This is a genomic window from Nesterenkonia sp. AN1 (assembly GCF_000582475.1).
GTDB lineage: Bacteria > Actinomycetota > Actinomycetes > Actinomycetales > Micrococcaceae > Nesterenkonia > Nesterenkonia aurantiaca.
The window spans coordinates 1-91628 of record NZ_JEMO01000002.1 but is presented as its reverse complement, the minus strand read 5'-3'; the positions used below and the strand labels follow the sequence as shown (position 1 = coordinate 91628).

At 67.9% G+C, this 91628-nt stretch carries 71 protein-coding genes, 1 tRNA gene and 5 pseudogenes; 40 read left to right on the top strand and 37 right to left on the bottom strand.

The genetic code is table 11. The features are described 5' to 3' along the window. Together BG28_RS02015 and BG28_RS14080 are read right to left on the bottom strand one after the other, a co-directional pair. Window positions 1-566 (bottom strand): annotated as a pseudogene (locus tag BG28_RS02015) (hypothetical protein); the annotation flags it as partial. Continuing rightward, window positions 567-1304 (bottom strand): hypothetical protein, encoded by a 738-nt coding sequence (locus tag BG28_RS14080; protein ID WP_133725408.1) that lies wholly within the window; start codon window positions 1302-1304, stop codon window positions 567-569. 205 nt (window positions 1305-1509) lie between these two features. Between BG28_RS14080 and BG28_RS02005 the strand changes: the two genes are divergently transcribed. Continuing rightward, window positions 1510-1767 carry a helix-turn-helix domain-containing protein gene (locus BG28_RS02005; RefSeq protein WP_051500831.1) on the top strand — a complete coding sequence of 86 codons (258 nt, stop codon included), beginning with the start codon at window positions 1510-1512 and terminating at the stop codon, window positions 1765-1767. Window positions 1768-1786: 19 nt separating this feature from the next. On the opposite strand, the gene BG28_RS02000 is transcribed toward BG28_RS02005, so the two are convergent. Next, complete coding sequence (locus tag BG28_RS02000; RefSeq protein ID WP_036473698.1) at window positions 1787-2353, bottom strand: hypothetical protein; 567 nt, start codon at window positions 2351-2353, stop codon at window positions 1787-1789. Window positions 2354-2494: 141 nt separating this feature from the next. Here BG28_RS02000 and BG28_RS01995 point away from each other — a divergent pair, with 141 nt between their 5' ends. Both BG28_RS01995 and BG28_RS14075 read left to right on the top strand, forming a co-directional pair. After that, on the top strand, window positions 2495-3469 hold the full coding sequence (locus tag BG28_RS01995; protein WP_133725409.1) for a LysM peptidoglycan-binding domain-containing protein: 975 nt from the start codon (window positions 2495-2497) through the stop codon (window positions 3467-3469). Window positions 3470-3583: 114 nt separating this feature from the next. After that, window positions 3584-4312 (top strand): Rv3235 family protein, encoded by a 729-nt coding sequence (locus tag BG28_RS14075; RefSeq protein WP_051500830.1) that lies wholly within the window; start codon window positions 3584-3586, stop codon window positions 4310-4312. A gap of 36 nt (window positions 4313-4348) precedes the next feature. On the opposite strand, the pseudogene secA reads toward BG28_RS14075, so the two are convergent. The 6 genes and pseudogenes from secA to mtrA all read right to left on the bottom strand — a co-directional run. Further along, a pseudogene (gene secA / locus BG28_RS01985) lies at window positions 4349-6934 on the bottom strand (preprotein translocase subunit SecA); the annotation flags it as partial. 223 nt (window positions 6935-7157) lie between these two features. Beyond that, a complete protein-coding gene (gene hpf / locus BG28_RS01980) occupies window positions 7158-7847 on the bottom strand; it encodes a ribosome hibernation-promoting factor, HPF/YfiA family (protein ID WP_051500829.1) in 690 nt (229 codons plus the stop codon). Window positions 7848-7944: 97 nt separating this feature from the next. Further along, window positions 7945-8991, bottom strand: a complete 1047-nt coding sequence (locus BG28_RS15735) for a ComF family protein (RefSeq protein ID WP_235180923.1) — start codon at window positions 8989-8991, stop codon at window positions 7945-7947. Between the two features lie 202 nt (window positions 8992-9193). Next, window positions 9194-10624, bottom strand: coding sequence for an LpqB family beta-propeller domain-containing protein (locus tag BG28_RS01970; RefSeq protein ID WP_161634781.1), 1431 nt, complete (start codon window positions 10622-10624; stop codon window positions 9194-9196). A gap of 289 nt (window positions 10625-10913) precedes the next feature. Then, a complete protein-coding gene (gene mtrB / locus BG28_RS01965; RefSeq protein WP_235180922.1) occupies window positions 10914-12695 on the bottom strand; it encodes an MtrAB system histidine kinase MtrB in 1782 nt (593 codons plus the stop codon). 77 nt (window positions 12696-12772) lie between these two features. Beyond that, complete coding sequence (mtrA, locus tag BG28_RS01960; protein ID WP_036473691.1) at window positions 12773-13462, bottom strand: MtrAB system response regulator MtrA; 690 nt, start codon at window positions 13460-13462, stop codon at window positions 12773-12775. A 148-nt stretch (window positions 13463-13610) separates the two neighbouring features. On the opposite strand from mtrA, the gene BG28_RS01955 reads away from it, so the two are divergent. The 9 genes from BG28_RS01955 (at window position 13611) to BG28_RS01915 (ending at window position 22630) form a co-directional block, all read left to right on the top strand. Next, window positions 13611-14750: a hypothetical protein gene (locus tag BG28_RS01955; protein ID WP_036473689.1), complete on the top strand. Its 1140-nt coding sequence runs from the start codon at window positions 13611-13613 to the stop codon at window positions 14748-14750. Then, a complete protein-coding gene (locus BG28_RS01950; protein WP_036473688.1) occupies window positions 14731-15393 on the top strand; it encodes a DUF4129 domain-containing protein in 663 nt (220 codons plus the stop codon). Before BG28_RS01955 ends, BG28_RS01950 begins: the two co-directional genes overlap by 20 nt. Next, entirely contained in the window at window positions 15390-16682 is a 1293-nt protein-coding gene (locus BG28_RS14070; protein WP_051500828.1) for a DUF4350 domain-containing protein, read from the top strand. The genes BG28_RS01950 and BG28_RS14070 overlap by 4 nt, the downstream gene beginning before the upstream one ends. 43 nt (window positions 16683-16725) lie before the next feature. Then, on the top strand, window positions 16726-17691 hold the full coding sequence (locus BG28_RS01940; RefSeq protein ID WP_036473745.1) for a MoxR family ATPase: 966 nt from the start codon (window positions 16726-16728) through the stop codon (window positions 17689-17691). Window positions 17692-17704: 13 nt separating this feature from the next. Further along, on the top strand, window positions 17705-19048 hold the full coding sequence (locus BG28_RS01935; protein WP_036473686.1) for a DUF58 domain-containing protein: 1344 nt from the start codon (window positions 17705-17707) through the stop codon (window positions 19046-19048). Between the two features lie 235 nt (window positions 19049-19283). Continuing rightward, window positions 19284-20438 (top strand): tRNA 2-thiouridine(34) synthase MnmA, encoded by a 1155-nt coding sequence (gene mnmA, locus BG28_RS01930; RefSeq protein ID WP_036473684.1) that lies wholly within the window; start codon window positions 19284-19286, stop codon window positions 20436-20438. A 9-nt stretch (window positions 20439-20447) separates the two neighbouring features. Further along, window positions 20448-20882, top strand: coding sequence for a chorismate mutase (locus tag BG28_RS01925; RefSeq protein ID WP_084479327.1), 435 nt, complete (start codon window positions 20448-20450; stop codon window positions 20880-20882). Next, complete coding sequence (locus tag BG28_RS14065) at window positions 20882-22021, top strand: hypothetical protein (protein ID WP_051500827.1); 1140 nt, start codon at window positions 20882-20884, stop codon at window positions 22019-22021. Before BG28_RS01925 ends, BG28_RS14065 begins: the two co-directional genes overlap by 1 nt. A 195-nt stretch (window positions 22022-22216) precedes the next feature. After that, window positions 22217-22630 (top strand): VOC family protein, encoded by a 414-nt coding sequence (locus tag BG28_RS01915; RefSeq protein ID WP_036473682.1) that lies wholly within the window; start codon window positions 22217-22219, stop codon window positions 22628-22630. Between the two features lie 264 nt (window positions 22631-22894). Here BG28_RS01915 and BG28_RS01910 read toward each other — a convergent pair whose 3' ends face one another. After that, on the bottom strand, window positions 22895-24127 hold the full coding sequence (locus BG28_RS01910) for a cysteine desulfurase family protein (RefSeq protein WP_051500837.1): 1233 nt from the start codon (window positions 24125-24127) through the stop codon (window positions 22895-22897). 43 nt (window positions 24128-24170) lie between these two features. Here BG28_RS01910 and BG28_RS01905 point away from each other — a divergent pair, with 43 nt between their 5' ends. Genes BG28_RS01905 through rraA form a run of 4 tightly spaced genes read left to right on the top strand, consistent with a single transcriptional unit; the run spans window position 24171 to window position 27952 of the window. Continuing rightward, window positions 24171-25229, top strand: coding sequence for a J domain-containing protein (locus tag BG28_RS01905; RefSeq protein WP_036473680.1), 1059 nt, complete (start codon window positions 24171-24173; stop codon window positions 25227-25229). Window positions 25230-25261: 32 nt separating this feature from the next. After that, a complete protein-coding gene (locus BG28_RS01900) occupies window positions 25262-25744 on the top strand; it encodes a tRNA (cytidine(34)-2'-O)-methyltransferase (RefSeq protein WP_036473678.1) in 483 nt (160 codons plus the stop codon). 58 nt (window positions 25745-25802) lie between these two features. Then, on the top strand, window positions 25803-27452 hold the full coding sequence (locus tag BG28_RS01895) for an anti-sigma factor domain-containing protein (RefSeq protein WP_036473676.1): 1650 nt from the start codon (window positions 25803-25805) through the stop codon (window positions 27450-27452). Continuing rightward, on the top strand, window positions 27452-27952 hold the full coding sequence (gene rraA, locus BG28_RS01890) for a ribonuclease E activity regulator RraA (protein WP_036473674.1): 501 nt from the start codon (window positions 27452-27454) through the stop codon (window positions 27950-27952). The genes BG28_RS01895 and rraA overlap by 1 nt, the downstream gene beginning before the upstream one ends. Window positions 27953-28049: 97 nt before the next feature. On the opposite strand, the gene BG28_RS01885 is transcribed toward rraA, so the two are convergent. Both BG28_RS01885 and BG28_RS01880 read right to left on the bottom strand, forming a co-directional pair. Continuing rightward, entirely contained in the window at window positions 28050-28835 is a 786-nt protein-coding gene (locus BG28_RS01885) for a PIG-L deacetylase family protein (protein WP_084479326.1), read from the bottom strand. A 37-nt stretch (window positions 28836-28872) separates the two neighbouring features. Then, window positions 28873-30081 (bottom strand): S1C family serine protease, encoded by a 1209-nt coding sequence (locus BG28_RS01880; protein WP_235180920.1) that lies wholly within the window; start codon window positions 30079-30081, stop codon window positions 28873-28875. A gap of 149 nt (window positions 30082-30230) precedes the next feature. On the opposite strand from BG28_RS01880, the gene BG28_RS15595 reads away from it, so the two are divergent. The 8 genes from BG28_RS15595 to BG28_RS01840 all read left to right on the top strand — a co-directional run bounded on the left by BG28_RS15595 (window position 30231) and on the right by BG28_RS01840 (window position 37544). Further along, on the top strand, window positions 30231-30704 hold the full coding sequence (locus BG28_RS15595) for a hypothetical protein (protein ID WP_036473672.1): 474 nt from the start codon (window positions 30231-30233) through the stop codon (window positions 30702-30704). Between the two features lie 270 nt (window positions 30705-30974). Next, a complete protein-coding gene (locus BG28_RS01870) occupies window positions 30975-32459 on the top strand; it encodes a hypothetical protein (RefSeq protein WP_152539182.1) in 1485 nt (494 codons plus the stop codon). A 101-nt stretch (window positions 32460-32560) separates the two neighbouring features. Further along, window positions 32561-33382 (top strand): PspA/IM30 family protein, encoded by an 822-nt coding sequence (locus BG28_RS01865; protein WP_036473670.1) that lies wholly within the window; start codon window positions 32561-32563, stop codon window positions 33380-33382. 38 nt (window positions 33383-33420) lie between these two features. Then, window positions 33421-34407, top strand: coding sequence for a pyridoxal 5'-phosphate synthase lyase subunit PdxS (gene pdxS, locus BG28_RS01860; RefSeq protein ID WP_084479324.1), 987 nt, complete (start codon window positions 33421-33423; stop codon window positions 34405-34407). Further along, a complete protein-coding gene (gene pdxT, locus BG28_RS01855; RefSeq protein ID WP_036473668.1) occupies window positions 34404-35015 on the top strand; it encodes a pyridoxal 5'-phosphate synthase glutaminase subunit PdxT in 612 nt (203 codons plus the stop codon). Before pdxS ends, pdxT begins: the two co-directional genes overlap by 4 nt. Before the next feature lie 74 nt (window positions 35016-35089). After that, window positions 35090-36103, top strand: coding sequence for a hypothetical protein (locus BG28_RS01850; protein WP_036473665.1), 1014 nt, complete (start codon window positions 35090-35092; stop codon window positions 36101-36103). Window positions 36104-36214: 111 nt separating this feature from the next. Continuing rightward, window positions 36215-36592 (top strand): hypothetical protein, encoded by a 378-nt coding sequence (locus tag BG28_RS01845; RefSeq protein WP_036473663.1) that lies wholly within the window; start codon window positions 36215-36217, stop codon window positions 36590-36592. A gap of 142 nt (window positions 36593-36734) precedes the next feature. Beyond that, on the top strand, window positions 36735-37544 hold the full coding sequence (locus tag BG28_RS01840; protein ID WP_036473662.1) for a hypothetical protein: 810 nt from the start codon (window positions 36735-36737) through the stop codon (window positions 37542-37544). Window positions 37545-37632: 88 nt separating this feature from the next. Here BG28_RS01840 and BG28_RS01835 read toward each other — a convergent pair whose 3' ends face one another. Further along, window positions 37633-38625, bottom strand: coding sequence for a bile acid:sodium symporter (locus BG28_RS01835; protein WP_051500825.1), 993 nt, complete (start codon window positions 38623-38625; stop codon window positions 37633-37635). 226 nt (window positions 38626-38851) lie between these two features. Between BG28_RS01835 and BG28_RS01830 the strand changes: the two genes are divergently transcribed. Next, the gene (locus BG28_RS01830) at window positions 38852-39928 is read left to right on the top strand and encodes a hypothetical protein (protein WP_051500824.1); all 1077 of its coding nucleotides are present in this window, start codon (window positions 38852-38854) and stop codon (window positions 39926-39928) included. Between the two features lie 26 nt (window positions 39929-39954). Beyond that, the gene (locus BG28_RS14060; RefSeq protein ID WP_051500823.1) at window positions 39955-40230 is read left to right on the top strand and encodes a hypothetical protein; all 276 of its coding nucleotides are present in this window, start codon (window positions 39955-39957) and stop codon (window positions 40228-40230) included. On the opposite strand, the gene BG28_RS01825 is transcribed toward BG28_RS14060, so the two are convergent. Continuing rightward, window positions 40231-41469 (bottom strand): sodium:proton antiporter, encoded by a 1239-nt coding sequence (locus tag BG28_RS01825; protein ID WP_036473661.1) that lies wholly within the window; start codon window positions 41467-41469, stop codon window positions 40231-40233. It abuts the gene before it with no gap. Window positions 41470-41656: 187 nt separating this feature from the next. Between BG28_RS01825 and BG28_RS14055 the strand changes: the two are divergent. After that, window positions 41657-41791 (top strand): annotated as a pseudogene (locus tag BG28_RS14055) (IS3 family transposase); the annotation flags it as partial. Window positions 41792-41889: 98 nt separating this feature from the next. Here BG28_RS14055 and BG28_RS01820 read toward each other — a convergent pair. From BG28_RS01820 to BG28_RS15260, 5 genes are all read right to left on the bottom strand, one after another. After that, window positions 41890-41963: transfer RNA gene (locus BG28_RS01820), tRNA-Met, on the bottom strand. Window positions 41964-42111: 148 nt separating this feature from the next. Continuing rightward, window positions 42112-45231, bottom strand: a complete 3120-nt coding sequence (locus BG28_RS01815; protein ID WP_084479321.1) for a UPF0182 family protein — start codon at window positions 45229-45231, stop codon at window positions 42112-42114. 157 nt (window positions 45232-45388) lie between these two features. Further along, complete coding sequence (locus BG28_RS01810; protein ID WP_036473725.1) at window positions 45389-46480, bottom strand: PDZ domain-containing protein; 1092 nt, start codon at window positions 46478-46480, stop codon at window positions 45389-45391. Window positions 46481-46532: 52 nt separating this feature from the next. Continuing rightward, a complete protein-coding gene (locus BG28_RS01805; RefSeq protein WP_036473660.1) occupies window positions 46533-48077 on the bottom strand; it encodes a zinc-dependent metalloprotease in 1545 nt (514 codons plus the stop codon). A gap of 199 nt (window positions 48078-48276) precedes the next feature. Continuing rightward, a complete protein-coding gene (locus tag BG28_RS15260; RefSeq protein WP_161634780.1) occupies window positions 48277-49179 on the bottom strand; it encodes a hypothetical protein in 903 nt (300 codons plus the stop codon). Between the two features lie 290 nt (window positions 49180-49469). On the opposite strand from BG28_RS15260, the gene BG28_RS14050 reads away from it, so the two are divergent. The 3 genes from BG28_RS14050 (at window position 49470) to BG28_RS01780 (ending at window position 52982) form a co-directional block, all read left to right on the top strand. Further along, entirely contained in the window at window positions 49470-49850 is a 381-nt protein-coding gene (locus BG28_RS14050) for a M48 family metallopeptidase (RefSeq protein ID WP_084479320.1), read from the top strand. Between the two features lie 198 nt (window positions 49851-50048). Continuing rightward, window positions 50049-51683: an AbgT family transporter gene (locus BG28_RS01785; RefSeq protein ID WP_036473723.1), complete on the top strand. Its 1635-nt coding sequence runs from the start codon at window positions 50049-50051 to the stop codon at window positions 51681-51683. 63 nt (window positions 51684-51746) lie between these two features. Then, window positions 51747-52982 carry a M20 family metallopeptidase gene (locus tag BG28_RS01780; RefSeq protein ID WP_084479319.1) on the top strand — a complete coding sequence of 412 codons (1236 nt, stop codon included), beginning with the start codon at window positions 51747-51749 and terminating at the stop codon, window positions 52980-52982. Window positions 52983-53039: 57 nt separating this feature from the next. On the opposite strand, the gene BG28_RS01775 is transcribed toward BG28_RS01780, so the two are convergent. Both BG28_RS01775 and nudC read right to left on the bottom strand, forming a co-directional pair. Then, window positions 53040-55115 (bottom strand): ATP-dependent DNA helicase UvrD2, encoded by a 2076-nt coding sequence (locus tag BG28_RS01775; RefSeq protein ID WP_235180926.1) that lies wholly within the window; start codon window positions 55113-55115, stop codon window positions 53040-53042. Further along, window positions 55003-56346 carry an NAD(+) diphosphatase gene (gene nudC / locus BG28_RS16020; RefSeq protein WP_084479317.1) on the bottom strand — a complete coding sequence of 448 codons (1344 nt, stop codon included), beginning with the start codon at window positions 56344-56346 and terminating at the stop codon, window positions 55003-55005. The genes BG28_RS01775 and nudC overlap by 113 nt, the downstream gene beginning before the upstream one ends. 341 nt (window positions 56347-56687) lie before the next feature. Here nudC and BG28_RS15255 point away from each other — a divergent pair, with 341 nt between their 5' ends. The 3 genes from BG28_RS15255 (at window position 56688) to BG28_RS01755 (ending at window position 60412) form a co-directional block, all read left to right on the top strand. Continuing rightward, the gene (locus BG28_RS15255) at window positions 56688-58196 is read left to right on the top strand and encodes a phosphotransferase (protein ID WP_051500819.1); all 1509 of its coding nucleotides are present in this window, start codon (window positions 56688-56690) and stop codon (window positions 58194-58196) included. A 220-nt stretch (window positions 58197-58416) separates the two neighbouring features. Then, window positions 58417-59664, top strand: a complete 1248-nt coding sequence (locus BG28_RS01760; protein ID WP_036473656.1) for an MFS transporter — start codon at window positions 58417-58419, stop codon at window positions 59662-59664. A 49-nt stretch (window positions 59665-59713) separates the two neighbouring features. After that, the gene (locus BG28_RS01755) at window positions 59714-60412 is read left to right on the top strand and encodes a TenA family protein (protein ID WP_051500818.1); all 699 of its coding nucleotides are present in this window, start codon (window positions 59714-59716) and stop codon (window positions 60410-60412) included. A gap of 41 nt (window positions 60413-60453) precedes the next feature. Here the strand turns inward: BG28_RS01755 and BG28_RS01750 are convergent, their stop codons facing one another. From BG28_RS01750 to BG28_RS01735, 4 genes are read right to left on the bottom strand one after another with little or no spacing between them, the layout of a single operon-like run. Beyond that, entirely contained in the window at window positions 60454-62532 is a 2079-nt protein-coding gene (locus BG28_RS01750; RefSeq protein ID WP_036473654.1) for an AIPR family protein, read from the bottom strand. A gap of 2 nt (window positions 62533-62534) precedes the next feature. After that, complete coding sequence (locus BG28_RS14040; protein ID WP_084479316.1) at window positions 62535-63512, bottom strand: PD-(D/E)XK motif protein; 978 nt, start codon at window positions 63510-63512, stop codon at window positions 62535-62537. Beyond that, complete coding sequence (locus BG28_RS14715) at window positions 63505-66405, bottom strand: Z1 domain-containing protein (RefSeq protein ID WP_084479315.1); 2901 nt, start codon at window positions 66403-66405, stop codon at window positions 63505-63507. The genes BG28_RS14040 and BG28_RS14715 overlap by 8 nt, the downstream gene beginning before the upstream one ends. A gap of 29 nt (window positions 66406-66434) precedes the next feature. Then, window positions 66435-67907 carry an ATP-binding protein gene (locus tag BG28_RS01735; protein WP_084479314.1) on the bottom strand — a complete coding sequence of 491 codons (1473 nt, stop codon included), beginning with the start codon at window positions 67905-67907 and terminating at the stop codon, window positions 66435-66437. A 353-nt stretch (window positions 67908-68260) separates the two neighbouring features. On the opposite strand from BG28_RS01735, the gene BG28_RS01730 reads away from it, so the two are divergent. Then, window positions 68261-69346, top strand: coding sequence for a DNA cytosine methyltransferase (locus tag BG28_RS01730; protein WP_036473649.1), 1086 nt, complete (start codon window positions 68261-68263; stop codon window positions 69344-69346). Beyond that, window positions 69307-69786 carry a very short patch repair endonuclease gene (locus tag BG28_RS01725; RefSeq protein ID WP_255342459.1) on the top strand — a complete coding sequence of 160 codons (480 nt, stop codon included), beginning with the start codon at window positions 69307-69309 and terminating at the stop codon, window positions 69784-69786. Before BG28_RS01730 ends, BG28_RS01725 begins: the two co-directional genes overlap by 40 nt. Here the strand turns inward: BG28_RS01725 and BG28_RS01720 are convergent. The 3 genes from BG28_RS01720 to BG28_RS16010 all read right to left on the bottom strand — a co-directional run bounded on the left by BG28_RS01720 (window position 69771) and on the right by BG28_RS16010 (window position 77076). Further along, complete coding sequence (locus tag BG28_RS01720; RefSeq protein ID WP_036473645.1) at window positions 69771-73442, bottom strand: ATP-dependent DNA helicase; 3672 nt, start codon at window positions 73440-73442, stop codon at window positions 69771-69773. The two genes, BG28_RS01725 and BG28_RS01720, sit on opposite strands and share 16 nt — an antisense overlap. Further along, window positions 73439-75268, bottom strand: coding sequence for a PD-(D/E)XK nuclease family protein (locus BG28_RS16015; protein ID WP_235180925.1), 1830 nt, complete (start codon window positions 75266-75268; stop codon window positions 73439-73441). Before BG28_RS16015 ends, BG28_RS01720 begins: the two co-directional genes overlap by 4 nt. 878 nt (window positions 75269-76146) lie before the next feature. Further along, on the bottom strand, window positions 76147-77076 hold the full coding sequence (locus BG28_RS16010) for a UvrD-helicase domain-containing protein (RefSeq protein ID WP_036473640.1): 930 nt from the start codon (window positions 77074-77076) through the stop codon (window positions 76147-76149). Window positions 77077-77190: 114 nt separating this feature from the next. Here BG28_RS16010 and BG28_RS01705 point away from each other — a divergent pair, with 114 nt between their 5' ends. After that, entirely contained in the window at window positions 77191-78006 is an 816-nt protein-coding gene (locus BG28_RS01705; protein ID WP_051500816.1) for an exonuclease domain-containing protein, read from the top strand. On the opposite strand, the gene BG28_RS01700 is transcribed toward BG28_RS01705, so the two are convergent. Beyond that, window positions 77984-78856 (bottom strand): SUMF1/EgtB/PvdO family nonheme iron enzyme, encoded by an 873-nt coding sequence (locus tag BG28_RS01700; RefSeq protein ID WP_235180918.1) that lies wholly within the window; start codon window positions 78854-78856, stop codon window positions 77984-77986. The genes BG28_RS01705 and BG28_RS01700 overlap by 23 nt on opposite strands. Here BG28_RS01700 and BG28_RS16625 point away from each other — a divergent pair. From BG28_RS16625 to BG28_RS01690, 3 genes and pseudogenes are all read left to right on the top strand, one after another. Then, window positions 78786-79538, top strand: a pseudogene (locus BG28_RS16625) (sulfatase-like hydrolase/transferase); the annotation flags it as partial. The gene BG28_RS01700 and the pseudogene BG28_RS16625 overlap by 71 nt on opposite strands. Before the next feature lie 122 nt (window positions 79539-79660). Further along, window positions 79661-80782 carry a sulfatase-like hydrolase/transferase gene (locus BG28_RS16430; RefSeq protein WP_255342458.1) on the top strand — a complete coding sequence of 374 codons (1122 nt, stop codon included), beginning with the start codon at window positions 79661-79663 and terminating at the stop codon, window positions 80780-80782. A 204-nt stretch (window positions 80783-80986) separates the two neighbouring features. Next, on the top strand, window positions 80987-82027 hold the full coding sequence (locus BG28_RS01690) for a zinc-binding dehydrogenase (protein ID WP_036473639.1): 1041 nt from the start codon (window positions 80987-80989) through the stop codon (window positions 82025-82027). Between the two features lie 87 nt (window positions 82028-82114). On the opposite strand, the gene hemL is transcribed toward BG28_RS01690, so the two are convergent. The 3 genes and pseudogenes from hemL to BG28_RS01675 all read right to left on the bottom strand — a co-directional run bounded on the left by hemL (window position 82115) and on the right by BG28_RS01675 (window position 85559). After that, on the bottom strand, window positions 82115-83422 hold the full coding sequence (hemL, locus tag BG28_RS01685) for a glutamate-1-semialdehyde 2,1-aminomutase (protein ID WP_036473637.1): 1308 nt from the start codon (window positions 83420-83422) through the stop codon (window positions 82115-82117). 250 nt (window positions 83423-83672) lie between these two features. After that, window positions 83673-84647: pseudogene (gene hemB, locus BG28_RS01680) on the bottom strand (porphobilinogen synthase); the annotation flags it as partial. A 99-nt stretch (window positions 84648-84746) separates the two neighbouring features. Next, entirely contained in the window at window positions 84747-85559 is an 813-nt protein-coding gene (locus BG28_RS01675) for a uroporphyrinogen-III synthase (RefSeq protein ID WP_036473635.1), read from the bottom strand. Window positions 85560-85680: 121 nt separating this feature from the next. Here BG28_RS01675 and BG28_RS01670 point away from each other — a divergent pair, with 121 nt between their 5' ends. Next, window positions 85681-86556 (top strand): NmrA family NAD(P)-binding protein, encoded by an 876-nt coding sequence (locus tag BG28_RS01670; RefSeq protein ID WP_036473633.1) that lies wholly within the window; start codon window positions 85681-85683, stop codon window positions 86554-86556. Here BG28_RS01670 and hemC read toward each other — a convergent pair. The 5 genes from hemC to BG28_RS14710 all read right to left on the bottom strand — a co-directional run. Next, the gene (hemC, locus tag BG28_RS01665; RefSeq protein WP_036473631.1) at window positions 86553-87572 is read right to left on the bottom strand and encodes a hydroxymethylbilane synthase; all 1020 of its coding nucleotides are present in this window, start codon (window positions 87570-87572) and stop codon (window positions 86553-86555) included. The two genes, BG28_RS01670 and hemC, sit on opposite strands and share 4 nt — an antisense overlap. Beyond that, a complete protein-coding gene (locus BG28_RS01660) occupies window positions 87573-88889 on the bottom strand; it encodes a ferrochelatase (protein ID WP_369797170.1) in 1317 nt (438 codons plus the stop codon). Next, window positions 88886-89608, bottom strand: coding sequence for a hydrogen peroxide-dependent heme synthase (gene hemQ, locus BG28_RS01655; protein WP_051500833.1), 723 nt, complete (start codon window positions 89606-89608; stop codon window positions 88886-88888). Before hemQ ends, BG28_RS01660 begins: the two co-directional genes overlap by 4 nt. A 134-nt stretch (window positions 89609-89742) precedes the next feature. Then, the gene (locus BG28_RS01650; protein ID WP_051500813.1) at window positions 89743-91446 is read right to left on the bottom strand and encodes an NAD(P)/FAD-dependent oxidoreductase; all 1704 of its coding nucleotides are present in this window, start codon (window positions 91444-91446) and stop codon (window positions 89743-89745) included. An 11-nt stretch (window positions 91447-91457) separates the two neighbouring features. Then, window positions 91458-91628: uroporphyrinogen decarboxylase family protein (locus BG28_RS14710; RefSeq protein ID WP_304412463.1), on the bottom strand; the 171-nt coding region annotated here is incomplete at its 5' end.

Sequence of the window (91628 nt, the reverse complement as noted above, 5' to 3'; positions counted from 1 at the left end):
CGCGCCGCGCCGCCGGGCTCCGGCGGGACGTCCGGGGTGGCAGTGGCCTCCGGGGTGGCTGAGCTGTCCTCGGCTGTGAAGGCGGCCGGCGCAGGAGCCCCGGCTGGCTCCGAGGCGCCGTTGGTCAGCTGGTCCGCGCCACGGGTCCGCTCGGCTGCCGCAGCGGGGAACCCGTAGGTCGAGCCCCATGTGGCCTCGGGCAAGCCTGTGCCGGTCTCATGGATCGGCTCGCGGCCCTGCAGCGCCCGCGCCAGCGCCGAGGGACTGACCTCGTCGCTGAAGGTGCGCGCTCCGAGCCGCTGCAACCGGCTGCGCTCCTCCACGATGTGTGAGAGCACGACGACCTGCCTGCCACCGGCCTGGAGCTCGCCGAGCACCGTAGCCGTGAGCTGCTGGGTCTCGCCGATGATCAGCGCGGCGTCGGCCCGCCCGGCGCGGCACACCGCGATCAGCTCGGGAAGGTCGGCGCAGCGGCGTTCGATCGTGACGGGCCCCTGGAGACCCTCGACGGCTGCGATGTGGTCCACACTCAGCCGACCCATGGTCACCACCGCCCACCGGCCCATCTAGGCCCCGTCCTCCGGCGCGGGTTCCGAGACGGAGCCGGCATCGGCTCCCGCCGGGACCACGGACAGGGCCGAGGCCGAGCTGGTGGCGCCCAGCAGCGCCGGCAGCTCCGCCGGGTCCACCAGCAGCTCCACGGTGACGCGATCCTGCGCCCCGAAGCTGCTGCTGGACTCGGTGATCACCGAGACCTGGGCGCCGGCGGCGATCTGTTCCACCTGGACCTCTTCCTGGGCTCCCAGCGGCCCGGCGTCGGCGGACCAGACATCGACCAGGCGTCCCGGTTCCACACCTCGGGCGAGGGTGTGCTCCACCTCGATGGTCAGCGCCTGTCGCCCCAGCGGGTCCTCCTCGGCCAGCGCGCGGCGCGGGATCAGCTCGCCCTCCTCCACCAGGGCGATGAATGCCGTGTCCTCGGGCAGCGCCTCGGTGACCAGGAGGTAGGCCCCGGAGAGCTCGTCGATCTGCACCTGGACCACTCGCAGGTCCTCGGTGCTGAGCCGGTCCCCCACGGTGAGCAGCCGGTCGGCCGCGTAGACCTGGGTGGTCTGGTTCTGGGCGGTGAGCAGGGCGATCACCCCGGAGACCGAGAGCGCGACGATGAGCACGCCGGCCAACAGCCGGGGATCTCGCCAGCTCGGCCGGCGCAGCCGCTGCGCGGCGGGTCCGGATCTGGGGGCTTCGGGGGTCCTTGGACGCGGCCCGGAGTCTGCGCTCGGCGGCGAATACGACTCAGGCATGATCTCTCCCTGGCTGAGGGCCCGCCAGCGCGGGCGCACAGGCCTCAGCGTAGGTACAGCCTCCCAAGAAGACAACGGGTGGAGCAGAAGCTGTGCAGAAGGGTTTCTGCCTCTGCCGTGTGGGAGAACTCGGAATCCGCCCTTGGAACGTGGGAGAATCGTGTGAAACGACATCAAACGTCACGCTGAATCATGGAGGCTCACGATGCGACGGTTCTTGACCCTGCCCGACGTGGCGGAGGCGCTGAACATCTCCCTGTCGCAGACCCGGGCGCTGATCAAGACCGGGGATGTGGAGGGGATCCAGATCGGGGGTCGCGGACAGTGGCGCGTTGAGGAGTCGAAGCTCGATGAGTACATCGAGCGCCAGTACGCCGCGCAGCGGGCCTCACGAGCGACAGCAGCCCCGGCCGCTCAGCCCGCGTCACCGGCCCAGGATGAGGCAGGGTCAGCACGATCCTGAGTCGGCACGGAGCCTGCGGCTAGTCGAGGTCGACCCGCTCGCTGCGGAACCAGGCCACTGCGTGCAGCGGGATGACCCGGGATGACCGCTCTCCCCCACCCCGTCGCAGCCGCTCATCCTGCGATGCCGGGGTGATCTCGACGAAGTCCCGCCCAGCCATGGCGATGAGGCCTGAACCCAAGACTCCCTCTGCTCCGAAGGCGCTGACCGGTGCCCGGTCCCTCGCCAGCCTCCGCAGCGGAGCCGTGATGCCGAGTCGCCGTCGCGTGGCACTGGGTTCTCTGCGCGCCGCCGCGCGTTCCATGCCGTCCACGGCAAGGATCCCGCCCAGCGGCACCAGGACGCTGTGCGCAGCTGCCGTGCCAGCCAGCCAGTCGGCACCCACGGCCATGATTCGCACCTGTAGGCGCTGACCACCCACGACCTGCAGGACCAGTGGCCGGTCCTGGTGCGCACGCAGGCGTTCGGCGAACTCCAGCCTGGAAGATTCCAGTCGGGACGCGTCTGCCAGCGCGGCGTCGAACTCGGCGGTCTGTGCGGCCTCCAGCTGAGCCTCGAGGTCCGCGAACAGTGCATCCCAACGCATATCGGTCCCATCTCCGCGACCTGCTTCTCGGCCCGAGGCTACACGATCCGCCTCAGCTCTATCGCGGATCTGTCGATGCTGTGTACACTCTAAAAACACCAAACGTAAACAAACTTCACTACATTGGACCAGGTCGACATCATGGGTAGTCGCAGCGCATCTCCAGGCTCGCCGGTTTCAGAAGACACCGGTGCCCGCCACCGGCTCGGGGACCTGCTGCTGAGCCTGGTCTTCATCGCCAGCGGCCCCGCCCTATGGGGTTTCGGAGCAACGATCCTTGACCAGCAGCCTGACCTCGGGACACGCCTCGGCCAGGTGCCGAACCAGCACGGCATCGATGCCGCGGAGACGCTGCTGGGCCTGCTCGCCGCGGCCTCGGGGCTCTTGATCAGCGGCGGCGCGCTGATCGCGGTGCTGGCGATTCTCGCCCAACAGATCGCCCGCCGGTGCGGCGCCTGGCGGGTCGAGGGATTCCTCGCGCGGTTCAGCCCGGGATTCATGCGGCGCAGTGCGGCGCTGGCCCTGGGAGCCGGGCTCGCGCTGACCACGATGGCCGCGGGCTCCTGGCAGCATTCCCAGGCCAGCGAGCCGGTACAGAGTGCCACCACTCCCACCGAGATCCTCCCGCACCCGGGACCCCGGTCTGAGGACCCTGCAGCCCCTGCGCTCGAGCGGGCAGCGCACCAGGATCGAGGCGGTGATGCCGACGGCGACAAGGACCTGGATCCGAACGGAGATACCGACGGCGACGCGGATGAGGTGCCGCACGACGTGCCGGACTCCGTCTTGTTCGACACCACCGAACCCGAGGCCGACCCGGGCACTCCAGGAAGCGCCGACCAGACCGACCCAGGACGCTCCACCCCCGGGGGCCCGGCGCCGCACCCGGACCGGCTTGGCGGCCTTCCCACCCGCCCGGGTTCGGAGGCCGAACAGATCGTGGTCCGGCTCGGTGATTCGCTGTGGGACATTGCAGCAGAGCACCTGGGCCCCGACGCCACGGACTGGGAGATCGCGGCGAGCTGGCCCGAATGGTACGCCGAGAACCGAGACCGCATCGGCGCGGACCCCGGCCTCATCCTGCCTGGGATGATCCTCAACGTTCCCGCCACCTAGCCAGGCCGGCACCGGTGAAGAAACACCCCGAGATCCAGCATCCGAAGAACAGCAACCCCAGAATCAGCGACCCAGGCACCATCGCCCCGCACCAGCGAACCTTCGGGAGAGATCATGTCAGTGAACCCAGCAGGTCAGCAGCCGCCGTCACAGCCGCGTGGCCGGAACGACGGTCGGGACGGCGCGCAGCACCGGGCTCGGGGTGACGCGCGTGAGGATCCGCTGGATTCGCTGCGTGCCTTCCTCGACGCGGATCCTCAGCTGCGCGGGCGCACCACGGTCATCCCAGCGCCTGGCTCCTCGGGGCCAGGGCAGGGCTCCGCCGAGCGGGGAGGGTATCGACTGCAGCGCGAAGACGAGGTCCCAGCCCTGATGCGGCGGCTTCGCGGGGAGCGCGGAACGGCTGCGGAGCGCGGAGCTCCGGGCGAGCCGCCCACCACGCTGGCCAGCTACCGCGAGGAGCGACGGCAGATCTGCGCGATCTCTCGCATCGTGTGCCAGGTCACCACGGAGGTCCTGCAGGGCCTGCGCCCGGCCGCCCAGCTGCAGCGCTGGCTCGATCCGGAGGTGCAGCAGAAGGTGACCGAACGCGCCAGGCTCCTGACCGAGACCCGCCGTGCCTCGCCTGGAGCGGCGACCGGCACCGGGAATCGAGGCGCTGGAACCCATACCATTCCCCGCCCCCAGCCGTTGACCTTCGGGCACCTGCGCGCCGAACGCCTCGTCTGTGGCGTGTGGGAGGTCTCGGTCGTATTCGGAGACGGCAAGCGGATCCGGGCCTGCGCCCTGCGGATCGAAGCCCACCGACGGCGCTGGCGCGTGGTCGCGATGGAGCTTGGCTGAACCCCCGGCTCAGCCCTGGGTCGCGGTGGTGTCCTGCAGACCAGGAACGCGCAGCCGCTTGCCAGCGGCGAACATCCTGCCGTCCTTGACGCCTGGAAGATTCGGCATGGCGGTCTCGGGAGCCTTCGCGGTGACCTCTGCGCTGAAGAGCAGCCGCACCGAGTCCTCGCGGACGCTGTCGGCCATGGTCTGGAAGAGCAGGAACCCTTCGCGCTGGTACTCCACCAGCGGATCACGCTGAGCCATCGAGCGCAGCCCGATCCCGGACTTCAGGTAATCCATCTCGTAGAGGTGCTCCTGCCACTTCTCATCGATCACGGTGAGCAGGACCCGGCGCTCGAGCTGCCGGATGGCGGCCTCCCCGATCTCCTCCGCCTTGTTCTCGTAAGCGACCTTGGCGTCGGAGATGAGCTCACGCTTGAGCATCTTGACGTTGAGCTGATCGATGCCACCGGCCTCTTCGATCAGGTCCTCGATGCTCAACGACACCGGATACAGCGACTTCAGCTCTTCCCAGAGAGCCTCCAGGTCCCATTCCTCCGAGGAGGACGCGGTGGTCTTCTCCTCGATCATCAGGCCCACCGCGTCTTCGATGAAGTGCTGGACCTTCTCGTGGACGTCGTCGCCTTCGAGGATTCGGCGGCGGTCGGAGTAGATGGCCTGGCGCTGCCGGTTCATCACGTCGTCGTACTTGAGCACGTTCTTGCGGGTCTCGGTGTTCTGACCCTCGCGCTGCTGCTGGGCGTTGGCGATCGCGGAGGACACGAACTTGTGCTCCACCGGGATCTCATCGTCCATGGCCTTGGAGTTCATGATCCGTGCCGCGGCGGCCTGGTTGAAGAGCCGCATGAGGTCATCGGTCAAGGAGATGTAGAAGCGGGACTCGCCGGGGTCGCCCTGACGTCCGGAGCGTCCGCGCAGCTGGTTGTCGATGCGTCGGGACTGGTGCCGCTCGGTGCCCAGCACGTAGAGCCCGCCCAGTTCCCGGACCTTGTCGCCGTCGGCCTTGGTCTCGGCCTTGGCGCGGTCGAAGACCTCGTTCCACCTCGCCTCATAGGCTTCGGCGTCCTTCTCCGGATCCAGACCGAGGCGTTCCATCTCGCGGACGGCGTTGAACTCCGCGTTGCCGCCGAGCATGATGTCGGTGCCGCGTCCGGCCATGTTCGTGGCCACGGTGACAGACCCCTTGCGGCCGGCCTGGGCCACGATGGTGGCTTCGTGCTCGTGGTTCTTCGCGTTGAGGACCTCGTGGCGGATGCCTGCCTGGGCCAGCTTCTTGGAGAGGTACTCGGACTTCTCCACCGATTCGCTGCCGACCAGGATGGGCTGGCCCTTCTCGTGGCGTTCGACGATGTCTTTGATCACCGCCTCGAACTTCACCACCTCGTTCTTGTAGACGAGGTCGTTGTGGTCGCTGCGCTGACGGGCGCGGTTCGAGGGGATCGGGACGACGCCGAGCTTATAGGTCGACATGAACTCGCCGGCCTCGGTCTCGGCGGTGCCGGTCATGCCGGAGATCTTCTCGTAGCTGCGGAAGTAGTTCTGCAGGGTCACGGTGGCCCGGGTCTGGTTCTCCGGCTTGATCCGGACCTGCTCCTTGGCCTCGATGGCCTGGTGCAGGCCCTCGTTATAGCGCCGTCCCTTGAGGATGCGTCCGGTGTGCTCATCGACGATGTGCACCTCGCCCTGGGACACCACATAGTCGGTGTCCTGACGGTAGAGCTCCTTGGCCCGGATGGCGTTGTTGAGGTACTGGATCAGTGTGGTGTTCTGAGTCTCGTAGAGATTCTCGATCCCGAGGTAGTCCTCGACCTTGTCGATCCCGGACTCCAGCACGCCGACGGTGCGCTTCTTCTCGTCGACCTCATAGTCCTCGTCGATGTGAAGCTTCTTGACCAGGGTGGCGAAGTCGCTGTACCAGCGGGAGATGTCGGCGGAGGCGGCGCCGGAGATGATCAGCGGGGTGCGGGCCTCGTCGATGAGGATCGAGTCGATCTCATCGATGATCGCGTAGTGGTGCTCCCGCTGGACCAGGTCGTCCAGGGACTGCGCCATGTTGTCGCGCAGGAAGTCGAAGCCGAACTCGTTGTTCGTACCGTAGGTGATGTCGGCGGCGTAGGCCTCACGGCGAGCGGCCGGCTTCAGGTCGTTGGTGATGGTGCCGACGTTGAGTCCGAGGAAGCGGTAGACGCGTCCCATCAGGTCCGCCTGGTATTTGGCGAGGTAGTCGTTGACGGTGACCACGTGGACGCCTTTGCCGCTGAGTGCGTTGAGATACGCCGGGGCGGTGGCCACCAGGGTCTTGCCCTCGCCGGTGCCCATCTCGGCGATGTCACCGAGATGCAGGGCCGCTCCGCCCATCAGCTGTACGTCGTAGTGGCGCTGACCCAGCGTGCGGTCGGCCGCTTCACGGACCGTGGCGAAGGCCTCGGGCAGCAGAGAGTTCAGCGACTCGCCGTCGCGCAGGCGCTCCCGGAAGCGCTCGGTCTCAGCGCGCAGCTCGGCGTCGCTGAGTTCCTTGAACTCGTCCTCCAGGAGGTTCACCGCATCCGCGTAGGAGCGCAGAGTCCTGAGGATCTTTTTGTCCCCGGTCTTGAGGATTCGTTCAAGCAGAGTGGGCACAGCCAGTTCTCCATCGGTGTCTACTGGTTCGGCGGAGACTCACGATAGGCATGAATCACCATCAATCATTCTACGCGCTCCCTCCCGGAGCCCCCGAACACCTGCGCGCAACCGCTTCCCCACAGCGTTGAGGGGCGGATTCTCCGAGCTTCTAAGCCCGTTTGGGCATGAAGTGCCCGGAGAATCCGCCCCTCAACATGGGGGTTGGGGTGTGGGGTGGAGGTCAGGAGGCCTGGTAGGCCAGTTCCTCGACCACCGGCTCATGCTGATCGCTGCTGTTCTGATCCAGCGAGATCACGCCGTAGGTCCAGCCGCGGCGGCGGTAGACCGCTGATGGCTGACCCGTCGCGGCATCCACGAAGAGGTAGAAGTCGTGGCCGACCAGCTCCATCGCATCCACTGCCGCGTCGACGCTGACCGGCTTGGCCGGGAAGACCTTGCGTCGGATCTTGATGCTGGACTCCGCCTCATCCTCGGTGGGCGGCACATCGTCGGCCGCCTCAGCATCGAGGACCTGCTCATAGAGCGGACGGTCGGTGGCGACCGGCGGGATGCTGGCCATCGCGGCGGCCACATCGGCGGCTCCGTTGTGCGAGGCGTGGGCGCGGGACTTCTTCTTGTCCAGGGTGCGCCTGAGTCGCTCGGTGAGCTTGTTCAGGGCGATCTCGAAGGCGGCGAACTTGTCCCCGGCCTGCGCTTCGGAACGAATGACCTTGCCACGGCCGATGACGGTCAGCTCGACGGTCATGCTGGTATCGGCTCGGCGGTGGGAATTCTCGCTGGAGACCTTGATCTCCAGGCGATGCCCCTTGTCGGTGAGCTGCTCGATCTTCTCGAGCTTCCCTTCGACGTGCTCCTTGAAGGCGGAGGGGATCGCGATGTTTCGGCCAGTGAAGTTGACCTGCAGAGTCATTCTGTCCTCCTCGTATCCAATATCAGGCACAGCGGGGAGGGGAACGATCTCCCTTCGCCGCTGCGATGGGACTGTAAGAAGTTACCCATACCTCACACTAATCCCCCGAGCGACCCACGTCACCATTTACGCCTCGGGCGAAGCTCTCCCGAGCTGAAACTCCAATCCAGCCCCAGGTACCAGGGGCTGCCGCGAAGACCGCGGCGCCGCGGACCCGGGCTCCCGCGGCGGTGAGCACCCGGTACAGCTCCGCCAGGGTGGACCCGCTGGTGAGCACATCATCGACCAGCAGCACCTGGGCACCGGGAAGCAGGCTCCGACCCCGCGGCGTCAGCTCGATGCTTCCCACCGAGCGGCGACGCCGCGCTCGCGCTCCACGGGTCTTCTGCCGGCCGTGCCGAGGGTTCAGGGAACTCAGCGCTGCGGCACGAGAGGCACGCAGCAGCCCTGGAACCCGCGTGGGCCTCAGTCCGAGCCGGCGCAGCTCCGGCTCGGAGATCGCAAGAGCACGGTCGAGCAGCAGCTGCACCGGATCAAAGCCGCGGGTCAGCCGGGACCGCAGCGACGGCGGCGGACTCACCAACAGCCAGGACGGCAACCCGCCAGGCTCCCCGGCAGCCTCCCCGTCAGCTTCCCCGGCAGGCTCCCCGTCAGCTTCCCCGGCAGGCTCCCCGTCAGCTTCCCCGGCAGGCTCCCCGTCAGCTTCCCCGGCAGGCTCCGCGCCGGGTTCCGCCAGGGCGCGCGCCGCCGCCAGGCGCAGCGCGCGGGCCAGCCCGGGTCCCAGCGCGGCGCTCAGGCCGATGGCCCCGTGGTCTTTGAATCCCAGCACCGTTCGAGCCAGCAGTCCCTCGTAGCGCCCGGCGGCGCTGACCGGCAGCACCGTGAGGACCTGCCCCTCCATCAGCAGCGGCAGGGCCAGGGCCTGGTCCTCGGCCGGGAAGGGCGTGCGGGTCACCAGGTGCAGTTCCTCCGCGCAGGGTGCGCACAGCACCATATCCTGCTCGGCGCAGCCGATGCACCACACCGGGGAGACCAGCCCCGCCGCGCCGCGCAGCGCCGTGCGCAGAGCCACCCCGGTGGGACCGAACCAGATCCGGTCCACGGAGCGGACGAGCCGGGCCGGGCGCTGGGGCATCGAACTCATGCACCGATCTTCGCGGCACCGCGGCTCCGAGTCTTGAGCGCCGGTGCCGCTGGGGAGAACCGGGGTGCCGCCGCCCCGTCACCCGAAGCTGGGGCAGACCACGTGCGGCTGCGGCTCGGGCAGCACGCCGCGGCGGGCCCGAACATCAGCGGCTCAGCGTGCGAGCAGCCCAGCAGCCCAGCGGCTCAGCGGTCTCTGCGGCTCAGCCCGGGAACGCCAGGTCGCGGATCTCGATCTCCTCCAAGGCCACCCAGGCGTCACCGGAGAGGTTCTGGAAGGGCACGTCCACGGTCTCGGCGAAGACCTTCTGCTGGCCCTCCCCCACAGAGATGTTCAAGAGTCCCAGCAATTGGCTGTCAGCCCGGTTCGAGCCGGTCAGGGTGACCCGTTCCGGGGTCATGGGCTCCTCCTCGGAGCTGGCCCAGACGTAGAGCGCGTCGGGCCCCTGCCAGCGCACCTCTTCAAGCTCCACCGAGGTCTCCAGCCGCATGGGCTGACCCAGTCCGCGGGGTATCCCGCTGGAATCGCGGATGACACCGGCCACGTAGAGGTCCCGTTCGCCGTCGTCGTCGAGGATCAACGCAGCCCGAGCGCCGTCCTGCGCGATGCGCAGGGAGGTGATCGTGCGGCCTTCGAGCCAGTCGGCGCTGACCTCCGCGGTGGCAGGCTCCAGGGACTCGTCGTACGCCAAGGCATGGACCGTAGCCTCACCGCCCTGTGCGGAGGCGGTCCAGGTCCAGCCGTAGTTGTCCATGGAGGGGCGGGTCAGGTCAGGGGCCTCGAGCACCAGGTCCTCGGCGCGTTCCGGGCGCAGGTGGTAGAGCTGGTCTCCTGCGCCGTTGAGGAACGCGAAGACCTCCTCCGATGAGGATCCCGGGACTGCAGGCGCCTGTGGGTCGAGGTCCGCGATATCGGGCAGGCTTCCGATGGAGAGCGTGACCTGGTCGTTCTGCCATCGCAGGGTGTCGTTCTCGATGCCCACCTGGGTGGAGTCGACCTCGGGGGCGACTTCGATGCGCAGCCGTTCCGCCTCGGGAAGTTCCGTCTCCAGCGGGATGTCGAACTCCCGCTGGGCCACGGTCATCTCGACCTCATTGACCCGGGTCAGCGAGGTCAGCGCGAGCTCCAGCTGTTCCTGCATCAGGGCCCGTTCCGCAGGCGAGGCGTCCTCCACGCCCTCCGGGGCGAGGTCAACCGCTGCGGTGCTGTTGTCCACCGGCACCGAGGCGCGTTCGAGAGTGGCGTCCTCACCGAAGGCAGAGACCACGGCGGGCTCCAGGTAGGGCGCCGGACCGGCAAGCAGCGCGCCGACGATCTGCGAGGAGATGCCCGGGCGGTTGAGGAACCAGCGCTGATCCGGCACCGCGTAGCGCAGCTGCGGATCGAAATAGTAGAGCGTATGGGCCTGGTAGGCCTGCTGGAAGGAACCGTCGATGAGCATGGTGCCGTCGGGGGCGTCGGTGATCCGCCACTCCCCTTCGATCTCCTCCACGGTGAAGTCCAAGACCTCGGTGGAGTTCTCTGGCAGCCGGGTCAGAATCCCAGCCCCGTCCACCACGGAGTCCACCTGAAACTGGGCGCTCCAGGTGTTCTCTCCGGAGGCCAACACCGGGGGCTCCGAGGAATAGACCACGGTCCGGGCATCCGGTCGCCAGTCCCTGGCCGCCTCCGGCGACATGAACTCCCGGGCGACGGCGTAGTCGTCCTGGGCGCCGGCGCGGCGCGGATGAATCCGGAGACGATCTGTTCGGCGTTGGCTCCGGTCTGCGGCGGCTGGGCCTGAGGGGTGTAGGTGAGCTCCTCGCCCGACTCTGGGGCGGAGGTGCCCACCGGCCCGTCGGTGGGCAGCAGCGGCGAGCAGGCGCCGAGCGTGAGCATCAACGCGAGCAGTCCCGTGATCAGGGCGAGCAGTCGACGGCGGATCATGACTCCCCCCTCTTGGGCTGGTAGAGCGCCTGTTCGTTGATCCGGTCATGCTCCGGCTCTGCCTCGGGGAGGTCCTGGATGTTTTCGATGCGGTACCGGTCGGTCGCCCGGTAGACCGGGGGCAGCGCCATCGGCGAGGCGCGGTAGGGCACTGACTGGCGGCGCGGCAGCACCAGACGGAAGCAGGAGCCCTGACCCTTCTGTCCCCAGGCGTCCAGCGCGCCCTGGTGCAGCCGGGTGTCCTCGGTGGCGATGGAGAGCCCCAGCCCGGAGCCGCCGGTCGTGCGGGCTCGGGCCGGATCGGCGCGCCAGAACCGGTCAAAGACGTGGGCAACCTCGGAGGGGCTCATGCCGATCCCGTGATCCCGGACCGCGATGCCGATGGCTGTGGGGCTGGAGGAGACGACCACATCCACTGGGCGGGCCTCGGCGTGTTCGATCGCGTTGTTGATCAGGTTGCGCAGGATCCGGCTGATCCGACGAGCATCGACTTCGGCGCGGAAGTTCTCCCCCTGGACCACCAGGCCCAGCGGGGTGTTCGAGCTCTCCGCCAGCGGCTTGGAACTGATCAAGACCTCCCGGGTGAGGGCCAGCAGGTCAACCTCGGCGGTGGCGAGCTCTGCGGCGCCGGCGTCGAACCGGGACATCTCCAGAAGGTCCGAGAGCAGCGCCTGGAACCGTTCCACCTGATGGTGGAGCAGCTCGGTGGAGCGTCGGTTGATCGGATCGAAGTCATCCCGGGACTCATGCAGCACCTCGGCGGCCATCCGCACGGTGGTCAGCGGGGTGCGCAGCTCGTGGGAGACGTCGGAGACGAAGCGCTGCTGCATCTTGGAGAGGTTCGCCAGCTGGGTGATCTGTTCCTGAAGGTTTGAGGCCATCCGGTTGAAGGACCGTCCGAGGCGGGCGATCTCGTCCTCCCCGCGCACCGCAAGGCGTTGGTCGAGCTGGCCGTCCGCGATCCGCTCCGAGACCTCCGCGGCCTGGGAGACCGGACGGACCACCGAGCGGGCCACCCAGGCGGCGATGGCCATGTTGATCAGCAGGATCGCGACGCCGGCGACCAGCATGGTGCGAAAGACGAAGGCGACGTTCTCCTGGACCGGGGAGAAGTCGTAGACGAAGTAGAGCGCATAGGGGCTGCCCTGGACGTCGACCTGGGTGCCGAACGCGATCCCGGGCGCCTCGGAGTCCCCCTCGGCCCGCAGCTCCACGGCCTGCCAGTACTGACCGGTGCCTGCGGCGACGGCGTCGGTGAGCTCCTCGGAGATCACGCCCTGAGATACGCCCCCGGAGGTGATGCCGTCGACGTAGAGGTTCTCGCCAACGTCGAGCGGAGCCAAGATGACCTCTCGCCGGATCTGCGTGGAGGATTCACCCACGTCGTTGAGGATCGACTGGATGTCCTGCTGCGCCTCGGTCCGACTGCTGGTGCTCAGCGCCGCGAAGCTGCTGCGGATCGAGTCGAGCCCTTCGGCGGCCTCCAGCTCGGCCTGGTCGAAGCGCTCCTGGAAGAGCCCCGAGGTGACCTGCTGGACCAGGAACGCCGCCACGGCCATGGTGCTGATCATGGTGAGCAATCCGGTGAAGAACACCGCCCGGATCAGCAGCGAGCGCGCCCACAGGCGGGGCAGCCCGCTGATCCTCCGGGCGGTGCCGGCGAAGCTGCGCTTGGCACCGGGCTGAAGCCCCGGCTGGGAGCTCGCGGCGGCGGCCTCGGCCGACTCCGCAGTCGCCTGACTCTCCTCCTGCGGGCCCCGGGCTTGGTCCCGGATCACCGGGATGCTGCCGGTGGAGCTCGCCGAGGATCGAGACGCGGTGCGATCCGCGGAATGATCAGCTTCGCCTGGAATGACTACCCCTGCCCTCCGGCCTTATAGCCGACGCCGCGCACGGTCTGCACGATCTCGGGGTTCTCCGGATCCTTCTCGATCTTTGAACGAAGCCGCTGCACATGCACGTTGACCAGCCGGGTGTCGGCCTGGTGGCGGTAGCCCCAGACCTCCTCCAGCAGCATCTCGCGGTTCCAGACCTGCCAGGGCTTCTTCGCCAGGGCGGTGAGCAGGTCGAACTCCAGGGGGGTCAGCGAGATCCGATGTTCGCCGCGGCGGACCTCGTGGCCGGCCACGTCGATGCTGAGGTCACCGATGGTGAGATTCTCGCCGTCGGGCCGGGCATTATGGTCGGCTGGGCGCAGCCGCGCGCGGACCCGGGCCACCAGCTCCGCCGGTTTGAAGGGCTTCGGGACGTAGTCATCGGCGCCGGCCTCGAGTCCACGCACCACATCAGCGGTGTCGGACTTGGCGGTGAGCATGATCACCGGGGTGTCCGCCTCCTCGCGGATCTCGCGGCAGACCTCGATGCCGTCCTTCCCGGGCAGCATCAGATCGAGCAGGACAACGTCCGGCTTGGAGCTGTGGAAGGTCTCCAGGGCGTCTTCGCCGTTGAAGCAGAAGGTGGGTTCGAATCCCTCATTGCGCAGCACAATGCCGATCATCTCTGCGAGCGCTTCGTCGTCGTCGACGACCAGGATTCTGGCTTTCATCTGCTCTCCATCCATAGGGGGCCTGCGGCGCAGAACGTCTTGCGCGCGCAGGTTCGGGCCCAGTTCCAAGCGGCACCGCACTCAGGATATATGAGAGCGGTAGGCTGAGCGCAGAGGGCAGTCGCGCAGAGGCGCTTGAGGAGGGGCGATGACCCATACAGCGGAGACACACCGTGCCAGGCCGTGGCCGGGCACCGGTTCCGCAACCTCCCGCGCCGCGCAGGATCCGGAGCTGACCCCGGGATCGGTCTTCCCGCTGCGCCGGATGGTCGCCGATGAGCTGTTCAGCGCCGCCGTGGCCGTGATCCGCCGTTCACCGAAGGCGGTGCTGGGCGTCCCGTTCCTCGCCGGGCTGGTGAACTTCGGGCTCACCCTGGTGATGATGCTGGTGCTTCCCTCTTCCTCCTATATGCGCATGCTCACCGACCCGGGCGCCTTCGAGGACCCGGACCTGGCGCTGGGCGTGGCCGCCGATGCCGGCTTCCTGTGGGTGACCTTCGCGAGCTCCGCGCTGACCTCTCTGGTCATCGCGGTGGCTGCCGCCTATATGGTGCTGCCCACGCTGCGCGCCGCCTACGGGCTGCACACCGGGATGGGCCAGACGGTCCGGCTGCGGCTGGGCAGGGTCGGCCCGACCGTGGTCAACCTTCTGGTGCTGGGTCTGATCCTGTCCGTGGTGGCGCTGCCGGTGTTCTTCGTGGCCGTGCTGCTGCTGGTGATCACCCTGTTCCTGGGCGCCGTGGTGGTGCTGCCCGGACTCTTCCTGGCCCTGTGCTGGGTCACCGCCGCGGTGATGTACGCCCCGCTGACCGTGGTGGTCGAGCGACGGGGCCCCTTCGCCGCGATCGGACGGTCCTGGCAGCTCAACCGCGGCCGCTGGTGGCGCAACATCGGGCTGGTCGCGCTGCTCTACGTGATCCTGGGACTGGTGTTCACGATCGCGTCGATGCCGCTGATAGTCACCGTGGCCGCCGCCGAGCTGCTCGAGGGCTCACCGGTCCCCGGCGGAGAGTGGGCCGGTTTCGCCGTGTTTGCCCTCACCGAGCTCTACGGCACCGTGCTGACCACCTTGTTCATCGGTGTGGTGGGCACGGTGATCTCACTGATGTACCTCAACGCCCGCATCCGGCAGGAGGCCCTGGACGTGACGCTGCTGGCCGCGACCGACCCGGTGCGCCTGCCGCTGCAGTCCGCCCGGACCCCCGCCGATCGTCTGGTCCCCGGCTCGATCGAGCATCTCCACGAGCACTTCGCGGAGGTGGACCGCGGTGCAGCCCGAACCCGATGAGGCCCGGCGGCTCCTGGAGCAGGAGCTCAGCGATCCGCGCTACCAGCGCGACGCCACCGGGCCGCTGCGCGAAGCCGCAGACCGCTTCTTCGCCTGGCTGGACCAGCTGAGCCTGAATCTGGGTCCGCTGAACCTGCCCCTGGGTCCGGTGCTGCTGCTGGTGCTGCTGCTCGTCGCGGTGATCCTGTGCATCGTGCTGGTGCGGCCCCGGCTGCAGCGCGGCGCCGACGCCGGCGAGCTGCTCACCAGCCCCGCCGGGGTGACCGCGGAGCAGCTGCGCCGGCGGGCGAAATCCCACGCCCAGGCCGGACGCTTCGACGAGGCCTGCCGGGAGCTCTTCCGCGCCGTGATCCGCGCCGCCGAGGAGCGCCAGGAGCTCGCCGAGCAGGTTGGCCGCACCGCCACCGAGGCCGGCACCGCGTTGGCGCGGGCACACCCGGGCCAGGCCCGGCAGGCGATGCATGCCGCCGAGCTGTTCAACTACTCCCGCTACGGCGGCGGCTCGCTGAACCAGGCCGCCTACGACACGCTGCTCGCCCTGGCCGAGCGGCTGCAGTCCCCGCCCGAGGCCCAGCACCCTGAGCCCCAGCACTCTGAGGCCCAGCAGCATGAGGCCCAGCAGCATCAGGGGGCGCGCGGATGACGACGACGGCGACGCTCGGCTCCACGCTGCGCAACGGGTTCCAGCGCTGGCAGTTCTGGCTGCTGCTGCTGATCCTGGGGCTCCTGTCGGTGGCGCTGATCCAGTCGCTCAACGATGAGGACATGGATCGCTTCGGCCTGCAGAACACCGCGCTGGACGGCTATGCCGCCCTCGCCGGGGTGCTCGAGGAGCAGGAGGTGCAGATCCACCAGGCGGCCTCTGCGGAGATCGCCCGAGACCTGATGACCGAGCATCCGGAGGCCCCGCTGGTGGTCCTCTCCACCGGGGACGTTCCCGATGCTGCCTTCAACGAAGGCCTCCGCGAGCGCGACCAGCGTCCGGTGGTGCTGCTCAGCGAGGGACCCGAGCTGCTGACCGCGCTCTACCCCGAGGGCCCGGCGAGCTATGCCGGAACCCACCCCGGCGGCGGCTCCAGCGCGGCGCTGGAGGCCGGGGCGCAGTGCCCGGTGGACGCGGCGGTCAACGCCGCCACGGTGCAGGCCCCGGGAGCGCTGTTCTTCGGCGACGCGCCGGGCTGCTTCATCGGGTTCAGCGAGGACGCCGGCGAGGCGCAGATGCTGATCGAGACCGACGCCGGCCTGCTCTTCGGCGGCCCGGCGGCGTTCACCAACCAGAACATCACCGACGCCGGACACGCGGCGCTGGCGCTGTGGCTCTTCGGCGCCGAGGATGACCTGATCTGGTACACCCCGATGGGAGTGGACACGCTCGACGATCAGCAGTGGGCCTCCCCCATGGACTTCCTCCCCGACTGGGTCGTCCCGCTGGCCTGGTGGCTGCTGCTCTGCGTGCTGGTGATGATGCTGGTGCTCGGGCGACGTCCCGGTCCGGTGGTCGGCGAGCCGCTGCCGGTCCAGGTCCCCGGGGCCGAGACCGCCGAGGGACGCGGTCGGATGTATCAGAGCGCCAACGCGGTGGCACCCTCCGCGCGCACCCTGCGCAGCGCCCACCTGATCCGGCTCGCCCGGCTGCTCCGGCTCGGCACCGCGCCGCAGGAGGCCAGCATCATCGCCGCCGCCCGGCAGGTCCGCCGCGATCCCGCGCAGCTGGAAGGGCTCCTCGCCCAGCAGCCGCGCCGCAACTCAGAGCTGGTCGCCTACGCCCAATCGCTGGCGCAGCTCGAGGACGAGGTCCAGCGCGCCGCGCTGAACCATCACCCCGGCGCCCACTCGGCCGGCGGAGCCCGCGACGGGCTCGGCGCCGGGCAGACCAGCACAGACCGTACACACCTGAACCGCCAGCAAGGGAAGAACACCAGCAATGACTGAACCAGATATCGCTGCCACGCAGAACCACCAGGACCCGTCTCTGATGCCGGACCAGGCGTCCCATGAGCTGCGTGAGAAGTTCCACCAGGTCCGCGGCGAGGTGGCCAAGGCGGTGGTCGGCCAGGATGCCGCGGTCACCAGCGTGCTGATCGGCCTGCTGGTCCGTGGCCACGTGCTCCTCGAAGGGGTGCCCGGGGTGGCCAAGACCCTGCTGGTCCGGGCGATCTCCGCCTCGCTGAGCCTGGACACCTCGCGGGTCCAGTTCACCCCGGACCTGATGCCCGGCGACGTGACCGGTTCGCTGGTCTATGACTCCAAGACCGGGGACTTCAGCTTCCGCGAGGGCCCGGTCTTCACCAACCTGCTGCTCGCCGATGAGATCAACCGCACCCCGCCCAAGACCCAGGCCTCGCTGCTCGAAGCCATGGAGGAGCGGCAGGTCTCGGTGGACGGGATCAGCCGACCGCTGCCCGATCCGTTCCTGGTCGCCGCCACCCAGAACCCCGTGGAGTACGAGGGCACCTACCCGCTGCCGGAGGCGCAGCTGGACCGCTTCCTGCTCAAGGTGCACCTGGATCTTCCGCACCGCAGTGAGGAGATCGAGGTCATCCGCCGCCACGCCGCCGGGTTCAACCCCTCCGATCTCGCCGGGGCCGGGGTCCGCGCCGTGGCTGGTGCCCAGGACGTGCTCGCCGCCCGCGCCCAGGTCCGCCAGGTCGCCATCGCCGGTGAGGTGCTGGCCTATATCGTCGACCTCGCCCGCGCCACCCGGGAGACCCCGAGCTTCCAGCTGGGCGTCTCCCCGCGTGGCGCCACCGCTCTGATGAACGCCGCTCGCGCCTGGGCCTGGCTCTCTGGCCGCGACTTCATCACCCCCGACGACGTCAAGGCGCTGGCTCCGGCCTGCCTGCGGCATCGAGTCTCGCTGCGTCCCGAAGCGGCGATGGACGGGGTCAGCATCGACGACGTGCTGCAGTCGATCCTGGCCACCGTGCCGGTCCCACGGTGATCGGAGCCGACCGATGGTCCTGACCCGACGCTTCCTCTACGTGGCGCTGGGACTCAGCGCCGTCGTCGTCGTGTTCCCGGCGCCGGGCACGCTGCTCGGCTGCGCGGTGCTGCTGATCCTGCTCGCCGCGGTGGACATGGTGCTCGCCGGCTCGCCGCGCAGCGTGCGGGTCGAACGGGTGCCGACCGCCGAGGTGCGGCTGGGCCAGGCGACGACGGCGAGCACCACCGTCTACCAGGCCGGGTCGCGCCCGCTGCGGGGTCAGGTCAAGGACGGCTGGCAGCCCTCTGCCGGTGCACGCGCGCAGATCAGCCCGATCCGGCTGGGACCGGGCCGATCGAACGGTCCCAACGGGTCCGCCGCCCGGATCCAGACCGCAAGGATCGAGACCGCGCTGCGACCCACCCGGCGCGGAGACCTGCACAGCGAACATCTGAGCCTGCGCTCGATCGGGCCGCTGGGCCTGGCCGGACGCCAGGTGACCCACCGGGTGCGGCACACCCTGCGAGTGCTGCCGCCGTTCCACTCGCGGCGACACCTGCCCTCGAAGCTGCAGCGGCTGCGCGAGCTCGACGGAGCGACCGCGGTGCAGATCCGCGGCGCCGGGCATGAGTTCGATTCGCTGCGCGACTACGTGCGCGGCGATGATGTGCGCTCCATCGACTGGCGGGCCACCGCGCGGCGGCAGTCCTCCCAGGGTCAGCATCTGGTGGTGCGCACCTGGCGGCCCGAACGGGACCGGCGCGTGATCATCGCCTTGGATTCCTCGCGCACCTCCGCGGTGCGCATCGAGGATGAGCCGCGGCTGGACTCCGGGATGGATGCCGCGCTGCTGCTCGGCGCGCTCGCCGCGGGGGCCGGTGACCGGGTGGACTACTTCTCCTTCGACCGCGGGCTCAGCTCGCAGGCCCGATCCGGGATGCGTGGAGACCTGCTGCATCAGATGGCCGAGGCGATGTCCACGGTGGAACCCCGCCTGGTGGAGGCGGACTTCTCCCAGCTGCCGGGGCAGATCCGAGCGATCAGCTCGCAGCGCAGCCTGCTGGTGGTGCTGACCTCGCTGGACTCCGGTTCGCTGGAGGAGGGCCTGCTGCCGGTGCTGCCCGCGCTGACCCAGCGCCATCTCGTGGTGCTCGCCGCGGTGCGCGACCCGGAGCTGGATCGGCGGGCCCGAGCCCGGGAGACCGCCGGAGAGGTCTACCGGGCAGCCGCCGCCGAGCGAGCGCTGATCGAGAAGGAGGCGCTGCGCCGCCAGCTCGCCTCGCTCGGGGTCGAGGTCGTCGAAGCCGCCCCGCACCAGCTGCCGCCGCAGCTCGCCGACACCTATATCCGGCTCAAGGCCTCGGGCCGGCTGTAGTTCCGGGGCCGGGGCTGAGGCTCAGGCTGGGGCGAACTCGGGGGCTGGCTCCGGCGCTGGCATCGGCACTGACCTCGGCGCTGACACCGGCTCTGACCTCGGCGCTGGGATGTTCACTGACACCCGCGCTGACCGGCGGGAATGCATCGACCCCCGGAAGTGCTGAATACTGGGCAGAAGAACCAGCTCGGCGCACAGGCGTGCGCAACCACTACAGGGAACCGGGAAGAGATTCATGAAGGTATTGGCAGCCATGTCCGGCGGAGTGGACTCCGCTGTGGCCGCGGCGCGCGCCGTGGACGCCGGCCACGAGGTCGTCGGGGTGCACCTGGCGCTGAGCCGGATGCCCGGCACGCTGCGCACCGGGTCCCGCGGCTGCTGCACCATCGAGGACTCCTCCGACGCCTGGCGCGCCTGCGAGAAGCTCGGCATCCCGTTCTACGTCTGGGACTTCTCCGAACGCTTCAAGGCCGATGTGGTCGATGACTTCATCAGCGAATACGCCGCTGGCCGCACCCCGAATCCCTGCATGCGCTGCAACGAGAAGATCAAGTTCGAGGCGCTGCTGGACAAAGCCATCGCACTGGGCTTCGACGCCGTGGCCACCGGACACTACGCCAAGGTCTTCCGCGACGCCGAGGGCAGCCCGGAGCTGCACCGGGCGGCCACCTGGACCAAGGACCAGTCCTACGTGCTCGGGGTGCTCACCACCGAGCAGCTCGAGCACTGCATCTTCCCGCTGGGCGAGACCCCCTCAAAGGACCTGGTCCGCGCCGAGGCGGCAGAGCGCGGACTCTCCGTGGCGAAGAAGCCCGACTCCCACGACATCTGCTTCATCCCCGACGGGGACACCCGGGGCTGGCTCGCCGAGCAGATCGAGCTGCGCAACGGCCCGATCCTCGACGCCGAGGGCGAGCAGATCGGCGAGCATGAGGGCTCCGAGGCCTACACCGTGGGCCAGCGCCGCGGCCTCAAGCTCGGCCACCCCGCCCCGGACGGAAAGCCCCGGTTCGTGCTGGAGATCCGGCCCAAGGACAACACCGTGGTCGCCGGGCCGCGCGAGCTGCTCGAGATCGACCGGCTCACCGGCATCCGGCTCTCCTGGGCCGGCGCCCCGGTCCCCGAGGCCGCCACCGGGGAATGGTTCTCCCTGGACCTGCAGATCCGCGCGCACGCCGACCCGGTGCCCGCCCGCGCTCGGGTCGAGGCCGAGCACCCGGAGACCGAAGACGGCGCACCACGGCTGATGGTGGAGCTCGAGGATGCTCTGCAGGGCGTCGCCCCCGGTCAGACCGCCGTCATGTACCAGGGCACCCGGGTGCTGGGACAGGCCACCATCGACACCGCCCGCTCGAAGAACTACCAGCCGGTGGCCTCCGCCGCCCAGTAGGCTGGATGCATGAGCACTGATCCCCGCGCCGGCGAGGCCGGCACCCAGATCGAACCCGAGATCCTCGATGAGCTGCTGTCCATGCGGGCCAGCATCGACAACATCGATGCGACGCTGGTCTACCTGCTGGCCGAGCGGTTCAAGGCCACCCAGCGCGTCGGAGTGCTCAAGGCCAAGCACCAGCTCCCCGCGGCCGATCCGGCCCGGGAGAAGAACCAGATCTCGCGGCTCAAGCGCCTGGCGAATGAGGCCCAGCTCGACCCGGAGTTCGCCGAGAAGTTCCTGAACTTCATCATCGAAGAGGTCATCCGCCACCACCAGGCGATCTCCAGCGCCGGCCTCGGCTCCGAGCAGTCCAGCACGGAAGCCCCCGGCGCCGCAGCGGTCGGCCCCGGAGAATCCGCCGCCGACGCGGCCGCACCCCACGATTCGACCGACCGCTGATGCCCCTGCGCTCCGCCGCGGCCGGTGTGATGCCTGGGACCGATCTGCTGCACAGCGCAGAGCTGCAGGCCGCCGAGCTGCCGGCACCGCACCTGCCCGGACTTCCTGAGCTTCCCGGACGCGGACTGCACTCGCAGCTGCTGGGCCGCAGTCTCGCTCAGCTCTCCGAGCTCGCCACCGAGCTGACCTCCTACGGCTGGCGGCTCACCCAGCGACCCGGCGCCGATGACCAGCGCGCCCGCGGCTGGCTGCGCTCGGATGTGGACACCCTGGCCGACGTCCGGGGGCGGCGCCGCGAGGCCGGCCTGGACGCCACCGACGAGAACGGACTCGCCGCTCCCCTGGTGCTGGAGCTGCTGGGACCGATCAGCCTGATGGCGAGCCTCGCGCTGCCCTCCGGCGAGAAGGTGCTCACCGATCATGGGGCACGCCGGGACCTGGCCGGCTCACTGGCCGCCGGGGTCGCCGAGCACCTGACCCATGTGCGGCGAGCCTGCGCGCCGTCGTCGTTGACGGTCATCATCGCCGAACCCGACTACATCCGCGCTCGCGGAGGCCTGATCCCCACGGTCAGCGGCTACCGGACGATCCGGGCGCTGGACCGCGAGGAGGCCCGCGGCCACCTGGGCATCATGATCGAGACCCTCCAACGCGGCGGTGCCGAGGAGATCCTGCTCGACCTCGGCGGCGGCGTGGAGGCGGAGCATCTGCAGGACTTCCGCGCGACCCAGGGGCCGCGGGTCAGCGGCTTCGGAGTCGATCTGACCGTGATGCAGGCACAGGGTTGGGAGCGCACCGCCGAACTGGTTGAATCTGGGGCCACCATGCTCGCCTCCACAGTGACCGCCGCGGAGGCCGCTGCAGCCGCGCGGCCTCACTCCCCGGAGGCCGCACGCCGCGGGGACGCCCAGCTTCCCCAGGTCAACGACCTGGCACGAAGGCTGCGTGGGCCTTGGGACCGGATCGGGATGCCGCTGAGCAGTCTGGAGAGCTTCATCCTGGTCGGCTCCGCAGCCCGGCACCAGGCAGAACCAGCCCGCTCGCAGTTCGCCTCGCTCACCGAACCCGCCGCGATGCGGGTGCTCACCCGGGTGCGCGACACCGCCGAGGCGCTGCGCGACCAGCTCCGCGAAGCCTGAGCGGGGTGCGCCCCTTTCCGCTTCCGTCACCGCTTCCCTCCCCCTCCCCTCGCGCCTTTCCCCTCACGTCCCTCCCCTCCATCGCTGGGGCGGCAACGGGTGGAATGCGGCCGCAGGAAGACCTCAGAGCACCTGGATGCGCCCCACGGACACGCTTCACCCCGGAAACTCGCCCCTCTATCCGAAAGAGACCCCATGGACCAGCGACTCTCCCTGATCACCCTCGCCGTGGCCGACCTGCCGGCGACCCGACGCTTCTACGTGGAGGGTCTCGGCTGGGCGCCCAGCGTGGAGGCCCCCGGGGTGCTGATGCTGCGCGCCGGCGAGCACCTGCTTCTCTCGCTCTGGGACCGCGCGGAGTTCGAGACCGAGGTGGGCCCGATCATGACCGGTCCAGGGTTGGCGCCGCTGACCCTGGCGCACAACGTCGCTGAGGACGCGCAGGTCGAGGAGGTCCGGAACCAGGCGCGCGCGGCTGGAGCCACTGAGATCCAGCCCGCCGAACGTCGCGCATGGGGCGGCTACAGCGGATACTTCGCCGACCCCGACGGATTCCGCTGGGAGATCGCCTGCGCGCCGGGCGAGGTCAACGACGTCGTCCTACCCTGAGCCGAAGTCACTCCGCCTGGCCTTCCTTGCCGCATCCCGCCTCCCGCCTCCCGCGCCCACCCGCACCATTGCTGGGGCGGCAACGGGTGGAATACGGCCGCATAGGGAGCTGAGAGCACCTGTATGCGCCCCAGAGACACCGGGATACCGGGAATGCGGCCGCATAAGGAGCTGAGAGCACCTGTATGCGCCCCAGAGACGCCGGATAGGCGGTATGCGCCCCAGAGACGCCGGGATACGGCGAATGCATGACCGTGCCCTCGCTCAGCGTCGGGCGGCGGCCATTCCGGCGGTGCGCGCCTGGGCGATCACTGCAGGCAGCGCGGCGGCCAGCGCGGCCACATCGCGCTCCGTCGTCGTCCAGCCCAAGGTGAAGCGCTGAGCACCGCGGGACTGTTCCTCGCTGAGGCCCATCGCGAGCAGCACGTGGGAGGGGCGCGGGACCCCGGCGGTGCAGGCCGAGCCGGTGGCGGTGTCGAAGCCCGCCATGTCCAGCATGAACAGCAGTGAATCGCCCTCGGCGTCGTCCACGGTGATGTGCAGGTTGTTCGGCAGCCGCAGCTCCGGGTGGGTTCGCGGGTCCGGCCCGCGCAGCGTGACCCCTTCGAGCCCGACTACGGCGTCCAGCAGCTGATCCCGCAGTCCCGCCAGCCGCTGAGACTCCTGTTCCTGAGAGGCCACCAGCTCCTGGGCCACCGCGGCGAAGGAACAGATCCCGGCGACGTCGAGCGTGCCGGAGCGGATGTCGCGCTCCTGCCCGCCGCCGTGCAGCACCGGGGTCAGCACCACGTCGCGTCGGACCAGCAGCGCGCCGATCCCCACCGGGGCGCCGATCTTGTGCCCGCTGATCGCCAGGGTCGCGGCGCCGGAGTCGCGGAAGCTCATCGGCGCCGTGCCGGGCGGAAGCGAGCCGAAGACCTGGACCGCGTCGGTGTGCAGCGGCACCCCGAAGCGCGCACAGAGCTCGCCGATCTGAGGGATCGGCTGGATCGCGCCGGTCTCGTTGTTGGCCCACATCACGGTGACCAGCGCGACCGAGTCCGCGGACTCGGCCAGGGTGGCCTCCAGTGCAGGCAGATCCACGATGCCCTGCGCGTCCACGGCGATGATGCCCAGTTCGGCGCCCTCGTGAGTCTCCAGCCATTCAGCCGTCTCGAGCACCGCGTGATGTTCGATCCCGGGCAGCAGGATCCGACGCCGGGCCGGGTCCTGCGCGCGGCGCTGCCAGTAGAGCCCCTTGACCGCGAGGTTGTCCGCCTCGGTGCCCCCGGAGGTGAAGATCACCTCCGAGGGGTGGGCTCCTGCGGCGCGGGCGAGCTGCTCGCGGGCGGAGTCCACCGCCAGCCGGGCGCGGCGGCCGGAGCCGTGCAACGAGGAGGGGTTCGACAGCGCCGGCATCACTTCGGTGAGCACTCGCATGGCGGTGGGCTTGATCGGAGTGGTGGCGGCGTGGTCGAAATAGGTTCCGCCCGGCAGGGCCTCAGGTGCAGATGACATCGTGTCCACGATTCTACGCTTTTGGGGCTATCGTGAATCCTCGATGAGCAGTCACTCCGAAGATCTCTACAGTGTGCTGGGCATCGGCCCCGACGCCGACGCCCAGGCCGTCCGCGCGGCCTACCGCAAGCAGGCCAGGCGGGCCCACCCCGACGCCGGCGGCACCGCGGAGGAGTTCCACGAGGTGCAGTCGGCCTGGGAGGTCCTCGGCGACGAGGCTGCCCGGGCCGCCTACGATCGGAAGCTGCGCCAGCCGCAGGGCGCCGGCGCGGAAGAGGACTCCGAGAACGACGGGCCCACCTACGGCCGCCCAGGGTTCGGCGGCTTCGGCGGGTCAGGGGCGGCATTCCGGACCACCGCCTCGGGCAGCACCTCGGCGCGCTCCGGCAGCGCCGATTCCGCGCGCACCCCCTCGGGGACCGCCCATCTGGCCCCGATCTACATCCCTGACCTCTCCCGGCCCGAGCCGCTCTCGCTGCCGCTGACCAGTCAGCGCACGCATGGTCGGTTCGCCTCGAAGGGGCTCTTCGGCGGAGGCCGTACCCGCCGCGCCGAGCGGATGGCGGCGCTGTTGGAGAAGCACGTGCTCGCCGAGCTGCCCACCGCGCGACTCTTCAACGCCGTCGCCCTGGAACCCGCGGGCAAGGATCGCCGCGGAGCCAGCCGTCCCCCGCGCGGGCCGGCGGTTGATCACGTGCTGGTCTGCGGGGACACCCTGGTGGTGGTCTCCTCCCTGGAGGTGCCCGCTGCGGCTGCCTCCTGGGACGGCCGCCGGCTCCACGCCGCCGGACGCTCGCTGACCCTGCCTGACCTCACCGGAGACTCCCGGTTGCTGCGGGCCACCCTGGAGGCCGCGATGCGTGATGCCGGCCGCGAGACCAGCCTGAACCTGGGGCAGCAGCTCGTGCTGCACTCCCCCGACGGCGGCATGCAGAGCCCGGTGGTGGAGTCCCGCGGGGCCGGCATCGCCCGGGCCCCGCTGGCCCCGGCGCGTGCCTTCCGCAGCATCCGCGAGCAGCTCGCCGCCTCCGCCCAGGCCAACGTGATCGACCGGCATCTGCTTGCCGCGCTGCGCCGGCAGCTGCAGCACCCGTTCGAGTGACCGCGCGATGAGCCGAGTCCGGCGCCGGTAGGATGACCGGCGTGAACACTCCGATTCGGGTGCTGGTGGACCAGCCTGAGATCCCCGGCAACACCGGCAACCTGATCCGGCTCGCCGCCGTCACCGGGGTGGAGCTGCATCTGGCCGAACCGATCGGCTTCGACTTCGCCGACGCCAAGCTGCGCCGTGCGGGTCTGGACTACCACGATCTCGCCGTGATGACCGTGCACCCGAACCTGGAAGCGGCCTATGCGGCACTTGCCCCCCAGCGCATCTTCGCCTTCACCGGCGAGGGCACCGTCACCCACACCTCGATCACCTACCGCCCCGGCGATGTGCTGCTCTTCGGCCGGGAGTCCACCGGGCTGGATGAGGCGGTCAAGGCCGATCCACGCATCACCGCTCGGGTGCGGATCCCGATGCTCGCCTCGCGGCGTTCGCTGAACCTGGCGAACTCGGTCTCGATCGCCGTCTACGAAGCCTGGCGTCAGGACGGTTTCGGCGGAGCCGTCTGACGCTCATGAGGGTGTTGGTGCCGCTGAAGCCCTCTGGGGATCGCTACACTCACCAACCATGGACACCGCCTCTGACCGCTCTGCATCGGATCACCCCGAAGACCTCCCCGACGGCGACCTGACCCGCGCAGAACACGACCGCGGGTCCGTCCATGACACCACCGGCAACGACGACGTCGGCGGCCGGCCCGACTCCGCCGAGTCCTCGCACGATCCGAGGCTGAGCGAGCTCCTCGCCGGTTCCGCCCGCGGCGACCAGCCCTCCTTCGCCACCTTCTACGAGGCCACCTCCGATGTGGTCTACGGGCTGGCGCTGCTGATGCACGAAGAGCCTGAGGGGGCGCAGGCCTCCATGTTGGCGGTCTACCACCAGCTCTGGGACCAGGCCGACGAGCGCGCCCAAGACCTCCGGCTGCAGTCCCAGGCCTCGGAGCTGCTCACCGACGAGCACGCCGCCGAGGAACATCGCCCCGACGACGCCTACCGGCCCACCGAATACGAGCTGGTCCTGGAATGGCTGGTCCCGCTGGCGCACCGGATCTTCGTGGAGCGCTTCCGCGAGGGCCTGGCCACACCGATCCGCCTCGCAGTGGTCCCGGCCGATGAGGGAGGCGGGATCGCCGGTCTTCCCGAGGAGATCATCGAGGACATCAGCGTGCTCTCGGACTCGCAGTCCCAGGCGCTGGCGCTGAGCTACCTCGCCGGCGACACGCACCAGCAGGTGGGCGCCGCGGTGGGCGCAGCCGTTCCGGCCGTGAAGTCCCGACTGCGCGACGGCATGACCCGGATGCACACCAGACGCACCACCCGCGAGGCGGAGCTCGATCCGATCCTGCGGGCCGCGGTGACGAAGAAGGACGTGGAACGCTCCGGTGCGGTGAACCGGAACTTCACCGAGGACATCGGCGCCGACGTCGAACACGGACTGCTCGTGGAGCTCGCCGAGGTCTACGCGCTGGACGCCATCGACAACCGGGAGCGCGCGGTGCTGGATGAGGCCGCCCTGACCGCCGACGAGGCCACCGCGCGCGCCTGGGACACCCGGGTGCTCTCGGCCCGGCGCACGCTCGCCGAGATCTTCACCGCATACCCGGTGGTCCCGCCCGGTCAGCTGCTCGAGGAGGTGCTCTACAACCTCTCCGACCAGGAGGTGGGCATGGGAATGGTGGAGTCCATCTCGAGCCACACCGAGGTGGCTCCCAAGCGCGAGCCGGTGGTGAAGCGTTGGATGATCGTCAGCGGGCTCGCCGTCGTCGTGCTGGCCGCGGTCCTGCTGATCTGGGGACTGACCATCGGCCAGGACGTGCAGGCCACGGCCGACGGGGACCCCGAGGCGCGGGTGGTCGACGGCATCGAGCTCGCCGAGGGTGGCACCGCACGGGCGGTGATCTCCGAGGCTGAGAATGTGGGCTATGTGGACTTCTCCGAGGTCGGGGAGCTCGAGGGCGACACCACCTACCAGCTCTGGCTCATGCCGCGCGACGACGCCCAGCCCAGTTCGCTGGGCAACTTCACCGCCGCGGAGCTCGAGGAAGAGATCGTGACCCTGCGCAATATCGAATCGAACCGGGCGCTGCAGATCACGGTTGAACAGATCCGCGGCGAGGAGCGCCCGATGGGCGAGACCGTCGGCGAGATCGAGATGCGTGAACGCGTCACCGACGGCCCGCAGTACGGCGGGTCCGCCGATCAGGAGGAAGAGGACTGATGAGCGCAGAATCCACACCCACCACCGGCAGTGCTGACTTCGCGACCTGCGATCTCTACGACGCCGACGAGTCGCTGCAGTCGCTCTCGCTGCAGCTGCTGAACCTCGGCGGCCGCGCCCGATTCACCGGCCCGATCCGGACCATCCGCTGCCACCGGGACAACGGACTGGTCAAAGAGCTGCTGAACTCCCCCGGTGACGGTGCCGTGCTCGTCGTCGACGGCTCAGGCTCGCTGGACTCGGCCCTGATCGGTGACATGATCGCCGCCTCCGCGATCCAGAACGGCTGGGCCGGGGTGGTCATCCACGGCGTGATCCGTGACCGTGAGCAGCTCGCCGAGATGGACCTCGGGGTGCGCGCGCTGGGCTCGAACCCGCGGAAGTCGGTCAAGGACGGAGCCGGCGAGGTCGATGTGCCGGTCCAGTTCGGCGGCGTCAGCTTCGTGCCCGGGGCGACCCTGTGGTCCGACGCCGACGGCGTGCTCGTCAGCAACGTCTGAGTCACCGCCGGTCGGAATCACCGCCGGTCTGAGTCACTGCCGGTCGGAGTCACCGCCGGTCTGAGTCACCGCCGGTCGGGATCACTGCCGTCAGGGGTCAGAACCCGCTGATCGTGTCCGGGGCGTTGACCGTGACCCAGTGGAACTCCTCGGCGAAGCCGCCGGCCCCGTGGATCTCACGCATCTGCTCCAGCACGAAATTCTGCATCCGCTCGGCGTCGGGGTGCTGGCTGAAGTGCGCCCGCAGCGCATCCAGCTTCACCGACTCCTGACCCGAGACGTCGAGCCGGAGGTTCACCCGCTCCTGCGGCGCTGTGGTGAGCAGCAGATGCCGGATCTTGAAGGCCTCGAGCCCCGCGGCCGCGAGCTCCGGGTAGGCGAAGGGGTTCTCCACGGAGGGGTAGGCGGCGCGGACCACGGCCTCGCCGCAGGCCAGGTGATCGGGGTGCGACTTCTGCAGCCGGTCCCAGGCGCGTTCGGGATGCGGAGAGACGACCACCTCTGGCCGGACCTGGCGCATGATCCGCACGATCTTTCCGACCAGCTCGGCGGTGGGCGCGACGAAGCCGTCGCGCTCGTCGAGCAGGATCACCTCGTGGACCCCCAGTGCCGCGGCCGCCTGACGCTGTTCGGCCTCCCGCACTCGGGCCAGCTCGGCACCGTCGCGCCCGGGCTCGAAGCCCCCGGCGTCCCCGGCGGTGAGCAGGCACAGGGTCACCTGCACCCCAGCCGCGGTGAACGCCGCGATGCTGCCGGCCGCGCCGAAGTCGATGTCATCGGGATGAGCCCCGAAGGCGAGCACCCGGCGGACCTCGTGCTCCGCCGCCAGCGCGGCGGGGGTGGTCAGCCCGGCACGGGTGGAGGATCCGGGGGTTGCCGACATCGCAGTCTGCGAAGAACCGGCTGGGAACGACTCAGACTCAGGTCGCGCCAAGGGTCACCTCGGTCTCTTCCTGCTGGCCGTCCCGCGTGTAGCTGATCGTCACGGTCTCCCCGGCCGCGTACTCGCGGATCGTGGCGGTCAGCGCCAGCGAGTCTTCGATCCGCCGGTCGTTGACCGCGGTGATGATGTCGCCGGTGGCAAGCCCCGCTTCGGCGGCCGGGGTGTTTCCTGGCACGTCATCGATCAGCGCGCCCACGGTGAAGCCCGGCATCACCGGAGCAAGTCCGGTATCGGTCTCGTCCGGGACCTCCTGGGAGCCGGCGGCCGCGACCGTGACGCCGAGCAGCCCGTGCGAGACCTCACCGGTATCGATGAGCTCCTGCGCGACCCGCTGGGCATAGTCGATCGGCACCGCGAAGCCCACACCGATGGACCCGGCGTCGGACTCGGCGCCTCCCCCGGAGGAGGCGATGGCCACGTTGACGCCGATCACCCGGCCCTCGTCGTCGACGAGGGCGCCGCCGGAGTTTCCGCGGTTGATCGCGGCGTCGGTCTGGATCACGTTGAGATGAATCGAACCCTGGGTGGGGGAACCCTCCATGTCAGGGAAGTAGAACTCGAAGCCGTCCTCTTCGCTGCCCTCCTCAGGTGCCTCCGGGGCGTCGGCACCCTCGTCCTCCACGGCGGAGGAGGCGACCGAGATGGTGCGGTTCAGCGTGGAGACGATCCCGTCGGTGACCGTGCCGGCCAGGCCGAGCGGGGCACCGATGGCGATGGTCTGATCCCCGACGTTGAGATCCCCGGAAGAGCCAAGCTCGGCCGGCTGGATCCCTTCGATGTCCTCCAGCTGGATCACCGCGAGATCACTCAGCGGGTCGGTGCCCACCAGGGTGGCGTTGGAGACCGAGCCATCGCTCATCCGGGCCTGAATGTCGGGATCCGGGGCGGCCCCGCCGAGGGTCACCACGTGGGTGTTGGTCAGCACATGGCCTTCCTCGTCCAGGATGATGCCTGAGCCCGAACCACCCTGGCCGCCTTCGCTGACTGCCAGGGTGACCACCGATGGAGACGCCTTCGCGGCCGCGGCGGTGACCACGGTGGCGGAGTCGGGGTTGTTGATCTCGATGCCTCCGGCGGAGGAGGTGCTGATGCTTCCGTCGTCGAGCACGGCCTGGGTGCCGGCCACCACACCACCGCCGAGCAGCCCGGCGAGCAGCACCGCGAGCGCGAGACCGCCGACGCCCACGGTGCGCCTGGCGCGTGGCTGCTGCTGGCTGGGGTGCGCAAAGGCGGCTCCCGAGCCGTACCCGCCGTAGGCGCCGTAGGCGCCGTAGGCGCCATGGCCGCTCCGCCGTAGGAGGGGTCCTGGTTGTACTGCGGCTGGCCGTACTGACCATGCTGGTCCTGGCCGTACTGACCCTGGCCGTATTGGCCGTACTGACCATGCTGGTCCTGACCGTGCTGACCGTACTGGTCATGACCATGCTGATCCTGGCCGTACTGACCATGCTGGTCCTGGCCGTACTGATCCTGAGCGTACTGGTCATGAGCATCCCGACCATGCTGATCCTGACCGTGCTGTGGCTGACCGTGCTGATCCTGACCGTGCTGTGGCTGACCGTGCTGGGGCTGGTGCTGTCCCTGGCCTGGCTCGCCCGGGGCGTAGCCGCCCTGCTCAGCGCGGTGATGCTGGGAGGAGGGAGTCCCGGAGGGCGAGGCGGGCCAGTTCGCGGAGTAGGACTCCGCCCCGGCCTGGGCCGGCACATCAGCTTCGGGAGAGACCGGTCCCGGTGGGACAGGATCGATCCGCGCGGTGGCGTCCTCCGGGGGGTCAACATCGTCCCGGCGAGGGCCGTTGTGCGGATCTGAACTCATGGTGGAACCTGCCTTTGTGGTCTTGCGCTGCGATAGTGGGGCGGCGAGATCGGGACACGCATGCTCTCGCGGGCTCGACTGCCATTGTCAGCGCCCATCCTGTATCGACGACGATAACGGCCTGGATGCCTCCTGGACGATTCCAGGAGACTGCGATCCGCCCGCCACCGTTGACCTCGCAGGCCGCGAGCCCCCTGCTACGCCCACAGACGAGCTGACCGTTGGCTGATAGACGATGTCATAGGCCACTTATAGACTCGGCCCATGGTGCCCGATATAGTCCTCAATCCACCCATCAGCCTCGGGATGATCGTGATCGGCCCGCTGCTGATCGGTGCGGTCATCCTCGGTCTGATCGGCCTGGGCGCGGTGTGGCTCTCCGGCGGCAAGAAGCAGAACCGCCGGCTTCAGGGCTTCGCGAACAACCAACAGCTCTCCGGCGGCAAGAACTCCGGAGCCGAATCCGCGGAGGAGCGGCGGCTGGCTGCGATGAGCCTCGAGGAGCTTCGGCGCGAGGCCGGTTCGCTGCTGATCGCGGCGGACAACGCGGTGAACTCCTCCGAACAGGAGATCCTCTTCGCCAGCGCCGCCTACGGCGATGAACAGGTCGCCCCTTTCCAGAAGGACGTGGACGAGGCGCGGGAGCACCTGCAGGAGTCCTTCCGGATGCAGCACACGGTGGACCGGGATCCGCCGGAGGACGAGCACGAGGCCCGCGAGCTGCTGCGCAAGGTCATCGAGAACTGCCAGCGGGTCAACGAGACCCTGGAGTCACACCGCCAGGACTTTGAGTCTCTGCGCAGCCTCGAGCTGGACCCGCGTCCGGCCCTGGAGCAGCTGCGCAGCCGGATCGGCGAGCTCCGGGACCGCCGGGCGGAGGCCGAGAAGCGTCTCCCGAACCTGCAGTCCAAATACGACGACGAGGCGCTCACCTCCTTCACCGAAGGCCTGGCCCATTCCGCGCGCAGCCTTCAGCACGCCGAAGGCTCGGCCCAGGACGCCGCGCAGGCGCTCACCGATTCCCAAGCCTCCGATGCGGTGGTCGCGATCCACGCCGGAGAGGAAGCCGCCGGGGAGGCCGGGAAGCTGATCGAATCCCTCGAAGAGACCCAGCTGCGGCTGCGCAGCGCCGAGCAGAACCTCGGCATCGGTCTGGACCAGACCGAGCAGGACATCGCCCAGGCGCGCGCCACCATGCAGGCAGGCCAGTCCGCGGAGCTCGCCGGCCCCATCGCCGCGGCCGAGGCCGCGGTCAAACAGGTGCGCCGGGCGCTGGACGCAGGGTCCAAGACCAACCCGCTGGAGCTTCTGAACTCGCTCGAGATCGCCCATCGCGAGCTCGACGAGCCCTTGAACGCGGTCCGGGACCAGCAGGCCCGGGACCGACGGGCCCGTGAGGTGCTGCAGACCGAGATCCTCACCGCACGCCACCAGGTGCAGTCTTCCCGGGACTACCTGCGCTCCAAGCGCAGCGGCGCCACCTCGCGCACTCGCATGGCGGAGGCCGAACGTACCCTCGCCGAGGCGGAGGCCATCGGAGACCGCGAACCGGCCAAGGCGCTGGAGCTGGCCACCCAGGCCAAGACCCTGGCCGTGCAGGCCGCTCAGATCGCCCGCCAGGAATCGGCTGAAGACGCGCTCAGCGGCGGGGGCGGAGGCTACGGCGGCGGATTCGGCGGATTCGGCATGCCGGGCGGCTATGGCCATATGGGCGGGGGCGGCTTCGGGCGCCGTCGTCGGATGTTCTGAGTCTTCACCGGGGCCATGCCATGGCCGTGTGAAGAACCCGTGACTAGTATCGACCACGTGAGCAATCGATAGACATTGATGCACAAGGAAAGGTGAACACTGTGAGCAAGCAGTCCATTTTAGGTCGCATGTCCCAGCTGGTCCGCGCGAACGTCAACGCCATGTTGGATCGTTCCGAGGACCCGGAGAAGATGCTGGACCAGATGGTCCGAGACTTCACCAACAACATCGCAGAGGCCGAAGAGGCGATCGCCCAGACCATCGGCAATCTGCGCATGATGGAGGACGACTACAGCGAGGATCTCGAGAACTCGAGATCCTGGGGCCAGAAGGCGCTGGCCGCCTCCCGGAAGGCGGACGAGTTCCGCGACGGCGGCAACGCTGAGAACGCGCAGAAGTTCGACAATCTGGCCAAGGTCGCCATCCAGCGCCAGATGGAGGCAGAGTCCTCGGCGAAGTCTGCCGAGCCGACCATCACCTCCCAGCGCGAGATCGTGGACCGGCTCAAGACCGGTCTCGAGCAGATGAAGACCAAGCGTCAGCAGCTGGTGTCCAAGCGCGACGAGCTGATCGCCCGCTCCCGCGCCGCGCACGCCCAGTCCCAGGTCCACGACGCCGTGAAGTCCATCGACGTGATGGACCCGACCTCCGAGGTGGGACGCTTCGAAGAGAAGATCCGCCGCGAAGAGGCCAAGGTGCGGGGGCAGAACGAGCTGGCCGCCTCCTCACTGGATGCGCAGTTCGAGTCTCTGGAGGATCTGGGCGAGCAGGCCGAGGTCGACGCCCGGCTCGCCGCGCTGAAGTCCGGCAGCTCCGCTCCGGCGGCCCTGGGCGCCGGATCCTCAGAGGCAGGGTCCTCCGATGCGCAGGCCACCGAGGACTACACCGCGCAGCTCGAGGCCCAGGAGCGCGACCGCGCCTGAACGCAGTATGACGCCGGTTCGGCAGCGGTGCTGAAGTGATGGAACAATGGGGAGTGAACGCGACGTTCACTCCCCATTGTCGTCGCAGCAACCCAAACCTTCAGGAGACCTCCGTGACCACTGAGTCCACCTCGCACACTGCCGCCGCCACAGGTGCCACCGCGGTGAACACCGGATTGGCCCAGATGCTCAAGGGTGGCGTGATCATGGACGTGGTCACCCGCGAGCAGGCGCGCATCGCCGAAGACGCCGGTGCCGTCGCTGTCATGGCCCTCGAGCGCGTGCCCGCCGACATCCGCGCCACCGGCGGTGTCGCCCGGATGTCTGACCCCGACCTGATCACCGGAATCATCGATGAGGTCTCCATCCCCGTGATGGCCAAGGCCCGGATCGGTCACTTCGTCGAGGCGCAGATCCTGGAGCACCTCAAGGTCGACTACATCGACGAGTCCGAGGTCCTCTCCCCTGCGGACTACATCCACCACATCGACAAGTCCAAGTTCAAGGTGCCCTTCGTCTGCGGCGCGACCAACCTCGGTGAGGCGCTGCGCCGGATCACCGAGGGTGCCTCGATGATCCGCTCCAAGGGTGAGGCCGGCACCGGTGACGTCTCCGAGGCGATGAAGCACATCCGCACGATCAACGGTGAGATCGCCCGGCTGACCTCGCTGGCAGAAGATGAGCTCTATCTGGCGGCGAAGGAGCTGCAGGCCCCCTACGCGCTGGTCCAGCAGATCGCCCGCGAAGGCCGCCTCCCGGTGGTCCTCTTCGTCGCCGGCGGTGTGGCCACTCCCGCCGACGCCGCGATGATGATGCAGATGGGCGCCGACGGCGTCTTCGTCGGCTCGGGCATCTTCAAGTCCGGCAACCCCGCAGAGCGCGCCGCCGCGATCGTGAAGGCCACCACCTACTACGACGATCCCGCCGTGGTCGCCGAGGCCTCCAAGGGCCTGGGCGAGGCGATGGTCGGCATCAACGTCGCAGACCTCCCGGCCCCGCACCGGTTGGCTGAGCGCGGCTGGTGAGCACACCCCGCATCGGGGTCCTGGCGCTGCAGGGGGCCGTGGCCGAGCATGCCCGCGCCCTGCGCGCCGCCGGTGCTGAGGTCTCCACCGTGCGTCGCCCCTCCGAGCTCGAGGGCCTTGACGGGCTGATCGTGCCCGGCGGGGAATCCACCACCATGGCCCGGCTCGCCGCCCCGGTGCGGCTCCTGGAGTCCATCCGGGAGCGGCACGCCGAGGGCATGGCGATGTTCGGGACCTGCGCCGGGATGATCCTGATGGCGGATCAGATCCTCGACGCCGAGGCGCTCACCGGCTTTGAACGCATCGGCGGCCTGGACGTCGTGGTGCGGCGCAACGGCTATGGCGGCCAGCTGGAGTCCTTCGTCGGACCACTGCAGGTGGCCGGACTCCCCGGGGACGACACCAGCCCGTTTGAGGCCGTCTTCATCCGCGCCCCGGTGATCGAGTCCCTGGGCACCGACGTGGAGGTCATCGCCTCCTGGCAGGACCGGCCGGTGGCGGTTCGGCAGGGACGGATCCTGGCCGCGAGCTTCCATCCGGAGCTGACCCCGGATCACCGGCTGCATCGGTATTTCGTCGAGATCACCGCGGAGCACAAGGTCAGCTGACCTGAAAATCAGCTCTGGTTCGGGCATGATGTCCCAAGGATGCCGTACGCGGAACCTTCGACCATGGAGAGCACATGACTGACGGACCACACCACGGGCAGAGCCCCACCGGCCCCGCTGCCCGCGCGGCGGACCCGCACACGCCCCAGGTCCAGCTGCAGATGCTCGCCGGAGACCATCCCGAGCTGCGACCGCTGATCGCGCAGAATCCCAACACCTACCCCGAGCTGCTCCAGTGGCTGGCCGAACTCCACGACCCAGCCGTGGACGCCGCGCTGGCCCGACGCGCTGCCGGAACCGGCCCCCGGGCGGACCCCGGGACGGATGAGTTCTCCGCCGTGCGCGATGAGCGCCCGCAGGACCACCCGCAGTCGCAGCCAGGTCACGGCTACTACCCCGCCGCCCCCACCGGCCCGGCTCCTTGGGAATCCAATCCGGGTCCCGCTCCCTGGGAAGCTCCGGCCAACCAGGCGCCCTATGCCGAACCGGAGCCGCGCCGTCGTCGCGGCGGCACCTGCGCGATCATCTTCCTGATCCTGCTGGTCGCCGCGGCCGCCGTGGTGGCCGCCTACTTCCTGATCTTCAACGGGGTCTTCAGCGGCGACGATGAGCCGACCGAGGAGACCTCGATCTCCCAGGACCAGAATGAGCAGGACCAGAACGAACCGGGCGAGGACCCGGACGAAGCAGGGGCTCAGGGTACCGAATCCGATGCCCCCGAGGAGGACGACGCAGAGATCGTGCGCCCCGCACCCGAGGGCGCCCAGGACATCCCGGCGTTCACCGCACCTTCGGGAAACATCAACTGCACCATCGGGGAGGACGAGCTCGAGTGCAGCATCCTGGACTATGGCTTCGACGCTCCGCAGGACTGTGACGGGCCTGCACGCTTCTCGGTGGGGTCCGAGGATCCGCAGCTCGGCTGCGGCAGCACCGAGGGTGAGAACTCGGCGACCCTGCAGTACGGCCAGTCGGCCAGCAATGGTCGGTTCGCCTGCGTCTCCTCCGAGTCCGGCTTCGAGTGCTGGAACACCGAGACCGGCAACGGATTCTTCATGGCGCGCGAAAGCTACCAGCTGCAGAACTGATCTGGAGCCACCTCACCCGGTTCCTGCGACGAGAGTACACTTCGGACGCAACGAATTGTTCACACTGAACGGCTGGCCTGGTGCCGCGTCGTCGGGACCGAAAAGGAACGCATGGCTTCGAACGATCACGAGCTCAGCGGCATCGCCGCCGATCCGCGCACGGATTGGGAGACTCTGCACTGGATCGCGGAGAACCAGCCAGCCCTGCGCCCTACCGTCGTGGAGAACCCCGCCACCTACCCGGAGCTGCTCGATGCCCTCGCCTCCCTCGGTGACCCGGAGATCGACGCGGCCCTGACGCGACGGCGCGAAGCCCTGGCAGCCGCTGCGGCGCAGCCGGTGCCTGCGGACCCGGCGACTCCCCCGGCACTTGCAGGCACCCCGACACAGAGCGCGCCATCGGCGCAGACCCCCGCAGATGCGACTCCCCCGGCCCCCGGCCCCTCCCCCGGCACCCGGCCAGGATTATGCCGGCAGCACCCGCGATGAATGGTTCACCCCCGGCTCCCACGACGCCGGTGCGACCGGGGCCGGTTATACAACGATCCCCGCGCCTGCCCGGTCCGGCGCAGTCAGGTCTGCCGCACCGCCTCGCAGGCGCCGTTCCAGGGCTCCGAAGTTCCTGCTCACCGTGCTGCTGCCTGTCCTGGTGCTGATCGCCCTGAGCGCTCTGGCGCTGTCCCTGCTGGACGGGGGGTCCCCCCAGGACACCACCGCCGCAGAAGCCCCGGCGCAGGCCCAGTCTTCCCAGGAGGCTGAGGATGAGTCCGCAGAGGAGCCTGAGCCGAGCCCCACGGAGGAACCTCCGACTCCGGACGAGCGGCGCGCCGCGGTGGCTGCGCTTCCTGGGGAGTCCAGCTGCGACTCCCCCGCCGCGGACCGCGAGGTCTTCCTGGAACTGGCCTCAGCGGCCTCGGAGAACGGCAGCTGGGTCGAGTCAGAGGACGCCACCCTGGTTCGAGACGCACTCATCGGGCTGCAGGACAGCTGCGACAACACTCACGCGGCGGCGTTGTTCCTGGACCTGCGTGGGTCAGAGCAGACCCCCAACGCGCTGCGTGGCACCGTTGCAGACATGGGCTCCGCCTGGATCCAGGCGTCCTTCCCCGCGCAGGGCCAGCCGCTGAGCTCCTTCGTCTCCCCCGATGGCAATGTGGTCTGCGAGCTCGCAGACACGTTGCGCTGCCGGGTGCTGCAGCACAGCTTCAGCGCCCCCGAGGGGTGCACCGAGGGTGTCACCTACGCCATCCGAGTGGACCGCACCGCGGAACCCGATTGCGAGAATCCGGTGCCCCAGCAGGGGCAGCAGGTGCTGGGCTACGGGCAGACGGCCTCGAACGAGTTCTTCGCCTGCACGTCCTTCCAGTCGCAGATGTCCTGCTGGAACCAGCTCACCGGTGAAGGCATCAACCTTTCCGCGAGCCGCAACTTCACCTACTGAGCAGTTCCGGGCGCTGCTGGAGGCTGGACCGCCTCGGGTCCATGAGCGGTTCCATGGCCCGCGCCGGCTCGGCACGCGCGGGATCGGCTCACCCCGCACCTCCTCCGGTTCTGCGTGCTTGTCGCCCAGCGTCGGGAAAGAGCACCCGCGGAATGAACCAGACGCAGAAGATCATGCCCAGGAGCTCGATCAGAGACTGCATGACCACCACGATCGCGGCGGTCTCCCAGCCCGCGGGCAGCGCCAGCGCGAAGGGCAGCACGATGAAGGAGTTGCGGGTGCCCATCGAGAACGCCAGCGTGCGTCCCTGCGCCAGGTCCAGGCCTGCCACGCTGGCCAGGGTCTTCGACATCAGCAGGCTGGTCGCCAGGAACAGCGCAACCACTCCCAGGACGATCGGCAGCAGATGCAGGTCCGCAAGGACCGCACCGACGTTCGCGACGGCGACGAGCAGCACCACCACCGCCAACAGCGGCACCGGCCCCCACCCGAGGCGGTCGACGGCGGCAGCCACCGCCGGTCGGCGTCCGGCCCAGGCCTCGGTCAGGACGGCCAGTCCCAGCGGCAGCAGCACCACGACGACGGCGGGCCAGATGTCTGCCGGTGAGAACACCACCCGCAGGTCAGCATCTGAGATCAGCCACAGGTACAACGGCAGGAGCAGCAGCTGCAGCACCAGCAGCACCGGGGTCAGCGCGGTCGCCCGGGCGGCGTCGCCTGAGCCCAGCTGGCTGAAGCTGATGAACCAGTCGGTGCACGGCACCAGCAGCACCAGAAGCAGGCCCAGCTGGAGGGCCTGATCATCCGGGAGGAACTGGACCATCGCCCAGACCGCTGCGGGGAGCAGGACGAAGTTCCCGAGCAGGGCCGCCGCCATGAAGCGCCCCTCGGCGAACGCTGTGGGTACCGCCGCCATCGGCACCTGGGTGAACGTCGCGTAGAGCAGCAGCCCCAGGACCGGCCAGAGCAGCGCATCGGCGGTGCCGGCCAGCTGCGGGGCCAGCGTGCCCAGGCCCAGTCCCAGCAGGACGGCGCCGAGGTAGAGCCAGACCTGGTGGCGCTCGAGTCTCTGGCGTCTCATCGGTCCGGCTCCTCCTGACTCTGCCCACCACCGTGTCGGTGCACGACACTCTGCCACAGGCCCGACGCTGCGGCCGAGGGGACCTACGGCTCTACTCGCGCGCCGCGGGGCGCTGCATGGTGGGGATACCAGTGCATGGTGGAGACACCAGCGGCCGTTCAGCCTCCGCCGATCCTCGCGCTGACGCTGAGTCCCGCCATCCTCCAGATCGAGAGGCGCAGAGCACATGGACGCCACAGAGACCCGGGACCAGAAGATCGCCAGGTTGTCTGAAGAGGTCGCCAGGCTGCGGTCACAGCTCAAGACCCAGCCGGTGCAGCCGCCGCCCACGCGCACACGCCGGACCGGAGGGGGACGCGCGTTCCTCGCAACGCTGCTGATCCTGCTCGGTGTGCTCATGGCCCCGCTCGCCCTCGTCGCCGCGTGGACGAAGGCCGAGGTCACCGACACCGATCAGTTCGTCGCCACCATGGCCCCGATCGTGGAGGATCCCGCCTTCCAGGCCTTCCTGGTCGAGGAGATCACCGTGGCGATCAACGAGGAGATCGACCTCGAGACGGTCACCTCAGACCTCTTCGACGGGATCGCGACCCTCGACCTTCCACCCCGGGCCTCCGACGCGCTCCAGCTGCTCGAACAGCCCGCGGTGGAAGGCGCGCAGTCACAGATCCGTTCCACCACCGAGCGGCTCATCGCCTCTGACACCTTCGAGCAGGTCTGGGACCAGGCGCTGCGGATCAGCCACGCCCGGCTGATCTCCGCGCTCAGCGGAGACACCTCCGGCGCCGTCGTGATCAACGAATCCGGCGAGGTCGGCATCCAGCTCGGACCCCTCGTCGCCTCCGTCAAGGAACAGCTGACCGCGCAGGGGTTCGCGCTGGCCGAGCGGATCCCCGAGGTCGATAGGACGGTCGTCCTCGCGCAGTCCGATGAGCTCGTCCAGGCACGAACCGCCTACCAGGCAGTGGATGTGCTCGGCTTCGTGCTCCCCTGGGTGAGCATCGGTCTGATCGCAGTCGGCGTCCTCGTCGCGGGGCGGAGGGCGAAGGCGCTGATCTGGGCCGGGGTCGGCCTGGCGTTCGCTATGGCCTTGCTCGCGATCGGCGTGGCGCTGGGACGTGTCCTCGCGGTCGCCACGGTCTCGCCGCAATACATGCCCTCGGGTGCCGCCGAGGCGATCTACGACGCCTGGTGCCCCTGCTCTACTCCACGGCGCTCGCCGTCGGCACAGCTGGCGTCACCCTCGCGGCCGTCAGCTACTTCGCCGGTCCGTTCCGCGGGGCCATCGCGGTCCGACGCTTGACCGTTGATTCGGCAGAACACCTCCGTGTGGCAGCAGAGAAGGCCGGGGCCAGCACCGGCCGGTTCGGCACGTTCCTCCACCGAGCCCGCCGCTACATCCGGATCGGCATCGCCGTCATCGGCGCCGCGGTCGTGCTGCTCATGAGGCCGTTGACCCCAGAGGTGATCCTGTGGACCGTATGCGGTGCCCTCCTCGCCATCTTGCTGCTCGAACTGCTGCGGCGGCCGCCCTCCGTGGAGGCTGAGCCGGCGCAACATCGGGCGTCGGCAGCAGCGCATGAACAGTCGGGGGCGGCGCAGTGATCAGGGAAGCGGGATGTGGGAGGGCTGCTCCTGGCCGTCGCCGCCGTTGTGGTCCTCGGACCAGCGGTGATACGCCGCCACCAGCGGAACAGAGCTGAGTCCGTGGAGGACCACGCTGAGCGCGATGGTGACGACCACCGTGGTCAGCACCACTTCGCCCTCCGGGACCCCGCGCTCGAGGACGATGAGCGCGAACACCAGCGAGGCCAGTCCGCGCGGACCGAACCACCCGATGAAGACCACCGTCTGCCACGGGACCCCCTGGCCGGCGAAGGCGATCGCCACCGGGACCATTCGAATCAGGGTCAGGCTGAGCGTGGCATAGAGGAACACCTGCCAGGTGATGTTCGGGATGACCAGGGTCAAGGCGAGTGCTCCGAATCCGATCCACACGACGGCTGCGAGAAGACCGCCGGTCTCCTCGGTGAGCGGGATGACGGCCGACGCCTGTGCCCCCGAGACGCTGCCGAAGGCGAGCCCGCCGACGAAGGCGGCGATGAACGCGCTGCCACCGAGCGTCAGCGCCATCGTGTAGGCGAGCAGCGCCGTCGAGAGTAGCAGCACCTGACGCCACTCGCTCCTGATCCAGCCACGCCGCTCCGCGAAGCGGAACAGCAGCCCGCCGAGGACGCCGGCAGCGAGCCCGCCGGTGAGCCCCCAGCCGATCTGGATGATCATGTTGCTGATCACCGCAGAGATGACCCTGGTCTGAAGCTCCGCGTTCGCGATCTCGAGTGCCACCAGGAAGAAGGGCACCGCCAGTCCGTCATTGAGGCCGCTCTCCACATCCAGCGAGTGCCGCACACGGGGCGTCACCGCCGGGTCGGAGACGACCTTCTGGCCCAGCGCCGCGTCGGTGGGTGCCAGCATCGTGGCGAGCAGGAACACGGAGGCAAGGGCAACGGTGGGGAAGATGAGCGCCCCGACGCCGATGCCGGCGAGCATCGTCAGAGGCAGCCCGATCAGCAGCAGCCGTCTGGGCCATCCCCGCGTGGCGCGACGCGCTCCGAAGTGGAGCCGGGTGGCGTCGCTGAACAGGATGAGAACGAGCGCGAGCTCTGCCACCCGGTGGACCGCTTCTGATTCCACCGAGATGTCGAGAACGCCGAGCACCGACCCGCCGAGCAGGAAGCCTGCGGCGGCGAGGAACAGTGCAGGAGTGATTCCGCGCCGGTCCAGCGGCCCGGAGACCGCGCTCCAGATGATGATGATCGCCAGTACCGTCGCTGCCACCACCATGGGGTCCCGCTTCCGCTTATGCCAGGTCCTGCCGCATCGGACGGTTCCTCGGACAGGATCCGGAGGTCTGGGCCCGACGCTACCCGCGGATCCACCGCCGAGACAGGGACCAAGTACCCGCTGTGACCATCCCATGCCGGAAACTCAGAGAAAGAGCCGGTGGATGGCCTGGGTCGTCGCGGCGTCGCTCACACTACACTCCTGGCTCCGCCGGGACGACATCGATCACGGTCTCCGCTCCGGCCAGACGACCCAGGAATCGGCTGAGCTACTCGCAGCCCGCGCCAGGGTCCGACAGCTCGAGCAAGAAATCTCGATCCTCTGACGAACATCCACCTGGCTCGATGAGGAGCCTTGAATCCGATTGGGACAGCAAAAAGGCCCCCGACCTGGTGTTACCAGGTCGAGGGCCTTATCTCGTTGCGGGGGCAAGATTTGAACTTGCGACCTCCGGGTTATGAGCCCGGCGAGCTACCGAACTGCTCCACCCCGCGTTGCGACTTGTTTAGTCTACGCACACATTTCCTGTGTGCAAAATCAGAATGAACGACTTGGTGTGTGACCTCTGACACCCGCCTCCCCGTCCGGACCAGGAGGGTCCGAACGGGGAGATTCTGCGGGTTTCAGATCAGCTCCGGAGGATCACTCCTCCAGGTCAGCCTCGGCCTGCAGGGCATCATCGATGGCCTGCTGCAGCCGCTCCTGGGCCTCGCCATAGGTGGCGAAGTCACCGTCGGAGAGTGCCTCATCCGAGTCCTGGAGCGCTTCGCCTGCGCGATCCAGGGCGTCGTTCAGACGCTCCTGAGCGGGACCGGTCGGCGCGGTGGGACCTTCGGTCTCCTCGGCGTCGGTCTCGTCCTCGGTGGTGGCCTCTTCCTCAGCAGGCGCCTCATCCTCGGTGGCGGCCTCGTCCTCGGCTGGGGCGTCACCCTCGGGCACGTCGATCTCGGAGTCCACGGCGTCACCAGTGACGCCTGCGCCATCGGCCACAGCCGCACCGGAGTCGCCGCCGAAGACCTGGTCGAGGGCCTCGTCGAGGGTGTCGGCGAAGCCGACCTCCTCGCCATAGGCGACCAGCACCTTGCGCAGCGCCGGGTAGGCGGCCGCGGCGCCGGTGGACTGCACGTAGACCGGCTGGACATACAGGATGCCGCCACCGGCAGGCAGGGTGATCATGTTGCCGTTGATCACCTCGGACGCGCCCTGACGCAGCAGGTTCAGCTCCTGCGAGATCTGCGAGTTGGAGTCGAAGTTCGCCTGAGTCTGGCCTGGGCCAGGCACTGCGGTGTCACGCGGAAGCTCGAGCAGCCGCAGCTGACCGTAGTCCTCCGCCTTGACCCCGTCCTCGCCGGTGCCGGCATCGCCTGCGGCGGCGAGGAAGCCGTAGAGCACGTTGCGCTGCTGGGCGCCCTCGGCGATCTGCGGGATGAACGTGCCGGTCAGCGAGAAGGACGGCTCCTCCTGGTCCGGCATCTGCAGCGTCATGTAGTACGGCGGCTGCGCCATCGCGTTCTCGTCCTCGACCGTCGGGTCCGAGGGAACGGACCAGGCGTCGTTGTTCTCGTAGAACGTGCCGGGGTCGGTCACGTGGTAGCGACCGAGCAGCTCGCGTTGCACCCGGAACATGTCCTCGGGGTAGCGCACGTGATCCAGCAGTTCAGCCGACATGTTCTCGTAAGGCTGCAGAGCCTCGGGGAACACCTGCTGCCAAGCCCGCAGGATCGGATCCTCGGTGTCCCAGGCGTAGAGCTCCACCGAGCCGTCATAGGCATCGACGGTGGCCTTCACCGAGTTGCGGATGTAGTTGACCTGGCCGGTGAGCATCGGGGCTCCCTGAGTCAGGGTATCGGTGGTGGCCTGCTCCAGCTGCTGCTGGGCCGAGTACGGGAAGTCGTTGGAGGTGGTGTAACCCTCCACGATCCACTTCACCCGGCCGTCGACGATCGCCGGGTAGACGTTCTGATCGACGTCGAGGAACGGTGCGACTTCCTGCACCCGCTCCCGCGGCTCCCGGTCATAGAGGATCTGCGACTCTTCGTTCATGTCGCCGGAGAGCAGGATCTCTGGGGACTGGAACTGGATGGCGAAGACCAGACGGTTGAACAGGCCGCCCACGGAGGGACCGCCCTCACCTTCGAAGGTGTAGACCGTCTCGGTCTCGGAGTCGGCTGACGCCGGACGGTCGAGCTCCAGCGGATCTGCTCCCTCGGGTGCGCCGACGATCGAGTACTCCGGGGAGTTCTGACCGAAGTAGATGCGCGGCTCGTAGTCCTCATCCGAGGCGAGCTCACCACGGGTGGGGATGCCCTGCAGCGTGAAGCTGGGGCGCCCTTCGGGGGTGACGGTGTTGGCGTTGGCCGCGACCAGCCCGTAGCCGTGGGTGAAGATCAAGTGCCGGTTGACCCAGGAGGCGTCGGTGGGCACGTTCAGCTCACGAGCGGCGATGACCGTGTCGCGACGTTCGCCGTCGATCTCGTAGCGGTCGAAGCTCAGCGTCTCAGGGAAGGAGTAGTACTGGCGGAACTGCTGGAACTGTCCGAATGCGGCAGAGACCAGGTTCGGATCCAGCAGTCGGATGTTTTGCGTATTGGCAGCATCCTCCGCAAGCGCACCCGGTGTGGCGGATGCGTCGGCGTCGTAGCTCTCCTGCTCGATCTCATGCAGGCCATAGGCGTAACGGGTCAGTTCCATGTTGCGCTCGATGAACGGGGTCTCCAGGGTCCGCTCCGAAGGCTGGACCTGATACTCCTGGACGAAGAACGGGACCAGTCCGCCACCGATGATCGCGGTGATCAGCAGCATGGCCGAACCGATGATCGAGAAGCGCCAGCGCCCGGTGATGGCGGTGACGATGAAGATCGCTGCCACCAGCACCGCGGCCACGGCCAGGATCGCCTGCGCCGGGATGACGGCGTTGACGTCGGTGTAGAGCGCGCCGGCCCAGGTGCCGCTCTGGTTCTGCAAGGTGGCGTAGCGGTCGAGCCACCAGTTCGCGCCCTGCAGCAGCAGGAACAGTGCGCCGGTCACGGCGATGTGCCAGCGGGCGGCCCTCTCGACCACGAACTTCCCGTTGGCCTCGATGCGGATGCCGCCGAAGAGGTAGTGGGTCAGGATGCCGGCGATGCCGGCGACCAGGACGGCCGAGATGAGGAAGCCGTTGATGAACCCGAGGAAGGGCAGGGTGAAGACGAAGAACGCAAAGTCCATTCCGAATTCGGGGTCGGTCATGCCGAAGGGCTGCTGGTTGATGAACAGCAGCACGTTCTCCCAGCTGCCCTGGGCCGCGGTGCCTGCGAAGAGGCCCATCAGCACGGGCAGGCCGATCATGAACAGGCGACGCATGGAGTTCAGCGTGCGCTGGTAGCGGATCACCGATTCGTTCATCTGGTTCTGCTGGACCTGGGGCCGGTTGCGGAACGCCAGGAACAGGCTGAGCCAGACCAGGCCGGCCATGAGCAGGAACGCGATCAGGAAGATCACGCCCCGGGCGATGCGCTCGGTCCAGAAGACGTCTTCATAGCCCAGCTGGTTGAACCAGAGGATCTCGGCGTAGAAGCCGGAAGACGCCACAAAAATGCCGATCAGCGCGGCGATGATGATGATCGTCAGCACCAATGCTGACGGCCGCCGCGGCCCGGAACTCCTCGCTGGCCGGTCGGAACCGGACCCGCCGGAGTTGTCGCCGCCGTCCCCGCCCGGACCGGAGCCGAACAGGCCTCCGCCGAACGGGTTCGCGGACCCGAATCCCTGAGAGAAACTCACGGATAAACCCTCGTCTCTATATATGTGCTTGGATACATCGGTGCTGCTGGTTCTTCGATGCTGCTAGTTCTCCAGTGCCTCTGGTCCTTCGGTGCCGGTGAGGAACCACTGCTGCTGGTGGGTCAGCGGGCTGACCCGGCTGGACCGGTTTCCCGGTTCAGCTTCCGCAGGGCTCGAGCCCTGCGAGGAAGTCTTCGTCTGAGTCGCGGACCGCCTCGACGATCGCGTGTCCCTTGGCTACATCCTCGACGGCGTAGGTCGCCAGTCCGTCGGGCACCCGCCCATCGAGTTCCGCGCAGTTCGCGGCCGGGACGAGGAAGTTCTCAATCCCCTGGGACCGCGCCCCGACGACCTTCTGGGCGATGCCGCCGATGGGTCCGACCGTACCGTCCGGATCCACCGTGCCGGTGCCGGCCCAGTCCTCGCCGCCGGTCATGGACCCCTCGGTCATCGAGTCCACGAGGCCGAGAGTGAACATCAGCCCCGCGCTGGGACCGCCGACGCCGTCAAGTTCGATGTCGACGTCCACGGGGAACACGAACTCGTTCCCGAGCATGATTCCCACGTAGTAGTCGCCATCTGCCTCTTGATAGGTGGGGACCTCGTAGTCGAGCTCCTCGCCATCACGAAGCACTGTCAATGCTACCGGCTGACCTGCGGCGGTGTTGACTGCGTCACGCAGTCCCTGAAGTCCGGTGATGGAGCTGCCGGCGGCGGCGGTGACCTGATCACCGGGCTGGAGCTGGTCGTCGGTGCCGACCTCGACCGCCTCGGCGGTGAAGTCGATGACGGAGAGCTGCTGGTCGTAGTCGATGCCCAGCTCGTTGAGTGCGGCAGCCACCGCAAGGTCCTGGGAGCTGGTCATCGCGGCGGTGTTCTGCTGCTGGACCTGCTCCGCGGTGGTGCCGGAGGGGTAGATCAGCTCGTGGGGCTGGATGTCGGTGCCCGGGTTCAGCCACCCTGTGACGGCCTCCGGGACCCGCACCGTGGAGGTGGGGGCACCGGCGACGAACACGGTGGTCAGGTTCAGCGAACCCTCCGTGGGAAAGGTCTCTTCTCCGTTGACGGAGATGACGGCCTGATCCTCGATCTCACCGATGGTGTTGAAGATCGGGCCAGGGCTCTCCACCAGGTAGGGGCTGGGCAGGAGGAGGCTGAGCAGCCCGATGATGAGCGCTGACGTGCCGGCCACCGCCTGCAGGCTTCTCCGCAGGCTCGGCCTCTTCGGTTTCAGGGTGCGCTCAGTCATGATGATCGGCATCCATCATCTCACCTGTGACGAGCGTCCCTGGAAGATGACGTCAGGCCCCCGGGGACTTGCCGTCGTATCCGCCGTCGAGGAGCTTCTGCAGCTCCTCGTCGATCTTCGCGGTCTCTTCCTGGCGCTCCGCGCGGCGCTGCTGGAAGCCGGTGGGATCGTCGAGGTCCTTCTCGTCGGGCTGGACGTCGGGGTGACCCCAGACCTCATCGCGGCCGGACATCCCCTCGGTCTCGCGCAGGTGCGCCCAGAGGGCGGCGGCGTCACGGAGTCGGCGGGGGCGCAGCTCCAGTCCCACCAGCGCGGCGAAGGTGTCCTCCGCCGGTCCCCCGGAGGCACGACGGCGGTTCATCGTCTCGCGCAGCCGGGACAGCGATTCCAGGTGTTCGGCGGCCTGGGTGACGACGTCGTCCACCCAGCCCTCGACCAGCGCCAGGGTGGTCTCGATCCGCTTGAGCGCGGCCTCCTGCATGGGGGTCCGCTCCTCCGGGAAGAGGCCCTCCCCGAGGATCGAGTTCATCGCCTCCGGGTTGTTCGGATCCATCTGGCTGGCGGCCTCTTCAATCCGGTCCATGTCGATGTGGATCCCTGCGGCGTACTGGCCGACCGCGTTGAACAGGTCCTGCTCGAGCCAGGGGGCGTTGTTGAACAGGCGCATCCTGGCGGCTTCACGCAGCGCCAGGTAGAGCAGCACCTCGCGCTTGTCCACGCTGAGGCCCTTGCTGAACTCGCTCACGTTCTTGGGCAGCAGCGCGGTGGTGTTACCGGCCAGCGGCAGCCCGGTGTCCGAGGAGGAGACGACCTCCTTGGCGAGTGCACCCACGGCCTGGCCGAGCTGCATGCCGAAGGCCATGCCGCCCATGGACTCGATCATTCCGGTGATCTGCTGCGCTCCGGCTCCGCCCATCATGGACTCGAGCTCCGGGGGAAGCCCGGAGCCCTGTTCGCCGAGCTGATCCTTGATGGCGCTGCCCAGCGCCTTGGAGACCGATTCGGCCACCGGTTCGGTCAGCCGCTTCCAGGATTCGAAGGTCTCCTCCACCCACTGGGCGCGGGACCAGGCCTGGCCGATCTGCCCGGCGGTCTCGAAAGTGGTGGCGCCGTCGAGCCACATGTCAGCCAGGCGCAGCGCGTCGTCGATCTCCTTACGCTCGGCGGCCGAGACGCTGGGATCATCTCCGGCGGCGGCCTGACGTGCGGCCTGGCGCGCCATGGACCAGTTGACCGGCCCCTTGTCCTCCTCGGAGGGGTTCTGCATGGCGGAGAACATGGACTGGACCTGTCCCATGATCTGCTGCATCATCTGCGGGTTCATATCGGCCATGCCGGGGATCTGCGAGGGGTCGAAACCGGGAGGGAAGCCGGGGAACCCGCCCGCCTCGCCGGAGCCTGCTGCACCAGGCGCACCAGGGGTGCCGGTGAACCCGATGCTGGGACCACGCTTGGCGGCGTCGTCCTTGTCCGCGTCATCGCCGGGGGTCTGGCCGGGCATCTGCCCGCCGAAGAGCTGTTTGAAGAACTCCTCCATGGGGTCACGTGGGTCTTCCCCGTTGCCCTGGTCGTTGTTGCCGGAGTTGTTCTGGCTCATCGGACGCTCCCTGTGGTGATCCTGGTTCGGCCTGAGAAACTCCAGCGTATCCAGCGCGGCTCGGTGATGTCTGTATGAGCGCGGTCAGTTCGCCACAGGATGAAGTCTTCGGTTCTACGTTGACGGTGGGCGTGGCGCTCCGGATCTGTTCACCCTGGTCCAGGAGTGCGCAATCGGCACTCGCATTCCGGATGCGCGGTCACCGGCTCCAGGCTGAGCCACCCGGTCGCGGCGCCGAGCCCGATCTTGCGCGCCGCGGTCTGCGGCATGAACTGCCCATCGATGACGAGTTGGATCTCGCGCGCCAGCAGGCTCGCCACCACCGCCGCAGCGGATTCCTGCGCGGGTGCCGCATGCCCGGCGAAACCGAGGTCCTCCTCGAAGAAGCTGCTCCGTTCCTCGATCGGGGCCTCTTCTGCGAGCGCGGCCTGCGCCGCCGTCCAGATGTGGGTCGGATGCGGTGGCCGTGCAGCTCCAAGCACTGCGGGCAGGGTCCGCGCTCACGGCTGAGCAGCGGTCCGATCTGCCACTGCTCAAGGTGGCGCACCACCGGCAGCACCAGCCGGCCGGGCGGCGGCGGCGCAGAGTCGCGCCGGGTCGGACGGCGCGCGCTGCGAAGAGTCACGTGGATGTCCACCGGTTCCTGCGGCAGCCCGGGGGCGGCGGCCTCCGGTGTGGCCGGTGGTTGCGGGGGCAGCACCGAGCAGGTGATCACGGTCATCTCGGGGTTCTGCCGCAGGCAGGAACGCCGGACCGCTCCGGCGCGGGTTTGACCGACGGCCGCCGCCGGATACCCATCCGCCACGTCCTCCCGGTCCACCGGGTGATCGTCGCGCAGCAGCAGCAGACCCAGCGGCAGCCGGGCCAGCTGTTCGGCGAGCAGCGCGCCCGGGCGGGGCAGCCCGTCGATCAACACCGCCGCCAGCTGACGCCGCGCCCGTACCCGGAGCCCCTGCTCGGCGGTGCCGGGGGCGGCGGCGGCTTCGACGATCCCGCCGGCGGTCCGGGCCTCTCCGAGGCGTTTCAGGGTCTGCTGCGCCGGGCCGATGATCCGCACCGCCTGCGCCCCTGCGCCGAGCTGGACGGTGCGCGCGTCAAGCACGAAGGCCTGACTCCACTCCCCTGGCACTGTCCCCGGCAACATGTACCCATGGTGTCAAGGTTGGAATCCGCCGACGGAGTTTTCCACAGTCTTGGGCCGGGCTAGGCTCCTGGGCATGGCGTCGCGGCAGCTTCAGCAACAGCAACAGCAACAGCAAGAGATCACGGTGGACGGCCAGCAGGTGCTGGTGGTGCGCTCGGCTCGGCGCACCCGGACCATCACCGCTGATCAGGTCGCGGGGACCCTGCGTCTGCGGGTCCCGGTGCGGCTGAGTCAGCGCGAGATCGAAGATCACGCCGGCGTTCCAGAAGAAGCTCAGCCGCCGGGCGGCCCGGCGGCCGCGCAGCGACGAGGAACTGGCGCAGCGCGCCCGCGCGCTCTCCACCCGGTACTTCGACGGTGTCCCGCAGCCGCAGGCGGTGAGCTGGTCCACCCAGCAGCACCAGCGTTGGGGCTCCACGACCTCGACCACCGGCACCATCCGGCTCTCGGCACGGCTGCGCGAGATGCCGGTCTGGGTCCAGGACTCGGTGCTGGTCCACGAGTTGGCGCACCTGATCGAGCCCGGGCACGGACCGGAGTTCAAGGCGCTCATCGCGAAGTACCCGCGCACCGAGGAGGCCGACGCGTTCCTGGCCGGGGTCAGCTGGGCAGATCGCCACGCCGACTGAGCCCTGACCAGGGGGTTCATCGCAGTGCCGGTGCGGTGCCGCGGCACCGGACTGAGCCTCGATGGCACGCCGAGGCCACCGAGACTGGGGACTTTTGGGGCAATGTCGACGAGATGTCGACTGAATTAGACTGACCGCTCGTTGCCCGGCCCCGACCACGACGCCTCTCTGTTCCCGGAGTGGGCAGATGGGAAGCAGATGACCGAGAAGACTCTTCAGGAACAGGATTCGCGTCCCGGCGAGGAGCGCCGAGCGGGGGTGTTGATTCGTCTGCTACGGGTGATCGAGCGAGTCGGGAACCTGCTGCCGCACCCGTTCTGGCTCTTCGTGATCCTCTCCGTCGTCGTGGTCGTCTTCTCCGCGATCCTCGAAGCCACGGGCCTGGGTGCGGAGAACCCCGCCGACGGGGAGTACATCGCCGTCCAGAGCCTGCTCAATCCCGAGGGCTTCCAGCGCATGCTCACCGACGCGGTGGAGAACTTCGTGACGTTCCCGCCGCTGGGCCTGATCATCACGGTGATGCTGGGCGTCGCGGTCGCGGAGGGTTCAGGACTCATCGGAGCCTCCATCCGGGTGATCGTCTCCCGGGTCTCGCGCAAATGGCTGACCTTCACCGTCGCGCTGACCGGGGTCACCGGGTCGGTGGCCTCCGATGCGATCTACGTGATCCTGATCCCTCTGGCCGCAGCCGCCTTCAAGGCGAGCGGGCGTTCCGCGGTCCTGGGCGCCGTGGTCGCCTTCGGTGCGGCCTCGGCCGGGTACAACGCCTCCTTGCTGATCACCGCGAGCGATCCGCTCCTGGCCGGGATCTCCACCTCCGCCGCGCAGCTGATCGAGGAGGACTACGTCGTCTCCCCGGTGGCGAACTACTTCTTCTCTGCGGCCTCCGCGATCGTCCTGGCGATCGTGGTCACCCTGGTGACCGAGCTGCTGCTGGTGAAGATGACCGAGCGCATGCGTCACGAGGAGGACGCCGCCGGAGGCGCCGCCACCGCGGTGCTCTCGGCAGGACGCGAGCGCGCCCAGGACGGTGCACAGGACGGCGCGATCACCGACGACGCCGAGCTGCTGACCTACAGCCGCCGCGAGGTCGCTGCGTTGAAGGCCTCGCTGGTCGCCCTGGGGGTCTTCCTGGTCGCCTATTTCTCGCTGCTGTTCCTGCCGATGTCACCCTTCCGCGGTGAGGGCTCCGACGTCCTGGAGTCTGCCCTGCTGACCGACGTCGCCGTGCCGATCGCTCTGGCGTTCCTCGTCGTGGGCATCACCTACGGGATCAAGGCCGGCACCATCACCCGGCCCAGCGACATCCCGGAACTGATGGCGCGCTCGATCAAGGAGCTCTCCGGGGTCATCGTGCTCTTCTTCGCCGCCGCGCAGTTCATCGCCTACTTCGGCTGGTCCAATATGGGCACGGTGCTGGCCATCGAGGGTGCCCAGGTGCTGGAACAGCTGGACCTGCCCGCCGGAGTGCTCTTCGCCGGGGTGGTGCTGCTGGTCGCCACGTTCAACTTCGCGATCACCTCGGGCTCCGCGCAGTACACCCTGATGGCCCCGGTGCTGGTCCCGATGCTGATGCTCGTGGGCACCTCCCCGGAGGTCACCCAGATGCTCTTCCGCATCGGGGACTCCCCCACCAACATCGTCTCGCCGATGAGCCCCTACTTCGCGCTGGTCCTGGGCTATATGCAGCGCTACTACCCGAAGGCCGGGATCGGCACCCTCGTCTCGCTGACACTCCCGGTCGCCGTCGCTCTGCTCGTGTCCTGGTTCCTGTTCTTCATGCTCTGGTTCGCGATCGGGATTCCACTGGGGCCTGGCGTTCCGGTCCGCTGACCCCACCATCCCGGTCTGGCCAGACCAGATCACTGCACCTGTTCACATCGATGAAGGAGACCCATGGACCTTGAGCACCTGACCCGCGAGGACACGGCCGTGCTGACATCTGCCCAGCTGTTGGAGATTCAGACGTTCATCACCGAGCACCTGAAGGACGTGTTGGAGGACCTCAGGAGGATCGTGCACTGTGAGACCCCGAGCCAGGACAAGGCCCTGCTCGACGCAGGCCTGACGGAGATCCGCGCACTGGCGATCGAGCGGCTGGGCGAGCCGAGCCATGAGGCGCGCACTGAAGGGGGCGAATACGGCGATGCGCTTGAGCTGCTCTGGCCCGGGGCTCCCGCGGCGGCCGACGACGCCGCAGCTCCGGTGACCTCGGAGGCGCCGGTGACCTCGGTGTGCCACTACGACACGGTCTGGCCGGCTGGCACGCTGAGCGTGTGGCCGATGAGCATCGACGGAGACCGGCTGACCGGTCCCGGGGTGCTGGACATGAAGTTCGGGATCGTGCAGACGATCTGGGCGGTGCTGGCCCTGCGCTCGGCAGGGATCGCGCATGCCCCCGTCAGGCTGCTGCTCACCGGGGATGAGGAGATCGGCTCGGTGGCGGGACGACCGGTCATCGAGGCCGCCGCCAAGGACTCCCGGGTCACCCTGGTCCCCGAGCCCAGCGCCGGCGGCCAGCCGAAGGACCGGCGCAAGGGCATGGTCTTCGCCGACATCACGGTCCACGGCGTGGAGGCCCATGCCGGGCTTGAGCCGGAGAACGGGGCCAGCGCGGTGCACGCCTTGGCGGTCCTGGTGCCCGAGATCGTCGCGCTGGCAGCCCCGGAGCGGGGCACCACCGTGAATGTGGGAACGCTGCAGGGCGGGACCGGGCGCAACGTGGTCGCCGGTCGCGCGGAGTGCCTGGTCGATGTGCGTGTCACTGAGACCGCGGAGCAGGATCGGGTCGCCGATGCGCTGCGCGCGCTCACCCTGCCCGAGCCCTACCGCTCCGATGACCGGCTGCGCCTGGAGCTTCAGGTCGATGCCAACCGTCCGCCGATGAATCCCACCCCGGCTTCGGAGGCCGCGATGGCCCGGCTCGCGCAGATCGCCGCCGGCCTGGGCCGCGAGCTGAGTCCCCGGATGGTCGGCGGGGCCTCAGACGCGAACTTCATCTCGGCCCTGGGGCTGCCGGTGCTCGACGGTCTCGGAGCAGTCGGCGAGGGACCCCACGCCTGGCACGAGCACCTGCTGATCTCCGGGGTCGCCCCGCAGACGGCGCTGCTGGCCGGGATGCTCGCCGAATAGCACTCCTCAGCGGTGCGCCTCCGGATGAGCCTCCGGCTCAGCGGCCGGATCCGGGCCTCAGATCTCGTTGAGGATCTCGCGGAGCCGCTCGCCGTGCTTCTCGAGCTTGCGCTCACCGATGCCGGGGACCTTCAGCAGCGCCTCGTCCGAGGTGGGCCTGCGCTCGGCGATGACCTCCAGGGTGGCGTCGGTGAAGATCACGAACGCGGGCACCTCGAGCTCCTTGGCGTAGTCACTCCGCCAGGCGCGCAGCTTCTCGAAGAGCGCCTCGTCGTAGCGGGCGGGGCAGCTCTCGCAGCGGCGCCGCTTGACCTCGGTGCCGTTGGTGAGGACCTTCCCGCAGGTGGAGCAGGTGAAGGCCTTCTTCTTGCGCCCTGGGGCGTTCGGGCTCGGCCCTCCCGCGGGAATGATCTTGCGACCGGGCTCCTCCATCCCCATCTCCTTGCGCAGCGGGCGCAGGAACCGGGACGGGGTGCGTCGACCCCGGCCGCCGGTGTGCCGGGAGGCCGCGGAGGAGAGGAAGAGGAACTTCCGGGCGCGGGTGATGCCCACGTAGAGCAGCCGGCGCTCCTCGTCGACCTCCTTCTGGGTCTTGGCGAAGGTGATCGGCATCAGCCCCTCGGAGAGTCCGGCGAGGAACACCGCCTCCCATTCCAGGCCCTTGGCCGAGTGCAGCGAGGCCAGCGTGACGCCCTCCACGGTGGGGGCGTGCTGCGCGGCGGAACGTTCCTCCAGCTCGGAGATGAAGCTGCGCATGGTGAAGTCTTCGCGCTCGGTGGAGAGCTGGTCCGCCAGTGCGACCAGCGCCGCCATGGACTCCCAGCGTTCCCGGACCGCGCCGGTGGCCTCAGGCGCCTTCGCGGAGTAGCCGTGGGAGGACAGGATGTCGCGCACGCTCTTAGACACCGCGTCCCCGGCGTCGTCGACCAGCGAGGAGGTGCGCAGAGCAGCGAGCGCCTCGCGGACCTCGCGGCGGGAGAAGAACCGCTCGGAGCCGCGGAGCTGATACGAGATCCCGGCGGTGGCCAGGCTCTGCTCGAACGCCTGGGACTGCCCGTTGGTGCGGTAGAGGATCGCGACCTCGGAGAGCGGCACGCCTTGTTCCTGCAGCGCCTTGATCTCGGAGGCGATCCATCCGGCCTCGGTGTCATCATCGGCGTGCTGGATCAGCTTCGGGACCGGGCCGCGCTCACGCTGGGAGATCAGCTGCAGCGGCTCGGGCCAGGGCGCCGGGTCTGTGAGCCGCACCGTCTCCCGGGTGCGGTCGGCCAGCAGCGAGTTCGCCAGCTTCACCACCTCGGGGGTGGAGCGGTAGTCACGGACCAGCTTGACCAGGTTCGCCTCGGGGTGGCGGCGCTTGAAGCCGAGCAGGTAGTCCGGGGTGGCGCCGGTGAAGGAGTAGATGGTCTGCGCGGCATCGCCGACCACGCAGATCTCCTCCCGTCCGCCCAGCCAGAGGTCCAGCATCCGCTGCTGCAGCGGGGAGACGTCCTGGTACTCGTCGACCACGAAGTGGCGGTACTGCTGTCGCACCTGGGCGGCGACCCGCTCGTCGTCCTCGAGGATGCCCACGTTGAGCAGCAGCACGTCCTCGAAGTCGATCAGATGCTTGTCCAGCTTCACGTCTTCATAGGACTGGTAGAGCTTTGCGAAGGTGCGGTGGTCCACTCCCCCGGGCGCGGGCCGGCCGGCGCCCTCGGCCGTGGCGACCTCCAGGTAGGACTCCGGGGTCAGCGTGGAGACCTTCGCCCATTCGATCTCGCTGGCGAGGTCGCGCAGCGCGGCCCGGTCGGTGGTCACGTGCAGTCGGCGTGCGGCCTCGGCGAGCAGCCGGACCTTGTGATCGAGGATCTGCGGCATGGTCCCGCCGATGGCGACCGGCCAGAAGTACTGCAGCTGGCGCAGCGCCGCGGCGTGGAAGGTACGCGCCTGGACCCCGGGGGCGCCCAGCGCGCTGAGCCGGGAGCGCATCTCGGCGGCGGCGCGGGCGGTGAAGGTGACGGCCAGCAGCCGGTGCGGGTCATAGACCCCGGCGCGGACGCCGTAGGCGATCCGGTGCGTGATGGCCCGGGTCTTGCCGGTGCCGGCCCCGGCGAGGATGCACAGCGGGCCCTTCAGCGTGGAGGCGGCCAGGCGCTGTTCCTCGTCGAGGCCATCCAGGATCGCCTCGGGCGGAGCGGCGGCCAGCTGGGTGGCGGAGAGGGCGTGTCCGGTGGAGGAGCTGGAGGTGAAGGCGGGCTGTCTCATCGGCGCTGCTGTCCTCGCGGAGCGGGCCGGCCGTTGGCGGCCTCGGTCGCGGCGGCTCCGTTGGCCGCAGCCCCGGTCGCGGCGGCACGCGGCGAGCCGTCGTTCGAACGGGTGCCGGCAACCGGTCGGGCGTCGGCGGCCGCGGTTGATCAACGTCCCGTGCCCAGCGCTCGATCAGCGCCCGGGAGATCGAGGAGCGTGTGGGCAGGGTCACGTCCCCGGCCTCCGCGGCCTCGGCGAGCTCGTGGCGGGTGAACCAGCGGACATCGCGGATCTCGTCACCGTCGGGGCGCGCCACATGCGGATCGGCGGCCACCGCGAAGTGGCCGAGCATCAGCGAGCGCGGGAAGGGCCAGGACTGTGAGCCCATATAGCGGATGTCGGAGACGACGACGCCGGCCTCCTCCTCGATCTCCCGGGCCAGTGCCGCTTCCACCGACTCCCCGGCCTCGACGAACCCGGCGAAGGTGGAATAGCGGTGAGTCTCCCAGCGGTGCGCGGAGCCCAACAGGATCCGGTCATCGGAGTCCAGCACGGCGGTGATCACGGCGGGATCGGTGCGCGGGAAGGTCTGTGCCCCGCAGTTCGGGCAGGTGCGGCGCCAGCCGGAGACCTCCACCTCGGTGGGGGTCCCGCAGGAGGCGCAGAACGGGGTGCGGGCGTGCCAGGCGGTTATCGCCAGCGCCTGGGTGAGCAGGGCCGCGTCCAGCGGGGTGAGCTGGGATCCGGCGAAGGCGAGGTCTGCCCAGGTGGTTCCCGTGGTCCCCGCGGCAGCGGCGTCATCGGCGGGTTTCGGGTGCGCCACCGTCACCACGTGCACCGGCGCAGCCGCGCCACGGCGGTTGCTGGCGACCCCGTCGGGCAGCTCTGCGGGATCCACGGCACCGAGCGCCACCGCGCTCTCGGGCAGCGGCCCGGTGGCCTCCTCATACTCCAGCCGGTTTCCACTGAGCCTGGCGCGGCGGCCGTGGAGGCGCAGCACCCGGGTGCCGGGGGTGGACCAGATCTCGCTGAGCCACTCGGGGCGCTTGCGCTGGGCGTCGAGACGGTCGATCCGGGCCCCGTCCTGGGGCAGTACGAGCAGTCCTTCACCAGGATCCCGGGGGTGCATATGCATACCTCCACCGTACCGGGCCGACGGACCCCGGCGAGCACCTGCAGGACCTGTGTGGAGAGTGGGGAGCTCCGCAGCCAGACCCCGCTCGGCGCGCCAATCACGCGTGATTTCATCAATTCAGCGTGGCCCAGCGCCACCGATGGGCTCTGACCCCATACGCTGGTCCTCGTGCGATGGACATCGATGGAACTTGCGGCCCTGGCGACCGCGGCAGTGCCGGGCCTCTCCCCTACCGGCGTGGCCGCGGCGGCCGATGCGCCCGCGACTTCACGTCCGCCGTCGTCATCGACTCTGAAGGTCACCGCTGGAGGATCCGATCTCCCCAGCATCAGGAAGCGGCGATGCGTCTGGAGACCGAGCTGCAGGTGCTGCGCGGCTTCTCCACCGGCATCCGCGCCGAGCTGCCCTTCCGGGTGCCCTCCGTCGCCGGCGCTGTCCGCCGCGGGGAGATGCGCACCTTCGTCTATAACCACCTGCCCGGCACGTCGCTGCAGCTCAGCGAGCTCGCTGCGCAGCCGCAGGCCGTCATCGAGGACATCGGTCGCACCATCGCCGCGATCCATGATCTCGACGAGGCCGTGGTGGACAACGCTGACCTGCCCCGGTACTCCGCCGAGCGCTACCGCCAGCGTCGGCTCAACGAGCTGGACCAGGCCGCCACCACCGGGGAGATCCCGGCGCTGCTGCTGCGCCGCTGGGAGCATGCCATGGAGGATCGCGAGCTGTGGCGCTTCACCCCCGCCGTCACGCACGGGGATCTGCACGAGGACTCGCTGCTGATCGAAGGCAAGCGCGTCATGGCGGTCACCGGATGGACCGACCTGCACAGCGGGGATCCGGCGGACGACTTCGCCTGGCTCACCGCCGCAGGAGACGTGGAGTTCACCGAGAAGGTCCTCGCAGCCTACCGACGCCATCGCACCGGCGAGGTCGACGAGCACCTGATGCGCCGCGCGGCGCTGACTGCGGAGTTCGCCCTGGCCCAGTGGCTGGTTCGCGGTCACTCCAGCGAGAACCCGGAGATGATCGCCGAGGCCAGGAGTCTGCTGGAGCAGCTCAAGACGGACATCGAGACCTACGGCGGACAGCCGATCGCGCTGACCCCCGTGGACGGCGATCAGCCCGCCGCGCCCGCCGAGGTCCAAGACTCCCGTCCCGTGGCCCGTGCTGGTGCGGCGGCGACCGTGGCGGACACCGGCGAGTGGGCCGATTCCGGCGAGGACGACGACGAGCCCGCCGTGATCACCGACGCCGCTGCCTCCGGGACGACCAGCCATGAAGACATCACCGAAGGTACCGACGCCACCGGAGAGGTCCCGGCGTTCGCGCCGCGTCCGCTGCCCGGGGATGCGCCCACCGGCTCCATCCCGGTGATCAGGGAGGAGCCCACCGGCTCGATCCCGGTGGTCACGGAGCAGGCTCCCGCCGAGGAGCCGATCCCCGACATGATCTTCGAGGATGAGGAGGAGAGCGACCTCCCGATCCACCCGGATCAGGCCTCGGAGCGTCGGGCGAAGGAGAAGCACTTCTTCCCCGCGGCCGGCTCGGCCAGCTCCGCGGTGTCCTCAGCCTCGGCCTCCTCCGCGCAGTCCGCGCGCTCGGCCCAGTCCCCCGCCTCGGCGCAGTCGGTGGCGTCCGCACAGCCAGTGGAGTCCGCACAGCCAGCAGCGCCGGACTCAGGGGGCTCGCACGGTTCCCCTGAGTCACCAGACTCTCCTGATTCCCCGGCGTCTCCTGATTCGCCAGACTCTCCGGAGTCTGCCAGCTCGGCGGCCTCCCCCGACGCGGCAGAGCGCGGGGACAGCTCGATCTACCAGCGGCATCCGGGCCTGCGCCCACCGTCCGCCTGAATCTCCTGGCTCGACCCGCTCACCGTCGAGGGGCCGCATGTTCAGGACCCCTGCACGTCAGGCCCTCAACGTCGAGGTGCTGCGCCGATCCGGGAATGATCCCCACCGCGGCGCAGTTGTCGGGTGAGTGTCTTCTCCCGGCTTCCCGGATTCGGCAGGCTCCACGCGCGCTCTGACAGGTGCACCCCTTCCTCGACCGGCTGCAGCACAGGATGACGATATGACCACGGCGGACCAGACCTCAGCGGGCACGACCTCACCGCGCGCGACACCAGCCGAGCCTCGATACACGCGCAGACAGGTGGCGCTTGCCATCGTGGCGCTGTCCATCGGCGGGTTCGCGGTCGGTGTCACCGAGTTCGCGATCATGGGGCTGCAGCTCGAGGCTGTGGCCGATCTCGGCATCACCATCCCGCAGGCTGGGATGCTGATCAGCGCCTATGCCATCGGCGTGGTGGTCGGTGCGCCGATCCTCTCCATTCTGGGTGCCAAGCGCGAGCGCAAGTCCTATGCGCTGCTGCTGCTGGGGGTCTTCGTCTTCGGCCATGTGCTGAGCTTCTTCGCCCCGAACTACGAGACCATGCTGCTCGCCCGCTTCCTCTCCGGACTGCCCCACGGCGCCTACTTCGCGGTGGCGGCCCTGATGGCGGCCCAGATGGCTGGTCCCGCGAAGCGCAGCCGTGCGATCGCCGTCGTTCTGGGTGGTCTGGCGATCTCCAATGTGCTCGGCGTCCCAGTGGTGACCGCTCTGGGTCAGCAGTTCGGCTGGCGCTGGATGTTCATCTCCGTGATCGTGCTGGCGCTGATCACCATGGCCGCCGTGGCGCGCTATGCGCCGCGGCAGATGCCGCCGGCCAAGGCCACCATGCGTTCCGAGATCAAGGGCCTGAAGAACAAGCGGCTCTGGGTGGGCATCATGCTCGCCGTGGTCGGCTTCTCCGGCATGTTCGCGCTGTACTCCTATATCGCCCCGGTCAGCACCGAGATCACCGGGTTCAGCGAGAGTTCGCTGCCCTGGATCGTGGGGCTCTTCGGCGCCGGCATGGTGGTCGGCAACTTCGTCGGCGGCTGGGCGGCGGACAAGTCCGTGCTGGGCACCGTGGTGATCGCGATGGCGCTGGTGGCGGTGTTCATGGTGCTCTTCGCCTACACGGCGCACATCCCGGTGCTGATGCTGATCTTCCTCTTCCTGGTCGGCGTCTCCGCCAGCGCCCTCGGCCCGTCGATGCAGACCCACCTGATCGACACCGCCCCGGACGCTCCGCAGCTCGCGGCCTCGCTGCACCACTCTGCGTTCAACGCCGCGAATGCCCTGGGTGCTCTGGTGGGCGGTCAGGTGATCGCGGCTGAGATGGGTCTGCGCGCCCCGAGCTATGTGGGTGCAGGTGCCGCCGTGCTGGGTGTGGTGGTGGCGCTCTACGCGATCCACCTGACCCGGAAGATGAAGGCACCGCGGCTCGCGATCTGACCGCTTCACGCTGCTGAAGGGGGCTGTGCGGGGTGAGTAGGCTGAGCCCATGAGCTCCCCCACCTCGTTCACCACCGCCGACGTCGCCGCTGACAGTTTCGCAGGGCAGCTGAGGCTGGCCACTGCCGAGGACTGGGATGCCTCGGTGCATCACCGGTTCGTCGAGGAGCTGTTTGCCGGGACGCTCAGCGACGAAGTGCTGGCCAGATACCTGGTGCAGGACTACCAGTTCTTCGATGCCTTCGTGGCGATGCTGGGCGCCTGCGTGGCCACCACCGATTCCAAGCCGGCCCGACTGCGCTTCGCCGCGCAGCCGGGGATGCTCGCCGCGGATGAGGATGGGTACTTCCAGCAGAGCTTCTTTGAGCTCGACGTACCGGCTGCAGATGTCGTCAGCCCGCCGCTCGCTGCCCCCACGGCGGAGTTCATCGCACACATGTGGGAGGTGGCGCGGTCCCGGGACTACGCGGACCTGCTGGTGGTGCTGGTGATCGCGGAGTGGCTGTACCTGGATTGGGGCCAGCGCCATCTGCCGCTGCCTGAGGCCCCGAAACATCGAGGCTGGATCGACCTGCACCGCGGCGATGAGTTCCGGGCCTGGACCCAGTTCCTGATCGACGAGCTCAACCGAGTGGCCCCGCCGCTGGAGTCCGACGACGGCGCGCGATTGACGGCACGGTGGAAGCGGATTGTGGCGATCGAGCGGGCGTTCTTCGATGCGGCGTACGCCTCGTCACAACCCATTTAACAGACCCCGACCCAGTCTGCCGCCATCCTGGCCAATCCTGGTCAGGCCCGGAAGCCCTCCTTCTCAGCCTTCTTCAGAAGTGATGACAGGACCTTTCCCTGGGATTCCGTCACGTAGTTCTTTGTGACCATGGCACGCAGGACGCCGGTCTCCTTCTCTGACAGTGCAAAACTCTGCCCGGTGAACTCTCTGAGTGCAGACCAGGTCTTTGGATCAAGCTTGAAAAGCTCGAAGTAGCCCAGCAGCTTCGACTCTTCGACGCGCTCCTGCTTGGCTTCCGCGATCTCTACTGCGCGTTCCGACTCTGAGACGACTACGTCCTCTGCAGTTTCAAAGTACTCGAGAGGAGTGTCGCGGAAGCTTGTCCAGCAGAGGTCCTGCTTGGCCCACTGCGTGACGTTTTCCTGAGGCCTGTCGGCGCGCGTGAGGTGCTCGCGAGCAGCTTCACACGCGACGTCTATGTTCTCCATGACACGCGCGTCGCAGGACTGCTCTCGCCAGATGGCTCCCAGATCGATCAGGTGCTCTTCGAACATGTCCTGGAGGTCGTAGAGGAATTTGCTCATCCCGTAGGCGACGATGTTCGCCAAGTAACCTGTCGTGTACCACGGCGCCTCTTGCACGTGGCTGCGCGTGCTGCGGAACAGGATCAAGCGGGCGATGAGATCCCGGTAATAGGCGTCGTTGAACTGGGACTCATCACGATTCCATTCCTTGGCGATCAACTCTGAGAAGTGCAGGAAGCTGGACTGTGCGCCCTTGCTGACGATCTGTGGCGCGAACCTCCAGATGTTCTCGATCTTCGCGACCTCAAGCTTGTCGAACTTCTGACTCTTGGGATTGTGAGCCTCGAACTCCCGGACGCGTGCCCCAGATGTTCGAGCACGTGCATTCTCGTATGCTCCGCGGGTCCTCTCGTAGAACCACCGGGTGTCGTACTGGACCTCCTGGGAGGGCGCAAGGACGTTCCGGCTCTGGCGGTCCAACAGCTTCTGGAAGGGTGAATTGGAGGAGAAGTCCGACAGGTTGACTTTGTTCTGACTGTTGGCGTAGCGAGCAATGTCGGGCACGATCTCCGATGCCCGCTCGTCATCGACCACTACAAGCTTCACCTGAACTGAGGCCGCATCAAGATTCGTAAGCTTGTCAGGGTTTCGCTTCTTGTTCTGATTGGCGAAGTACCACATCGAGGCCGTCGTCTGGCCCCCATTCACGATCTGCCAATCTTTCAGAGATTTGAGTCGGAGCGCACCAGAATGCTGTTCGAGCGTGACATCTGTGGCCGTGGTCGTAAGTCCGTTGTTGAAGGCGAGGAACATGTCCGGGTCGTTGTTGAGCGTCCATTGGATGCCCTTGTTCACATTTCCTCGGGCACTCAGGAAGCCGCGCACGTTGGATTCGAGGACCCTGGAACCGAAGTCGTCATAGATGGAAGCGAGGTGGCTGCCCGAAATCGTGAAGAGGTAGGTCTTGATGCCGTCTTCCGTGGTCCCGCCGTGGACGCAGGGCACTCCCTCTCCTTCGTCCCCCAGGACAATTTCGATCGGCTCACGCTGTGAGCTGGAACTGACTGTGCTATGCAGGCGTGCAGCGTCCCAGACTCGGAAGGTCATCGTCGCACTGCCGATCGTCGCGGGTTCAAACGACAGCTTCCTCACACTCGCTGTGGCACTTGCGTTGCTGACCAGTTCGACCCGGTATCGGTCTGTGTCCTGCGACCGATCGCGAAGGTACTCCGCCAGTTCGTAGGCAGGAGAGCTCTCCTCCAGGTGAGTTTGCAGGTCGCCGGCTATTGCGAGTCTGACGAACTGCTCAGCTCCACCTACTGCGCGGTCAATCTCACTCTTCAACAACGAAGCACCGAGCTCTGGTGTATTCAGAGCCACGACAATAGACGTGGTCCCGTCAACCGGATCCTCACCGACCGCCTCGACTGCAAGCTGTCGGTTCCTCACTCCCCTGGTGCGTGCGTGGAATATCTGCAGGTCGTGAACTATCTCCAGCTCCTCGAGAAGATCACATAGAACGAGACCGATGGCCTCTTCAAAAGTGGTCAGGTCCGCCTCCGCTCGGGTTCTTCCGTCGTTGAGCAGACCAGCCTGGAACTGGGGTAAATCCATGATCACATCCTCTTCGCAATGGGCGCGTATGGCAGTTCTGGAAGCTTGTATCCGGCCAGGTCTTTGGTGAGTATCTGGTATTTGACGTGGGAGACCCCGGCGCGCAGGTCTGAGGGCACGATACGAGAGATTCCTCCCCGAACTTCGTAGTACTCGACAGAGGTCAGCTCTATGGGAATGTCTTCGTACCTCGGATCCAAGCGGTCAAAGTGCAAGGCCTCCAGTTTCTGGTGGAACAACTGAACGGAGCCGTCATCACTCAGTTTCGATTCGATCTCTTGCACAGCTTCTGGCAACGTGGTTCCAGAATGGCTGTTGTCGACGATGGCGACCCTGACGCAAGCTAGGTACAGCGGCATGTCTTTCGACTCGAGCTGATGCTCGTTGCTGATGTGAAGTCTCTCGGAATGCGGCGCAGTGGCCTTGCACTCAATCTGGAAGCGCCCTGTCAACGTGAAGTCATGATCCGTCCCCCCAGGTCCGGTCCAAGAAGGAATAGGCTCTGAGCCTGCAAGGCCCCGATCGAGGAGGACGCCAAGAATCTCGAGTTCTCCGAAAAGGCCGATGATCTCTTCATCGGTCAGCAGATCACGACGCGCGGCGAACGCCGTGCTCCATGCCCGCAATGTGGAATCCACATGCACGAGCGCTGAGTCCTGAGTTGCACGCCCGAGTCGTCGTGCCAGATCCCGGAAGAATGGTGCAGCCTGCTCTGACGAGCCCGGTTCACGCTCGACCACGTCCAGGACCCAACCGTTCCCCACTCTTCGCACATCACAACGCACTAGCTGCAGTGTCGTCGAGACTTTCGGACGTGCCTCCAGCGCGACACGCAGACCTACGCGGTTCCTACCGAAACTCTGGAAACGTAGGCTCAGAGATTCCGCGTCGACACGCTTGCCGACTCCGACGCCGTGCCCTCGCAATTCCCTAGCCTGGTCGACGAACCAGTCGAGGGACGGTGTTCCGACCTCACTCATCGTCTCCCACCACTCCCTGGAGTTGACCCTCTCTGGCCAAACCTGATTCCTGCATCCAAACACGATTGACAATGTACTGCGTTTTCTTGCGACCCTCACGCATGGATCCGTCCGATTTCCGAAGCGCGGGGAACGTTAACTTCAGCCCCAGGACAAAATCTTCAGGATCGATATATGCACGGTCCGACCTCTGGTCAGTGGCAAGCGGATTTGACTCGATTATATAGATCATTAAAATAGGACGATCAATAACAGCACAAATATCGCTTTCTCCGAGCTTCAAGCTAGAGTTATAATGCGTCTTTGGATAACCTGATCTCGTCGACGATCGAGCAGCAATCCTTTCATCCCATCGAAATCTTGATCCATTACTAAGATTCTGGGCAATGTCGTACAAGTTATCCCCTGATGCGACACGCCGTTGAGAGAATTCAATGTAGGGATGATCTCCTTCGACTTTGCTTACCTTGTTTCTCTTGGTTCCAGAAATTCGCATAATCTCCGGATGCACTTCGACAGGCGATCCTAGACCTGACATCAGGGCGACGTCCCAGCGTTCACCGACATCGGAATCCATCGATCTCACGTACTCCGAGATGAACGACGCCCCCTCCGAGTTTCTAGCGAAGTTAGCGTCCCCCGATCCGGGAACAAACGACCTAATAAAGTCTTCGACGACCAAACGCCCGACATTGGAGTAAGCGACATGTGAGGCTGCACCCACAAAACGTCGGCTGGCGGAAACGCTAACATCGTCAACTTCTCCTTCACAGCCAGACAGAAGGTCATATAGCGCACTCCTATTGTTTCGAGTGGACGCTTTATCGATCGCTGCCGTCGTTGTCTCGACCGATTGCCGGTCAAATGACAGATCTACGATCGCCTTATCGGCGTGACGCATCTTGTTCGCCGCAGTGACCTTGAGGGCCTCTGGGTGCTTCTGGATCTTTAGTCCAAACTCACGAGGCGTCATCCGTGCCTGTCGCATCACGCTCACGTCTCGTCGAATCTCTGCGAGGGCGTCTGCGGTGAACAAGAACCAATTCATCACTTCAAGTGGAAGCCAGATGCGCACTAGGCTCTTGTATGCGTCCCGATATCCGAACCAGCGACCCATTTGCAGCAAAGTATCAGAGAGTTGCGTCCGCTGATAGAAATAGCTGATCACCAGTCCGTCGAGTGTTAACCCACGCGAAAGAATCGTTCCCCCGACCGCGATAGATCGGCGTCCAAGGTCATTCTGGCTTCGCGCTCGAACTTCTGCGCTTTGCGCCCGCTGCTTGGCTGTATCCCCGTTCACCAATTCGGTCTCTATAGCCTCAACGGCGTCCGGCAAAACACTCGCAATGTCAGCCCAGGTGCAACCGGTCGTCGAATACTCCCGCAACCACGACTTATGCAGGCGTTGCAACAAGACTGGCCCCTCGAGCCCTTCGATAGACTCGGGCGTCATATTGCGAATAACACTCACGACCGCCGCCAGATGATCCTCCACCAATTTGTGGACCTGTGATTGAACCTCGCGGAACCGACTCACGTTGACGAGCATGGATCGAGGCGCCCTCGCCCCAGTCTCGATATCGGTCACAGCGCAGGCGATGATGAAGGCGTCGATAGCTTGCTCCAGGCTACCTGGAAGCTCTGAGACCTTATGTGTAGATTTATGGCGAAATGGAAATGCCTTCTCCGCGTCCTTTACATCGTTTCTTGCATACTTTTCGCTGGAATCTTCACCAAAGTATGTTTGAGCGCCAAGATAGTTGCTAGGTGCATACAGTGAATAAATAAAATGATGCGGAAATAAATCGCCTTCAGCGTCGGGGTTAATTAAAACGTTAGCAAACGGTGTTGCAGTGAATCCAATGTAGCTTGTTCGCTGGGACGTGTCCAAAATGCTGCGAATAGCCCTGTTCACTGCCGTCGCTTCTTCTTGGTCTTTTTTATTTGTATTTACTGAGGCGTAATCCGATTCATCATCGATGAACATGAGGGGAGTCGACAAGGTCCCTCCACCTGCCGCTGTCTTGAGCCAGGCCGCAACTTTCTCCAGAATTCTTGAATTCTTCTTGACGACGAGGACGACAGGAGCGGTGACGCTGCTGTCCAGGTCTCCAAGCTGAGTTCGATCAGATTTCGCAACGAAGTCCGACTCCACTGTCGTGCCGGAGATGACGGACTGATTTCGCCTACGAATCTTTCCGACGCCACGAAGCTGCTGGTGCGATTGGTTGCGAGTATCGATATCGAATGACCGTCTACCGATGAAGCCGTCGTCAACACGCTCTTGAGTCTGGGAGCGTAGATCCTCGGTGTGACCTCCGACGACAATGAAGAGGCCGAATCCAGCATCTGCGGCCATGTTCATAAGACCGATGAAATTGGATGTCTTGCCTGACTGAACATCTCCCATGACCAGTCCTTGCCTATGCCACTGGCCTTCAACTGTCGGATCGCCCGCCAGGTCTAGGATGTTCTTCACGTCGTCCTCTAGTGTCCTGATCATCTTGCTTGGACGATCTTCCACTTGCAGCAGACGCTTGTAGGTATTCCAGAAGCTCCAGTCGGAGGAGTCTTGGGCCCACCGCTCCTTGATCCAGGGAGAATAATCGGGAGACGCAACTGCCTCCCCGATCTCTTGGGTCGTATTCACCTGAGTGAGGAGCTCCCGGGTAACCGCATCCAAGAATCCCGATAGCTCAGATGCAGGAACATTGGCGAGGTCGTCGACAACCGCCGCCAGTCTCTCGACCTTGACGCGAAGCTCATCTTCGGAAGGTGCCCCACCATCGACTTTGTTGTCAACCCAAGCGTGCACAAGTGAAGTTAGCTCGCTGTACCCTTGCTGATCTTTGAACCTCTTCGCACTAGCCACTTCCGTCGCGTGTCGGGCCATTCTGAGAATCCTTCCGTTAAGTCCAGCTTTCAGCGGGGTCTTTCCGCCAGAGTAATGATTTGGTCAAGATCCCTACGTCCAGCGAATGGTTCTACCTGCTTCAGGACGTCCTTGACGGACTGTGGATCCTGCCAATTGAGCTCTAGGGCTTCGGCAACGTCTCGCGCATGTTGGATGAGGGCATCCTGATTATCGCGAGCTGGCATCTCGTCCTCTATGGACATTCGACGCCTGATGTCTCCGTACGGGATCAAGAGTCCTAGGTGTTTCATAGCCAGTACTACCTTGTTCCGCTGAGCACATGAGAGATCGTCTAAAGCATCGTCAAGTACCGGGTGTTCAACGTTGGGTTCGTATCTGAAACCCCCGCGCTCCGTTACCGGGATCCATGCATATTCAACATCTGGATTAGAGACTCGTCGGCCACGATAGGAAATGATCCGACCACTTCTCCTACTTCCCACTTCGTAGAACCTCATCAACTGACGACGCACCGATGCGGGGGGCACGACCTTGTTCTTCATGACGTCGAGCTGCCACTGGTCGTCCGTGGAATTGGGAAGATCCACGAGAATCCTGCTGTGTTTGGTTGCGTCCCGCCGCCCTCCGATGGCAGCCCATCCCCCATGGCTGATCAAGCGCCTATTTCGGTAGAAATAGAACCCTTGGGCGGCGAACATTCCATCTCGTAGATCCTTGCGCTGCGCATCTGGACCCGTAATCCTCGAGGAATCAGGCAAGGTGAAAGCCTGTACTTTTATTACATCATTTCCGATCTTAATAACCTCAGGAGACGTCATCTCTACAGCGCGATTGTGGCGCAGAAAGGGGTCGACAGGCTGAATGGCGCGCCCGTTCAAGACGATGGAGAGCCGTGCGCGAAACTGGTCCTCGGGCGCCATCAGGCGATGAAACGTCAAACCAAGGTGTGACCTCAGTTCAGTAATCACCTCGCCCATGCCCTCTGCCCCTTGGGAACGGCTTTCCATTAGTCGGTCAAGCTTCTCCCAGCACACCAGAGTGCCGAACTGTTGCTCCGAGAACGCCTCGAACCCCGGAACTTCGCGCAACTCCGCTTCATCCAGTTGCCTTACAGACCAGTCCTCGGACTCCCGCAACTCGTCAAGGTCGAACCGGATGCCGTTGGTGGCACCGTCGCGCTTCGAAACAAGCGTAAGACGCCGACACTGAGAGAAGCTGGCAGTCTTCAGGCCTAAACCGAATCGTCCTAGGTCATGGTCACCTCGAGCATCCACGCTCGAGACAGCGGCCAGCTTCAGAGCCTCCACCATCTCGTTGAGTGTCATGCCATGGCCATTGTCAGAGACCCATATCCAGGTTGGATCGTCACTGACGTCGCCACGAATTTCGATAGAACTGGCGCCAGCATCCAGGCTGTTATCGACGATGTCTGCCACCGCGACGTCTGAGGTGTAACCCAATGCCCGCATGCTCTCCATGAGCTTGGGACTTGGGTGAATCTGAAGATGATTCTTGGACATCCGGGGGCCTTTGGTCGATTAGCCGATCAGTAAGCTAGATCGAATCATACGCATATGACACGCTTCACAGCATGACACCGCCCTAGAGCCCATTCTTCCCAAGCGCGCACACGTTGGGCCGAGACGACTCCCTCCGGAGTCGTCGCCGACCAGCGACCAGATCCTAACCCTGCCGAAGCGGGTCATCACGTAGGCGATCGACTAGTGCAGGAACTTGCGTCATAGGTCGAAGCTATATTCGAATGCGAGACCAATCCCCGGAGGGGCCAGTCTCAACTACAAGGGACGCAGTGAGCTGCTAGATTTACCGGGGCAGTACTGTCAGCCAGTGACAGGTGAACAGAGGAGTCGGAATGAGTGCACGGTTCAGCATGGGGGAGTTCTTTTCAGGCCCCGGCGGTATGGCCTTAGGTGCCAGCCAGGCTGCGACTGATGTAGGCGTCGAACTTGTGCACGCGTGGGCGAACGACATTGATGTCGACACCTGCTCTACCTACCGGCGCAACATCGATGTCGCGCCCGAGAACGTCCACTGCTCAGACGTAAGAACACTCGACATAGGTGGCCTTGGTGAGATCGATGGGTTCGCCTTCGGCTTCCCCTGCAACGACTTCAGCACGGTGGGCGAGAACCTCGGACTCAACGGAAGATTCGGCCCCCTTTATCAGAATGGCGTAGAGGTTCTCAAGGAGAAGCAACCGCGCTGGTTCATCGCCGAAAATGTCTCCGGTCTGCGTAGCTCCAATGCTGGACAGGCCCTTCCCCAGATTCTCAACGCCCTGGCCGACACAGGATACCGGCTGACTCCTCATCTCTATCGGTTTGAAGACTACGGGGTCCCGCAGAAGCGCCACCGCGTCATCATTGTCGGTATCCGCGAAGATGAAGCAAAGCGAGGAGTCAGGTTCGCTATCCCCGCGCCAAATACAGTGAACAACCACATCACTGTTCAAGAGGCTCTGGCGGGTATTGCACCCAATGCGAGCCACCAAGAACCCACAAGGCACAGCCTCAACGTGATAAAGCGACTCCGGGCGATCCCAGAGGGGAAGAACGCGTTCAACGCGGGCCTCGAAGGAGAACTGGCACTGAACGTCAAGGGTGTCACTCTCAGCAACATCTACCGCCGACTCGAACGAAACAAGCCCAGCTACACCGTGACAGGTTCCGGTGGCGGAGGCACGCACATCTACCACTGGTCCGAGGACCGAGCACTGACCAATCGTGAGCGGGCGCGGCTCCAGACCTTCCCCGACAATTTCCGGTTCCACGGCGGTGTCAGCAGCGTTCGCAAACAGATCGGCATGGCAGTGCCAGTCGAAGGTGCAAGAGTCATCTTCGAAGCGCTCTTCAAATCGTTTCGCGGGGAGCCGTACCCCAGCGTCCCCGCCAACATAAAGTGGACAGCCACCAAGCTGATGGCACCGGAGCCAGTCTGACGTCACAGTCCTGGGCTTCCTCCGAAAACGCGCGCCTGACCATGCGTGCGAACAGGGGTCGGGATACCAAGCCCGAACTCTTGGTCAGGCGCGCACTTCATGCTCGGGGATGGCGATTCCGCGTCAACTACAGGCCCCTGGCCTCCGATCGACGTCGCTCCGTCGACATCGCGTTCACCCGTCGCAAGGTCGTGGTCCTGATCGACGGCTGCTACTGGCACGGCTGTCCGCTTCACTTCATCATGCCGAAAACTAACCAGGGTTATTGGTCCAAAAAGATCTCAGGCAATCGAACTCGCGACGTCGAGACGTCACGGCTCCTGGTCGATGAAGGCTGGACCGTGCTGCGCTACTGGGAACACGACCGGGTCGAGGATGTCCTGCTGGACATCGAGCGAGCTCTGCGCAGCACAGAGACGAAGAGTCAGCCGCCGAAGTAGCGACGCGCCGCGTAGATGTACTGCCTCAGCGCTTCCTCCTCGGGAAGATCCGTCCCTGGAATCGTCACCCCATGCTCGACGTAGAAGAAGGATGCTCCGATCTGTTCCAGCGGCACCCCGTAGAGCCGGTGGAAGGCGAGTCGGTAGACCGCGAGCTGGATCTGCTTCTCACGCAGGTCCTTGCCGGTGGGCACCATGCCGGTCTTCCAGTCGACCAGATCCCAGCTGCACCGCTGCATCGCGGCGTTGCGTTCTGCCGCTGGCTTCAGCTCCCAGCGCTCGAAATCGGCAGCGGTGAGGTCCTGACCGGCGTCGTCCTTGCCGAAGATGGCGTCGATCCGGCCACGGACCACGACGCCGTCCAGCGACGTCTCCACCGGGATCTCTGCCGCGTAGAGACGTCGCTGCGCCCATTCGGTCTGGATGAATCGCTCCTTGACCGTGGAGAGGTCGAAGGCATCGTCCAGGTCCTCATCACCACGGTGCGGCTCTTCGATTCCGGGCAGCCGGCTTCGGGTCTCGTAGAACTCTTCGATCCATTCGTGCATGACGGTGCCACGACGGGCCGCCTGGGAGGGCTTGACCGGTACGGGACGCCGCGCGAACTCGGCCATGGACTCGGCGTTGCGGGCCATGCCCACCACGCTGGAGACGCTGATGTGCGCCGGGAAATGCGGCTTCCCGGTCCCGCGCTGCTGCTCGCGCGCCCGGTCCACGACCCATTCGGCCTCCTGCTCCCAAGGAGTCAGCGGCAGTTCCGCCTCACCCGCTTCGACAGCACCGCTCTCGGGCTGAGCACGGTCAGTGATGGCCTGCTTCACCAGCCGGGCGGCCCGGGTCAGCGCGGCGCGGCGCCCAGGCTGCACCTTTGGGGACTCCACCGTATTGATCTGCGGCAGCGTGGTCTGCTCCCCCTCGGCGACCTGCCGGCGGTAGCGTCCGATGGGCAGCGGAGCCAGCGGGTCATACGGCCACTGGGCTCCGAAGAGGTCATTGCCTACCGGGTTGTCCTTCATATCTGCGATCTCTGCCCACTCCAACGCCGCCGAGGCGTCGCCGAAGCCATCAGCCACCTCGCGGATCTCCTCGAGGAACTCCGAGGGGTCCTTGCCTGCGGAGGTGCCGTAGAAGCAGGCTCCTGTGCAGAGCAGCAGCTTCTTCGCCCGGGTCACCGCGACATAGGCCAGGCGCCGTTCTTCCTCCCGGCTGAAGTCCTTGACGTCCTGGGTGAAGACCCGGTTGTCTAAAGTGAACTGTTTCCAGCTGCCCACCCCGGCCGCGACCGACCAGGAACGAAGATCGGGCTGTTCGGACTCCCACTGCGGGATGCTGCGCCGGTCACCGCGCAGCCGTGCCGGCAGCATGCCGTTGCTGCCGGTCCAACGGTCGGCCTTCGCGCTGGGGAACTTGTCCTCGCGCAGCCCCGCCACCGCGACCACGTCCCACTCGAGTCCCTTCGAGGCGTGGATGGTCATCAGCTGGATCGCGCCGGGGGTCGGCTCGACGTCGGCCTGTTCCAGGCCGCGTTCCTTCTCCTCCGCGGCATCCAACCAGTCCAGGAAGCTGCGCAGATCCGGGGTGGTCTCCGTGGCCGCGTAGCTCTCCGCCTGATCGATCAGCGCATCGAGCTGGCGCGCGGCGTAGTGCTGCTCCTCCCAGGGACGGGCCGCGACCTCGATGTCGAGGCCCGTGTCGCTGACGATGCGCTGGATCAGCACGCCCAGATCCAGGGTGGCCCACTGGCGCAGCCGACGGATCTGCTCCTTGGCCAGCAGCAGCCGGCGATGCCCCTCGGCGGAGAGCCCGAGCTGCTCGGCGTGATCCGGGGAATCTCTCAGCCGTTCCAACGCCTCCACCAGGGAGGCGCGTTCATCCATCTCCAGCTCGGTGGACTCGTAGCGGTCCTCGGCGTCGTTCACTCCCTCCCCCGACGGCGCACTGCCGTCCGGCTGCTCGGTGACCGGCGCGCGCAGGCGCAGCCCCTCCAGGTCACGGGCGGATCGCTGCAGCTGCAACAGGTCGCGGGGACCGATCCGATACCGGGCGCCGGCGAGGATCCGAATCAGCGCATCAGAGCGCCCGGGGTCAGCGATGACCCGCAGGTAGGCCAGCACCTCGGCGACCTCGGAGGTGCTCAGCAGACCGGAGAGCCCGACAAGCTCGTAGTCCAGTCCTGCTACGCGAAGCTGCTCCGCGATGGTCTCCAGCTGGGCGCGGGTCCGCGCGAGCACCGCGCAGCTCGGGAGGTCACGCTGCTGGTCCGCCTGCGGATCGGGACGCAGCACTGCGCTGAGCTGCTCGGTGATCGCCTGGGACTCCTCGATGTCCGAGGTGTACCAGCCGTAACGCACGGCACCGGTGCGGGCGCCGTCGGGCGGGCTGAGCGGCCTCAGCTGCCCGCGCAGATGCGCGTTGTGGGCCCGCCATGGCTTGTCCAGCGAGTCTGCGGCGTCCGGCGCGAACGGAGTCACCAGCCGGTTGGCCACGTCGAGGATCCGCTCCCCATTGCGCCACGCGATGGTGAGCTGGAGCAGCGCGGCTGGCCGGCGCTGGTCCGTGGTGACGTCGACTGCGGGGAAGGACTGTGGGAAGTCGAAGAGCTGCCCCGCGGAGGCGCCGCGGAACCCGTAGATGGACTGGTTGGGGTCCCCGACCGCGGTCACCGCGTGACCGATCCCGCCGCCGGAACCACCAGTGCCGTAGAGGCTGCTGAAGAGTGCGAGCTGCGCGTAGGAGGTGTCCTGGAACTCGTCGAGCAGCACCACCTTGTACTTCTCCCGCTCTGCCTCCCCGGCGCTGGGGACGTCTCGGGCGATCTGCGCGGCGAAGCGCAGCAGGTCCCCGTAGTCCATGAGCCCCTCGGTGAGCTTCTTATCCTGGTAACGGCGGACCAGCTCGGCCATCTCCCGGCGCACCCGCAGCGCGCGGACCAGGTCGATCTGCTTTCCCTTCAGCTCGGCGCCGGCTTCCTGCCAGGCGTCCACCCGAGCGAGTTCGACGTCGAGGTGCGCCTCCACCGCCTCCGGGGACTGCAGGTGCTCGGCACAGTCCCCCGCCAGGCGCATCACATAGCCGGCGAGGTTCCCGGCCGACTGCTCGGCCTCCACCAGCACCTCGGCACGGTCGTAGGCGCTGACCAGCCGGTGGACCAGCTGCCAGGCCTTGGCCTCCCCGATGAGCCGGGTCTCCGGCTCCAGGCCGATCTGCAGGCCATATTCGGTCACCAGCGTGTTCGCATAGGAGTGGTAGGTGGAGACCGCTGGGGCGAGCAGCTCGGAGATGTCTGCGTGCTCCACGGTGTCCGAGACCTCCACCGGCACGACGTCGGCCGGGGAGATCAGCTCTGCCTCCAACAGCTGCTCGAGCTTGCGGGTGATCCGCTCGCGCAGTTCTCCCGCGGCCTTCTTGGTGAAGGTGACGCCGAGGATCTGGTCCGGGCGCACGATCCCGTTGGCCACCAGCCACACCACTCGGTCGGCCATGGTGGCAGTCTTGCCCGACCCGGCTCCGGCGACGACGAGCATCGGGTCCAGCCCGGCTTCGATGACGGCCTGCTGTTCGGCGGTCGGGTAGTGCCGATCCTCGGCGGGGATGTCCCGCTGCAGCGCGTCGGCGATATCGCGGGCGCTGTAGCGCATGGTCTCCAGGGCCGTCATGGCTGGGTCACCTGTTTCGTGTTCTCGCACAGCGGGCAGAGCGAGCCCACCAGACAGCGCTGCTGATTGGGTGAGTGATAGGCGGAGAACATGCTGCCGCTCATCACCTGGGCGGCCTGGGTCAGCTGTTCCAGCGGCCAGGTGTCCTCAGGCCCGAGTGGGGGTTGTTCCTGGAGATCGGTCTTGGCGACCGTGGTGCCGACGTGCAGCAGGGCCGCACCTCGGCCAGGGGACGGTGCGGGTCCGCCATGGGCGGCTTCGACAGCGGCGTCGGGGTCGGCGCTCGTCTCCTCGCTCGTCCCCGGGACTGGCCCCTGCTGCGCCTCGTGTAGAGCCCGATCCACCGCGCCGAGCGCGACCAGCAGCTGATAGGAGCCGAGCTGACCGTGCGTGGGGATCTCGATCTGCGCGGGTTTGTGCCGACCGGTCTTGAGGTCGATCACGAAGAGCTCTCCCGCCTCGGTGCGCTCCACCCGGTCGATCACACCGCGGATCATCACGGATCTGGTCTGCACGGACCCACCGGGCCCCTCCGGCGGCAGCGGGATCTCCAGGCTGGCTTCCACCTGCAGCTCGCGGGCAATGACCTGACGGCCCTGGCCTTGGACGTGGCCGAAGTAGCCGGCCAACTTCTTGAGCATCACCCGGGCACGGGAGCGGTCCTTCTCGGTCTCCCAGCCCTCCTCACGTCCCAGACTGTCCCAGCGGGCGTCGAGCTCGGAGATGAGCACCTCGCGGTCGGTCTCAGCGGGGTGGTGCTCGGCGATCTCATGGATCAGTGAGCCGAGCATTCGGCTGAAATCGGTGGCCTCTACTCCTCCGGCGGCGCCGGTGAACCACTGCAGCGGGGACTCGATGGCGCTCTGCACCGAGGACGGGGAGACCCGGACGATGTCCGCGGGCTCCAACAGCGGTGCGGTCGTGCTGAGCTCGGGCAGCCCCCACCAGGTGTTCGGCTCCGCGCCGACGAGTCCGCCCTCGACAAGGACGGCGAGCGCCCGAGCTGCCGCCCGGCGCTGCGTCTCGGTGCTCTCCTGCACGCTCGACTCGGTGAGGCCGAGCTCGTTGAGGGGCGCGTCGTCGCGGGGAGCCGCACGGACGGCGTCCTCGTCGAGCTCGGACTGGATGCTGATCTCCAGGTGGCGGCGCAGCTCGGCGATCAGCCGGTGGGCGGTGATCGGGCGCGGAATGGCGCCGCTGCGGGCCTCGCGCTCTCCGGGCGGGACCACAAGGTCCAGCAGCATCGAGGGGCTCTCCTCCTGGGCGTGCACCGCCACCGCGTAGAGCCGGTTCTTCGCCCGGGAGACCGCGGAGGCGAAGAGCCGGTACTCGTCCTGGAGCACGTTCATCCGCTTGACCAGCAGCGACTGGGCGGACGCGTCGGCGCGTCCCTCCACCACATCCACCAGGTGTCCGCTGCCCAGCAGCTGACCGCGCGGGTTGAGGTTCGGCCAGGCGCCTTCCTGAAGCCCGGTGAGGATGACGGTGTCGAACTCACGGCCGGCCGCGCTGGCCGGGGTGAGGACTTCGATCGCCGCATCGGCGGCGGAGGTCTTGGCCAGCGTGTCCATGGGCAGCTCGAGGCGTTCAATGTAGTCCACGAACGCGATCGCCGAGGCACCGGGGTTCTGGTCGGAGAAGCGTTCGGCGGCCTGGAAGAGTGCCATCACCGCGTCGAGATCATGGTCTGCGCGACGTCCCTCGGCGCTGGACCAGCGGGTCAGCCCGGCCCAGTGTCGGCTGACCTCGGCGGCGTTCCAGATCTCCCAGAGCAGCTCCTCGGGCCCGCTGGACGGGCCGGCGGCGGCGTGCCCGGCGGCGAGCATGGCGGCGACCCGCTCCAGGCCGCGGGTCAGGTGCTGGAAGCGCGACTGGGCGCGGACCGCTTCGAAGACCGGATCCGCCGCATTGTTCGCCGCGGCGACCAGCAGCTCGTCGGAGCTGCGCGGCTGGGCAGGGTCAGCGTCGGTCCGGAGCCTGCGGCGCTCCTGGCTGCGCAGCACCTGGCGCAGGCTGCGCAAGGTCATCGAATCGGTCTCTCCGTAGCGGCTGGTCAGCAGCGCCAGCACCTCAGGCAACGCGACGGCGGCCGCCGGGGCCACCTGGACCGCCGGGGAGGCCGCCTCCTTCGGTGCGGGCACCTCGACCTCCGGTTCCACGGAGCTGGGCTGGTGGGTGACCAGGCGCAGCACGCGCAGCAGCGGCGCCACCGCAGATTCCTGGTTGAGGATGACATCGCTCATGGACTGCCGCACCGGGACGCCCTGGGTCTGGAACATCCGCACCAGCCGTTTGAGCAGGGCCCCGTTGCGGGCGATCACCGCGATCTGATCGAAGGGCACCTGGTGCCGGTGATGCCGGTCCAGGACCTCCTGCAGGACGAACTGCTCGGCCAGATAGTCCCCGGGCACGATCTCCACTGCGCAGGATCCGGGGGCAGGAGAGTCGTCGCGCGGGGCCTCTTCCGCGGGAGTCTCGCTGAGCAGCTGCAGCCAGCGCTGACGGGGCTGCTGCGGCCCCGCCGGGGCGATCCTGCGCAGGGCGCGGGCGTAGGCCCGGCCCACCTCGGCGGTGATGCGGTGGTTGCCTTCGAGCACCATGATGCTGGGCTCGACCCCGGGCAGACCGCCGTGGGGGTCTGGGGTCATCGCCCCGGAGATGCTGCGGCGGACGATGCCCTCGATCTCGACGTCGGTCTCGGGGTTCAGCCCCAGCACGCTCTCCGCGGCGACGCGGCGCGGCGCCACGGTCCAGCTGCGCAGCTTGTCCGGTCGTGCCCCACGGAATCCCTGCACCGCGGTCTCAGGACTGGCGAAGGCGAGCACGTCGCACCGGCCCCGATCAGGCGCAGCAGCCGATACACCGAGGGGGTGGCTTCCTGCAGGTCATCGACGATGATGCGACGCAGCCGCTGCCGTTCGATCTCGAGGAGCTCGGGGTTCTCCTCGAGCAGGTTGCAGGCCTCGTTGATCAGGCCTGCCGGGTCGAAGGCGTCGGCGTTGGCCCCGGCGTCGAGGTCCTCGCGGTAGCGCTGATAGAGCTCTGCCGCGGCTGCCCACTCCGGGCGCCGGCACTGCTCGGCCAGCCCGTGCAGCTGGTCCGGAGAGACCCCGTATTCGGCGGCCCGGTCGAAGAGCTCGCGGATCTCCTTGCGGAATCCATCGGTGCCGGCGGCCTCCTGCAGCGAGGTCGGCCAGCTGATCGGCGGCAGGCCGCTCCGCGGATCCGGGCTGAGCAGCTCGCGGATGATGCTGTCCTGCTCGGCCCCGGAGAGCAGCCGGGGCCTGCGTGCGGTGAAGCTGAGGATCTCCCGGCGCCGGGCCTCACCGAGCAGCCAGAAGGCGTAGGAGGCGAAGGATCGCGAGGGCTGCTCCGAGAGGGAGCCGCCGCGGGAGCCGGCGTCCCGGGCGGCCCAGGCCGCTTCGACCTGCTCGCGCAGCGCCGCAGAGGTGGCCCGGGTGGGTGAGAGCAGCAGCAGCCGGGAGGAGTCCTGCCCGGACTCGAGATGACGCAGCGCGAGCTCCGCCGCCAGCGTCGACTTCCCGCTGCCGGGACCCCCGAAACTCAGGATCGGCCCATGTCCGGGGTGCTCGGCGGCGGCGAGCAGCTGATGCTGGGACTGATCGAACTCCATGGGGATCATTCAATCAGAGCCCCCGGACATGATCCGGCGCAACCGCGTGACCGCGCGCCAGCGGCTCGGGGTCAGGTCCGCGGCCATGTCCCACCCGCGCGCTACCGTAGTGACATGGCCGAGACCCCCACCCTCTTCGAGATCACCCCCAGCAGCGACTCCTGGCACGCCCACCGCCGGGTCGGCTTCGACCTGGAGACCACCTCCCGGGATCCGCGGGTCGCCCGGATCGTCTCTGCGGCGCTGGTGATCTTCGACGATGTCGAGCCCAGCGCAGTCGCCGCCGCAGGCACTGACACGGGCCCCGACGCGGGCGCTGCGGTCGATGAGACCCGCGGCACCGCCGAGACCGCCGGTCCGGGCACCCAGCGCGTACGCACCCGGGAATGGCTGGTCGATCCTGGAGTGGAGATCCCCGCCGAGACCACCGCCATCCACGGCATCTCCACCGAATACGCCCAGGCCAACGGTCAGCCGGCCGCTGAGGCGGTCGCCCAGATCACCACCGCGCTGGCCCAGGAGTTCGCCGCCGGCAGCGCCGTGGTGGTGATGAACGCCCCTTATGACTTCACCGTGCTCCAGCAGGAGGCGCTTCGCCATGGGGTCGAATTCACCGAGCCGGTCGGGGTCATCGACCCGCTGGTGATCGACAAACAGGTGGACAAGTACCGTCGTGGCAAGCGCACGCTGAGCCAGATGTGCCTGCACTACGAGGTCGAGCTCGACGCCGCCCACTCCGCGACCCCGGATGCCTGGGCTGCCGTGGAGGTGGCCTGCGCGCAGGCGGAGCGATTCCCGCAGCTGCAGATCCCGGCCCCCGAGCTGCACCGGCTCCAGGCCGGATGGAAGGTCGGGCAGTCGGCGGACCTGCAGGAGTACCTGCGCCGCACCCGCCCCGACGCTGTGGTCAGCCCGGCATGGCCGGTGTGAACGCCAGCCGGAACCCGGTGTGACCCAGCGAGCTGTCTACCGAGGAGGAGGTGCGCGCTGAGGTGCGGTAGCGCCGGCAGTAGGAGCTGTGGCACAGATAGGAGCCTCCGCGCATCACCGGGTCCGCTCCCCTCCGCGCAGTCCCCGACGCCTCGATATGGCCAGGCGTGAACGCCGAGGCGGTCCACTCCCAGACGTTGCCGGTGGTGTTGTAGAGCCCATACCCGTTGGGCTCGAAGGACTGCGCGGGGCGGGTGCCCATCTCCCGGGGCACCCCGTCCGGGAACTCCCCCGGGAAGATGTTCATCCGGCGCCGCCCCTCGGGATCCCGGACCGACCCCCAGGGGTAGGGCTGCTGGTGAAGCCCGCCGCGGGCGGCATACTCCCATTCGGTCTCACTGGGCAGCCGGGCACCGACCCAGCGGGCGTAGGCTTCGGCGTCGCGCTGGGACACCTGTGTCACCGGGTGGTCCTCCCGATCGAGGGCTGTGGACCCGGGCCCTTCGGGGGCGAACCACGCGGCGCCGGGCACCTGGCGCCACCACGGTGTGGAGGGCTCCGGGGCCGCGGCCGTCCTGCGCAACTCTGACGTGAGCAGTCCCTGGAAGACCAGAGAGTCTCCGTGCCGCTCGGCGTCGGTGAGATGACCGGTGGCGTGGACGAACCGGGCGAAATCCGCCACGGTCACGGTGCTGGGGCTGATCGCGAAGGCATCCACTCGGGCTGCCCGGACCGGGCCTTCCCCATCATCCGGGTAGGCCTGTGAGTCCTCGCTGCCCATGTGGAACTCATCTGCGGAGAACCCGATCATCGACAGCTGGGACCCGGCAGCGGCGGCCAGCTCAGCCACCAGCGCGGACTTCGCGGCTGGGTCGACGAGGGCGGGTGGCGGCGTCGTCGTCGGGATGTTTCTGGTCGTCTCGGGGCGCCTCGGACCGCAACAGGATGCTGGGCCGGGTCGGTCCTGTGCCTCGGTCATCCTGCTCCCCCGCCTGTCTCCTGATGGTCGCTGCGCGCCTGCCGAGTTCCGCGGAATGCCGCGGAAGGTGACCTGTAGCCTGTCAGGGCGCGCCAGCTGCACGTCTGCGCGCATCACACCCGTTTCAGTGCTCATCACGAAGGAGGGACACACTATGTCTGACGACCAGAACATCTCACACCACACCGGAACAGTGTCCCCGCCGGAGCACTCCTCCACAGTCTCACCACCGAGCCCCGTCTCGCCACCACACACCGACTCACCGCCGAACATCGTCGTCATCCAGGCTGATCAGATGGCCGCGCAGGCGCTCGGCGCCTATGGGGACGCGGCGGCCAAGACGCCGCACATGGATTCACTGGCAGAAGAGGGCGCCGTCTTCGACCGGGCCTACTGCAACTCGCCGCTGTGCGCGCCGTCGCGCGCCTCCATGATGACCGGCGTGATGCCCTCCGCGCTGGGCTGCTTCGACAACGGAGATGACTTTCCCTCCTCGGTGCCGACCTTCGCGCACCGGCTGCGCCACGCCGGCTATCACACCGCTCTGGTGGGCCGGATGCACTTCGTCGGCGCGGACCAGCACCACGGGTTCGAAGAGAGGCTGACCACCGACGTCTACCCCGCTGACCTGGACATGGTCCCGGACTGGACGCTGCCGCTGGAGCAGAAGCTGCAGTGGTACCACGACGCCGACGCCGTGTTCACCGCCGGAGTCTCGCAGGCCTCGGTCCAGCAGGACTTCGACGACGAGGTCGGCTTCCGCACGCTGCGTCACCTCACGACCGGGTCCGCGCGAACCAGTCCGCCGCCGCGGCCGGGAAGGAGCCCCAGCCGTTCCTCATGGTCAGCAGCTTCATCCACCCGCATGACCCCTACGAGCCGCCGCGGGAACACTGGGACCGGTTTGCCGAGGGTGAGATCCCCGACCCGGCGCACCCCCAGGTGCCCGACGCCGCTGAGGATCCGCACAGCCATCGGCTGCGCGCGATGAGCGGATTCGACACGCGCTACCCGGAGCTCGACCAGGTCCGCAACGCCCGCCGGGCCTACTACGCGGCGGTCAGCTACATCGATGACCACGTGGGTCGGATCCGCGAGCGCCTGGATTCTCTGGGGCTCGGTGAGAACACCGTGATCCTGGTGACCGCCGACCACGGAGACATGCTCGGCGAGCGGGGCCTCTGGTACAAGATGTCCCCCTATGAGCGGTCCTCGCGGGTGCCGCTGATCGCCCATGGGCCGGAGCATCTGGTGCCGAAGGGCCGTTATCAGACCCCGGTCTCGCTGCTGGATCTGATGCCTACACTGGTGGACCTGGCCGGAGCCCCGTCGCCGAAGGCTGCCGGGGACTCCGTCTTTGAGATCGCCAGGCGTGAGCAGACCGGCGAGATCGGGCCCAAGGACCGTCCGGTGATCATCGAGTACCTCGCGGAGGGCACCTACCGACCGCAGCTGAGCATCATCAGCGGGCAGTACAAGTACGTGATCTGCCCGGGCGACGTGGATCAGCTCTTCGACCTCGCCGCGGACCCCCATGAGCTGCACAATGCGGCCCGCGAGGACCACCATGCAGGCACCGTGGCGCGACTGCGCGGCGAGCTAGACTCCCGCTATGACATGGAGGCGCTGGAGGCCGGGATCCTGGAGAGTCAGGATCAGCGCCGGCTCGTCGCCGAAGCCCTGAGCATGGGGCGGAAACGGTCCTTCGACCACAACCCGGAGCCCGAGCAGCGCTATGTGCGCGGGGACTTCTGGGGCGCCCTGGAGTACGGCACGATCCGCGAGGGCGCCCGCTGAGCTGAGCTCCCGGCTCCCTGAGCTCCCGGCTCCCTGAGGTTCCGGCCTCCTGAGCTCCCTGGGCTTGCGGGGCTCCCTGGGCTGAGGCCTTCATCCCTGGGGCGCTAACGGGTGGAATGACCGCTGAATCTCGGTGCATTCCGCCCGTTGTCGCCCCAGGGATGGGGCAGGGCGGCGAGTCGGCGTTCGGTAAAGTTCGGTCTCATGCGCGCAATGGTGATGGATGAGATCGCAGGCCCCTTGGACGTCCGAGAGGTGCCCGACCCCACTCCCCCGGTGGGCGGGGTGGTCGTGGAGGTCCATGCCACCGGCCTGTGCGGGAGCGACTGGCACGCCTGGGCCGGACACGAGGAGCTCACCCTGCCCCATGTGCCCGGCCATGAGCTCGCCGGCGTCATCTCCGCGGTGGACTCCGGGGTGCAGCGCTGGTCGGTGGGTGACCGGGTGACGGTGCCCTTCGTGTGCGGCTGCGGCGCCTGCAACTGGTGCCGGAACGGCAACGCCCAGGTGTGCCCGAACCAGCAGCAGCCCGGCTTCACCCACGATGGATCCTTCGCGGAGCATGTGGCGCTGCATGCCGCGGACACCAACCTTGTCGCTATCCCGGAGGCCGTCTCCTTCGAGGCCGCGGCGGCGTTGGGTTGCCGCTTCGCCACCGCCTACCGGGCGCTGACCGTGCGTGCCGCGGTGCGCGCGGGGGAATGGGTCACCGTGGTGGGCGCCGGCGGGGTCGGGCTCAGCGCGGTGATGATCGCCAAGGCGCTCGGCGCCCAGGTGATCGCGGTGGACCGCAGTCCTGAGGCGCTACAGGCCGCGAAGGACCTTGGGGCCGATCACGTGATCCTCGCCGACGGGCGCGACGTGCCCGCCGCCGTCGGTGAGATCACCGGGGAAGGCAGCCACGTCTCAGTGGACGCCGTGGGCAGCGAACAGACCTGTGCGGCGGCGGTCCTGAGCCTGCGCCGGCGCGGCCGGCATGTCCAGATCGGGCTGCTGCCCACCGAGACCGGTCTCTCTCAGGTCCCGATGGCCCGCGCGATCGCCTGGGAGCTTGACCTGTTGGGAAGCCACGGCATGGCCGCCGCCGACTATCCCGGGATGCTGCGGCTGATCAGCAGCGGCGCGCTACGCCCGCAGGACCTCATCGAACGCGTGGTCGGGCTCGGAGAGGCAGCGGCCCTGTTGCCCGCCATGCAGCGGTCCGCGACCCCGGGGATGACGATGATCAACCCCAGGATCGCGTGATCACCCCTGAGCCCTCAGGGCCGACGCCTTAAACCTGAGTCTTCAACGCCTCAGTCTTCAGCACCTCAGTCTTCAGCGCCTGAATCCTCAGGGCTGCGCCTGCGCGGCGGCCTTCGCGGCGGAAGGCAGCGCATCCAGGATCCGGCCGATGGCGGCGTCGTCGTGGGCTGAGGACAGGAACCAGGCCTCGAACACGCTCGGCGGCAGGTAGACCCCGGCGTCGAGCATCGCGTGGAAGAACGGTCCGTAGCGGAAGGTCTCCTGGGCCTGGGCGTGGGCGTAGTTGTGCACCCCGGTGGCGGAGGTGCCGAAGGCCACGGAGAACAGCGAGCCGACCTTCTGCAGCGTGTGGTCCACTCCCGCCTCGGTCAGCGCGGCGGTGAGCGCATCGGCCACGATCAGGGCCTTCTGATCCACGTGCGCGTAGACCCCTGCGGTGGCGTGTTCCAGGGTGGCCACCCCGGCTGCCATCGCAACCGGGTTCCCCGAGAGCGTACCTGCGTGGTAGACCGGGCCGGTGGGCGCCAGGTGCTCCATGACCTCGCGTCGACCGGCCAGCGCGGCGGTGGGCAGTCCGCCGCCGATGACCTTGCCGAAGGTGAACAGGTCAGGCTCCCAGCCCTCGACCCGCCCGGAGGCACCCCAGTAGCCGGCCTCGGTGATCCGGAATCCGGTCATCACCTCGTCGAAGATCATCAGGGCCCCGTGGCGCTGGGTGATCTCGCGGATGAAGCTGTTGAAGCCTGCTTCCGGGACCACCACGCCCATGTTGGCCGGGGTGGCTTCGGTGATCACCGCGGCGATGTGCTCGCCGTGCTCGGCGAAGACGGCCTTCAATGCGGCGCGGTCGTTGTATTCCACCACGATGGTCTCGGAGGCCTGCGCCTCGGTGACCCCGGCGGAGCCCGGCAGGCCCAGCGTGGCCACCCCTGACCCGGCGGCGGCGAGCAGCCCGTCGGAGTGCCCGTGGTAGCAGCCAGCGAACTTCACCACAATGTTGCGCCCGGTGACCCCGCGGGCCAGCCGGATCGCGGTCATGGTGGCTTCGGTGCCGGTGGAGACCATCCGGATCATCTCCGCGCCGGGGACCCGACGCCGGACCAGCTCGGCGAGCCGCGCCTCGGAGGGGTGGGAGGTGCCGAAGCCGAGTCCGGCGTCCACCGCGTCGTGCACGGCTTTGATCACCGCAGGGTGCTTGTGCCCCAGCAGCGCTGGCCCCCAGGATCCGACCAGGTCCACGTACTGGGTGCCCTCGGCGTCGGTGAGGTAGGGCCCGTCGGCGGAGACCATGAACGCCGGGGTTCCGCCCACCGAGCCGAAGGCGCGGACCGGGGAGCTCACTCCCCCGGGCATGATCTCGCGGGCGGTGTCGAAGAGTTCCTGATTCGTGGTCATCGCGGAGCGGGTCCTTTCAGCTGACCGGCGGGAAGCCGGCGTCGGTGCGGGGTTCGTCAGTGGGTTCGCGCGTCGGCCGGTTCTCCGCCGGTGCGCTGGTCTCCGCCGGTGTCGCAGCCTCAGCTTCTGCCGGGGCCGCAGTCGTGTGCGGCTGGATCGGCGGGTGCACCGGGGTGTCCGCGCTGGGTGCCGCAGGCGCCCTGTGGGACGGGGGAAGCGGCGCCACCGGCGCCCGCGTGCTGCCAAGCTCCTCGCGAAGCCATCCGGCTACCTCGGCGGCGTAGTAGGTGAGCACGTTGGTCGCTCCCGCGCGGCGGATCGCGATCAGCGATTCGGTGATCACGGTGCGCCGGTCGATCCACCCGTTGGCGGCCGCAGCCTCGATCATCGCGTACTCCCCGGAGACCTGATAGGCCGAGACCGGGACGTCGCTGATCGCGGCGGTGTCCGAGAGGATGTCGAGGTAGGCGCTGGCCGGCTTGACCATCACCATGTCCGCTCCCTCGGCGAGGTCGAGCTCCACCTCGCGCAGCGCCTCGGTGCGGTTCGGGGCGTCCATCTGGTACTGCTTGCGGTCCCCGCTCAGCTGGGAGTCCACGGCCTCGCGGAACGGGCCGTAGAAGCCGGAGGCGTATTTCGCGGCGTAGGCGAGGATCGGCACGTGCTGGTGTCCGGCCTCGTCCAGGGCCTGCCGGATCACGGCGACCTGGCCGTCCATCATGCCCGAGGGTGCGACGACGTCGGCGCCCGCCTCGGCCTGGGCCACGCCCATCTCGGCGTAGACCTCCAGGGTGGCGTCGTTGTCCACCTCGCCGGCCTCGTCCACGAGACCGCAGTGCCCGTGATCGGTGAACTCGTCCAGGCACAGGTCGCTCATCACGACCAGGTCTTCGCCGACCCGGTCCTTCACGGCGCGGATGGAGCGGTTCAGGATGCCCTGCGGGTCCAAGCCGGAGCTGCCCTGGGCGTCGCGGTTAGCGGGGATGCCGAAGAGCATGATCCCGGCCAGGCCGAGGTCGCGGGCCTGCTCGGCGGCGTTGAGCAGCGAGGCTTCGGTGTGCTGGAAGACGCCGGGCATGGAGCTGATCGGCACCGGTTCGGTGAGGCCCTCGCGGACGAAGACCGGCAGGATCAGGTCGGCCGGGTGCAGCCGGGTCTCAGCCACCATCCGGCGCATGGCAGGGCTGCGGCGCAGCCGGCGTGGGCGCTGTTCGGGGAAACTCACGTGCTACTCCTGGTGATCAGGGGGACGGCGGTCGGTGCGCTCGAGCTGGCCTTCTCGGAAGGGCCGCGCTGAACGTGTCGCCGCCGCACAGTCTAGTTCTCAGCGACCCAGGGCGGCCATCACGGCGTCGGCGCTCGGCTCTGAGAGAACACCGGAGGCAGGGATGCCTCGGCGGGCGAGGGTCTTCGCGGTGGGCCGCCCGATGGCCAGCAGTCGGACCCGCTCCGGGAGCCCGAGGTCGGCGAGCCCGTCGGCCGCAGAGGAGCTGGTGACCAGCAGCACCGTGGGGTCTACATGGCTGAGCCGGTCGCGGCGCAGGTCGGCGGCGAGCTGGTCCAGGTCCAGGAGATCCTCACCCGCCGGCTGCGGCAGCAGTCGCCGTTGCGGATCTCCAGCGACCAGAACCCCGCCCACCACCAGAGAGCTGGTCTCATAGGCGCTGACCCGGGTGACCTGCCAACCGGTGTCACTCAGGCCTTCGCGGAGCTCGGACCGGGCCTGGGCCGACTGTGGCAGCAGCAGCCCACCGTCCTGCCCCGGAGACGGCTCGGGGAACTCCTGGATCATCCCGGCGGCGCTGCTCTCGAGCTGCGGCATCCACGGGTCGGTGATGCCGGTATGTGTGCGCAGCACCCGGGCGGTGCCGGGACCGACGACGCCGACGCGCGTCTGCGCAGGCAGGGTCCCGTCCCAGCCCAGCTTCACCAGAGCCCGGACGGTGTTGGCGCTGGTGAACAGCACCCAGGAGAAGTCGCCGCGGGAAAGCCGGCCGAGCGCCGTGTTCAGCTCGGTGGTGTCCTCAGGGAGTCGCTGCTCGGTGACCGGGAGGAACCGGACCTGGAGCCCGACCGCGCGCAGACCTGCCTCCAACGGGCCCGTCTGTGCGGGGTCTCGAGTCAGGGCGATTCGCATGATGCCAGCTTACCGAGAAGAGTCCGAGGACAATGATGCCCAAGAGTGTGAACCACGTGCCGTGCAGCGACCACGCGCGCGAGGAGACTTCAGAGGACGCATGACTCGAAAGGGACTTCCCATGACAGCAGAACCGATACTCGTCTCCGGCGCGACAGGCAATGTCGGCCGTGCCGTGGTCGAGCGTCTTCTGGAGGCAGGTGTTCGGGTGCGGGCTGCGGGAAGAACCGTGGAGTCGGTCCAGGCGGCATTCGGCGACAGGGTCGAGGCAGTGGCCCTGGACTTCACGGACAAAGCCACGTGGCGCGGTGCCTTCACCGGGGTGCGACGGATGTTCTTGCTGCGACCGCCACAGCTGGGAAGACCGAAGACACAGATGATTCCCACGCTCGAACACGCTCGCGAACTTGGCCTCTCGCAGATCGTGTTCCTGTCCCTGCAGGGGGCGGAACGGAACCCGGTGGTGCCTCATGCTGAGATCGAGAGGTGGTTGAGGGCCTCAGGAGCGTCCTGGACGTTCGTGCGGGCTTCCTTCTTCCATCAGAATCTCTCAACCACCCACGTCTCAGACATCCGCGACCGTGATGAGATCATGGTTCCGGCCGGGCACGGGAGAACCTCCTTCGTCGACGCTGAGGACGTCGGCGCAGTCGCGGCCGCCGCACTTCTCAGTCCGGCGGAGCATAAAGACTTGGCATGGACGATCACCGGAGATGAGGCGCTGAGCTACAGCCAGGTCGCCGATATCCTCACGGCGGAGCTCGGCAGACCGGTGCGATACACCCGGCCCGGAGCTCTGCGTTACGGCCTCCATGCCCGAAAGCGACTGGGCATGCCCTGGGGCATGGTGTGCGTGACCATCGCGATCTACACCGCCGCTCGTCTCGGCCAAGCTGCCGGCATCAGTGCAGATCTTGCCCAGGTGCTGGGCCGAGCCCCCAGGAGCTTCGCTGAGTTCGCTCACCGCCACCGAGGAGTGTGGGATCCCACGCTTTAGGCGTCCACCACGTGCTTGAGCAGCCCGAAGTCCTCGGCGAGCAGCTGCTCCGCGACCTGAGTCCCGAGCTGGATCGCACGGTCCACCGAGACCCGACGGTCCGCCCCGGCCTCGATCGAGATCTCCGCTCCGGCGCGCTGCGTCCTGGTCCCGTCTGGAGCGCAGATCACCGAGTCCAGGCGCAGGGTGGCACCGCCGTCGGGGTTGTCGTCATAGCGGGCGAGTCCGCCGATCGGTGCTGAGCAGCCGGCGTTGAGCCGGGCCAGCAGCCCCCGTTCCGCTGAGGTCTCCAGCCGGGCGGGAATGTCGTCGTAGAGCGCCAGCGCCATGCCCAGCGGCGCGGTGGGCTCGGCGTCCTCGGCGCGGACCTCCACGGCCAGGGCACCCTGGCCGGGGGCGGGCAGCATCACCTCAGTGGGGATCAGCTCAGCGATGTGATGCTCCAGGCCGAGTCGCTTCAGGCCGGCACCGGCGAGCACGACGGCGTCCAGGTCACCTCGTGCGGCATTCGGCGCCTGCGGCGAGGCCTCGGCAGCAGACCCGTGCCCGCGGACCCGGGCCAGCCGGGTGCCCACGTTGCCGCGGATGTCCACAACCTCAAGATCAGGCCGTGCCGCGCGCAGCTGGGCTGCGCGGCGCGGGGACCCGGTGCCCACCTTCGCGCCCTGCGGCAGCTGCGCAAGAGGCACATCATCAGCAGAGCACAGCGCGTCGCGCACGTCTTCCCGGGAGGGCACCGAGGCGATCGCGAGCCCCTCGAGGTCCTTGGCGGGCAGGTCCTTGAGCGAGTGCACCGCCACGTCGCAGGTCTTGTCGAACAGCGCCTGGCGCAGCGCGGAGGCGAAGACCCCGGTGCCGCCCATCTGCGCGAGCGGTCCGGTGAGGATGTCACCCTCGGTCTTCACCGTGATCAGCTCGTAGCCGGCATCGGCGTGGGAGGCGAGCGCTTCCGCCGCCGTCGTCGTCTGGGTCAGTGCGAGCTTGCTGCCGCGGGTGCCTACGGTGAATGTCGCCATCTAGCTCCTCTGGACGTCCTTGCGGAAGCGGGTGCAGTTGCAGGGTCCGCAGATGCCGGACCACTTGCCGGGCACGACCTGCTCGCCGAAGCCCACGGGCTCGCCGTTGACGCCTTGGAGGTACTCGCTGAGCACATCGACGAGTCCGGAGACGAACTTCTCCTGGATGCCCGGGGTCGCGGCACGGTGGTAGGCCAGGCCGAGCTCCGCGGCGGTGTCCTTGGCCTCGGTGTCGAGGTCCCAGAGCACCTCCATGTGGTCGGAGACGAAGCCGATGGGCATCACCACCACACCGGCGACGCCGGCCTCGGCATCTTCGGTGAGGGCGTCGTTGATGTCGGGCTCCAGCCAGGGGGTCTTCGGGCTGCCGGAGCGGGACTGGAAGGTCAGTGAGTGTTCCAGACCCTCGGCCTCAGGGACGCTGGCCATCAGGTGGCGGGCGACGGCGAGGTGCTCGGCCGAGTAGACGTCGGTGCCGTATTCCTCGATCACCCGGTCCGGGCCCATGGCCTCGGCGTTGCGGCTGGGGATGGAGTGAGTGACGAAGACGATCTTCGGCTGCGCCTCGGCCTTGCCGGCCTGCTCCAGCTGCGCCCGGACGTCGGCGATGCCCGCGGCCAGGGCGTCCTTGAACGGGTCGATGAACGCCTTGTCCATGAAGAACTGGCGGACCTTCACCACACTCATCTCCTCGCGCAGCCCGGTCTCGTCCAGGGTCAGCGAGAAGTCCTCGCGGTACTGCCCGCAGGAGGAGTAGCCGTTGTACGCGGAGGTGACCAGCGCCAGGATCCGGCGGTGTCCGGCGGCGTGCATCTCGCGGAAGGTCTCGGTGAAGAAGGGGTTCCAGTTGCGGTTGCCCCAGTACATCGGGATGTCCAGCTGGCGGGCGGCGACCTCGGCCTCCAGTGCGGCCTTGAGGTCCCGGTTCTGCTCGTTGATCGGGCTGATCCCGCCGTTGGCGCGGTAGTGGGTGGCGACCTCTTCGAGCCGCTCATCCGGGATCCCGCGACCGCGGGTCACGTTGCGCAGGAACGGGAGCACGTCGTCCTGACCCTCGGGACCGCCGAAGGAGGCGAGCAGGATCGCGTCATAGTTGCCCGGCTCGTCCTTGGTGGAGCCCTCCGCGTAGTCCACCGGCAGCGGGGCCGGGACCTCGGCGGCCTCGGGCGAGGTCTCGGTGCCCGGGGTGGGTGTGGTCTGAGAGGAGTCCGCCACTGCCGAGGCGGCCTGCTCCTCGGTGGGGTGATCGGAGGTCTCGGTCGGGTGGGCCGGGCCGGTGTTCTCGGCCGACTCGGTGTTGTCTGGGGTGATCGTCACAGCAGGACCTCAGCGATCTCCGACGCGGCCTTCAGGCGGCGGCCGGTATAGAAGGGAATTTCGTCACGCACGTGATAGCGGGTCTCGGACTCGCGCAGCTTGCGCATCATGTCCACCAGGTCGGTGAGCTTCGGCGCCTCCAGCGCGAGCAGCCACTCCCAGTCGTTCAGCGCGAACGCGGAGGTGGTGTTGGCCAGCACCGAGGGGAACTCCTGGCCGAGCAGGCCGTGCTCGCGCAGCATCTTTCCGCGCTTGGCCGGGTCCAGCAGGTACCAGTCATAGGAGCGGTTGAACGGGTAGATGACCAGCCAGTCCTCCGGGGGCACCCCGAGGGCGTAGGCCGGGACGTGGCTGCGGGCGAACTCGGCGGTGCGGTGCACGCCCATCGCGGAGAACGCGATCCGGGTCTGGGAGAACATCGCGGTGCGGCGGATGCGGCGCACCGCTGCCTGCAGGTCCTCGGCGGAGGGACCGGTGACCCAGGTGAGGATGTCGGCCTCATCGCGCATGGCGGAGACGTCGTAGGTGCCGCGGAAGCTGACCTCTTGATCGGCGAACGTTCCGGCGAGCTCATCGAACTCGACCTCCACGTCAGCGCCCTGCGGCGCGGATCCGGTCCGCGCGAAGACGGTGTAGAGGGTGAACCAGTCCTTGCCCGAGGTGTTGACCTCTTCGGGCGTGCGCTGAGCGTTGCTGCCGTAGCTCACAGATGCCTCCATCAGCATTGATCGTCCGTGCGGGGCCTAGGTGGTGATGTCCCGCATCCAGCTTATCGCCCGGCCTTCCACGGTTTTCTACATGACGTCGAAAAAAGTGACGGACCGCTCACGCAGGTATGACCGGTGTGGCGGGTTCAGCGAGAGGTGCGCAGGATCGTCACGGCGGCGGCCCGTGCGTCGGGCACCACCCGGGCCAGCCCGGTGCCTGCGAACCAGGCGCCGATCATGTGCAGCCCGGGCCGCCGCTCCCCCGAGGGCTGCACCGCGGTGGACTCCTGGGCCGACCCCGCGGCGGAGGCCTCGGCGAGGCGTTCACGCAGCGCGGTGATCCGCTCGGCGTGCCCGGCGGAGCTCTGCGGCAGCGCCTTGCGCCAGCGGATCACGCTGGCCTCGAGGATCTGGTCCGCGTCGATGGGGATCCCGAAGAGTGCGCCGATGTCGGCTGCGGCGGCGGCAAGCAGCTGCTCGTCGCTGGACTCCGCGCCCAGTGCCTCCTGATGCCGCGGCCCGACCCGTCCGTAGGACAGGCGCACCACGTGGTGGCCGGGCCCGTGCGCGTGGGTCACGGCGGTGTCCGCCCATTCCCATTTGGAGCTGATGTGCGTCATCGCCTTGGCTGCGATGTCTTGTACCTGCGGAGCCACCAGCACCCCGGTGCCGCGCGGGTGGTCATCAAGCTCCGGGGCGTCGAGGATCATCGAGACCAGGGCGACGCCGCGGTCCGGCGCGGCGGCCCCCTGCTTCAGCCCAGCGGCCCCGTGCTCACCGCCGGGGGCCTCCTTCGCACCGCCCGGGGCCTCCTGCGCTCCGCCGGGGGTCAGGCCGGTGAGGTCCAGTCCGCTCAGGTCGACCACGGACCCGACCAGCTGCACCGCGGCAGGGGCATCCAGGGCGAGGATCACATGATCCGGGCCCTCGTCGGCGATCAGCGCGGCCAGGTCGGTGACCTCGGTGTTGAGCCGGAGCTCCACGCCGAGCCGAAGCAGCTCCGCCTCCAGGGCGCCGACCAGGCGGTTGAGCCCGCCATGCAGCGAGTTCACCGCGGAGCCTGGCGGGGCCTTGGACTTCACCAGGGCCACGGCGCGGGCCAGCGAGCCCTCGCGCAGCATCGCCTCGAAGAGTCCGGGGGCGGCGTTGTTCATGTCCAGGTCATCCGGGTCGGCCGAATGCACCCCGGACACGATCGGGGTGACCAGCCGGTCCAGCACGGCCTGGCCCATCCGGTCCCGGACCACCTCGCCCAGCGTGATCTGCCCGGATCGGGCGGCGTCGGCCTGCACCCAGGACTCCATGGAGGCGGTGAGGTCCTCGGCGGCGCGGCGCGCCTCCGCCTCGCCCAGAATCGCCACCACATCGGGGGCCATCGGATCGGCGGGGATGCCCAAGATCCCGGTGGCCGGCAGCGGGGCCGCCAGATCCGGCAGCTGCAGCCAGGCCGCAGAGTGCTGCGGAGCCACCACCTGTTCGTGGAGACCCAGCTCCTGCAGCAGCTTCGGCACCACCGGGGAGCGGGTCGCGAAGGCCTCTGCCCCGGCGTCGTAGGCGACCCCACCCATCTCGTGGGCACCGATCGCCCCGCCCAGCCGGTCTCCGGCCTCGTAGAGCGCCACCGTGGCACCGGCGCGGGCCAGGTCCCAGGCGGCGATCAGCCCGGCGATGCCTCCGCCGACCACGGCGACATGCGGCGGCCCGGCCGGTGAGCCCGTCGGTGAGCCCTCCGGCGCACCGGCGGCCGACCCGGCTGACTCGCCGGCGGAGGCACTGGAGGCCGCGCCCACCCGGGCGCTGACCTCAGCGCCGGCGGGGTCGCTCGAGGGGGCGTTGATCGGCGCGTTCATCCAGGCAGCGCTCAGTCCTCGTAGCCGATCTCGTGGATCAGGCTGACCACGCGGGTGAGCACCTCCGGGTCGGTCTCCGGGGGCACCCCGTGGCCGAGGTTGAGCACATGTCCGGCCGCACCGGAGCCGGCCGCGATGATCTCGCGGACATGCTTCTCCAGCGTGGGCCAGTCCGCTGGCAG

Coding starts and splice junctions, on each gene's coding strand:
- BG28_RS14080 (WP_133725408.1), bottom strand. CDS start 1,304: ATGCCTGAGTCGTATTCGCCGCCGAGCGCAGACTCCGGGCCGCGTCCA.
- BG28_RS02005 (WP_051500831.1), top strand. CDS start 1,510: ATGCGACGGTTCTTGACCCTGCCCGACGTGGCGGAGGCGCTGAACATC.
- BG28_RS02000 (WP_036473698.1), bottom strand. CDS start 2,353: ATGCGTTGGGATGCACTGTTCGCGGACCTCGAGGCTCAGCTGGAGGCC.
- BG28_RS01995 (WP_133725409.1), top strand. CDS start 2,495: ATGGGTAGTCGCAGCGCATCTCCAGGCTCGCCGGTTTCAGAAGACACC.
- BG28_RS14075 (WP_051500830.1), top strand. CDS start 3,584: ATGTCAGTGAACCCAGCAGGTCAGCAGCCGCCGTCACAGCCGCGTGGC.
- hpf (WP_051500829.1), bottom strand. CDS start 7,847: ATGACTCTGCAGGTCAACTTCACTGGCCGAAACATCGCGATCCCCTCC.
- BG28_RS15735 (WP_235180923.1), bottom strand. CDS start 8,991: ATGAGTTCGATGCCCCAGCGCCCGGCCCGGCTCGTCCGCTCCGTGGAC.
- mtrA (WP_036473691.1), bottom strand. CDS start 13,462: ATGAAAGCCAGAATCCTGGTCGTCGACGACGACGAAGCGCTCGCAGAG.
- BG28_RS01955 (WP_036473689.1), top strand. CDS start 13,611: ATGACCCATACAGCGGAGACACACCGTGCCAGGCCGTGGCCGGGCACC.
- BG28_RS14070 (WP_051500828.1), top strand. CDS start 15,390: ATGACGACGACGGCGACGCTCGGCTCCACGCTGCGCAACGGGTTCCAG.
- BG28_RS01940 (WP_036473745.1), top strand. CDS start 16,726: ATGCCGGACCAGGCGTCCCATGAGCTGCGTGAGAAGTTCCACCAGGTC.
- BG28_RS01935 (WP_036473686.1), top strand. CDS start 17,705: ATGGTCCTGACCCGACGCTTCCTCTACGTGGCGCTGGGACTCAGCGCC.
- mnmA (WP_036473684.1), top strand. CDS start 19,284: ATGAAGGTATTGGCAGCCATGTCCGGCGGAGTGGACTCCGCTGTGGCC.
- BG28_RS01925 (WP_084479327.1), top strand. CDS start 20,448: ATGAGCACTGATCCCCGCGCCGGCGAGGCCGGCACCCAGATCGAACCC.
- BG28_RS14065 (WP_051500827.1), top strand. CDS start 20,882: ATGCCCCTGCGCTCCGCCGCGGCCGGTGTGATGCCTGGGACCGATCTG.
- BG28_RS01915 (WP_036473682.1), top strand. CDS start 22,217: ATGGACCAGCGACTCTCCCTGATCACCCTCGCCGTGGCCGACCTGCCG.
- BG28_RS01910 (WP_051500837.1), bottom strand. CDS start 24,127: ATGTCATCTGCACCTGAGGCCCTGCCGGGCGGAACCTATTTCGACCAC.
- BG28_RS01905 (WP_036473680.1), top strand. CDS start 24,171: ATGAGCAGTCACTCCGAAGATCTCTACAGTGTGCTGGGCATCGGCCCC.
- BG28_RS01900 (WP_036473678.1), top strand. CDS start 25,262: ATGACCGGCGTGAACACTCCGATTCGGGTGCTGGTGGACCAGCCTGAG.
- BG28_RS01895 (WP_036473676.1), top strand. CDS start 25,803: ATGGACACCGCCTCTGACCGCTCTGCATCGGATCACCCCGAAGACCTC.
- rraA (WP_036473674.1), top strand. CDS start 27,452: ATGAGCGCAGAATCCACACCCACCACCGGCAGTGCTGACTTCGCGACC.
- BG28_RS01885 (WP_084479326.1), bottom strand. CDS start 28,835: ATGTCGGCAACCCCCGGATCCTCCACCCGTGCCGGGCTGACCACCCCC.
- BG28_RS15595 (WP_036473672.1), top strand. CDS start 30,231: ATGCTGGTCCTGGCCGTACTGACCCTGGCCGTATTGGCCGTACTGACC.
- BG28_RS01870 (WP_152539182.1), top strand. CDS start 30,975: ATGGTGCCCGATATAGTCCTCAATCCACCCATCAGCCTCGGGATGATC.
- pdxS (WP_084479324.1), top strand. CDS start 33,421: ATGGAACAATGGGGAGTGAACGCGACGTTCACTCCCCATTGTCGTCGC.
- BG28_RS01850 (WP_036473665.1), top strand. CDS start 35,090: ATGACTGACGGACCACACCACGGGCAGAGCCCCACCGGCCCCGCTGCC.
- BG28_RS01845 (WP_036473663.1), top strand. CDS start 36,215: ATGGCTTCGAACGATCACGAGCTCAGCGGCATCGCCGCCGATCCGCGC.
- BG28_RS01835 (WP_051500825.1), bottom strand. CDS start 38,625: ATGAGACGCCAGAGACTCGAGCGCCACCAGGTCTGGCTCTACCTCGGC.
- BG28_RS01830 (WP_051500824.1), top strand. CDS start 38,852: ATGGACGCCACAGAGACCCGGGACCAGAAGATCGCCAGGTTGTCTGAA.
- BG28_RS01825 (WP_036473661.1), bottom strand. CDS start 41,469: ATGGTGGTGGCAGCGACGGTACTGGCGATCATCATCATCTGGAGCGCG.
- BG28_RS01810 (WP_036473725.1), bottom strand. CDS start 46,480: ATGACTGAGCGCACCCTGAAACCGAAGAGGCCGAGCCTGCGGAGAAGC.
- BG28_RS01805 (WP_036473660.1), bottom strand. CDS start 48,077: ATGAGCCAGAACAACTCCGGCAACAACGACCAGGGCAACGGGGAAGAC.
- BG28_RS01785 (WP_036473723.1), top strand. CDS start 50,049: ATGACCGAGAAGACTCTTCAGGAACAGGATTCGCGTCCCGGCGAGGAG.
- BG28_RS01780 (WP_084479319.1), top strand. CDS start 51,747: ATGGACCTTGAGCACCTGACCCGCGAGGACACGGCCGTGCTGACATCT.
- nudC (WP_084479317.1), bottom strand. CDS start 56,346: ATGCATATGCACCCCCGGGATCCTGGTGAAGGACTGCTCGTACTGCCC.
- BG28_RS15255 (WP_051500819.1), top strand. CDS start 56,688: ATGCGTCTGGAGACCGAGCTGCAGGTGCTGCGCGGCTTCTCCACCGGC.
- BG28_RS01760 (WP_036473656.1), top strand. CDS start 58,417: ATGACCACGGCGGACCAGACCTCAGCGGGCACGACCTCACCGCGCGCG.
- BG28_RS01755 (WP_051500818.1), top strand. CDS start 59,714: ATGAGCTCCCCCACCTCGTTCACCACCGCCGACGTCGCCGCTGACAGT.
- BG28_RS01750 (WP_036473654.1), bottom strand. CDS start 62,532: ATGGATTTACCCCAGTTCCAGGCTGGTCTGCTCAACGACGGAAGAACC.
- BG28_RS14040 (WP_084479316.1), bottom strand. CDS start 63,512: ATGAGTGAGGTCGGAACACCGTCCCTCGACTGGTTCGTCGACCAGGCT.
- BG28_RS14715 (WP_084479315.1), bottom strand. CDS start 66,405: ATGGCCCGACACGCGACGGAAGTGGCTAGTGCGAAGAGGTTCAAAGAT.
- BG28_RS01735 (WP_084479314.1), bottom strand. CDS start 67,907: ATGTCCAAGAATCATCTTCAGATTCACCCAAGTCCCAAGCTCATGGAG.
- BG28_RS01730 (WP_036473649.1), top strand. CDS start 68,261: ATGAGTGCACGGTTCAGCATGGGGGAGTTCTTTTCAGGCCCCGGCGGT.
- BG28_RS01720 (WP_036473645.1), bottom strand. CDS start 73,442: ATGACGGCCCTGGAGACCATGCGCTACAGCGCCCGCGATATCGCCGAC.
- BG28_RS16015 (WP_235180925.1), bottom strand. CDS start 75,268: ATGCTCGCCGCCGGGCACGCCGCCGCCGGCCCGTCCAGCGGGCCCGAG.
- BG28_RS16010 (WP_036473640.1), bottom strand. CDS start 77,076: ATGGAGTTCGATCAGTCCCAGCATCAGCTGCTCGCCGCCGCCGAGCAC.
- BG28_RS01705 (WP_051500816.1), top strand. CDS start 77,191: ATGGCCGAGACCCCCACCCTCTTCGAGATCACCCCCAGCAGCGACTCC.
- BG28_RS01690 (WP_036473639.1), top strand. CDS start 80,987: ATGCGCGCAATGGTGATGGATGAGATCGCAGGCCCCTTGGACGTCCGA.
- hemL (WP_036473637.1), bottom strand. CDS start 83,422: ATGACCACGAATCAGGAACTCTTCGACACCGCCCGCGAGATCATGCCC.
- BG28_RS01675 (WP_036473635.1), bottom strand. CDS start 85,559: ATGCGAATCGCCCTGACTCGAGACCCCGCACAGACGGGCCCGTTGGAG.
- BG28_RS01670 (WP_036473633.1), top strand. CDS start 85,681: ATGACAGCAGAACCGATACTCGTCTCCGGCGCGACAGGCAATGTCGGC.
- hemC (WP_036473631.1), bottom strand. CDS start 87,572: ATGGCGACATTCACCGTAGGCACCCGCGGCAGCAAGCTCGCACTGACC.
- hemQ (WP_051500833.1), bottom strand. CDS start 89,608: ATGGAGGCATCTGTGAGCTACGGCAGCAACGCTCAGCGCACGCCCGAA.
- BG28_RS01650 (WP_051500813.1), bottom strand. CDS start 91,446: ATGAACGCGCCGATCAACGCCCCCTCGAGCGACCCCGCCGGCGCTGAG.